The organism is Saccharothrix sp. S26, assembly GCF_021390395.1.
Taxonomy (GTDB): Bacteria; Actinomycetota; Actinomycetes; order Mycobacteriales; family Pseudonocardiaceae; genus Actinosynnema.
Window position 1 is genome coordinate 1 of record NZ_JAJUWT010000021.1, and the last position, 115,343, is coordinate 115,343.

The window sequence follows — 115,343 nt, forward strand, 5'->3', positions numbered from 1 at the left end:
TGATCTGCCTGGCGCGGCGCCGCTGCGACGTGCTATTCGCCATGCTCCGCGACAAGACCTACTACCGGCACCCCGAACCCACTCCCGCCCCGGCTGCGGCTTGACAACCACATAGGGACACCCCCCGCCTCGACCAACCGGCCGGCCGGACGGATCCCTCAACCTGGCCAGCCCCAACCGGCTGCCGCTCAACCTGACCGGCTGGCCGAGCCAGCCGACCGACAGAGCCTCCGGCCACCGAATCTGCCCAGTGACCGACCGCCTGACCTGACGGCCTCAACTCCGGCCGGTTGCCGATCTCCGATCACCTGGTCAGGCCGGCTGGCGAGGGGCCCGCCCAGCATTGACGTTCGACAAACGCTCACCGACACGACCGCGACCGACAGCCGGTCCCGCACCGACCGACCCATTCACCGATGCCCGACGACCGATGTCGCGCTCGTGCCCGCCAACCGTTCGTGCAGGTCGGCAGTGCATCCAACCCACAACTGGGAGGGATCTGCCGACGGGCCGAACTCGCGGCGACTCCCACGATCGGTTGATCGGTCCCGCGACCGGCAGGCTGCGGTGTGGAGTTCTGGTTGACCTGGTCCCGTTCGGCGGCGTGGTGGGCGACTGGGGTCGGCCCAGTCCGAGCGCGAGTCGACCCCGGAGCCCTGGCAGTGGTCCGCATGGGCCCGTGCGTGGTCATGACCGAGCGAGCTTGTGGCCGTGGTCGCGGGCGGTGCGGCATGACACGAGGTGTTGTGACCGAGGAACAGTCGTGCGTGGCTGGTGGCGGGAGAGGGCTGGGGCGAAAGTCTTGCCTCCAGCGGCCGGCGGTCGTGTGGAGGTGGTCGTTCGGCGGGGTGGTGGGGGTGGCGGTTACGGTGGCGGGCGTGCCCGAATTTGCGCTCGGTTTGGCCGCGCTCGGTCGTCCTGCCTACATCAACCTCGGGCGGGAGGACGCGTTGCCCGGCCGGCGGGACGTGGAGGCGATGCGCGCGCACTGCCACGCCGTGCTGGACGCGGCCTACGCGGCGGGGGTACGGAGGGTGGATGCGGCTCGCTCCTACGGGCGGGCCGAGGAGTTCCTGGGGCAGTGGCTGGCCGCACGAGGTCACCAGGACGTCCAGGTGTCGAGCAAGTGGGGTTACGCCTACGTCGCCGACTGGCGGCGGGACGCGGACACGCACGAGGTCAAGGAGCACTCGGTCGAGCGATTCACCCGGCAGTGGCGGGAGACCGAGGAACTGCTCGGGGCGCACGTCGGTCTCTACAACGTGCACTCGCTGACCGTCGACAGCCCGCTGTTCGGCGACCCGGACCTGCTCCTCGCCCTGGGCGGGCTGCGCGACTCGGGCGTCCGTCTCGGCTTCTCCACCTCGGGCCCGCGCCAGGACGAGACGATCCGGCGCGCGTGGGAGCTGACGGTCGAGGGGCGGCGGCTGTTCGACAGCGTCCAGTCCACCTGGAACGTCCTGGAGACTTCGGTGGGGCCTGCGCTGGCGTTCGTCAAGGAGTCCGGCGGGGAGGTGTTCGTCAAGGAGGGCCTGGCCAACGGCAGGCTGGCCGTCGACCCGCCGCCGCGGGTGCGCGAGCTGGCCGAGAAGCACGACGTCGGGCCGGACGCCATCGCGTTGGCCGCCGTGCGCGCCCAACCGTGGGCGGACGTGGTGCTCTCCGGGGCCGCGAGCCCGGACCAGCTGCACGCCAACCTGAAGGCCCGTGACGTCGACCTCCAGCCGGACGACCTCGACGCCTGCGCCGAGCCGCCCGAGCGGTACTGGGCCACGCGGGCGTCGCTGGCCTGGGAGTGAGCCCGCTAGTCCGCTGCGCCGGGGAGGCGCCGGGCGAGTCGGACGTTGCCCGAGTCGAGGTCGACCGGTCCGCGTGGCGGGGCGGCGGACTCCTCGTCCTCGCCCAGCATCAACGTCACCTGCCGCTGTTGCAGCTCGATGTGCTTGCCGCCCTGGAAGACGGTGGTGAACTCCTCGAACGCGGTCGCCGACACGACCGGGTGACCCTTGCGCCGGCGCACCCAGCGCAGCAGCCGCTCGCCGGCCGCCAGGCCGAGCAGCAGCACCGCCAGGCCGGGGATCGACATCGCGAACATCATGCCCACCGCAACCACTCCCGGATCAGGGCCCGACCGTCCGGCACGACCGGCCACCCGGGGTCTTCCGCCAACACCCGCACCTCGTCCACGCCCATCCAGCCGCCCCACGCCACTTCCTCCGGCTGATGGGTGAACGGCCCGTCGCTGCGCACCTCGTAAACGTGGGCGACGTACCGGATGGTTCCGTCCACGAACGGGGTGCTGAACCGGAACTCCGGGGCCGCCACGACCCCCAGCTCCTCGGCCAGCTCCCGCACCGCGCACTCGTCGGGCGTCTCACCCACCGCGACCACCCCGCCGCACGTCGGGTCGTACAGTCCGGGGTAGACGTCCTTCGTGTCGGTGCGCCGGTGCACGTACAGGCGCGTCCCGTCCAGGGACCGCACGACGATGACCGCGCAGAGGTGCCACAGGCCCTCCGCGCGCATCCGGGCGCGCGTCGCCGTGCCGATGGGTGTGCCGTCCGGGCTGACCACCACTACGTGTTCCACGTGAAGATCCTCCCCAGGTAGTACCGGCCCGTGCTACCCCGGGCCGACGCCCGCCGATGCCGCCGCTTCCTACCGTCGTGCCGTTCGCGTCACGAGGAGGAGTTGTGCCCACATCCCTGCGGCTCGCGGTCGCCGAGTTCCGCAACCGGCCCGGCCGCGCCGTGCTGCCCGGTGTCGCCCTGGTCGTCGGCGTCGCCTGCCTGCTGGCCGCCCTGATGCTCAGCGACGCGATGGTCCGCGCCACGGACGAAGGCGCGCCCTCCGCGCCCGCCGGCGTCGACCTCGTCATCCGCCCACCGCTGCGCGGCGACGGCGAAGCCCTCGACCAGGCGACCGCCGATCGGGTGGCGCAGGTCGCCGGGGTGAGGGTGGCGCAGCCGATCCGCGAGGTCCGCGCCGACCTGCTGCTCGACGGCGGACGGGCGGGCGACCGCCGCGCCACCGCCGACATCGAGCCAGACCGCCCCGAGCTGCACCGCGTGCCGATCCTGGAAGGCCGTTCGCCGGGCCACGACGGCGAGATCGCGATCGACCGCGTCACGGCCTACGAGCACGGCCTCAAGCCGGGCTCCACGGTCGAGGTGGCCGACGCCGCGGGCAAGCCGCTGGACGTCGTCGTCCGCGGCATCACCAAGCGCGGCTCGCTGGCCGAGGAGCCGGTGGTCGTGATCGGCGAGGGCTTGGCCGCCAAGCTCGGCGGCGAGCCGCGGACCGAGGCGATCTACGTGGTCGGCGGTGACCGGGACGCCGTCGCACGGGCCGCGGGCGACGGCGTCCGCGTGGACACCAGGGCGGCGATCGCCGCGGAGCCCGCCAACAACGACCTCGCGGCCGTGCTGCTGCCGTTCAGCATCCTGGCGCTGGCCACGTCCGTCTTCGTCGCCTCGGCCACCTACCGGGCCGTCTACGCGCAACGGCAGCGGCACACCGCGCTGCTGCGCTGCCTCGGCGCGCACCGCGGCCCGCTGGTCTGGGCGAACCTCCTCGAAGCGCTGCTCACCGGCGTGGTCGCGGGCGCGGTCGGCGCGGTGCTCGGCGGGTCGGTGGCGTGGCTGCTGGCCAGGCTGTTCGACGCCACGGGCCTGTCCTCGCTGCTCGGCGCGGTGGAGCTGAGCCCGTCGCTGCTGCCCACGGTCGGCCAGTCGCTGATCGGCGTCGTCACGGCGGCCGCGCTCAGCGCGTTCGCCGCGGTCCGGCCCGCGCTGGCCGCCGCGCGCATCTCGCCGCTCGCGGCACTGCGGACGTCCGAAGGTCAGACGCCCGACCGGGACGTGGTGCGCCGCCGTCGGGTCTTCGGCATCGGGCTCGTGGTCGTCGCCGGCCTGATGGGCGCGCTGGCGGTGCTCGCCCAGGGCTCGCTGATCGCGATCTTCCTGGTCCTGTTCTCCGGCATCATCGCCGTGTTCGGCCTGTTCGGCGTCCTGGGACCGGTGGTCGTGCCCGCGCTGGGCCGGGTCTTCGGCTCGGTCGCGAGCCGCTTCGGCGGTGCGCAGTGGAAGCTGGCCGCGGCCGAGGTGCGGCGCGTGCCGCAGCGGTCGGCGTCGGTGGCGATGCCGCTGCTCCTGGCCGCCGCCATGGTCACGTTCTTCGCCGTCACGGTCGGCTCGGCGCAGCGCATGGAGGACGAGTTCAGCAACGAGCCGCGGCCCGACGCCGTGGTGGCGGACTCGGGCGGACGCCCCCTGGCCGACGGTGTCGGCGTGGCGGCCGAACGGCCCGAAGCGGCGGCCGCGGTCGTGGTGCACGGCGTCACCGCCGACCAGAAGGACGACGAGGGCTACGCGTTCCCGACGCAGGTCCTCGGTGCCGACCCCGGCGCCATGCGCGACTGGCTGACCAGGCAGGACGTCGATGCGAAGGACTTCGCGCCCGGCACCGTCATGCTCGCCGACTGGTTCGCCGAGCGGTTCGGCGCGCAGCCGGGCCGGCCGTTCACGGTCGAGGGACTGCCCGGCGGCCCGCGCACGGCCACGTTCGTGGGCACGTTCACCGGATCGGTGCTCGACGACGCCGACGTGCTGCTGGCCGACCCGGGCCTGGCCCCCGCGTCGAAGGTGCTGGTCGCGTTCGCGCCGGGCGCCGACCCGGCCGCCTACCAGGCGGGTGTGCGTGCCGCGCTGGCCGACGCGCCCACCGTTCTGGTGAAGACGAAGGCGGAGACGAGCGCGCAGAACCAGCGCTACCTCGACCTGGGGATCGTGATGCTGATGGTGCTGCTGGGGCTGTCCGTGGCGGTCGCCGTGACCGGTATCGGGACCGCGTTGACGATCTCCGTCCAGGAGCGCCGCAAGGAGCTGGCGCTGCGGCGCGCGCTGGGCGTCACGAAGGGCGGCCTGCAAGGGGGCGTGGTGGCCGAAGCGGTGCTGTTGGCGCTGGTGGGCGTGCTGGGCGGGGGCGTGTTCGGCCTCGTCTACGCCGAGCTGACGCTGGCCGCGATCGGCGTGTTCGCCTGGCCCACGGCGGCGGTCGCGCCGCTGCTGGTGGGCGGCGCCGGGGTGGTGGTCCTGGCCGTGCTCGCGGCGTTCGGCCCGGCCCGCGGCGCGTCCCGGATCAGGCCCGCCGCGGGGCTCGCGGCCGGCTGAAACGTGACCCGGGTTCCGGCGGTGTGCCGGTGGAAGGTCGTAGTCTGCGTACATGCGGCGGATCATGGGAACCGAAGTCGAGTACGGCATCTCGGTGCCGGGTGACGCGACGGCGAACCCGGTGCTCACCTCGACACAGGTCGTGCTGGCCTACGCGGCGGCCGCCGACATACCGCGAGCGCGCCGGGCCCGCTGGGACTACGAGGTCGAATCGCCGCTGCGCGACGCGCGCGGCTTCGACCTCGGCACCCCCGGCGGCCACCCCGGCGACAGCGATGTCGAGGACCTGGGCGCGGCCAACGTCATCCTCACCAACGGCGCGCGCCTCTACGTCGACCACGCGCACCCCGAGTACTCCGCGCCCGAGGTCACCAACGCCCGCGACGCGGTGATCTGGGACAAGGCGGGGGAGCGGGTGATGGAGGAGGCCGCGATGCGCGCGGCCACCGTCCCCGGTCAGCCCCGGCTGCAGCTGTACAAGAACAACGTCGACGGCAAGGGCGCCAGCTACGGCACCCACGAGAACTACCTGATGCAGCGCAGCACGCCGTTCACCGCGGTGATCGCCGGGCTGACGCCGTTCTTCGTGTCGCGCCAGGTCGTCGTCGGCTCCGGCCGCGTCGGCATCGGCGCGGCGGGCGAGGAGGCCGGCTACCAGCTGTCCCAGCGCTCGGACTACATCGAGGTCGAGGTCGGCCTGGAGACCACGCTCAAGCGCGGCATCATCAACACCCGCGACGAGCCGCACGCCGACGCGGACAAGTACCGCAGGCTGCACGTCATCATCGGCGACGCCAACCTGGCCGAGTACTCGACCTACATCAAGTGCGGCTCCACCTCGCTCGTGCTCGACATGATCGAGGCCGGCCGCCGGTTCGACGACCTGCGCCTGCAGGAGCCGGTGCGGGCGGTGCACCAGATCAGCCACGACCCCACGCTCAAGACGAAGGTCGAGCTGACCAACGGCCGCAAGTTCACCGGGTTGGACCTGCAGTTCGCCTACTACGAGCGCGCCGCCGCGTTCGTGGAGCAGGAGGGCTACGGCGACCGGGACGTGCTGCGCGTGTGGGGCGAGGTGCTCGACGCGCTGGCCCGCGACCCGCAGGAGTGCGCCGACCGGCTCGACTGGGTGGCGAAGCTGCGGTTGCTCGAAGGGTATCGCGCCCGCGACGGCCTGGCCTGGGGCTCGCCCCGGCTGTCGCTGGTCGACCTGCAGTACTCCGACGTGCGGCTGGACAAGGGCCTGTACAACCGGCTGGTGGCCCGCGGCTCGATGAAGCGCCTGGTCAGCGAGGAGGAGGTGCGCGCGGCCATCCTCGCCCCACCGGAGGACACCCGCGCCTACTTCCGCGGCCGCTGCCTGGAGCGCTACCCCACCTCGGTGGCCGCCGCCTCGTGGGATTCGGTGATCTTCGACCTCGGTCGGGAATCACTCGTGCGCATCCCCACCCTCGAACCACTGCGCGGTACGAAAGCGCACGTCGGAGCCCTGCTGGAAGCCTCGGACACGGCCGAGCAACTGGTGGAGGCCCTGACCCGGGGCTGATCAACAGACCCGAGTGGCAGGCGCAGGATGTCGTACCTGGTGGGTAGTGTTTAACTCGCAGGACCCGAGGACCGGGAGGTCGACATGGCCCAGGAACAGGTTCAGCGCCAAGGCGGCGGTGACGGCGACGAGAGCGGCGACGGCGCGGCCGGCGCCGGCCAGGAACGCCGGGAGAAGCTCGGCGAGGACGTCGACGCCATCCTCGACGAGATCGACGACGTGCTCGAGGAGAACGCCGAGGACTTCGTCCGCGCGTACGTGCAAAAGGGCGGCGAGTAAGAAGCCGCCGGCGGGACAGGAGAAGAACGCACACATGGACCACAGCTCGACCGGGCACTTCCCGGCCGCGTCGTTGCCCCCGGCCTACCTCAGGCCGGGGTCGTCGTCGTTCACCGATTTCCTCCGCGCGCAGGCTCCCGAACTGCTGCCGTCGAGCCGCCCGCTGCCGGAGGGCAGCGCGGTGCAGGCCCCGCACGGCACGACCATCGTCGCCCTCACGTTCAAGGGCGGCGTGGTGATCGCGGGCGACCGGCGCGCCACGATGGGCAACGTGATCGCCCAGCGCGACATGAAGAAGGTGTTCATCACCGACGACTACTCGGCGGTGGGCATCGCGGGCACGGCGGGCATCGCGGTCGAGATCGTCCGGCTCTACGCGGTCGAGCTCCGGCACTACGAGAAGATCGAGGGCGTCTCGCTGTCGCTGGACGGCAAGGCGAACCGGCTCTCCGCGATGATCAAGGGCAACCTGGACGCGGCGCTCGCGGGCCTCGCGGTCGTGCCGCTGTTCGCGGGCTTCGACACCGACGCGCCCGACCCGGACCGGGCGGGCCGCATCATCTCCTACGACGTGACCGGCGGCCGGTACGAGGAGTCGCAGGGCTACCAGGCCGTGGGCTCGGGCTCGCTGTTCGCGAAGTCGGCGATGAAGAAGCTCTACGACCCCGACGCCGACGCCGAGGCCGCCGCGAGGACCGCGATCGAGGCGCTGTACGACGCGGCGGACGACGACTCGGGCACCGGCGGCCCGGACGTGATCCGCAAGATCTACCCGGTCGTCGTGACGATCACCGCCGAGGGCGCGGTCCACCTGCCCGACGCGGACACCGCCACGTTGGCCGAGGCGGTCGTCGAGGGCCGCAAGTCCAAGCCGGCGGGCTGAGCCGTGCCGACCCCGATCCCCACCCGCATCCGCCGAGCCCGGGAGCCGCAGCAGTGACGATGCCGTTGTACGCCTCACCCGAGCAGATCCTCCGCGACCGCGCGGAGTACGCCCGGAAGGGCATCGCCCGAGGCCGGAGCGTCGTGGTGCTCCGCTACGCCGACGGCGTGCTGTTCGTCGCGGAGAACCCGTCCGCGACCCTGCACAAGGTGTCCGAGATCTACGACCGCATCGCGTTCGCCGCGGTCGGCCGCTACAGCGAGTTCGAGAACCTGCGCCAAGCGGGCATCCGGTTCGCCGACATCCGCGGCTACCAGAACGACCCGCGCGACGTCACGGGCCGTTCGCTGGCGAACGTCTACGCCCAGACCCTGGGCTCGATCTTCGCCGAGCAGATCAAGCCCCTCGAGGTGGAGATCTGCGTGGCCGAGGTCGGCGTCGACCCGGAGCAGGACACCCTCTACCGCCTGACCTACGACGGCTCGATCGTGGAAGAGCCGCAGTACGTCGTGATGGGTGGCCAGGCCGAGGCCACGGGCACCGCCCTCAAGGACGCCTACAGCGAGGGCCAACCGCTGGCCGACGCCGTCCGCACCGCGGTCAAGGCCCTCAGCGCCGGCAGCACCACCACCGGCAACGGCAAACCGGACCTCCTCGACCGCGGCAAGCTGGAAGTGGCGGTCCTGGAACGCGCCCGTCCCCGCCGAGCCTTCCGCCGCATCGCGGGTGCCGCCCTGGCCGCACTGCTGCCCGGCGACGACCCTGCCCCGACCGAGGCCGAGCCCGCGTCGGAGGAGCCGCCCGCCAAGGGCGGCAAGAAGAAGCCGGTGACGGACGTGAACCTCCCGCCGAACGACGACAAGCCGTAGGTTCCGCACCACGGCGAAGGCCCCCGGCACGGTCGCCGGGGGCCTTCGCCGTGGTGGGGACGTCGTCGCGGACCAGTGGCGCGGCTCCACCACGATCGGGCCCACGAGGTGGGCGGCGACCCGGTCACCGGCGGGCCCCAGGACCTACGCGGCCGCCTTCGCCAGCAATCGCCCGGTCCGCTCGCGCACCGCCGGCGTGTCCAACCCGCGCACCACCACGGTGGTCCGCCGCCGCAGCACGTCGTCCACCTCCGTCGCCCACTCGTACCGCTGCGCGTGCGCGACCTGCGCCCAGATGTCGGGTCCGTCCGGGTGCACCCGGTCCAACAACGACGGATCGTCCAACGCCAACGACAGCACCTCGTGGCTGACCGTCCCGTAGTGCGTGGCCAAGTGGCGCAACACGTCGTCGGGCACCGACGGCAGCTCCCGTCCCAACTGCGCCCACACCCGTTCGGGCACCGCCGCTCCCGGCAACGCCGCCGGCACCCCGTCGAACGCCCGCGACAGGTCCCGCCCCAGCGCCTCGCCGACCCGCGCCAGCACCGACGCCCCGATCCGCCGGAACGTGGTCCACTTGCCGCCCGCCACGCTGATCATCCCGCCACGCCCGCGCGTGATCACGGTCTCGCGCTTGGCGTGGCTGGTGTCGCCGGACCCGCCGGGCAGCACCCGCAGCCCGGCGAACGTGTACGCCAACCGCGACCGGTCCAGCGCCTCGGCGGAGATGCCGACCGACGCCTCACCGAGGATCTGGTCGATGTCGGCCGGTGAGCACCGGACCTCCGCCGGGTCGCCCTCGTACACCTCGTCCGTCGTGCCGAGCAGCAGCTGCCCCTCCCACGGGATGGCGAACGACACCCGCACGTCGTCCACCGGGATGGTCATCGCCGCGCGCCACGGCACGTCGGTCCGCAGCACCAAGTGCGCGCCCTTGGACAACCGGATGCTGGGCGCGGCCGACGGGTCCTCCATCCGCCGCACCGAGTCCAGCCACGGCCCGGTCGCGTTGACCACCACCGACGCGTCCAACCCGAACCCGGACCCGTCGACCTTGTCCCGCAGCTCGACCCCGGTCACCACCGACCCGCGCTTGCGCAGCCCCACCACCTCGACGTGGTTCAGCAGCACCGCACCCGCCTCGGCCGCCGCACGCGCCGCCGTGATGGCCACCCGGGCGTCGTTCATCTGGTGGTCGTAGTACAGCGCCGCACCGCGCAGGCCCTCGGTCCGCAGGTGCGGCACGTACTGCGCGGCCCGCCGCGCCGACAGCACCTTGCCCACGCCGTCGCCGAACCCGGACAGCGCCGAGTACAGCACCACGCCCGCGCCGAGCACGGGCCGCGAGTGCGGCCCGCCCCGGTACACCGGCACCAGGAACGGCAGCGGCCGGACCAGGTGCGGGGCCAGGTGGTCGCCCAGCGCGCGCCGCTCGGCGTGGTTCTCCCGCACCATCGGCACCGCGCTCGGCCCCATCGCCAGGTACCGCAGGCCGCCGTGCACCAGCTTGGACGACGCGCTGGACGTGGCTCCCGCGAAGTCGCCCGCCTCGACCAGCGCCACCCGCAGGCCGGACCGGGCCGCCGCCCACGTGGTGGCGATGCCCAGCGCGCCGCCGCCGATCACGACCAGGTCGAAGGCTCCGTGTCCCAGCGCCTCGCGCGCCCTGGCCCGTTGCTCGCTCATCGTTGTCGTCCCCGCTGTTCACTCATCGTTGTCGTCCTCGTCGATCCAGCCGACGGTCCGCTCGACCGCCTTCTTCCACTTGCGGTAGCCCTTGTCCCTGGTCCGCGCGTCCATCGTCGGCAGCCACTCGGCGGCTTTGTGCCAGTTCTCGCGCAGGGTCTCGGTGTCCGACCAGTAGCCCACCGCGAGCCCGGCCGCGTAAGCCGCGCCCAGGCACGTGGTCTCGGCGACGATCGGCCGCACCACCGGCACGTCGAGCACGTCGGACAGGAAGCCCATGAGCAGGTTGTTGGCGGTCATGCCGCCGTCGACCTTCAGCGTGGTCAGCTCCACGCCCGAGTCGGCGTTCATCGCGTCCACGACCTCGCGGGTCTGCCACGCGGTCGCCTCCAGCACCGCGCGCGCGATGTGGCCCTTGTCGATGTAGCCGGTCAGGCCCGCGATGACGCCGCGCGCGTCGGACCGCCAGTGCGGCGCGAACAGGCCGGAGAACGCGGGCACGAAGTACGCGCCGCCGTTGTCCTCGACCGACCGGGCCAGCGTCTCGATCTCCGGGGCGCTGCCGATGAGCCCCATCTTGTCGCGGAACCACTGCACCAGCGCGCCGGTGACCGCGATCGCGCCTTCCAGCGCGTACGCGGCCGGCTGGTCGCCGATCTTGTAGCCGACCGTGGTGAGCAGGCCGTTCTCCGAGACCACCGGCTTGTCACCGGTGTTGACCAGCAGGAAGCTGCCGGTGCCGTAGGTGCACTTGCCCTCGCCGGGGGAGTAGCAGGTCTGGCCGAACAGCGCGGCCTGCTGGTCGCCGAGCGCGGAGGCCACCGGGACGCCTTCCAGCGTGCCGGTCGCGGTGCCGTAGACCTCGGCGGACGAGCGGATCTCCGGCAGCATCGCCCGGGGCACGCCGATCGCGTCGACCAGCTCGTCGTCCCAGTCCAGCGTCTCCAGGTTCATCAGCATGGTACGGCTGGCGTTGGTGACGTCGGTGACGTGGCGGCCGGTGAGCTTCCAGATCAGCCAGGTGTCCATGGTGCCGAACAGCACCTCGCCCCGCTCGCCGCGGTCGCGCAGCCCGTCGACGTGGTCGAGCAGCCAGCGGACCTTCGGCCCGGAGAAGTAGGTGGCCAGCGGCAGGCCGCACTTGTCCCGGAACCGGTTCTGCTCGCCCAGCTCCTTCACCAGCTGGTCGGTGCGCGTGTCCTGCCAGACGATCGCGTTGTGCACGGGCCTGCCGGTGGCCTTGTCCCACACCAGCGTGGTCTCGCGCTGGTTGGTGATGCCGACGGCGGCCAGGTCGTGCACGGTCAGCGACGCCTTCTGCAGCGCGCCGTGCACGACGTCGAGCACGTTGGCCCAGATCTCCTCGGCGTCGTGCTCGACCCAGCCCGGCTTGGGGAAGATCTGCCGGTGCTCCTTCTGCGCCACGGACACGATCGCGCCACCGTGGTCGAAGACGATGCACCGCGACGACGTCGTGCCCTGGTCGATGGCTGCGATGTAGGTGCTCACGGGACGCTCCTCAGTAGACGGCGATGTCGACGAGCCCGGCCAATGCTCCGCCGATCAGGGGACCGACGACGGGGATCCAGGCGTATCCCCAGTCCGATCCACCCTTTCCGGGGATCGGCAGGACGGCGTGCGCGAGCCGCGGGCCGAGGTCGCGCGCGGGGTTGATGGCGTAGCCGGTGGGCCCGCCCAGGGACATGCCGATGCCGACGACGAGCAGGGCGACGATCAGCACGCCGGTCCCGGAGGTCTCCAGGCCCTTGGTCTGGCCGGTCGCCAGGATGACGAACACCAGCACGAACGTGGCGATGACCTCGGTGACGAGGTTCTGCGCGCGGTGGCGCACCTCCGGGCCGGTGGCGAAGATGCCGAGCACCTCACCGGTGTTGGCGCGGAACTGGCCGAGGTAGGTCAGGTAGCACAGCACCGCGCCGGTGAACGCGCCGAGGAACTGGGCCAGCAGGTAGAGCGGGACGGTGCTCCAGTCGCCGTTGTGGATGGCCAGGCCGAGCGTCACGGCCGGGTTGAGGTGCGCGCCGGACAGCGGCGCGACGGCGTAGGCGCCGGCCAGCACGGCGAAGCCCCAGCCGAACGTGATCACCACCCAGCCCGCGCCGTGGGACTTCGACTTCGCCAACACCACGCCCGCCACGACGCCGTTGCCGAGCAGCAACAGCAGTGCGGTGCCCAGGAACTCACCGATGAAGATCGACTGGTTGGTCATCCACGCGCCCTCTCTGGCCTGAATGCCGTTCGACAATGTCGTACGGTGCGCGTGAATCCTGTGCCGACGCTCACAACTTGTCAACCCTCCTGGAACGCCCGCGTCACCAGGGGATGGCGCCGAGCTCGCGCGAGATCGACCGCGCGGCCTCCCGGACGTAGGACACGAGGTCGGTGCGCGGCTGCTTGTGCTCGTCGCACAACCGCTCGACCGGTCCGGAGATCCCGACCGCGCCCACGGTCACCGCCCGCCGGTCCCGGATGGGCGCGGCCAGCGACACCTCGCCCTCGACCAGCTCCTCCACGTCCGACGCCCAACCACGTTGCCTGACCTGCTCCAACGCGTCACCGAGCCGGTCGAGGTCGGTGATCGTGGCGGCGGTGTAGGCCTTGAGCGGCTCGTCGTCGGCCAGGCCCAGGCCGACCGGGTCGTCGGCGAGCAGCACCTTGCCCAGGGCGCTGGCGTGCGCGGGCAGCAGAGCGCCGACCTCGAGCACCTGCCGGGAGTTGTCCGGGCGGAACACGTGGTGCACGACCAGGACCTGGTTCTCGTGCAGGGTGCCGATGCGGACGCTCTCCATGCTGCGCGAGGCCAGCGAGTCCGACCAGTTCAACGCGCGGGTGCGCAGCTCGTTGCCGTCGAGGTAGCTGCTGCCGATGTGGAACAGCGCCGCGCCGAGCTGGTACTTGCCCGAGTCCGGCGACTGCTCGACGAACCCGACGAGCTGCAACGTCCGCAGGATGCCGTGCACGGTCGGTTTGGGCAGCTCCAGGGCTCGGGCGAGCTCCGCGACCCCCATCCGCCGCGCGCCGCTGGCCAGCAGCCGCAACACGGCGGCCGCCCGTTCGATGGACTGGATGGGTCCGGGCACGCGATCACTCTAGCGCTTCACCGTTCGACCATGTCGAACTACGCCGATCGTAATCACGCGCAGCCGGAGCCCGCCCGGTCCCGGCACAGCCCACGGGGCTCGGGCGCCAACCCGAGCAGGCGGCGGCACTGGGGCGGCATGTCCACCCCGTCGGCGATCCGCTCGATCGTGTCCAGCGTCGGCAGCCTCCGCCGGCGCATGTACTCGCTGATCCGCCCCTGCGCGATGCCCGTGACGCCCGCGAGGTCGTTCTGGCTGTACCCGGCGTGCCGCCGGAGCAGGACCAGCAGGCTCGCGATGTCGCGGTCCTCCAGCGCGGCGACGACGTCGGGCCGCGACCACAGCCTGTCCGGCACGCGCGCGACCCATCCGGCTCTACGTTCCATGACAAGTCCCCCCGACTGGGAATCGCCCACCGTCAGCGCGGTGTTACGGACCGGAACCGCGCAATCACACGGTGATATCTCACGCTGTGCTGCCGAACCCGCCGCGCGCCCTGGGACGGTGACTGGTCCGTAGACCTAGGGGGGATCCCATGCGTCACCTGACCAAGTTGTTCGCGGTGTTCGGACTGCTGCTCGCCGCGCTGATCGTCGTGCCGACCGGGGCGACCGGAGCAACCGGGGCGATTGCGGCGGCGCCGTCCGCCCGGACCGCGAACACCCCGATCCAGAGCCGGCACGACTGGCGGTGCCTGGACTCGGACGTCTCGTCGCCGACCCACAACGGCACCAAGGTGCAGATCTGGGACTGCAACGGCTGGAACAACCAGAAGTGGACCTACTACGACGACTACACCATCCGCAGCACCCATGACGGCCGATGCCTGGACGCCGACGTCTCGTCGCCGACGCACGACGGCACCAAGGTGCAGGTCTGGGACTGCAACGGGTGGGACAACCAGAAGTGGACCATGTACACCAACGGCCAGGTCGTGAGCTGGCACGACGGCCGGTGCCTCGACCTGGACGTGTCGTCGCCGACGCACAACGGCAGCAAGGTCCAGGTCTGGACGTGCAACGGCTGGGACAACCAGTCCTGGTACAAGCCGTGACACCGCCGCGCCGGTGAGCACGCCCGGTCGTCCCGGCCCCACGCGGGGTCGGGACGACCGGTGCGCCTCACAGGTCCAGCGACCAGGTCTGCGCCTGCACGTCACGCCCGAACAGCCGCTCCGGCGTGCTCGTGTCGATCCGGAAGCCGGCCTTCTCGTAGATGTGGCGTGACGCCGCCAGCCCGGCCACGGTCCACAGCACCACCCGCTCGTACCCGGCCCGGCGGGCGAAGCGGAGGCACTCGTCCACCAGCCGCGCGCCGATGCCCAGGCCGCGCGCGGCCGGCTCGACCAGCAGCAGGCGCAGCTTGGCCGTGCGGTCGTCCACCCGCACGCAGAACACCGACCCGACCGGCTCCCCGTCGACCTCGGCGATCCACGCCGCCTCGCGGTCGGGGGAGTGCTCCTGCCCGTACTCGCCGACGACCCGCGCCACCAGGGCCTCGAAGGTCTGGTCGAAGCCGCACTCCTCCGCGTAGCGCACCCCGTGCCGCTGCACCACCCACCCGAGGTCGCCCGGCCGCAACGGCCGCAGCAGGTAGGAGCGGGGCGTGCCGGTGAGCAGGCGTTCGATCCGCCGCATCGACGCCACCAGCTCGGCGCGCTCCGCCGCCGGCAAGGGCTCCAGCAGCGCGCCGATCTCGGCGTCGGACCGGGCGTTCAGCTCGGCGAACACCGACTCGCCGCGCGGGGTGAGGGTGACGACGTGACGGCGCGAGTCGCGCTCGGACGGCGTCCGGGTGACCAGCCCGTCACGGTCGAAGCGGCCGAGGATGCGGCTGAGGTAGCCGGCGTCCAACGACAGCGCGGCCCGCAGGTCCGGCACCTCGCACGGGCCAGCGGCCAGTTCGAACAGCACGCGCACCTCGGTCACCGAGTACGGCGAGGACAGGTAGCCGCGGTCGAGCACGCCGATCACGCCGGTGTAGAAGCGGTTGAACGCGCGCACGTCCGCGACCGTCATCGTTGACTCCCTCAACAGAACCGTTGACGGAGTCAACCTTAGTCACGGGGTCGGTAGATGGCCAACGCCGCCGGCCGGGACCGGAACTCGAACGTGGACCCGGTGGGGCCGACCTCGCCGTCCGTCGCGATCGCCACCGCCGCGTCGAGCAGCCGCACGTCCAGCCAGCGCGTCTCCAGGTGCCGGTAGGTGCGGCTGCGGTGCAGCGAGCCCAGCAGCGCGCCGAGGAAGAAGCGCGCCCGCGAGAACCGGGTGTCGGCGCGGATGTAGCGGACGTCCATCAGGCCCGCGTCGAGGGAGGGCCGCATGGTCGGCGCGAAGCCCTTGGGCCGGTACGGGCCGTTGCCGACGAACAGCATCCACACCAGGTGCGGCTCGCCGTTGAGCTCGACCCGCAACGGGCGTGACGTGCGCAGCACGTTGGCCAGGGCGATCGCGGCCGCGGGCCACTTGCCCCACCGGTCCTGCAACTGCTCGCGCAGCCGCACCATGTCGGGGTAGCCGCCCAGGCTCGCGGTGTTGACGAACCAGCGCGGCCCCTCGCCGTCCACCGACACCGCCGCCAGGTCCACCAGCACGCCGTCGCCCTCCGCGACCGCCCGCGCCGTGTCGTCCAGCCCCCGCACGCCCACGTCCCGCGCGAAGTGGTTCAACGTCCCGGCGGGCACGAGCACCAGCGGCAGCCGGTGCGCCGCCGCCAGTGCGGCCACCGCCGCGACCGACCCGTCCCCGCCCGCCACGCCCAGTGCGTGCGGAGCGTGATCGGCGATCACCGTGTCGAGATCCTCGATTCCCACGATCGTGGCCTTCGGCCACTCCTGGAGGATCTCGGTGGTCGGATCTGCGCCGCCCAGGCCCGCGCTCGGGTTCACCACGACCACCAGGCCCTCGCCGTCGACCAGCGGCTCCAGCTCCCGGTGCTCGCGCGCCGACGCGGGCTCGGTGCGCCCCACGGGCCACCAACGCCTGGTCAGCAGGCCCGCGCCGACCCCGATCGCGGCGCCCGCCGCCACGTCGGACGGCCAGTGCACGCCCGTGTGGATCCGCGAGTAGGCCACCGCGGCGGCCACCGGCGCGACCGCCGCCGCCAACGCGGGCGACTCCATCGCCAACGCCGTGGTGAACGCCGCCGCCGACGCCGCGTGCCCGGACGGGAACGACGACGACGTGGGGCGCTTGGTCAGCCGCCTGGGCACCAGCAGCAGGTCGGCGGCGGGCCGGCGGCGCGGGAACAGGCGCTTCGCGACCAGGCTCGCGCTGAAGCTCGCCCCGCCGATCGCCGCCACCCCGCGCAGCGCCGCACGCCGCGTCACCCCTTTGCGCATCGCCAGCACACCCCCCACCACCAGCCACAACGCGCTGTGGTTGGCGGCGCGGGACAACCTCTTCATCCCCTCGTCCACGGGGGAGGCGCGCAGCGCGCCGGAACGCCTCATCACGGCCAGGTCCAGGCGGTTCACTCGTCGGAGCACACGAGAACGTTATCCGCGAAATCGGTGCGACGCCCGATTGGATCACTGAGGAAAGCGCCGAATGCGCCTACTGTTGAGGGATGCAGCGGCGGATCTTCGGCATTGAGACTGAGTTCGGGGTGACCTGCACCTTCCACGGGCAGCGCAGGCTGTCCCCGGATGAGGTCGCGCGTTATCTGTTCCGCCGGGTCGTCTCGTGGGGACGCTCGTCGAACGTCTTCCTGCGCAACGGCTCTCGGCTCTACCTGGACGTGGGCTCGCACCCCGAGTACGCCACGGCGGAATGCGACGACCTCGCCCAGCTCGTCACGCATGACAAGGCTGGTGAGCGGATCCTCGAAGACCTGCTCGTCGACGCCGAGCGCAGGCTCGCCGACGAGGGCATCGGGGGCGACATCTTCCTGTTCAAGAACAACACCGACTCCGCGGGCAACTCCTACGGTTGCCACGAGAACTACCTGGTCGCGCGGGCGGGCGAGTTCTCCCGCATCGCCGACGTCCTGCTGCCGTTCCTGGTGACCCGGCAGCTCATCTGCGGCGCGGGCAAGGTGCTCCAGACGCCGCGCGGAGCGGTCTACTGCCTGTCGCAGCGGGCCGAGCACATCTGGGAGGGCGTGTCCAGCGCCACCACCCGGTCCCGCCCGATCATCAACACCCGCGACGAGCCGCACGCCGACGCCGAGCGCTACCGCAGGCTCCACGTCATCGTCGGCGACTCGAACATGTCCGAGGTGACCACGCTGCTCAAGGTGGGCAGCGCCAACCTCGTGCTGGAGATGATCGAGCAGGGCGTGCAGTTCCGCGACTTCAGCCTGGACAACCCGATCCGCGCGATCCGCGAGATCAGCCACGATCTGACCGGCAGGCGCACCGTGCGGCTGGCGGGCGGCAAGGAGGCCTCGGCGCTGGACATCCAGCGCGAGTACTACGAGCGCGCGGTGGAGCACGTGGCCAAGCGCGCGCCCGACCCGATGGCGGAACGGGTGCTCGAGCTGTGGGGCCGCACGCTGGACGCGGTCGAGGCCGAGGACCTGTCCAAGATCGACCGCGAGATCGACTGGGCCATCAAGTACCGGCTGATGGAGCGCTACCAGGCCAAGCACGGCATGGACCTGTCCAACCCGCGCATCGCCCAGCTCGACCTCGCCTACCACGACATCCGGCGCGGCCGGGGCATCTTCGACCTGCTCCAGCGGAAGGACCAGGTGGAACGGGTGACCGACGACGGCGAGATCGAGGCCGCCAAGGACACCCCGCCGCAGACCACGCGGGCCAAGCTGCGCGGCGACTTCATCGCCGCCGCGCAGGCCGCGGGCCGCGACTTCACCGTCGACTGGGTGCACCTCAAGCTCAACGACCAGGCGCAGCGCACCGTGCTGTGCAAGGACCCGTTCCGCGCGGTGGACGAACGCGTGGAGCGGCTGATCTCGTCTCTCTAGCGGTATGCCCGGCGGGGGATCTTCGTGAGGCTCACACCTCATGAAGATCCTTCTCCTGGCGACGGCCACCGCGGCGTCGCTGTTGGCCGCACCACCCGCCCAGGCGCACGGCGCGACCTGGGACGAGCGCCCCACCGGTGTCGACGTGCGGTTGCGCTCGGTGTCCGCGGTGAACGCGCACGTCGCGTGGACCAGCGGCAAGGGCACGGTGCTGCGCACCACCGACGGCGGCGCGTCCTGGCAGGCCGTGACGCCGCCCGACGCGGCCACGCTCGACTTCCGCGACGTCGAGGCGTTCGACGCCTGGCACGCGGTCGCGCTGACCGCGGGCCCGGCGGACACCTCGCGCGTCTACCGCACCTCCGACGGCGGCCGGACCTGGGCGTTGGCGTTCCGCAACGACGACCCGGCCGCGTTCTACGACTGCCTGGCGTTCTTCGACCGGTTCCGCGGCCTGGCGATGAGCGACCCGGTGGACGGGAAGTTCCGGGTCCTGTCCACCCACGACGGCGGCCGGTCGTGGCAGCGCGTGCCGGAGGAGAACTTCCCGCCCGCGCTGCCGGGCGAGTTCGGCTTCGCGGCCAGCGGCCAGTGCGTGACCACGGCGGGGCCGCGTGACGCGTGGATCGCCACCGGCGGCGGTGCGACCGCCCGCGTCCTGCACTCCTCCGACGGCGGCCGGCACTGGTCGGTGGCCGACACGCCGCTGTCCAGCTCGGCGTCCACGGGCGTGTTCTCGGTGGCGTTCCGGACGCCGCGGCAGGGCGTGGTCGTGGGCGGCGACTACAAGAACCCGGCGGCGCGGGTCGCCGGCCTGGCCTGGAGCCGGGACGGTGGCGCGACGTGGGAGGGGCCCGCGCAGGCGCCGTTCGGCTACCGGTCGGGCGCGGACTGGTGGGGCGACGCGGTGGTCGCGGTCGGCCCGACCGGCAGCGACCTCAGCCGTGACGGCGGCCGGACGTGGCGGTCGCTGGGCACCGGCAGCTTCGACACCATCGACTGCGTCGCGGTGTGCTGGGCGGCGGGCGAGCACGGTCGTGCGGGCGTCCTGAGCAGGGGATGAGCGGAAGAGTCGGCCCCGGACCGGGTGGTCCGGGGCCTTCTGCGGCTCTATTGACAAAACTGTTTTTTACGTACAAGGTTGTTTTTGCGATGAGAGACGTCCTGTACCTGGAGCAGATCGAGCAGGCCGAGGCACTGCTCAAGCCGCAGCGCATCGAGGTGCTGCGGCAACTGGCCGAGCCGCGGTCGTGCACCGAGGTGGCCGCCGCGCTCGACCAGACCCCGCAGCGGGTCTACTACCACGTGAAACGCCTGGTCGAAGCCGGTCTCGCCACGCAGGTGACCGAGCGGCGCGTGCGCGGCATCAACGAGGGCTTGTACCAGGCGAGCGCCCGCTCGTACTGGCTGTCGCCGGGGCTGGTCGGCCGGCTCGGGCTGCGCCGCGCCCAGGACGAGCTGAGCCTGGGCTACCTGCTGGACCTCGTGGAACGGGTCCAAGCCGACATCGCGGGCCTGGACCGCACCCGGCCCGAGCTGCCGTCGCTGGGCGTGTCGGGCGAGATCCGGGTGCGGCCCGAGCAGCGGCAGCGGTTCTTCGACGACCTGAAGACGACCTTGCAGGACTTGTTCGCCCGCTACGGCGGCGCGGAGGGCGACGCCTTCCGGCTGGCCGTGGCGTGCTACCCGAAGGAGGAGACCGATGAGTGAGACCGTGGTCCTGCGCGCCCGCACGACCGCGCCCGTCGACCGGGTGCGCCGCGCCGTCACGGACGCCGCCGAGCTGCGCGCGTGGCTGGCCGAGCACGCGGAGGTCGAGCTGCCCGGGCGGTTCGGGTTCTGGGGCCGCTTCACGCCCGAGGGCGACGCCCCGCACCAGGCGTTGCGGCACGTGGACGAGCACTCGCTGCGGTTCGACTGGAGGGTCGGCGGCGAGGACACCACCGTCGAGATCGGCTGGGCCGCCGAGGGCGACGACACGGTCGTCACGCTGTCCCAGAGCCACTTCCCCGGCTGGGGCGTGGCCGTCGCGGAGACCTCCGTGCTCGGCTACCTCTACACCTACTGGTGCCTGTCGCTGGCCAACCTGGTCGACCACGTCGAAGGCCGCCCGCTGACGCCGAAGGTCGACTTCACCTCAGCCGAGATGCGCGGCGAGGTGCTGATCGGTGCCCCGGTCGACGCGGTGGCCCACTCGCTGGTCGACGCCGAGCAGTACTCGCGCTGGTTCGGCGCGAAGATCGACATCGAGGCGTGGGAGGGCGGCCGGGTCGCGATGGGCGGCTTCGAGCTGAACCCGGAGCCGGCGAAGGTCGTCGACTTCGAGCCCGGCAGGCGGATGGGCGTCGACTGGGGCGGCATGGTGTCGACCTGGGAGCTGGACTCCTCGGCGGGCGGCACCCGGCTGACGTTCGTGCAGAGCGGGTTCGACACCGGTCAGCCGCCCTACGGCGCGTGGGCGGGCTGGCTGTCGGGCGTGGCGGAGCTGCGCCGGTTCCACGAGCTTCCCGACTGGCGGCCCATCTGGCTGCGACCGGACGTGCCCGGCCTGCCCGAGGGGATGCTCACCGAGGGCTGAGGCGGATGAGCTTCAGCTCGACGGCGGTCCGCACGGCCGCGGTCCTGGTGTCCACGCCGAGCTTGTCGAAGATCCGCACCAGGTGCGTCTTCACCGTCGCCTCGCTGATGAACAGCGCCTTGGCGATCTCCCGGTTCGACAGGCCGCGGGCGAGGTGGTCGAGGATCTGCACCTCGCGCTTGGTCACCGCGGGGGCGGGGGTGCGGCGCAGCAGGCGCCGGGCGATGTCGGGGGACAGCACCGTGCGCCCGGTGGACGCCTGCCGGACCGCGGCGGCCAGCTCGTCGGGAGGGCAGTCCTTGAGCAGGTAGCCCGTCGCACCCGCCTCCACCGCGCGCACCACGTCCGCGTCCGAGTCGTACGTGGTCAGCACCACCACCTGCGGCGGCTCGGGCAGGGCCCGGATGCGCCGGGTGGCCTCCACCCCGTCGATGCCCGCGCCCAGTTGCAGGTCCATCAGCACCACGTCCACCTGCCTGGTGGCGGCGAGGCGGACCGCGTCCTCGCCCGTGGCGGCCTCGGCGACCACCTCGAAGTCGCGGGCCAGCAGCCCGGCCAGGCCGAACCGCACCACCGGGTGGTCGTCCACCACCAGCACCCGCAACGGCCCCGTCACGGCGTCGGCACGCTCACGGCCAGCGCCGTGCCCTCGCCCGGCGTGCTCTCCACCGTCACCGTGCCGCCCAGCTCGGCCACGCGGTCGCGGATCGCCGCCAACCCGTAGCCCCGACCCGGCTCCGGGCGCACCGCGGCGGGGTCGAAGCCGCGGCCGTCGTCGCACACGTCCAACGTCACCGCGTCACCCAGGTAGGTGAGCGTGATGACGGCGGTGGTGGCGTCGGCGTGCTCGCGGACGTTGGCCAGCGCGCCCTGCGCGACCCGCAGCAACGCCACCTCCACCGGCACCGGCAGCGGGTACGGCTCGCCCTCCACCTCGAGCCGGTCGCACAGGGCGCGCAGCGCGTCGGTCAGCGTGCGGCCCTGCAAGGGGGACAGGTCGCGCACGAACCGGCGCGCCTCGGCCAGGTTGTCCTTGGCCACCTCGCGGGCGCGGTCGGTGTCGCCGAGCTCCAGCAGCAACGTGATGCTGGACAGGCCCTGGGCCAGCGTGTCGTGGATCTCCCGGGCCAGCCGCTGCCGCTCCTCCAGCACGCCCGCCTGGTGCAGCAGCCGGCGGCGGTCGAAGAACACCGCGGCGGTGATCACCGCGACGCCGACCGGGCCCAGCACCAGGCTCGGCTCGACCGCGTCGGCCAGCCGCACCTGCGCCAGCACCACGGCGGCGGTGAGCACGGCGGCCAGCGGCACGGCCACGCGCGGCCGCAGCTGCCGCAGGCACTGGAAGAACAGCGGGATCGCGCACCAGCCGAAGCTCGGCGCGAGCCACACCAGCGCCAGCCACAGCGCCAGCACCCCCGGCAGGGCGGCCGTCCACCGCACGCCGAACGGGTAGGCCGCGCCCAGCACGGCGGCGAGGACCAGCACGGCGGGCGCGACGCCGTGGTACGCGACGTACCGCGCCGCCGACGCCGTCAACAGCACGTAGAAGCCCGCGTGCATCGCCCGGTGCAGCCACACGGGGCCGACCCTAGGCCAGGTCCCGGCCGCCGGGGTCAACCGATGGGTTGAACCGGGGTCGACCGGAACCACGACGTCGCGGCGGCCCGGCCGGGAGAGGCTCGAACCCGGCAGGAACCCCGGAGTTCGGACGAGGAGGGTATGGCGATGCGCAAGACCACGATCGCGGTGCTGGTGGCGTTGTCGGTGGCGGGCGCCGGCGGTTACGCGGTGGCCGACCAGCAGCACGGGCGCAGCGGTGTCGCGGTGCGGACGACCACGACGATCACGGTCGACGCGGCCGTGCGGGCGGCCCAGGCGGCGCTGGACGTGGCCGAGAAGGAGGGGCAGCGGGTCACCGTCGCCGTGGTGGACCGCAGCGGGGACGTGGTCGTGCTGCTGCACGGCGACGGCGCGGGCCCGCAGACGGAGGAGTCGGCGCGGCGCAAGGCGTTCACCTCGGTGTCGTTCAACGCGCCGACGTCGGCGCTGGCGGGCCGCGTGACCGGGGCGGGCGCGACGTTGCGCGACATCCCGGGCACGTTGTTCCTGGCAGGCGGGGTGCCGGTGGTGTCGGACGGCGCGCCGGTCGCGGGCATCGGCGTGGGCGGCGCGCCCAGCGGCGACCTGGACGAGCGCTTCGCCCGCGCGGGCCTGACCGCGATCGGCGGCTGACCACCCCGCGTGTCCTACCTCCAGAACGCGCGTGTCCTACCTCCAGAACGCGTGAGTCGTACGTTCGCGACCCGTGAGTCCTACGTTCGCGACCCCCGAGTTCTGCGTTCACGACCGGTGGTCGGGCAGGTCGTGCCCGGCCACCGGTCGCCGTCCGAGTGGGGCTGTCCGGCCTGGCAATCGGACTGAAAGGACCATTCACCCGCCTTCAGGGCGGGGATGGCGTCATCGGGTGTTCGTCCGGGGTTAGGGTTCCGGTGTGGCCATCGCACGTGCCGAACGGCTCGTCAACCTGGTGCTGTGCCTGCTGTCGACCCGGCAGTACCTGACCGCCGAGCGCATCCGCGCCATCGTCCCCGGCTATGCCGACGCCGCGACGGACGAGGCGTTCTTCCGCATGTTCGAACGCGACAAGACGGAGCTGCGCGACCTCGGCGTGCCGCTGGAGACCGGCCGCGGCGCGGGTTTCGACGCGGTCGACGGGTACCGCATCGCCCGTCGGGACTACGAGCTCGGCGACATCGACCTCGAACCGGACGAGGCGGCCGCCGTGGCGCTGGCCGCCCGGCTGTGGGACTCGCCCCAGTTCACCGGCGCCGCGCACGGTGCCCTGATCAAGCTCCGCGCCGCGGGCGTGGACGTCGACCAGGACGTGCACGTGCCGGTCGAGCCGAAGGTCCGCACCAGCGAACCGGCGTTCCCGCCGCTGCTCGCGGCCGTGCAGGAGGGTCGGGTGGTCGAGTTCGACTACCGCCGCCCGGTGCCGGTCGAGGTGCGCACCCGCACCGTCGAGCCGTGGGGCGTGGTCGCCTGGCGCGGCCGGTGGTACCTCGTCGGGCACGACCGCGACCGCGACGCGCCCCGCTGCTTCCGGCTGTCCCGGATCGTCGGCGACGTGCGCGCGGTCGGCAAGGCGGGCGCCGTGCAACGGCCCGGGGAGTTCGACCTGCTGTCGTTCGTGGTGCGCAACCAGCCCGCCGCCGACCAGCCGCCCGCCACCGCCAAGCTGTGGGTGGCCGCCGGCCGCGCCCAGGGCGTGCGACGGCGTGCCAAGGTCATCGGCTCCCGCGACTTCGACGGCGAGCCCGGCGACGTGCTGGAGATCGAGCTGAGGTTCCCCGACTCCGCCGCCGGGTGGATCGCGGGCTTCGGCCCCGACGTGGTGGTGCTGGAGCCGGAAGTGCTGGCCAAGACGGTGCGCGAGAAGCTGCTCGGCGCGCTGCGCGGTGCGGGGGTGCGCGCGTGAACGCCTCCTCCGACCGGCTGCCCCGGCTGCTCGCCCTCGTGCCCTACCTGCTGGCCCGGCCCGGCATCCCGATCGACGAGGTCGCCGCCGACTTCGAGGTCACGCCCAAGCAGATCCGCAAGGACCTCGAGCTGCTGTGGATGTGCGGCCTGCCCGGCTACGGCCCCGGCGACCTGATCGACCTGTCGTTCGAGGGCGAGACGGTGACCGTCACCTTCGACGCGGGCATGAGCAGGCCGCTGCGGCTGACCGCGGCCGAGGCGACGTCGCTGCTGGTGGCGCTGCGCGCGTTGGCGGAGACGCCCGGCGTGGCCGACCAGGACGCGGTGCAGCGCGCGGTGGCCAAGATCGAGGCCGCGGTCGGCCAGGCGCAGCCCGCCGGGGTCGCCGTCGGCCTGGCCCTGCGGGAAGCGCCGGAGACCTCGCGAGTACGGGATACCGTATCGGACGGTGTGCTGCGCAAGCGCGCCCTGCACCTGCGCTACTACACACCGTCACGGGACGAGATCACCGAACGGGTCGTGGACCCCATGCGGATGCTGCTCGTGGAGGGCCGCGGCTACCTGGAGGCGTGGTGCCGGGCGGCGGACGGCGTGCGGCTGTTCCGGCTCGACCGGATCGACGCCGTCGACGTGCTGGACGAGCCCGCGTCCCCTCCGCCCCACGCCACCCCCACCGACACCTCGGAGGGGTTGTTCCAGCCGGACCCGTCCCAGCGCACGGCCGTGCTGGTGCTCGAACCGGACGCCCGCTGGGTGGCCGAGTACTACCCGACCGACGGCCTGGTCGAGCTCGGCGACGGGCGCGCCAGGGTGCTCATGCGCTACGCCGACACCGCCTGGATGGTCCGGCTGCTGCTCGGGTTGGGCGGCGAAGCGCACGTGGAGCAACCGCCCGAGCTGGTGTCCGAGGTCGCCCGGCAGGCCGAGGCGGCGTTGCGCCGGGCGGATCACCTCCCGGCAACCTAGGCCCAGTACGGTGGTGCCGTGCCGTACTTGCCGATCCTGGCGCCGATCGTCCTCGGAGTGGTCGTGCTCGTCCTGACCGTGCTCCGGGTCGTCCGATCCTTGCGTCGCTTCCGCGCCGCAAGCACTCTGGTGGGTGACAGGGTCGGCGATCGCGTCGGTCTGCTGCGCGCGCGGTCCGCCGCGCTCGCGGTGGCCGTGGCCGCACGGCGTCCGGATCACGCCCGCAAGGGCAAGCCCCGCGTACCATCGGTGGACCGGGGGAGACAGGAGGACAACGGTGCCTAACCTCGGACCAACCGAGCTGATCATCATCGCCGTGGTGATCATTCTGCTGTTCGGTGCGAAGAAGCTGCCCGACATGGCCCGCTCGATCGGCCGCTCGGCGAAGATCCTCAAGGCCGAGACCAAGGGCCTGCGCAGCGAGGACGACCCGCAGCAGCAGCCGGGCACGACGGCCCAGCAGGTGCCCGCGCCGCAGCAGCTGCCGCCCGCGCAGCCGCAGGTGGTCCAGCAGCCGGTCGCGCAGCCGCAGCAGGTCGTGCAGCCGGTGGCGCAGCCGCAGCCCGTGCAGCCGCAGGTGGCGCAGCCCATCGAGCAGTCCGCGCAGAACCTGCAGAACAAGCAGAACACCAACTAGAACCGCGTCAACGAGAGCCTAAGGACGGTCCGCACGGTGGGGGCAAGTCCGGTCCGGTGGTGGGCCCAGCGCCGGGAGCGCCGCAAGATCACGAGTCGCCGGGGCAACCCCGACGGCACCATGTCGTTGAAGGACCACCTCTACGACCTCCGGCACCGGCTGGGGTTGGCGCTGCTGTTCATCGTGGGCGGCGCGATCTTCGGCTTCATCTGGTGGGAAGTGCGCTTCTTCGGGCTGCCGGACCTGGGGGACATCGTCGTCGAGCCCTACTGCGGCATCCCGGAGACGCAGCGGCTCACCCAGGCGGGCCAGGGCTGCCAGCTGCTGCAGACCAAGCCCTTCGAGGTCTTCATGATCCGGCTGAAGGTCGGTGCGGGCGCGGGCATGGCGCTGACCGCGCCGCTGTGGCTCTACCAGGTGTGGCGGTTCATCTCCCCGGGCCTGTACGCCAAGGAGCGGCGCTTCGCCATCGTGTTCGTGGCGTGCGCGTCGGTGCTGTTCGTCGCGGGCGCCACGCTGGCGTTCTACGTGGTGCCGCAGGGCCTGGCGGTGCTGGTCGGCTTCGGTGACGACCAGTTCATCACCGCGTTGACGGCCGGCGAGTACGTCAGCTTCGTGATGGCGTTGCTGCTGATCTTCGGCGTGAGCTTCGAGCTGCCGCTCATCGTGGTGATGCTCAACCAGGTCGGCGTGGTCAGCTACGAGAAGCTGAACAAGTGGCGGCGCGGCCTGGTGTTCGGCCTGTTCGTCTTCGCCGCGATCGCCACGCCCGGCACCGACCCGATCTCCATGGTCGCGCTGGCCGTGGCGCTGGTGCTGCTGTTCGAGCTGGCCATCCAGATCGCCCGCGTGCACGACAAGCGGGTGGCCCGCCGGCGCAAGGCCGAGGGCCTGGACGACCTGCCGGACGACGTGGCCGCGCCGTTCGACTACACGCCGTCGGCGGTCGAGGAACCGTCACCCGAACCGGTGCCCACGCCCGACCCGGCGCCGGAGCACCCCGGTCGGGTGCGCTACGACGACGTGACCTGAGCGAGATCACTCGATCCGGTGAAGCCTTTGTAGGCTTCCCGACCATGTCGACGTCAACGCGGGCGGCCCTGCTGGTGTGCCCCGCTTCGGGCAAGGGCAGGGCCGCGCGCATGGCGGGCACCGTCGCGCACCGGCTGCGCGCCGTGGTCGACCGGCTCGACCTGCACGTCGCACCCACCGCCGAGGGCACGGCCGAAGCCGCGCGCCGGGCCGTCGCCGACGGCGTCGACGTGCTCGTGGTCCTCGGCGGCGACGGTGGAGCGCACCTGGCCGTGCAGGCGTGCGCGCAGTCGGCCACGGCGCTGGCCGTGGTGCCCGCGGGCACCGGCAACGACCTGGCCGCCGCCCTGGGCACCACCTCGGTGGACGACGTGGTGGCCGCGTTGCGCGACGGCACGCGCGCTCGCTTCGACCTCGGCCGCGTGGACGGCGGCCCCTGGTTCGCCACCGTGCTGTGCGCGGGCTTCGACTCCGCGGTCAACGAGCGCGCGAACGCCCTGCGCTGGCCCGCCGGGCCGCGCCGCTACGACCTCGCGATCCTGGCCGAGCTCGCCGCCCTGCGGCCCCGGCGGCTGGTCGTCGAGACCGACGACGACGTGCTCGAACTGGACGCGCTGCTGGTCGCGGTCGGCAACACGACCAGCTACGGCGGCGGCATCCCGGTCTGCCCGGACGCCTCGGCGACCGACGGCCTGTTCGACCTCACCGTGGTGCGCGCCGCGCCGCGGCGGACCCTGCTGCGGATGCTGCCCACGCTGCGCACCGGGCGGCACGTGGACCACCCGGCCGTGCGCACCCTGCGGGCCCGCTCCGCGCGGCTGTCCGGACCGCCCTGGGTGGCCTACGCCGACGGCGAACGGCTGAGCGAGGTGCCGTTGACGACCAGGTGCGTGCCCGGCGCCCTCACCGCCGTCACCGGTGCCGGCTGAGCACGTCGCGCCTGCGCCAGGCGTCGTGCGGCTCGGCCGTGCCGCGGTCGAACAGCCACCCGGCGACGCTCAGCACCCCGTTGGCCGCGTCCAGCGGTGTGTCGTGCGCCGACTCGACGGTCTCGATCTCGTGCCTGCCGCAGTCGCGGATCGCGTCGCAGCGGACCGAGATCTCGCCCTCCACCTGCCACGGCGGTGGCGGCCGCAGCACGTTGCGGTGCGGGTCGCGGGGCAGCGAGACGTGCACGTGGAAGGCCACTCCGTCCAGCTCGGCCAGCGCGGACAGCCCGGCGTAGGGCGCGCCGGGCAGGTGGTCGAACACCAGGCCCGAGCCCGGTCTGCCCAGGTGGCCCGCCAGCCGCTCGACCCGCGCGGCGGCCCGGCGCAGCACCGCGAGCACCGGGTCCGCCTCGACCAGGTCGGGGAACACCCACCTGAGGTCGCCCTCGACCAACGGGATCGTTGCCACGTCTGACGAGTGTGCCGCATGAGCCGCCCCAATGGTCCCTATGACTTCAGTGTCGACCAAAAGAGTTGTTCCGGGTTCCGGTGCGGATCTGAAGCGATTTTGTCGGTCCTGTGTGACAGCCTGGACAGGTGTCAAGCACTTCGCGGTCTCCGGCCGACTCGTACGCGGACTTCCGCCGCCGCTCCTCCCGGCCCAAGCTGGCCGACTTCCTGGGGGTCATCTCGTTCGAACTCGACCCGTTCCAGCAACGCGCCTGCGAGGCGCTCGAGGACGGGCACGGCGTGCTGGTCTGCGCGCCCACCGGCGCCGGCAAGACCGTCGTCGGCGAGTTCGCCGTGCACCTGGCCCTGTCCGAGGGCAGCAAGTGCTTCTACACCACCCCGATCAAGGCGCTGTCGAACCAGAAGTACGCCGACCTCGTCGCCCGCTACGGCGCGCGGCAGGTCGGCCTGCTCACCGGCGACACCTCGGTCAACGGCGACGCGCCGATCGTCGTGATGACCACCGAGGTGCTGCGCAACATGCTGTACGCGGGCTCCTCGACGCTGAACACCCTCGCCTACGTGGTGATGGACGAGATCCACTACCTCGCCGACCGGTTCCGCGGCCCGGTGTGGGAGGAAGTGATCCTGCACCTGCCCGAGTCCGTGCGGCTGGTCGGCCTGTCCGCGACCGTCAGCAACGCCGAGGAGTTCGGCGAGTGGCTGGTCGAGGTGCGCGGCGACACGACCGTCGTGGTGGACGAGCACCGGCCCGTGCCGCTGTGGCAGCACATGCTGGCCGGCGGCCGGATGATGGACCTGTTCGCCGGCGACGGCCCCGACGGGCACGCCCGCATCAACCCGCAGCTGCTGCGGCACACCGACGACCTGTCCCGCTTCCACGTGCCGTGGAGCCGCAACCGCAACAACAAGGATCAGCGGGGCCGCCCGCCGCGCGGGTCCGGTTTCCGGCCGCCGTCCCGGGTCGACATCGTGCAGCGGCTCGACGGCGCGGCCCTGCTGCCCGCCATCGACTTCGTGTTCAGCCGCGCGGGCTGTGACGCGGCCGTCACGCAGTGCGTCCGCGCGGGCCTGCGGCTCAACTCCGCCGACGAGGTGGAGCAGATCCGCGAGGTCATCGAGGAGAAGACCAAGGACCTGCCGCAAGGCGACCTGATGGTGCTGGGCTACTGGGAGTGGCGCGAGGCCCTGGAGCGCGGCATCGCCAGCCACCACGCCGGCCTGCTGCCCGCGTTCAAGGAGACCGTGGAGGAGCTGTTCGTCCGCGGCCTGGTGAAGGTCGTGTTCGCCACCGAGACGCTGGCGCTGGGCATCAACATGCCCGCCCGCACCGTCGTGCTGGAGAAGCTGGTCAAGTACAACGGCGAGGCGCACGTCGACCTCACCCCCGGCGAGTACACGCAGCTCACCGGGCGCGCGGGCCGGCGCGGCATCGACGTCGAGGGCCACGCGGTGGTGGTGTGGCAGCCCGGCGTCGACCCCAAGGCGGTCGGCGGCCTCGCGTCCACCCGAACCTACCCGCTGCGGTCGTCGTTCCGGCCCGGCTACAACATGGCCGTCAACCTGGTCAACCAGCTGGGCGCGGCGGCCGCCCGGGAGATCCTGGAGCAGTCGTTCGCCCAGTTCCAGGCCGACCGGTCGGTCGTGGGGCTGGCCCGGCGGATCGAGCGCAACCGCGAGGCCCTGGGCGGCTACGCCGAGGCGATGACCTGCCACCTCGGCGACTTCACCGAGTACGCGTCGCTGCGCCGCCGGGTCGCCGACCGGGAGAAGGCGCTGGCGCGGCAGAACACCTCCGCGAAGCGGGCCGAGGCCGCGCAGTCGCTGGAGCGGCTGCGCAAGGGCGACGTGATCGCCGTGCCGTCCGGGCGCAGGTCCGGGCTCGCCGTGGTGATCGACCCGGGGCTCGAGCCGCTGGGCGAGGCGCGGCCGTTCGTGGTGACCGAGGACCGGTGGGCGGGCCGGCTGTCGTCGGCGGACTTCCCCCTGCCGGTCGAGGTGCTGGGCAAGATGAGGCTGCCCAAGCAGGTCGACACGCGCTCGCCGAAGTCCCGGCGCGACCTGGCGGCGTCGTTGCGCGCCACCGGGATCGTCGCGCCCGCGATGCGCAAGCGCCGTTCGACCGCCGACGACGACGCCGAACTGGCCACGTTGCGCCGGGCGTTGCGCGCGCACCCGTGCCACGGCTGCGAGAAGCGCGAGGAACACGCCCGCTGGGGTGAGCGCTACCACCGGCTGCTGGCCGAGACCGAGCAGTTGGAGCGCAAGGTCGCCGCCACCACGCACTCGTTGGCGCGCGAGTTCGACCGCATCCGCGGCCTGCTGCGGGAACGCGGCTACCTGCACGCCGAGGAGAACGGGCCCGGCGAGGAGGTCACCGAGCACGGCAAGCGGCTGACCAGGCTCTACAGCGAGTCCGACCTGCTGGCCGCCGAGTGCTTGCGGCACGGCGTGTGGCGCGACCTCGACCCGGCCGAACTGGCGGCGGTCGTGTCGGCGCTGGTGTACGAGGCCCGCCGCGACGGTCCGCTGGAGGCGCGGCTGCCACCGGGCCGGGTGTCGGACGCGTTGACCGCGACCGCGCGGCTGTGGGCCGAGCTGGAGGACGACGAGCGCCGGCACCGGCTCGACCGCACCCGCCAACCCGACCCGGGCTTCGCGTGGGCGGTGTACCGGTGGGCGCGCGGCGAGTCGCTGGAGAAGGTGCTGTCCGCGGCGGAGGAGAACGGCGCCGAGCTCGGCGCGGGCGACTTCGTGCGGTGGTGCCGGCAGGTGATCGACTTCCTGGACCAGATCCGCGACGTCGTCGGCGGCGGTGACCCGGTCGGCGCGGCCGCCCGGAAGGCGGTGGACGCGCTGCGCCGCGGGGTGGTGGCGATGGCCACCGTTTGACAAAGCTTTGCGGGGTGGCTGGGTACCGCGCGGGTGGCTGTGGTTTGATCGCGCCCGCAAGGCTTGAACAGCTCGTCGAGATCGTCCAAGACCGTTGCAGACCTATTCCAGACCGACCGTCGGAGGCCGAGCATGACCAGTCCGTACGGACCGTCCGGAGGGAACGACCCGCAGCCGCAGTGGGGCCAGCAGCAACAGCCCTACGGTGGTGGGTACCCCGGCACGCCGTCGGGTGGTTTCCCCGCTCAGCAGCCCAACCCCTACGGGCAGCCGGATCCGTCGCAGCAGCAGTGGGGCCAGCAGCAGCAACAGCAGCCCTACCCGCAGCAGTACCCCGCCGGGTACGACCCGAACAACCCCCAGTCCAACCCGTACGGGCAGCCGCAGCAGGGCCAGTACGGTCAGCCCGGGCAGTACGGCCAGCCTGGTCAGCCCGGCCAGTACGGGCAGCAGCCAGGCCAGTACGGGCAGCCGGGTCAGTACGGCCAGCAGCCGCCGCCGAAGAAGTCCAGCGCCGTGCTCTGGGTCGTGGTGGCGCTCGTCGTGCTCGTGGTCGCGGCCGTCGGCATCACCGGCTTCGTCGCGCCGGGGTTCTTCAACACCAAGGTGTTCGACCAGACCGCCGTGCAGAACGGTGTCGTCGGCGTGCTGAAGGACGACTACAAGATCTCCGACGTCGAGGGCGCGACCTGCCCCGCCGAGCAGGAGGTCAAGCCGAACACGACCTTCGAGTGCACGGTGAAGGTCGGCGGCAAGGACAAGAAGGTCAAGATCACGGTGAAGACCGAGGACGGTGAGTACGAGGTCGGCCAGCCCGCCGGCTGATCGCTCCCGTCGTGCCCGAGGCCACTCCCGCGCTGGTTGCGGGGGTGGCCTCGTGGCATGTGGCCGGAAACTCGTTAGCGAAGCGAGCGATCTGTGCGGCACGATGCGGGGGTGACCGACCACGACGTCCGCGTGCTGGACGACTCCCAGTACCGAACCGCCCACACCCTGTTCCGCGGCACGCTGCACCACCCGCCCGCACCGGACGACCAGTGGAAGTTCGCGCAGGAGTCGTACGTGCCCGGCTGCACGTGGGGCGCGTTCGCCGACGGGGAGATGATCGGCACGGTCCAGTCGTTCCCGTCGAGCCTGGCCGTGCCCGGCGGCGCGGTGGTGCCGCACGCGGCCGTGAGCCGGGTGGGCGTGCGGGCGGACTGGACGCGGCGCGGTGTGCTGAGCGCGTTGCAGCGGGCGCAGTTGCGGGAGTTGCGGTCGCGAGGTGACGTGGCCGCGTCGCTGCGCGCGTCCGAGACGGCGATCTACGGCCGTTACGGCTACGGCATCGCCACCCGGTACCGGTTCCTGCGCATCGACCGCCGTGAGGCCGCGCCCCGCACCCGCCCGGTCGGCCGGGTGCGGTTCGTCGAGGGCGAGGCGGGGGAGCGGATCGCGCGCGGGCTGTTCGAGGAGCTGTCGCCCCAGCGCGCGGGCACGATCTCCCGGTGGCCCGCGTGGTGGGGGTTGAGCATCCGGCGCGTGGCGGCCGAGGAGAACCTGAGGATCGCGGTCCGGTCGGGCGGGTCGGGCGACGACGGTTACGTGGTGTTCAAGGTCGTGCCCGGCGACCACGGCTCCGCCGACGGGCCGCCGACCAGGCTGTCCGTGATGGACTTGTGGGCGCGTGACGCCGAGGCGTGGGCCGACCTGTGGCTGTTCGTGCTGGGCATCGACCTGGTGGACGAGGTGGTGACGCTCGGCCGGCCGTTGGACGAGCCGTTGGAGTGGCTGCTGGGCGACCGGCGCGCGTGCCGGGTCGTCGATCACGCCGACGAGGCGTGGCTGCGCCTGCTCGACGTGCCGGCGGCCCTGTCCGCGCGCACGTACCGCTCGTCCGAGCCCGTGGTGCTCGGGGTGCGTGACGCCTACCTGCCGGAGAACGCGGGTTCGTACCGGGTGACGGCGGACGGCGTGACGCGGGTGGACGACGCGCCGGAACTGGTGCTGGACGTCGACGTGCTCGCCTCGGCCTACCTGGGCGACGTGTCGTTCTCCACCCTCGCCGCCACGCGCCGCCTGGACGTCGTCGACCCGGCCGCCCTGGCCCGCGCCGACGCCCTGTTCGCGGTGTCCGAAGTCCCCTGGTGCGGCACCTATTTCTGACCTGTCCCGCTCCGGTTCGTGACCGCTCCCGGCCCGGCCGTTCCGCGTACTCGCACCCCACCTGCCCGTGCGGCCGGGATGCGGGTCCACGTCAGCCGGTCGGGCTGAGCCGCCGCACCTTGGACGGGTCGCCGCGCACCAGGTCGTCGTGCGCGAGGACGAAGTCGCCGTTGGGCAGGGGCTCGTACTCGAACCGCGCGCCGATCACCCGGTCCGACAGGAACTCCCGCAGCTTGTGCCGCATCGTGCCGCCGTGGTCGACGGGGTGCCCCCACTCCTCGCCCGCCTCGTCGGTGCCGAAGATCAGCCAGTGGTCCGGTCGCACCCGGGCGTCCAGGTCGGGCACCTCGCCGGTGTGGCTGTCCAGCGCGGGCAGCACCAGGCGGTCGGGGTCGGTCGGGCGGTACCAGAGCAGCAACGGCTTGGCCCAGCGCGCCTCGGCGTTGTCGAAACAGCACAACACGATCGTGTGACCGGAAAAGACGTCGGCGTAGAACTGGAACAACTCGTCCCTCAACCGCGGCCGCCGGTGCGGCGGCACCTGCTCCAACGCCCGCGGGATGCGCGTCGGATCCGCCGCCACCACGACCGTGTAGATGTCGTGCGCGAACACCTCCACCTCGCCGCCGGTCCAGTCCATCGCGACGGGCCCATCACCCGACACCGCGTGCGGCCGCACCGCCTCCACCATCCTGGTGAGCACCGCACCATCCCGCCCCACCGGCAAGAAATTCTCCCGCCCAACCCCCACCGCGGGCACGTGCAGCACCATCGCGTTGGGCCCGGCGGCCAGGTTCACCACCTGGTTCTGGTACCCGAGCACTTCGACGCGCCCGTGCACGGGATGCCCACACCGGCCCGCGTAGAGGATCGTGCCCGCGAACTCGGCCTCGTCGGTGGAGACGCACATGCCGCGCACCGTACAGCGGCCCCACCCCCGAGCGACCTCATCACGCCGACCTCATCACGCCGACGCCACCCGCCACGACCGCCCGCCGCCGATACCGGTCATGGTCGCGCTCGCCTGTCGCGGTGATCCATCGCCGTCGCGGCTGCCGGTCGCGCCCGCCGCGCCTGTCGCCCTCGCTCGTCCGCGCGGGTGTCCGTTGCGGACGTCTGGTGCGGGCCGCGTGTCGCGGTCGTCGCCGTCGCAGGCCGCGATTGTCCGTCGTCTCCGCCACGTCACGGACGCGCGTTGCGGTCTCCGTCCGGCCGACATGGATCACCGGCCCCGCGCCTGCCATCCGCACGCCACATCCGCCGGCTTGTCGTCGGCGGCCGGTCGTTGGCAGCGGCCCCAGCGGGTGGGGTGTGGCTGGACGGAGGTCGCGTTGGTGGGTCAGCGGCGTTCCAGGGCGGACAGCAGGCGCGGCAGCGAGCTGCCCAGGCCCCAGCGCCGGGTCAGTTCGGCGACGCGGTCCGGGTCGGCGGGGGCGGCGGGGACCGGGTCGGGGCGGTCCATGACGATGTCGGCGTCAGTGGCGACGTTGACCACGGTCGGGGCGACGGCGAGGTAGTCCTGGGCGTTGAGCAGGGCGGTGCGGGCGCGGGTGGTGAGTTTGCGGTCGCGGCCGTCGTGGACGGCGTCGAGGACGGCTTGCAGGGAGCCGAACTCGGTGATCAGCTTGGCCGCCGTCTTCTCGCCGATGCCGGCGACGCCGGGCAGGCCGTCCGACGGGTCGCCGCGCAGCACGGCCATCCCGGCGTACGCGCGCCCGGCGTCCTGCACCGGCAGCGCGTACTTGGCGGCCAGCTCGCGCGGCCCGATCAGCTCGGCCTTCGCCCAGCCGCGGCCGAGGTAGAGGACGCGCACCGGGGTCGGCTCGTCGCGCACGACCTGGAACAGGTCGCGGTCGCCGGTGATCACCTCGACCGGGTCGGTGGTCTCGCGGGCGGCGAGGGTGCCGATGACGTCGTCGGCCTCGTAGCCGGCGGCCTCGGCGGTCGCGATGCCCACCGCGTCCAGCACGTCGAGGATGATCGGCACCTGCGGGGTGAGGGTGTCGGGCACTTCCTCCTCGCCGTCGGCGGCGCCCTCGGCGACGCGGTGCGCCTTGTAGGACGGGAGGGCGGCGACGCGGAACTCCGGCCGCCAGTCGGCGTCCAGGCACGCCACCAGGCGGCTCGCCTTCCGGTCGGTGATGACCTTCGCGATCGTGTCGACGAAGCCGCGCACCGCGTTGACCGGTGTGCCGTCCGGGGCGGTCATCGACTCGGGCAGCGCGTAGAACGCCCGGAAGTACAGGCTGGCGGCGTCCATCAGGACCAGCGGATTGCTCACCTGGGACAGCTTGCCAGAGACCACCGACATCGCCGATCGCTGCGGTTAGGGCTGTGGATAACTCCCCGGTGCTGCGGTGCTGCGGTGCTGCGGTGCTGCGGTGCTGCGGTGCTGCGGTGCTGCGGTGCTGCGGTGCTCGCTGGCTGTGGCTGTGGCTGTGGTTGGTGCGTTGGTGCTGTGGCAGGGCCGGGTGGAGGCGGGGTGGGAGAGGGGCGGGGTGGGAGAGGGGCGGGATGGGAGAGGGGCGGGATGGGGGTTGGGCACGGGAGGTGGTTGAGGGCGGCCTCGTTGTTTCAACCGACGTTTCAGGGATTCGGAAACGGTGTTATTGGGGAGTGGGTTGTTGAGATTCACCCATTGGTGGAGGGCGGTGGTGGATAAGGGCTGGTCGGAGGTGGTGGCTGGTCGATCGGGGGTCGGGGCTGGTGGTGTGGTGACTTGTGGCGTGGGACGGGGTGGGCACGACTAGGCTTCACTCCCATGTCGACCCAAGTTGGGCCCGTCGACGTGGACGCACTGCGCGCGCGCCTCGACCGGGCTACCGCTGCCGCCTCCATCGCGGGCGTTGACGCGTTGCTCATCGCGCCCGGATCGGACTTGCGGTACCTCCTGGGCGCGGGTGGGGCGTCGTTCGAGCGGTTGACCTGCTTGGTGGTGCCGGTCGGCGGGACGCCGGTGTTGGTGGTGCCCAAGCTGGAGCACCCCGGTTACGCGGCCGTCCCCACCGACGAGCTCGGGGTCGAGGTGGCCACCTGGGTGGACGGCGAGGACCCGTACGCGCTGGTCAAGAGGGCGCTGAAGGGCAGCCGGACGGCGGTGTCGGACATGATGCCCGCGCTGCACACGTTGCGGTTGCGCGATGTGGTCGGCGCGGACCAGGTGCTCGCCGGGCCGATCCTGCGCGAGCTGCGGATGCGCAAGGACGCCGCCGAGGTGGCCGCGTTGCGCAAGGCGGGCGCGGCGATCGACCGGGTGCACGCGCGCATGGCCGAGTGGTTGCGCCCCGGCCGCACGGAGGCCGAGGTGGGCGCGGACATCGCCGCCGCGATCGTCGCCGAGGGCCACGCGCTGGCCGAGTTCGTGATCGTCGGCTCCGGCCCGAACGGCGCGTCGCCCCACCACGAGCTGTCCGACCGGGTGATCGAGGCGGGCGACGTGGTCGTGGTCGACATCGGCGGGCCGGTGGCCGAGGGCTACAACTCCGACTCCACCCGCAACTACGTGCTCGGCGAGCCGCGTGACGCCGACGTGTGGGAGACCTACGCGGTGTTGCAGGCGGCGCAGCGGGCGGCCGTCGAGGCGGTGCGGCCCGGCGTCACGTGCGAAGCGGTCGACGCCGCCGCGCGCGACATCATCGCCGACGCCGGCTTCGGCGAGTACTTCGTGCACCGCACCGGCCACGGCATCGGGCTCGACGTGCACGAGGATCCCTACATCGTGGCCGGCAACGACCTGACGCTGGAGCCGGGCATGGCGTTCAGCGTCGAACCCGGCATCTACCTGCCGGGGCGGTGGGGCGCGCGGATCGAGGACATCGTGATCACGACCGCCGACGGCGTGGAGAGCGTCAACAACCGACCGCACGAGCTGGTGGTGTTGCCCGCGTGACGAACCTGGAGCCGACAGACCGGGCGATCCTGCGCGAACTGGCCGCCGACGGCCGGTGCAGCTTCACCGACCTCGCCGAACGGGTCGGGTTGAGCGTGTCGGCCGTGCACCAGCGGGTGCGGCGGCTGGAGCAGCGCGGCGTGGTCCGCGGTTACGCGGCACGGCTGGACGGCGACGAGATCGGCCTGCCGCTGACCGCGTTCATCTCGTTGACCCCGATCGACCCGGCGGCTCCGGACGACTACCCGAAACGGCTGGAGCACCTGCCGCAGATCGAGGCGTGCTACTCCGTGGCCGGCGACGCGTCCTACGTGCTGCGGGTGCGGGTGGCGTCACCGCACGCGTTGGAGGAGCTGCTCCGCCAGATCCGCGAGGTGGCGAACGTGTCCACCCGCACGACCGTGGTGCTGTCCACCCCGTACGAGGACCGGCCGCCGGCGGTCTGACCGGAACGGCCACGCCGGACCTACCCGATCGGGTCGGCGGGCACCTCGTCGTAGGCGGCTCGGACGCGCGCGAGCACCGCGTCGTCCACGGCGTACTCGACGTCGTCGACCCGGGACACGCCGCAGACGCCGATCGAGTTGGTCAGGAACGCGCCGCGGTAGCGACCGACGTCGGCCAACCGCACCACCTCGCGGCGTCCCGGCAGCCGCTGCTCGACCAGCTGCATGGTGATGCCGTGCAGCCAGTCCGCCTCCGGCCACACCACGCCGCCGTCGTGGTCGAAGAAGCCGATGTTGGCGATCGCGCCCTCCACCACCACGCCGTCGTCGACCAGCAGCGCGTCGTCGAACCCGGCCTGCTCGGCGCGCTTGCCGTGGTGCAGCTGGCCGAACCCGCCGAGGTGCTTCACGTGCGGCAACGGCCGCGCGTAGGCCACCGACATCAGGCTCTGCGGCGTCGGCGGGGGAGCGGTCGGCGGGCGGACGACGACCATCACGGTCGGCTCGTCGAAGCCGAACACGACGACCCGCACGGCCGCGTCACGCACGTCGCCCAGCGCGTGGGCGACCAGGCCGCGCACGTGCTCGCCGTCCAGCGGCTCGCCGTACAGCTCGCGGTTGGCCCGGTCCAGGCGGCGCAGGTGCAGGTCGAGGCCCTTGACCCGGCGGTCGCGCACCTGCATGGCGGTGAAGTGCCCGTAGTTGGCCAGCAGGCCGGGCACGAAGTGGTCGACGGTCGGCGGCCCGCCGTCGATCTCGATCCTCAACACGGACCGAACCGTAACGTGGCCGGAATCGAGGGTCGCCGGTCGTTGCCGCCGTGCCCGGTGGCGGAGAGGGTGGACGGTGTGGAGCGGGAGGTCTTGGTGATCGGGTACGGCGGTGCGGCGCTGACCGACATCGCCGGCCCGGCGGACGTGTTCGCCGGCGCGAACCGGGCGCTGGTGGCGGCCGGTTCGCGGGACGGCTACCGGGTGCGGCTGGCCGGGCTCGGCGGCGGGTTCGAGGTGACCGGAGGGCTGCGGATGGAGGCCGAGGACCTGCGGGAGGTGTCCGGCGGGGTGGACACGGTCCTGGTCGTCGGCGGCTTCACGTTCGCCGACGCGGCCCGGGACGCCGAGCTGCGCCACCACCTGCGGCGGGTCGCGTCCGGCGCGCGGCGGGTGACGAGCGTGTGCACGGGCGCGTTCGTGCTGGCGGCGGCCGGGCTGCTGGACGGCGCACGCGCCACGACGCACTGGGCGTACTGCGACCGGCTCGCGGCCGACCACCCGTCGGTGCAGGTCGTGCCGGACGCGATCCACGTGCGGGACGGGCGGCTGGTCACGTCCGCCGGCGTCACCGCGGGCATCGACCTCGCGCTGGCGCTGGTCGAACGCGACCACGACGCCGCCCTGGCCCGGTTCGTCGCCCGCTGGATGGTGGTGTTCCTGCAACGCCCCGGCGGCCAGTCGCAGTTCAGCGTGCGGTCACGCGTGCCGCCGGTGCGCGAGCCGGGCCTGCGGGCCGTGCTGGACGCGGTCGTCGACGACCCGGCGGCCGCGTGGACGGTCGAGGAGATGGCGCGCCGAGCGGCGATGAGCACCCGGCACTTCTCCCGCGTGTTCCCGCGCCGGGTCGGCGTCTCGCCCGCCCGGTACGTCGAGCGGGTCCGGGTGGAGGCCGCGGCGACCGCGCTGGAGGCGGGCGACGAAGGGCTCGACGTGGTGGCCAGGCGCACGGGTTTCGGTTCGGCGGAGACGTTGCGCCGGGCTTTCCTGCGGGTGCTCGGCGTGACGCCGGGCGGGTACCGCGACAGGTTCCGCACCACCGGTGCGGCATAGGAGGGGGACGACTGTGGACGTGGCTTTCGTGCTCTACCCGGGGCTGACCGCGCTGGACCTGGTGGGGCCCTACGACGTGCTGGGCCACCAGCCGGAGGTGACCTCGCACTTCGTGGCCGCCACGCTGGACCCCGTGGTCTCCGACGCGGGGTTGGCGCTCGTGCCGACGACGACGTTCGCCGAGCTGGACCGCGCCGACCTGGTCCTGGTGCCCGGCTCGGGCCGCTGGGCGGACGCGTTGGCGGACGGCGTGGTCGCGGCGTGGCTGGCCGACGTGCACCCGACCGCCACCTGGACCACGTCGGTGTGCTCCGGGTCGACGTTGTTGGCGCAGGCGGGCATCCTGGCCGGCCGTCCCGCCACCACGCACTGGGCGGTGCGCGACGAGCTGGCCGCCCTCGGCGGGGTGGTGAGCACCGACCGCGTGGTGGTCGACGGGTCCGTGGCCACCGCCGCCGGGGTGTCCGCCGGGATCGACCTGGCGCTCACGCTCGTCGGCCGGATCTGGGGCGACGAGCGGGCCCGGTTCACGCAACTGCTCATCGAGTACGACCCGCAGCCGCCCTACCAGGTGGAGATCCCCGAGGAGCCGCCCGCCGAGCTCGTCGCCTTCGCCCGCGGCGCGTTCGCCGGGCGGTGACCGGCCGGACGGCGGAGCTCAGCACGTCTCGGGCAGGCCGAACAGCGGGAACCGGTCCGACGGGAACGTGATGATCTCCGCGATCTCGTCGCCCTCGATGCGCAGCACGTCCAGGGACACCGGCTTGAAGTGCTCCTCGCCGGGCTTGCGGGCGTAGGCGGCGAAGGCCGGCTGCCGGTTCGCCCGCGTCTCGATCACCTTCCACTCGCCGAACGCCTCCGGGCCCACCATCACCGGCGACCAGATGGCGATCACGGCGTCCCGGCCGCGGTGCCACTCGGGGTCCGGCGGCATCGTCCACGTGACGTCCTCGCGCAACGCCGAGGCCATCAGCCGCACGTCGCAGCGCTCGGTGGCCTCCACGAACTTGCGGATCACCGCCTTCTCCCGCGGGTTCGGCCCGCCCGACCAGTCGGCACGCCGTTGCGGCAGGTGCTTGCGCATGGTCACGCGGGCGCGTTGCAGCGCGCTGTTCACCGCGGGCACGGTGTCCTCCAGCAACGCCGCCGTCTCGTTCGCCGGCCAGCCCAGCACGTCCCGCAGCACCAGCACCGCCCGCTGCTTGGCGGGCAGGTGCTGCACCGCGGCCAGGAACGCCAGCTCGATCGTCTCGCGCGCGACCACCTCCGCGTCCGGCTCGGCGTCGAGCAGGGCGTCCGGGAAGGGCTGCAACCACGGCACGTCCGCCGCCGGCATCGCGTCGGTGGTGGCGTGCGCGGGACGGCGGTCGATCACGTCCAGGCACGCGTTCGTGGCGATCCGGTACAGCCAGGCGCGGAACGACGAACGACCCTCGAAGCTGTCCCGGGCGCGCCACGCCTTGAGGAACGTCTCCTGCACCAGGTCCTCCGCCTCGTCGAACGAGCCCAGCAGCCGGTAGCAGTGCACCCGCAGCTCGTGCCGGTGCCGTTCGGCCTCCCGCGTGAAGTCGACGGTCATCTGCGCAACCTCGCTCATGGTCACCCTCCGGGCTTGTACGGTGACGTGCCGGTCGCACGCCGCACAACATGTGACCCGGCGGGCCCGGGAAACTCATCGGTCGCGCACGGATCGGGGGAGCAGGTGGTCGGGGGCACGGGGTTGCGCGCGGTGTTCGCGGTGCCGGAGTTCCGGGTGCTGTGGTCGGCGGCGGTGCTGTCGACCGTCGGCGACCAATTGGCCCGGGTGGCGCTGTCCGTGCTGGTGTTCCAGCGCACGGGGTCGGCCGCGTGGACGGCGTCGACCTACGCGTTGACGATGCTGCCCGCGCTGGTGTCGGGGGTGCTGCTGACGGGCCTGGCCGACCGGTACCCGCGGCGGACCGTGATGGTGGTGGCCGACGCGGTGCGGGCGGTGCTGCTGGCCGTGATGGCGGTGCCGGGCGTGCCGCTGCCCCTGGTGGCCGCGTTGCTGGTGGTCGCGCAGTTGGCCGAGCCGCCGTTCGCCGCGGCCCAGGGCGCGCTGCTGCCGTCCGTGCTGGGGGACAAGTACGAGGCCGGGCAGTCGGTGCACCTGATCACCCACCAGGCCGGGCTGCTGCTGGGGTTCGTCGGCGGCGGGCTGGTGGTGGCGTGGCTCGGCACGTCCGGCGCGCTGCTCGCCGACGGGGTCACGTTCGCGTTGTCGGCGTTGCTGCTGAGGTTCGGCCTGCGGCAACGCCCGGCTCCGGCGTCCGTGCCGGCCGCGCACGTCCGGATCAGGGCGGGCGCGGCGCTGGTGTGGCGGGACCGGCGGCTGCGGTTGCTGGTGGGCCTGGGGTGGCTGGCGCTGTTCACCGTGGTGCCGGAAGGGCTGGCCGCGCCGTTCTCGGCGGAGGTCGGCGCGGGCGCGGCGGGGGTCGGGCTGCTGCTGGCCGCCGACCCGGCCGGGATGGTGCTGGGCACCGTGCTGCTGCGGTTCCTGCCGACGTCGACGCGCGTGCGGCTGCTCGGGCTGCTGGCCGTGGCGACGGCGTTGCCGCTGGTCGGGTACCTGTTCGCGCCGAACCTGGTGGGTGCGGTGGCGTTGCTCGCGGTCAGCGGCGCGTTCAGCGCCTACCAGGTGACGGCGGGCGCGACGTTCGTCCGCCTGGTGCCCGACGAGCAGCGCGGCCAGGCGTTGGGCTTCGCCCGCAGCGGCCTGGTCGCGGCGCAGGGCATCGGCGTTGCGGCGGGCGGGCTGCTGGCCTCCGCGACGGGCTCGGCGACGACCGCGATCGCCGTGGCGGGCATCGCGGGCACCGTCCTCGCGCTCGCCGCCACCACCGCGTGGACCCGCGTCGCGCCCGCGGCGGTGCCCTGACGGTGCTCCGGCGCAACCGGTCGTTCCTGTTGTTGTGGGCGGGTCAGGCCGTGTCGCTCGTCGGGTCGCAGGTGACGGTGGTCGCGGTGCCCTTGGTGGCGGCGTTGCAGTTGGGGGCCGGAGCGGTCGAGGTCGGGGTGGTGGCGGCTTGTGGGCGGTTGCCGTACCTCGTGTTCGGGTTGCCGGCCGGGGTGTGGGTGGACCGGTTGCCGCGGCGGGTGGTGGCCGGGGTGTGCGCGGTCGGGCAGGCGGTGAGCCTGGCGGTCGTGCCGGTGGCGGCGGGCTTGGGGGCGCTGTCGGTGGGGTTGTTGGCCGCGGTGGCGGCGGTGGCGGGGGTGTTCGCCGTGTTCGGTGACATCGCCGGGCTGGCGCTGGTGCCCATGGTGGTGCCCGCCGGGCAGTTGACGCGGGCTCAGGGGGTCGTGGAGGTGGGGCAGGCCACCGCGCAGGTCGCCGGGCCCGCGTTGGGCGGGTGGCTGGTCGGGGCGGTCACGGCCGCGGGCGCGGTGGCGGCCGACGCGGTCAGCTTCCTCGTCGCGGCGCTGACCCTGCTGGGGGTGCGGGTGGTCGAACGACCGCGGGCCGGCGCGGGGGTGTGGACCGGGGTGCGGGCCGTCTTCGGTCACCAGGGGTTGCGGCGGGTCACGCTCTGCACGGCCACGCACGTGTTCTGGTTCAACGCCTTCACCGTCGTGGTGCTGCTGCACCTGGTGTCGGTGGTGGGGCTGTCGGCCGCACGCGCCGGCGTGACGCTGTCCGTCGGTGCGGTCGGCGGGCTGGTCGGCGCGCTCGTCGCGGCCCGGCTGGGCGAGCGGTGGGGCCGCCGGCGCACGATGGTCGCCGCCGTGCTGACCACCGGGGCGGCCCAGGCCCTGGTCGCGGTGGACGGCCTCGTGATCGGCGCGGTGGCGGTGATGTGGTTCGCGCTCCAGGTCTACAACGTGCACCAGGTGCCGGTGCGCTACGAGGCGACGCCCGCCGCGCTGCACGGTCGGGTCAACGCGACCATCCGCACGGCCGTCTGGGGCACCGCGCCCGCCGGCGCGCTGGTGGGCGGCCTGCTCGGCGACGTCGTCGGCACGCGGACCACGCTCGTGCTCAGCGGCCTCGGCGCGGCGGCGGCGTGCCTGTGGCTGGTCCGGGCGCGCGTCGGCTGACCGCGCCGGCCGCGGGAGTGGCAGTGCTCACCGCGGCCCGCACGTGCTCCAGGGCGTCGGTCGGGGCTCCCCGTCTTCACCAGATCTTGTCGCGCATGGCGGCGCACCTCCCCTCGACGTGGCTGTCGGCGGTCCGGGCACAGGCGGGCATCGGGGGGTCACCAGATCTTGTCGCGCACAACCACACCTCCGTCCTGTCTCGACACGGCTGCCACCTGCGGTTTCACCAGATCTTGTCGCGCACCGCGCTCACCTCCAGTGGGTTGCGTCACCCCGGTAGCGGCTGACATCGATACAGGTCACCATTACTGTGACCCTCCGTCCGGACGCCATGACAGTCCGGGGCAGACAGTCGTGAGGAACCATGGGCAGAGCGCGTTCGACGTCGTCGGGCGATCGACGCTGGTCACTATGGTCCCTGCCGCGGCAGGCCCTGGTGTACGTGCTGTCGGTGGACCTGCTCGCGGTGCTCGCGATCGCCGCCGCCACCACCTGGCCCGTGCCCGCCGGGTCGTGGACCACGTTCGCCGTCCTGCTCGGCTGCGCCGCGCTGCACCTGCACTCGTCCCGCTGGATCGAGCGCATCCGCCGCGACCACAGCCACCTGCCGCACGTCGACCTGTGCAGCATCTGGATCCTGGCCGGCGCGCTCGTGCTGCCACCCGTGCTCGCCGTCGCCCTGGTCGTGCTGATGTACGCGCACCGCTGGTGGGTCGTCGGCCGTTGGGACGCCTCACGCCCACCGCACCGCAACGTGTTCACCACGGCGATGATGGTGCTGGCCACGCTCGCCGCGGGGACCGTGGCGGGCCTCACCGGCCTGCGCGACCACCTGCGCGACGGGCAGCCCGCCGGCCCGCTCGACCTCGTCGGCCTGGTCGGCGCGGGCGCGGCGCAGTGGCTGGTCAACACCGCCCTGGTGGCCGCGGTGATCCTGCTGACCGTGCGGCCCCGCTCGGTGCGCGACGCCCTCGGCAGCGGCGCGGACAACCTGCTCGAAGCGGGCCAGCTCGCGCTGGGCGGGTTCGTCGCGCTCGCGGTCGCGTGGTGGCCCGGCTTCGCGCTGCCGATGGTGGTGGCGGCCGTCGCCCTGCACCGCACCGTGCTCATCCACCAGCTCGAGCTGGCCGCCCGCACCGACGCCAAGACCGGCCTGCTCAACGCCGAGGCCTGGCACCTGCAGGCGACGCTGGAGCTGCAACGCACCCGCCAGCAGCCGCCCGGCTCGCGGGTCGGCCTGTTCATGATCGACGTCGACCACTTCAAGGACATCAACGACACCCACGGCCACCAGACCGGCGACCTGGTGCTGCGGCGCATCGCGGCGGCGTTGGAGAGCGCGGTGCGGCGCGGTGACGCGGTCGGTCGCTTCGGCGGCGAGGAGTTCGCCGTGCTGCTGCCCGGTGTCGACCACGAGGAAGCCGTGGCCATCGCCGAGCGGATGCGCACCGAGGTCCACCGGGTGCTCGTGGACGACGGCGACGGCGGCACGGTCGCCGGGCTCACCGTCAGCATCGGCATCGCCGTGTGGCCCGAGGTCGCCGAGGACACCGTGTCCGGGCTGCTCGCCGCGGCCGACGCGGCGCTGTACGAGGCCAAGCGGCTCGGCCGCGACCAGGTGCAGGCGGCGGGCCGTCACCGCCGGGCACCGTGGACGCCCGCGGCCCGCGCCGAGCGCCCCGGGGTGTAACAACCGCGACTACCCGCGGGATCCGCTACTGGTCGGGCCCTCCGGTGGCGTAGTTTCTGCCCGCCACCCCCGACACGGTGGACCCTCCTCGCTTGCAAGGGTCGTGAGCCAGTGGACCTCGGTGCTCCGCACGGAATCCGCTTCCGCTTCGAAGCGGGGCTGCTGCGTGCCGTCCTGCTCGACGTGCACCGCAAGGCGCCCGTCGACGCCCGCGAGGAGCTGACCGCCGAGTCCGGCGCGCGTGACCTGCTGGTCGAGCAGACCCGCGACGGGCACGTGCGCGCGGTGCTGCGGCACCGGTTCGACCTGCCCGCGCCCGCCGACTGGCGGCTCGCCGTGGCCGCGCCCGCCACCGCCACCGACGACGGGGTGACGTTCGCCCTGCCCGACGCGGTGACGCTGCGCGTGTCCGGCTCCGCGCCGTGCCGCGTCGAGGACGGCGGCGTGTGCGTGCGGCTGCCCGCGGGCCGGTCCGACCTGGACGTCACGGTGGTCAGCGAGCCGGTGTTCGAGGTCGGCGACACGGTCGTGGTGTGCCGCCCGGACCAGGTGCGCGAGGCCGCGGTCGTGGTGTCGTGCCTGCCCGCCGACCGCGTCACGCCCGTCGTCGCGCTGCGGCCCGCGGACGCCTCGTCGCACCGGCACGACCGGCTGCTGGCCCAGCTGCTCGACGCCACCGGCGTGCGGCGCGTGGTGTTCCTCGCCGAGCCGGACATCGACGTCGAGGTGCTGCCCGACCTGCCCGAGCGCCTGCACCTGCCGGGGGAGGACCCCGCCGGGCTGACCGCCAAGGCGTGGGAGCTGCTGCGCGGCGGCGAGCCCGAGCGCACCCTCGACGTGGCGCCCGACGCGGACTTCGTCGCCGCCCTGTTCACCGCCCTGCGCACCGGCGCGGTGCTGCGCGTGGCCGACGACGCGCCACCCGTGCCGTTCGCCGCGCACAACCCGGACGACGGTGACGAGGCCGTGCTGGTCGAGCACACCGGAGAGGTCGACGACCTGGTCGCCGCCTGCTACGCCCACCACCGCGGCGCGCGGCTCGTGATCACGCCGAAGCCGGACCTGGCCGAGGTGGGCGCGGTGGTGGCCGAGGAGCAGGAGCGGGTCACCGCGGCGGCCGGCGCGATCGGTGACGCGGTGAAGGGCATCGGGTTCGTCGAGGCGCTGTGGCGGTACCTGTCCACCGGTGGGCACGACCCGTTCGCGGCGGTCGAGGCGGTGGTCACCGCGCAGGTGCCCGCCGAGGCGATCGCGGAGGTGGGCGACCGGCGGCTGACGGCGTTCACCACCGGCCTGCCGTACTCCTTCGTGCACACCGAGTCCGTCAACTGGGCGCGCAAGCCGATCGGGCACGTGGTCGCCGACCCGGCGCTGGTCGTGCTCACCGAGCTGCACCGGGCGGGCGTGGCGCGCGAGCCCGGCGCGTTCAGCCTGGTGGTCGACTCCGGGGCGTTCCGCGCCGCGGCGGACGACCGGACGGCCGCGCCGCCGGGCCACCACACCCACCCCATCGTGCTGCCCGAGCAGGACGCCTCACCCGACGTGCTGCGTGACCTGGTCGCGGACCTGCCGGTCGAGCTGCTGTTCTTCAACTGCCACGACGCCGACGACGCGATCGTGCTGGGCGGCGACACGCTGCCCGACGACGACATCCCCGTGACGCTGCCGCACCGGCCGATCGTGTTCAACAACTCGTGCCGGTCGTGGACGCGGCTGGGCCGCGAGTTCGTCCGCGCTGGTGCGCGCGGCTACATCGGCACCCTGTGGACGATCCCGCCGAACCTCGCCGCCGGGTTCGCCCGCACGGTCGTGCGGCGGCTCACCGTCGAGGAGACGCCTGCCGCGCGTGCGATCGTCAACACCGGCACGCCCGGCGGCATCGAGCGGTCCTACCTGTACGTCGGCACGGTCAACGGCCGGTTGGACGAGTGGCGCGACCGGTCCACCACGGCCGCGGAGGCCGCGCTGGCCGGGTGCGAGCTGCTGGCCGCCGCCGCCCGCGACTGCGCCGGGCCGGTGTCGCCGGTGCTGCACCGGGAGCTCTGCGCGCTGCGCGAGGTCGCCGAGGCGGGCGAGGCGACCGACACCCCGTCGTACGCGGCCGTGCTCTTGGCCGAGCTGAAGCTGGAGGACGACGACGAGCGGGCCGCCGTCCTGGTGGAGCGGATCGACGCCCTGCTCGGCGGGCTCGACCTGCCCGAGGACGAGCTGGAAGCGCTCTGGGCGACCAGGTTCGAGCTCACCGGCGCCCGGCACGAGCGGCGCGGGGAATACGGGGCCGCGCTCGCGGACTTCGAACGGTGTGTGGGCTTGGGCGACGCGTGCCCCGATCGCGCGGACGTCCTGCTGCGGATGGCGAGGCTGCTGATGCGCGAAGGCAGAACCGACGAAGCCGGACAGGCGGCGCGGCTGGCGTACGACGAGCACCGCGCGAGCGGCGACGGACCCGGGCAGCTGGAGTCGGTCACCGTGCTCGATGGCCTCGGTGACGCCGACCCCGCGACCGCGCTGCGCTACGCCGTCGAGGGCCACGACCTGGCCGAGGAGCTCGGCGACCGGGCCCGGCAGGCGGCGTTCAAGCTGGCCGAGTGCGACCGCCGCCGTGACGCGGGTGACCTGGCCGAGGCGATCGAGGCCGGGTCGCGTGCCGTGGAGCTGTTCCGCGCCCTGGGCGACGACCGGCAGGAGCTGGCCGCGCTGCGCCGGCTCGGCGCGTGCCACCGGGACCGGGGCGACCTGGAGACCGCGCAGCACTACGCCCTCGTGGGGCTGGCCCGCGCCGAGCAGGTCGGCGCGGCGGCCGAGGTGGCGTCGTTCCACGACGACCTGGGCGAGGTGCTCACCGCGCGCGGCGAGCACGGCGCGGCGCTGGGCCACTACCGGCACGCGGTGTCCAAGCTCGTCGCCACCGGCGCGTGGGAGCGCGGCGCGGAACTGCTGCCGCACCTGGCCGTGGGCGCGGTGCGGGCGGGCGACCCGGAGGCTCTGTGGACCGCCGCCCTGTCCGGCGGCCTGATCTGCGAGGTCGCGCCGCGCGAGGTGTGGGCGTCGGTCCTGCCGCTGGTGGTGGACTCGATGAAGCGGGCGATCGAGACCGGGCCGCTGGAGCTGACCGAACGCGGCATGACCGACTTCGCCAGCGCGGTGACCGCGGGCCGGCGCGAGGACATGCCGTTCCAGGTGGGCCTGCTCGCGGACGTGGTGGTCGTGCTGCTGGCGTGGCTGATGGACCGCGCCGACGCGCACATCCTCGCGTTCGCCCGCGAGCTGGACCGCACCAGCGGCGGCGTGCTCGACCTGGTCGGCTACGTGTCCGTGCCCTACGCCGACCGCGCCCGCAACCCCGGGACGGGCCGGTCGCGGCCTACCAGTGGCGGCCCGCGCTGAGCTCGTCCAGCCCGGGGCGCGACAGGTGCAGCACCTGGAAGCGGACCTCGGCGTCCGGCGCGGTGCTCCACAGGCTGAAGTGCACCAGCTCCCAGTGCCGGGGGTCGATCGCCAGCGCGGTGCAGTGCAGCGCCGGGTCGTCCTTGAGCGACTTCAGCTCGTCGAGTGCCTGGTCGATCGCCTCGGTCGGGTCGGCGAACGCGGGCAGCCGCCACGTGCGCTTGGTCGCGGCGGTGGGCGCGTCGGCCGTGCCGCGCTCGAACGCCAGACCCGCCCAGTGCTGCACGGTCGGCCGGCCGAAGTCGGCGCTCAGCCCCCGGAAACCGGGACCCCACAGGAAGCTGTTCATGCCCTCGACGGTGCGCCACAGGTAGAACGGGGCGTACTGGTTGACCGGCGACCCGTCGACACCGCGTTCCCGCACGCAGTAGGCCTTCAGGCCCAGGCCGGGGAAGGCGTCCAGCGCGGAGCCCTTGGTGGCGACGCGCGTGCGGATGACGTCCATGTCGTAGTCGGCGGGCAGGGTGATCTCGTAGTGCATCGCGTGCATGGTCAGTTCCCCCGGTACGTGGCGGCGGTGCGTGGGTAGAGCTCTCGGTAGGCCGCGAGGTGACCCCACGGCGTGGTGACGGAATGGGCCCGGAGCAGGCCGTGGACGAGCGCCCGGGCGAACACCGCGCGTGCGGCGGCGAGCACCTGGTCGACGTCCTCGGCGTCGTGCGTGCCGGTGGAGGTGGCGAACACCGTGTCGCCGTCGGTGAGGCCGTGGGCCGGGCGGACGGCGGTCGCGAGACCGTCCTGCGCCGCGTTGGCCAGGGCGAACAGGTGCGGCAGGCGGGCGTTCGTGGCGATCGCGCCGATGACGGTGTTGAACGGCTGCGCGTGCCCCTGCACGCGGGCCGCCCGCAGGTCGTCACCCTGGTAGGTGGGGAACTCGCCGGGCAGGCCGAGGTGGGCGGCGAACGGCAGGCCGGTGTCCACGTCGACGGACGGGCCGACCGCGTTGAGCGCGGCGACCGCGCCGACGACGACGCCACCGGGCAGCTCGGCGCTCGCCGTGCCCAGACCGCCCTTCAGCGTGGCGTTGAGCGCGCCCGTGCCGGCGCCGACGTTGCCCTGCGCCACCTCGACCCCGGCGTTGCGCACCGCCTCCGCGCCCTCCTCGGCCCCGGGCCGTGCGTGGAAGTCGCCACCGCGCCCCAGGTCGAACAACGCCGCGGCGGGCACGAACGCCCCGAGCTCCCGCGACGCCCCGTCAGCCGCCGCCAACCCGTACGCGCTCCCACCGGTGAGCACGACACCGCGCACCTCCCGACCGCCGTAGCGGGCGTCGAGCGCGGCCGTGTCCCGGGTCGCGGGCGCACCACCTCGGACATCCACAGTGGACCGCGAACCGGCCGGGAACAACACGGCCGTGACACCGGTCAACGCACCACCACCGATCCGCGTGGCGTGCCCGACCAGCACACCGGGCACATCGGTGATCGCGTTCCGCACACCGTCGATGCTACGACCGACCCACTTCGTCGGCTCCCGCGGTGTGGGCGTTCGGGTTCGCGGGTCGGGAACCGGGCCACCGAGTGCGTCGAGGTCCACGAGAACCGAAGCCCGGAGCCGGCCCGGCGTGAGCCGGCGGTCAGTCGGTCGTGAGCAGGGTGCGGCCCAGTTCGCGGACGACGGAGGCCAGCAGGTCGACGTCCTCCTCGGTGGTGCGCCAGTTCACGATCGCGGGACGCAGGGCGACCATGCCGCGGTAGACGGTGGTGCCCGCGTAGACGCGGCCGTCGTCGATCAGGGCCTCGCCCAGGCGGCGGTTCAGGTCGTCCAGGGCGGATTCCGGGACGCCCGGTGGGCGGTAGCGGAAGCAGACGATGAAGAGGGTGATCGGGGCCAGCAGTTCGAGGTCGGGTGCCTCTTCGATGCGGCGGCCCAGGCGCAGGGCCAGGTCTTGGTGGCGTTCGACCATGGCGCGGTGGCCGTCGCGGCCGTAGGCGCGCAGGGTGGCCCACAGCGGGAAGGCGCGGGCGCGGCGGGAGGACTCCGGGCCGCGCGTGTTGTAGTTGACGAACTCGTCGTCCGGGTCGGGCAGGTAGGCGGTGTGCCAGCCGCCGAAGGTCCGCTCCAGGGCGGCCGGGTCGCGCACGAACGCCATGCCGCTGTCGTACGGCACGTTGAGCCACTTGTGGCCGTCGGCGGCCACCGAGTCGGCCCGCTCCACGCCGCGCACCAGCCCGGCCGTGCGCGGCGACACGGCGGCGAACAGGCCGAACGCGCCGTCCACGTGCAGCCACGCCCCGTGCCGCTGCGCCAGGTCGGCCATCGCGTCGAGCGGGTCGTAGTCGCCGCCGTTGACCTCACCCGCGTTGCCGATCAGCACCGCCGGCCCCGACGACGCCAGCTCCCGGTCGAGGGCGTCGACGTCGAGCCTGCCCGCGTCGTCACGGGCCAGCACCCGCACCGCGTCGCGCCCCAACCCCAGCAGTTGCAACGCCTTGCGGCTGCTCGGGTGCACGTACCCGCTGGAGAACACCGGCAGCCGCGGCAGCCCGACCAGGCCGTCCGCGGCGACGTCCACCCCGTGCCGCCGCGCCCACCAGTCCCGCGCGCACGCCAACCCGGTCAGGTTCGCGGCCGTCGCGCTCGGCGTGAGCACCCCGCCGTGCGACTCGGGCAGCCCCAACAGCTCTTTCAACCACCGCAGCACCACCGTCTCGGCGCGCGCGGCCAGCGGCGAGGTCAGCCACAGCCCGGTGGCCTGGTCCAGCAGCGACGTCACCCAGTCCGCCGCCTGCGCGGCCGGGGTCGCGCCACCGACCACGAAGTGGAAGAACCGGGGCCCGGACGAGTGCGTGGCGGCCCGCGTCCCGATCCGCAGCAGGTCCGCGACGGCGGCGATCGTGCCGTCGCCCGCCTGCGGCAGCGGCCCGTCCAGGTCGTCGACCAGGTGGGCGTGCGTGGCGTCGCGCACCGGCAGGTGCGGCAACGCGTCGAGGTACGGCCCGGCGGCCCGCGCCACCATCCCCAACGCCTCGGCGGCGTCCTCTCGAGCGTTCAGCGGATCACCCATCTTCGCAGGGTAGGCGCTGGTGGGCGATGTGGGCACCCGGCTCGACGCGCGGGCCGCGGCCACGGCAGAGTGCGCGCCGATGACACGACGTGGGCGGTTCAGGGGCCGGGCGGTCGACGCGGAGGTGGACGCCTTCCTCGGCATCCGGTACGCCGAGCCGCCGTTCGGCGCGCGCCGGTTCGCCGCGCCCGTGCCGGTCGACGACGCGGGCGACCGCCGGGAGTTCGGCCCGATCGCGCCGCAGTCCGCGCGGCTGCCCGGCGCACCGGTGTGGCGGCCGGGCGACGAGGACGTGCTGACCCTCAACGTGTGGACGCCGTCCACTTCGGACGGACCGTGGCCGGTGCTGCTGTACCTCCACGGCGGTGCTTACACGTTCGGGTCGTCGGCCCAGCCGGACTACGACGGCACGGCGTTGGCACGGGCCGGGCTGGTCGTCGTCACGTGCAACTACCGGCTCGGGTTCGAGGGCTTCGGGCACGTGGACGGCCACCCGGACAACCGGGGGCTGCTCGACCAGCGGGCCGCGCTGCGGTGGGTGCGGGAGCACATCGCGGTCTTCGGCGGCGACCCGGACGACGTCACGGTCGGCGGCCAGTCGGCAGGCGCCGGGTCGGCGTTGTTCCTGGCGGCGTCGGAGCCGGTGCGGCGGGTCATCGCGCACAGCGTGCCGAACCGGGTCTGCACGCCGGGGTTCGCGCGGCGGGTCGCGGAGTGGATCGACAGCACGACGCCGGAGTCGGCGGTGGCGTCGGCCGACGCGCTCGTCGCCGCGCAGCGCACCGGGCCGTTGAGCTACGACCCGGTGCTGTTCGGGCCGGTCGCCGACGCGCTGCCCGCCTTGGCGGTGGACGCCCTGCTGTGCCACACGGACGTCGAGTACGCGCTGTTCGACGCGGTGGGCACGTTCCGGCCGCCCGCCGACCTGCGGGTGTTCGGCCGCGACTGGGGCATCCCCGACCACGTCATCGCCGCGTACGAGCACTTCGAGGACGCGCACGTGCGGCTCGCGGGCGACTTCGTCTTCGCCGAGCCCACCGCCAGGCTCGCCGAGGCGCACGGCCGGGCGTTCCTGGCCCGGTTCACCCGGCCTCCCGCGTGGCACACCGCCGACGTGCCGTTCTCGTTCGGCAACCTGGCCGGGAACGAGTTCCTGATCGGCGGCCCGGCCGGTGACGACGAGCGCGCGCTGTCCCGTCGGATGCTCCGCGCGTGGGTCGACTTCTGCACCACCGGCGATCCCGGGTGGACGGGTGTGCACCACTGGGGCGAGGAGGTCGAGTCGCGGCGCGAGGCGTGGCGGGGTGTGGACCTCCCCGCACCCGTCGACCACCCCGTCGAGCCGGTCACCTGACCGCTTCGCGCACCGCGGGCACGATCTCGTTCGCCCACGTCCCGAGCGCGACGTCGGTCAGCGGCTCGCGGACCGGGAAGTACACGAACCCGGCCGCGTCGTGCTCCAGCACCGCGCCGGTCAGCTCCTCGACCCACTGGTCGACCGAACCGCCGACCCACCGGCCGTCCGCGTCACGGGTCGCGGCGAGCGGGGTGGGCGAGATCGTCCCCGGCAGGTTGTAGATCGTGGCCACCTCGCGCGGATCCCGGCCGGCGGCCGCCGCCGCCTCGTCGATCACGGGCCGGGACGTGCGGTAGCGCTCGCTGAGCCAGTCCGCCGCGTGGCCGGGGATCCACCCGTCGGCGAGCTTGCCGGTGACCGCGAGCGACTTCGGCCCCACCGAGCCCGTCCACACCGGTGGTGCGGGCGTCGGGGCCGGGTGCAGCGCGGAGACCCGGTAGAACTCGCCGTCGAACGTCACCGGCTCGCCGCCACCGGACAACGCCCGGACCAGCGTGATGGCCTCCTCCATCGCGCGGACGGCCGCACCGGGCGTCAGCCGCGCGAAGCCCATCCTGGCGATGTCGTCCCACAACCCGCCCGCGCCGATGCCCAGCACGATCCGGCCCGATGTCAGCTCCGACAGCGACGTCACCGCGCGGGCGAGCACGGGCGCGGGCCGGCTCGGCAGGTTGGTCACGCTGACCAGGCCGGTGATGCCGGTCGTGGCGCCCAGCGCGACGCTCACCAGCGCGTAGGCGTCCAGTCGGTCGCCGAAGTAGGGGTGGTCGGAGGCGCTGAACAGGTCCAGGCCCGCGCGGTCGGCCTCGACGGCCTGCCGCAGGCCGTCCCCGGCCCGGCTGACGGCCGTGCTGATCCCGACCCCGAACAACGGCTCGCGCGTCGACATGGCGTGAAGTCCTTCCCGATGGATGGTTCGCGGTACGAACGAGTATCGTGGCCACCATGGCCGAAGCGGTGGGTGAGCGGATGGGTGTGGTCACCGCCCTGGTCCGCTCCGCTTTCCTGGTGGACGCGGTGTACGCCGACTCGGCCCGGGAGTACGGCCTGACCCAGCAGCAGGGGCAGTTGCTGTGCGTGCTAATGCCCCGGTCCTACGGCATGGGCGAGTTGGGCGAGGTGCTGGGCCTGGCGAAGTCGAGCCTGAGCGGCCTGGTCGACCGGACCGCGAAGCGCGGGCTGGTCCGCCGCGAGACGGACCCGTCGGACAGCCGCGCGGTCCGGGTCGGGCTGACCGAGGAGGGCGGCCGGCTCGCCGGCGAGTTCTACGCCGAGACGTGCCGCCGCATCGAGCGGCTGCCCTCCGGCCTGGGCGACGACGAGCGCCAGGCCCTCGCGGACCTGCTCGCCCGCGTGGTGCGGGACAACGAGGTGCCGCCGGTATTCATGGTGCTCGACGAGGATCAGGGCTGACGGTCCACCCCGAACAGCTCGACGAACCGCCCGGTGAACAGGTCCGCGCCCTTGTACCGGGCGACCGCCTCCGGCGGCAGGATCGTCGTGCCGTCCGGGGTGGGGAACTGGCCGACCCCGGCCTCCGGACCCAGCGGCAGCAGGATGGACGGCACCGGTGACGGGTGGTAGGTGGCCGTGGGTCGCTCGCCGCGCACCCGCGCGAGGATGTTCTTCGCCACCACGTCGGCGTGCTGCATCGCGTACCCGGCCATCTTCGCCTCGGCCAGGTCGGTGATGTCGCCGACCGCGTGGACGTGCTCGAAGCCCTCGACGGTGAGCGACTCGGTGACGCGCACCCGGCCCTGCGGCGTCACGGCGGCGGACAGCGCGTCGTCCAGGAACCCGCCGTTGACGCGCACCCCGTGGCAGCGGAACCAGATGTCGGCGGTGATCGGGCCACCGGTCGTCCCGACGGTGAACGTCCCGGCCCGCGCGGGCTCGGTCGGCGGCTGCTCGGTCAGCGCCGTGCCCAGCCGCACCCGCACGCCCAGCTCGTCGAGCTGTCGGTGCAGCGCCTCGCGCAGGTCGGGCTCGAATCCGGGCACCAGCCGTTCGGCCGGGTCGACCACCGTCACCCGCTTGTCCGGCCACACCGCCTTGATCTCACCGGACAGCTCCAGCCCGACCGGACCCGCGCCGACGATCAGCACGCGTGGCGCGTCGGCGAGCTCCTTGTGGGTGGCGCGCAGCCGCTCCAACGCCTCGGCGGCCGAGTCGGTGTCCGTCTTCGCCGGGTACGGGTAGCCGGAACCGGTGGCCAGCACGACGTGGTCGGCGGCGATGCGTTCGCCGGACGGCAGCGTGACGCCGTCCGGGCCGACCGAGGCAGCCCGGTCGCGGACGACCCGGCCGCGGGTGAGCAGCCGGTCGTACGGGAAGAAGATGTTCTCCGCCCAGTCCGGCCGCACCAAAGCCCGCAACGACCCGGCGGCGTGCACGAACGCTTCCTTCGGCTCCACCAGGACCACGTCGGTGTGCTCGTCCAGCGCCTTGGCCACCGCGGACCCGCCGTACCCGCCGCCCACCACGACAACACGACTCATCGGAACACGCTCCCCAGCGATCAGTAGTTCGTCCTACGAACCACAGTAGTTCGTAGGACGAACTGAATCAAATCGCGTGGGGTTCGCGTCCCGCACGGTGGTCAGCGCGGGTCGTCGCGCTCCCGCCGCACGGTGACCTTGCGGCCCTTGATGGTCGCGCCCCGCAGGGACGCGATCACCTGCTGCGCCGCCGAGTCCGGCACCTCCACCAGCGAGAACCGGTCGGCGATCTCGATCGCGCCGATGTCGCGGCCGTTGAGGCGCGCCTCGCCCGCGATCGCGCCCACCAGGTCCTGCGGCCGGATGCCCGAGCTGCGGCCCGCGCCGACGAACAGCCTCGTCATGCCCGCGGACGGGCGGCGAGGACGACGCGGCTCGCGGCGGTCGCCACCGCCGTCGCGGCCGCGGCGCTCGTTGGGGCCCGACCGCGGCACATACTCCGGGATCTCCTCCTCGTCCGCCGCCGCGCCGGTGGCCTCGTGCGCGAGCTTGACCGCCGCCAGCGCCACCTCCATGACGTCGAACTCGTCGGTGAGCGTCTCCACCACGACCCGGAAGCTCTCCAGGTCGTCCTCCAGCAGGCTCTCGTGCAGCGCGGCGCGGGTCAGCTCCAGCCGGCGCGCCCGCAGGTCCGCGATCGTGGGGACCTTCTCCACGTGGATGCGCTGCTTGGTGACGCGCTCGATCGTCTTGAGCATGCCGTGCTCGCGCGGCTCGGCCAGGGTGATCGCCACGCCCTCGCGGCCCGCGCGCCCGATCCGGCCGATGCGGTGCACGTAGGACTCCGGCGCGGACGGCACGTTGTAGTTGACCACGTGCGTCAGCTGCTCGATGTCCAGGCCGCGGGCCGCCACGTCGGTGGCCACCAGCAGGTCGGCCGTGCCGTTGCGCAGCCGCGCCATCACGCGGTCGCGCTGCTCCTGGCTGATGCCGCCGTGCAGCGACTCCGCCCGGTAGCCGCGCCCGTTCAACGTCTCGGTGAGCTGGTCGACCTCGTCGCGGGTCCGGCAGAACACGATCGCCGCAGTCGGCGCCTCGACGTCCAGCACCCGGCCCAGCGCGGCAGGCTTGTGCGCCCGCGGCACGACGTACGCGCTCTGCCGCACGCGCGGCGCCTCGCCCGGCTCCGCCTGCTCGCGGCCGATGGTGATGCGCACCGGGTCGGACAGGTGCCGGCGGGCCAGCCGGTCGATGCGGCCGGGCATGGTCGCGGAGAACAGCACGGTCTGCCGCTCGGCGGGCGTCTCGGCCAGGATCGTGTCCAGGTCCTCGGCGAAGCCCATGTCCAGCATCTCGTCGGCCTCGTCGAGCACGACGACTTCCAGGTGCTCCAGCTTCAGCGTGCCCCGGTTGAGGTGGTCGACCGCGCGGCCCGGCGTGGCCACGACGACGTCCACGCCCTGCTCCAGCACGCGCAGCTGCCGCCCGATGGGCTGGCCGCCGTAGATCGGCAGCACCCGCGCGCCCAGCTCCCGGCCGTACCGGTGCACGGCTTCGGAGACCTGGACCGCCAGCTCCCGCGTCGGCACCAGGACGAGCGCGAACGGGGCCCGCTCCCCGCGCTCGCCGCTCGCCATGCGCTCCAGCACGGGCAGCGCGAACGCCGCGGTCTTGCCGGTGCCGGTGGCGGCCTGTCCCAGCAGGTCACGGCCCGCGGTCAGCGGCGGGATGGCTTCACGTTGGATGGGGGTGGGCTCCTCGTAGCCGAGGCCGGACAGCGCCCGGAGCAGTTCGGGGCGCAACCCGAGGTCGGCGAAGCTGGTCCGGTCGTCGGGCTCGTCGTTCATGCCGTCAAGTCTCGCTGATCGCCCCTGAACCGCTCGGTGAGGGGGGTCGGCCGAGGAGGTGGTCGTGCAGTTCGGCGTGTCGGAACTGGTAGACGGGGCCCACCGCGCGCAGCAGCCCCAACCGGTGTACGTCGTCCAGGAAAGCGAGCAGGTCGCGCGGCAGCACGCGGGCGCGGGCGAGCTTGACCGTGGCGACGAGGTAGGCCGGCCAGGCGTGGTGGTTGCCGAAGCCCAGCGCCATCCCCAGGACCATGATCGCGGCCGGCACGGTCACCGCGGTGAGCCGCGACCCGACCAGGCCGGGCAGCAGGGTCAGCGCGGTCGCGACCAGGGCCATGCCGAACGTGCGCACGAACGTGAGCGTGCGATCGGCGCGGAGGGTGCTGAGCGCGGTGGCGGCACGATCGGCGACGGCGGCGCGCTCGACCCGGGACACCCCGGCGAACACCGACGCGATCAACCCGACCGTCGCCCCCGCCGTGAGCCCGGACAGCACCTCGCCCCACGGGATGAACGGCAGCAGCGCCAAGCCCGTCACCAGGCAGGCCGCCACGGTCAGGAGCCCGAGCCGGACCGCCGCATCGCGCCGTCGCGAGACCATCCGCACATCTTGGGGGCCGCGACGGGTCGAGGTCGACCATCGACCCGCCGGATTGTGGTGAATCGATGGCGAACCGCCGATCTCGGGGCAGCGTCGGAAGTAGCGGACAAATCGGAAACCAACCCGCGAAGGTGATGGTGGATAATGTCAGCGCGTTTCGCGATCGGCGTCCCCGTCGTGGTCGACTTCCCGGTGGCGTGCCTCGAAATCGACACCGAGCATGAGTGTCCGACCCCGGGGCGAGTGGTGTGCGTTACTTGGGTGCGCGGAAGGTCCGGTATGCGCGCGACCTGCGGTGAACCGGTTAAGGTGTTGGGGTGCGACCGTTGCGTTGGGGTGTCCTCGGGGCCACGGCCCACATCGCAGGCCGGGTGCTGCCCGCGATCCACCGCACGGCGGGCAACGCGGTGGTGGCCGTGGCGAGCCGGGAAGGCAGGCGAGCGGCGGCCGAGGAGGTGGCGCGGCCGTTCGGGGCGCGGGTGCACGACGGGTACGACGCGGTGCTCGCGGACCTCGACGTGGACGCGGTGTACATCGCGCTGCCCAACACGCAGCACGTGCCGTGGACGTTGCGCGCGCTGGACGCCGGCAAGCACGTGCTGGTGGAGAAGCCGATGGCACTGTCCGAAGAGGACTGCGTGCGCGTCGAGCGCGCCGCCGCCGACCTGGTGGTCATGGAGGCGTACATGTACCGCTTCCACCCCCAGCAGAGGCGTGCCGCCGAAATACTGGACTCCGGCGAGATCGGCGAGCTGCGGGTGGTGCGGTCGGCGTTCGCGTACCCCACCGCCGTCGAGGGCAACATCCGGTTCGACCCGGCGCTGGGCGGCGGTGCGACCTGGGACGTCGGCTGCTACGCGTTCGACGTGCCGCTGTGGGCGTTCGACGCCGAGCCGCGGGCCGTGCGGGCGCGGTTCCACTCGCGCGAGGTCGACGTGAGCGCGGTGGCCACCCTCGACTTCGGTGACGGCCGCTGGGCCGTGCTGGACTACAGCCTCGAGTACGGACCGCGCGCCGCCTACGACTTGCAGGGCACGCGCGGCTCCATCTCGGTGCGCAACGCGTGGACCCGCCCGGACGAGCAGGGCCTGATCACGGTCGCCACGCTGGACGGCGTGCGCGACGAGGTCGTGCCCGCCTCCGACGCCTACGAGCACCAGGCCGCCGCGTTCGCCGAGGCCGTGTGGGAGAAGGTCACGCCGCTGGTGTCGCTCGCCCACTCCGCGCGCACGGCCCGGGTGGGCGAGGCGCTGGTGCGGTCCGCCGCGACCGGCGGCGAGGTGCACCTCCGCCGCCGGCCGTGACGCGTCAGTCCAGCGCCGCCGCGGCTTCCACCGGGGCGTGCGCAGCACGTACGCCGTGGACAGCACGGTCGGCAGCAGCGTCAGCCCGGTCGCCGACCCGCTGAACCAGCGGTTGTGGAGGCTGGCCGCCGTCAACGACTCGGTCGGCCGCGTCACCGCCGCGCCGCGTCCCGCGACGAACGCCGCGATCAGGGCGCTGAGCAACGAGATGCCGACACCGGCGACCACGGGGATTTCCGGCGGCTCGGGCTCGCGTTGGACCGGGATCCGGAGCTCATCCCATCGCGGGCAACCGGTTCTACGGGACGTTGGCCCTCGAGCGGGCGATCACCATGGAGGAGTTGTCCTGCGCCGACGTCGGCATGCTGGTCGCCTCGGCCGGACCCCTGCCGGCCGGGTCCTGGTCGACCTGCTCGCCGACCACGAGCAGAAGGAGTGGTTCTACGGCCGGATGCTCGCCGAGCCACTGTGGACGTTCTTCGCCCTCACCGAACCCGACCGCGGCTCAGGGTCGTCTTCGCCCGCGCCGGCTCCGGCCCGCTCGACACCACGCGCGCGGCCTGCGAGTTCTTCGGCGTCGGAGCCCGCTTCGACCACCTGCGGCTGGACAAGCTGGTCCGCGACGCGCGCGGGCTGGAGTTCATCGAGGGCATGTCGAACATGCAGAAGGTGAACCTGTTCCAGGGCCTGTTCACCGGGAAGCTGGACCCGGACGACCCGTTCCGGGTGGGCGTCGGCTCACCGCGCTGAACCCGGCCAGCCACCGCGCCACCGCGGCGGCCGACCGCAACCGCACCCACGGCACCCCGGCCGCCGCCAGTCGGCCGGGGTACTCGGCCAGGTGCCTGCGCCGGGCCTTCACCGCCCACACCAGCACCGAGTTCCGGCTGAAGAGGAACGCGGGCGTCTCCCGGTTGCCGTTCCACAGCTCGGTCCGGCGCGCGATCCGGGACGCGGTGCGCCGCGCCAACCGCGGCAGGACCACCCGCAGCGGCAGGTCCAGCCACACGATCAGGTCGGCCCGGTGCCACAGCACGTCCGCGGTCAACCTGGCGAGGTTGCCGTCGGCCACCCACGCGGGCCCTTCGGTCGCCGCCGCCAGCCGGGCCCGGAACTCGTCGTCCGGTGGCGTGGTCCAGTCCGGGCCGTGCTGGATCGCGTCCAGCTCCACGTGCGGGCCGTCGACCAGCCGGGCGAGCTCACGCGCCAACGTCGACTTGCCCGCGCCGCTGGCACCGAGGACGACGATCCGCCGTGGGGTCACCACGCAGGGATACCAGACGGTCGCGTTCCCGGGCCACCGCATTGCCCGGCGCACGGCGACGAGCCCACCGGGCCGGGGGACCGGTGGGCTCGTCTTTTCCCGGGCGGAGGTAAACCTATTTGCCGTGCAGCTGCTTGAGGTACCCGTAGGTGCTCGGCAGCGTGGTCAGCAGTTCCTTCTGCGTCGGCTTGATCTGCGCGAACACCGGTTCCGCCGAGTCCAGCACGTCCTGGCGCGCGGCGAGCGCGGGCAGGCTGTGGTCGGGCGGGTGGTCCAGCCCGGCGAAGATGCAGTAGTAGTTGCTCCAGAATTCGCGGAACTCGGCGTCGAAGTTCGCGTAGCAGGTCGACTTGGCGGTGATCGGCATGTTCACCGCGAGACCGGCTTTGTACATGCGAACCTTCTCCTGGAAGTCGTCCGCCGGCCGTAGCTCCTTGCACGCCTGCCAGAACGCGGTGTCGTTGCGCGGGCCCGCCATCCTCGGCGAGGTCGGCGGCGGCTACCTCGGCGGTCGGCTGGCGCGCCAGGACCGGCGCACGTCGCTGACGGTCGGCGTGCTGGTCAACACCCGCGGCCTGACCGAGATCGTCGTGCTCCAGGCCGGGTACAGCGGCGGGCTGCTGCTCGACGGCGGCGACGGCGTGCGCGTCGAACCCGGCGGCATCGACCTGTTCGCGTGGCGCACCTGGCTGGACGCGCCGCACGGCGCGCCCGTCGACCTCGGCCACCCGCCCGCACCCTCGGTCGAGGACGTGATCCGCGTGTGGGTGGGCGACCGGCGCGACGGGCCGCACGTCGACGTCCGCCGCGGCGCGTCGCCCGCGACGCCGCGCGCCGCGCAGCGCGACCTGGTCGACTTCCTGGGCCCCTCGCGCGGCTGGGCCGGCGTCCACTCGCCGGGCCAGGAGGAACTCCTGGTGGCGAGCGTGGACGCCGGCCCGCAGATCACCGAGCCGTTGCCGCTGTAGCGGGTTCACGCAGCAGCTAGTTCACGCAGTCGCGCTCGGACGGCTGCCTGCCGGGCTCCTCGGTCTCCGTGGCCGGCAGCGGGATCGAGTGGCCGCCCGTGGGCGTGCCGGTCGCGCCCTCGGCGAAGAACTCCGCCGCGAACGCCCGGACCGCCGCCGGGTCGACCGCCCGGCCCTGCTCCAGGCCGACCGCGACCTCCTCGCCGAGCGGGATGATCGCGGTCCGCACGGCCGGGGTGAGCCGCCGGGCGAACTCCGGCAGGTCCCAGCCCGGGTCGGTGCGCACGGCGGACCGGGCCGCCTCGACCACGCGGGCGAGCCGGGCCGGGTCGCCACCGCCGACCACCTTCGCCCCCAGGGCGCGCAGGAACAGCTGCTGGCGCACGATCCGGTCCAGGTCGCCGTTGCGCAGGCCGTTGCGCTGCCGCAGGAACGCCAGCGCCTGCGCCCCGTTCAGCGACACCGGCCCGTTGGGCAGGTCGACGCCGGAGAGCGGGTCGCGCACCGGCCGCCGCAGGCAGACGTCCACGCCGCCCACCGCGTCCGCCAGCGTGACGAGGCCGGCCATGTCCAGCGTCACGTGGTGGTCGACCTCCACGCCGGTCAACGACTCGACCGCGCCGGTCAACGCCTCCGCGCCCGCCCGGTCGCCCTCGGGCCCCCCGACCCGCTGCACGGCGCGCCCGTAGGCCGAGCTCAGCCTGGCCGGGCCCACGCCGGGCAGGTCGACCACCGCGTCACGGGGCAGCCAGGCGGCACTGGTCGTGCCGTCGTCACCGACCCGCGCGAGGACGATCGAATCGGTGTTGCCCGCGCCGTCGGTGCCGATCAACAGCACCGTGCGCGCGGTCGGCGTGACCTGGCCCGCGGGCGGCGCGGACGCGGTCCGGTCCACGCTCAGCGGCACGATCACCGCGACGGCGGCCGCGGCGGCGGTCAGCCCGGCGGCGGCGAACAACGCGATCGGCCGCCGTCGCGAGCGCTTGCCGTGCAGGTTCGCCAGCACGGACCGGTGGTCGACGGCCTGGTCGGCCTCGGCCGCGATCGCCTCGCGGATGAGCGCTTCCTGTCGGGTGTCGGTCATCGCAGCACCTCCGACGGCGTGTTCTCGTTGACCCGCAACGTGTGCAGCGCGCGGGAGATGTGGCTGCGCACGGTGCCTTCCGTGCAACCGAGGATCTTGGCGATCTCGGCGTCGGTGCTGTCCTCGTAGTAGCGCAGCACGAGGGCGGCGCGCTGCTTGCGCGGCAGCACGGCGATCCGGGCGCGCATCGCGTCCCGCTCGGCGTGGCGGTCGGCCGGGTCGGCGACGGCGGGGGCCAGCTCGTCCAGCGAGACGTGCGTCGCGGAGACGTCCCGGGCCGCCCGGCGCCGCCGCCACGACAGGTACTCGTTGGTCACCATCCGCTTGACGTAGAGGTAGGGCGCGTCGACCGCCCCGATCCGCGCCCACTTCTGCCGCGCGCGCAGCAGCACGTCCTGGACGATGTCCTGGGCGAGGTGCTTGTCGCACGTCAGCGCCGTGGCGTAGCGCAATAGTCGGTCGAGACGTTCGGTGACGAACTGGTCGTAGTCGGCCGGCACGTCGCCCCCTTCTGCCTGCTGTCGGTTTCGCGTGGCGGTCGGGAAACCCTTCGGGAGACGCGCGACGTTGAACCAGTCGGGTGTGACGTGCGCCACCCGTTGTTTCTAACCCCTTGTAGGGGTATAGATGGGGTTAGGAACAAAGCCGAGGGGTGGCGTCATGCCGAAGATCAACGTGTACCTGCCGGACGAGCTGGCTGAGCAGGTCAAGGAGACGGGTGTGCCGGTGTCGGCCGTGTGCCAGCGCGCGTTGGAGCAGGCCGTGCGGCGGATCGGCACGATCAGGGCGATCAGGTTCGACGACCCGGCGTCCGAGGAGGTGGCGGCGCGCCAGTCGCGGTTCACCGACCGGGTGCGCGCGGTGTTGCGCCTGGCGGCCGACCGGGCCCGCGCGGACGGTTCGGCGACCGTGGACACCGAGCACCTGCTGGCCGGCGTGCTCGCCGAGGGCGGGAACCTCGCCTTGCGGGTCCTGCAGGCGATGGACGTCGACCCGGAGCGCATCAGCCTGCCCGCGCGCTCCGGCTCCGACACGCCGGCCGCGTACGGCCCGCAGGCGGCCGTCGCCCTGGAGCTGGCCGTCACCGAGGCGCTCACGCTGGGGCACAACTACGTCGGCTGCGAGCACCTGCTGATCGGCCTGGTCGCCGAACCGGACGGCACGGCGGGCGAGGTGCTGCGCGGCCTCGGCGTCGAGCCGCGCGCCACGCGCCAGACCGTGGTGGCGGCGTTGAGCGGGTTCGCGCACCTGCAGGCGGCCACGGCCGCGCAGCCCGACCCGACCGCGATGATCGCCGCCGTGGTCCGACGGGAGCTCCAGCCGGTCATCGAGCGGATCGAGCGCCTGGAGAACGACTGAGCCGAACGCGCGGTCCGCGGGCGCACCGGGAGGTCGACCGCGGACCGCGTTCTCTTCCGCGACGGCCAGGGCGCATCGGGAGGGCGGTGTGGAAAGGGGTGGCGGTGAACGGCTCGCGGAGACGGCGCGGAGACCACCCCGAGATCATCGCAGCGGGGACGAAGCCCCATAATTCGCCCATGACCGCTTCGTCATTCGACCCGCACGACCTGCTTGCGGACAGCCGCATCGGCGTGCTCGCCACGATCAAGAAGAACGGCTTACCCCAGCTGACGCCCGTGATGCCGTTCTACGACCGGGACGCGGGGGTGGTCTACGTGTCGACGAGCGAGGGGACGGCCAAGACCGCGAACCTGCGCCGCGACCCGCGCGCCGCGCTGGAGGTCGGCAGCCCCGACGGCTGGTCGTGGGCGACCGCCGAGGGCACCGTCACCCTGACCGGCCCGGGAACCGACCCCAACGGGCCCGAGGTCCAGGCGCTGGTCGACTACTACCGCACGGCCGCGGGCGAGCACCCGGACTGGGAGGAGTACCGGACGGCCATGGTCGCCCAACGCCGGGTGCTGATCACGCTCAAGGTCGACCACGTCTACGGCAGCAAGGTCAACTGAGCGGGGTGCGGGCCGCGGGAAGAAGACCGCGTCCGTCGCCGACGACCACGGTCTTCTTCCGGTTGCCGGGCAGGCCGAAGCCACGGCTCAGCCGAGCAGGGCCTTGCCGTCACCGGCCTGGATCAGGCCGATCAGCCCGCGCAGGCCGGCTTCCGTCCGGGCGATCTCCTCGTCGGTGATGTGGATCGACGGCTCGAAGCGCAGGGTGCTGGTGGCACTGGCGGTGGGGAAGACCCGCATGTTGTGCTCGCGCAGCAGGTAGCCGGAGAACATGTAGCCGATCAGGCCGCCCTTCGCCTGCTCGGCGAGGATGTCGTCCTCGGAGTCGGACAGGTCGTGGAACTCCAGGCCGGTCATCAGCCCCTTGCCGCGCACGTCCTTGACGACGTCGCCGAACTCCTCGCGCAGCGAGTTCAGCATGGCGAGCAGCTTGTCGCCCCGCTCGGCCGCCTTCCGGTACGCCGCGCCGCCGTCGGCCTCCAGCATGTCCACGGCCTTCGAGGCGATGAGCGTGGAGAAGCTGTCCTTGGCGTACGTGGACGTGTGCAGCAGTTCGAAGTCGGTGCGGTAGATCGACGACCGGATCATCGTGACCGCCGCCTTGGCGACACCGCCGCCCAGGCTCTTGGCCAGGGTGATGTAGTCCCCGCGCAGGCCCAGGTGCGAGGCGGCGAAGAACGCGCCCGAACGGCCCATGCCGCTCTGCACCTCGTCCACGATGACCCGGATGCCGGCGGCGTCGAGCACCTCGCGCACGCGGGCCAGGGCGTCGGCGTCCAGGACGCGGATGCCCGCCTCACCCTGGATCGGCTCCAGGATGAACGCGCTGACCACCGGCAGCGGGCGCTCGACCACCCGGATCACGCCGCCGTCCACGGCGAGGTCGAACAGGGTGCGGTTCTCGGCGGCGATCGCCTCGGCCACGGCGTCGGGCTCCAGCGGCAGGAAGCGGCACTGCGCGGCCATGGCGCTGAACGGCGTGCGGTAGCTGACGTTGTGCGTGAGCTGGATGCTGCCCGCGAGCTTGCCGTGGAAGGAGCCGTTGGGTGCGAGGTAGACCGGCGACGTGGCGGCGCGCTCGGTGTTGGCGGCACGCAGGGCGGCGACGACCTCGTCGATGGTCGACCCGGACAGGGGTGACGCGTCCACCGTCGCGCCGGCGGCCGCCGCCGCCACCGCGGCCTCGATGTGGGCCTCGACCTCGGCGAGCGCCTCGCCGATCTTGAGCACCCGGTCCATCTCGGCGTGCTTGATGGCGACCTCGTTGGCCTCCGCGCCGCTGTTGGCGAAGATCACCTGGTAGTTCTCGTCGGTGCCGAGCTCGCGGCGCAGGATGGTGTTCAGCGTCCACGCGAGGTCGTTCGCGTAGGGGTGCCGGGAGAACTGCGCGTGGATCGGGCTGTCGCTGTCCAGCAGTGATTTCGTGAACTCGATGATCTCGGGGTTGTTGTGCCCGTGAATGGTCGACCCGTAGCCGCCGACCAGGTCGAGCACCTCGACCTCGGCGCCACTGGCGTCGCGGCGGAACAGGGAGTCCTTCTTCGACCTGGTGTATTCGACCCCGAGGCCCAGGGAGTCCAGCCAGCCGAACATGTACGGCTCGGCCAGTTCGGGCTTGTCGACCACTGGGTTCATCTTCAATCCCCAATCCACGTCCGGTTCTCGGGGCCGACCGTACCAACGTCCGGGAAAACGCCGTCTACATCTGGTCTAGTGCTGGTAACGACTCGTGTGACGACAGGTGTGGGGATTTTTCCCGATAATTTACCGGGCCGTTCCGGGATACGTCCGGACAAAATCCGGTAACCGGTCGGCCAAACCTTCGGTTTTACCGGTCGGAGACCGCTTGTGGATCGCCCGCCGGGACGTCGTGCCTAGTGTCGTAAGGGTTTGGGTCGGGGGAAACCCATCGGGTTTCGGCAAGCGGAGGGCAGACATCCCATGGCGAGTGGTCAGCATTTCCACGGCACTCAGGAAGAGGACGCGATCGCGATCATCGGGATGTCCTGCCTGCTGCCAGGGGCACCTGACGTGGCCGCGTTCTGGGAGTTGCTGCGGTCCGGGCGCGACGCGCTGACCGACATGCCCGCGCACCGCTGGGAACCGATCTCCGCCGATCCGGGCGACCCGGTGCGCCGAGGCGGTTTCCTGGACTCGATAGCCGATTTCGACGCGGCCTTCTTCGGCATCTCGCCGCGCGAGGCGAGGGTCATGGACCCGCAGCAGCGCCTGCTGCTGGAGCTGGCCTGGTCGGCGCTGGAGGACGCGGGGATCGTCGCCGCCGACCTGGAGGGGAGCCCGACCTCGGTCTACGTGGGCACCGCGCGCGAGGACTACGCGGGTCTGGTCTACCGGCAGGGCTCGCCGGTGATCACCCAGCACACCAACGCGGGCGTGCACCGCGGCGTCATCGCCAACCGCGTCTCCTACGCCCTGGGCCTGCGCGGCGCGAGCCTGACCGTCGACACCAGCCAGTCGTCGTCGCTGGTCGCGGTGCACCTGGCCGCCGAGGCGCTGCGCTCCGGTGACTCCGCGCTGGCGCTGGCCGCGGGCGTGAACCTCAACATCCTGGCCGAGACCGTGCTCGGCGCGGAGCGGTTCGGCGGGCTCTCACCCGACGGCCGTTGCCACACCTTCGACGCCAGGGCCAACGGCTACGCGCGCGGCGAGGGTGCCGCCGTGGTCGTGCTCAAGCCGCTGCGGGCGGCCCTCGCCGACGGCGACCGGGTGCACGGCGTGCTGCTGGGCAGCGCGGTGAACAACGACGGCGCGACCTCCGGGCTGACCGTGCCGAGCGCGCTCGCGCAGGAACAGGTGGTGCGGACGGCGCACCGCCGGGCGGGCGTGTCGCCGGACGAGGTGCAGTACGTGGAGCTGCACGGGACCGGCACCCCGGTGGGCGACCCGATCGAGGCCGCGGCGCTGGGCGCGTCGATCGGCAAGCTCAAGCGGTCCGGCGACCCGCTGGTGGTCGGCTCGGTGAAGACCAACATCGGCCACCTGGAGGCCGCGGCGGGCATCACCGGCCTGGTGAAGACGGTGCTGGCGATCAGCAACCGCGAACTGCCCCCGAGCCTGAACTTCGAGACGCCGAACCCGGCCATCCCGTTCGACGAGCTGAACATCTCCGTGGTCACCGACCGCTCGCCGTGGCCCCACCCGGACCGCAGGCTGGTCGCGGGCGTCAGCTCCTTCGGCATGGGCGGCACCAACTGCCACGTCGTCGTCGCCGAACCACCGACCGCCGGGTCCGTCGAGTCCGCCAGTGCTGATGGGGCGGCCGGGTCCGCCGGTTCCGCGGGGTCCGCCGACCTCGCCGGGTCCGGCGAGCACACCGGATCGACCGGGCCCACCGGACCCACCGGGCCGACCGGGTCCGCTGGGACCGGGCGGTCCGAGTCCCCGTTGCCGTTGCCGGTCGTCGTCTCCGGTCGGAGTGCGGAGGCGTTGCGCGCACAGGCCGAGCGGCTCTCGATCGCCGTCGAGGCCGGTGACGCCGACGTCGCCTCCATCGGTTGGTCCGCCCTGACCACGCGCACCCGGTTCCCCCACCGCGCCGCCGTCGTCGCCGCGGACCGCGACGAGCTGGTCGCCGGTCTGCGCGCACTGGCGGCGGACGCACCCGCCGCCGGGCTCGTCACCGGCGCGACCGCGACGGGCGCGACCGCGGGCGTGTTCACCGGCCAGGGCGCGCAGCGGGTCGGCATGGGCCTAGCGCTGCACGCCGCGTTCCCGGTCTACGCGCGGTCTTTCGACGAGGTCGTGGCGTTGCTGGACCCGTACCTGGACCGGCCGCTGCGCGAGGTGATCGAGAGCGGCGAGGACCTGGACCAGACCGGGTACACCCAGCCCGCGCTGTTCGCCGTCGAGGTGGCGCTGTTCCGGCTGTTCGAGTCCTGGGGCCTGCGCCCGGACTTCGTGCTGGGCCACTCCATCGGCGAGATCGCCGCCGCCCACGTCGCGGGCGTGCTGTCCCTGCCCGACGCCGTCGCGCTCGTCGCCGCACGCGGACGCCTCATGCAGGCGCTGCCCGAGGGCGGCGCGATGGTGGCCGTCGGCGCGACGGAGGACCAGGTCGCCGAGCACCTGTCCGACACCGTCGCGATCGCCGCCGTCAACGGCCCGCAAGCGGTCGTGCTCTCCGGTGACGAGGACGCCGTGCTCCAGGCCGCCGCGCGGCTGCGCGAGGCCGGGCACAAGACCAAGCGGCTCTCGGTGAGCCACGCGTTCCACTCCCACCGCATGGACGGGATGCTCGACGCCTTCCACGAGGTCGTGTCCGGCCTGGAGTTCCACCCGCCGCGGATCACGCTGGTCTCCACGGTGACCGGCCAGGTCGCCACCGCCGAGCTGCTGGCGTCCCCGGAGTACTGGGTGCGGCAGGTCCGCGCGACCGTCCGCTTCGCCGACGCCGCGCGCGTCCTGGAGGCGCAGGGCGTGCGCACGGTCGTCGAGTTCGGCCCGGACGGCGTGTGCTCGGCCATGGTCGCCGAGAGCGTCGTCGACCGGTCGGCGGTGCGGGCGGAGTCCGTGCTGCGCAAGGACCGGCCGGAGGCCCGCACCGCCATGACCGCGGTGGCCAGGCTCGTCGTGTCCGGCGTCGAGCTGGACTGGGCCGCGGTGTTCGCCGGCACGGGGGCACGTCGGGTCGACCTGCCCACCTACGCCTTCCAGCGGGAGCGCTACTGGGTCACCGAAGGCCCGGTCGACAACGCGCCCGCCCCCACGCGCGTCAGCCCCGCGCCCGCGGCGCCCCGTCCGGTCGCCGGCCGGTCCGCCCGCGCCGCCGACCTGGTGACCGCGCACGTCGCCGCCGTCCTGGGCTTGGCGCCCGGCAAGGCCGTCGAGGTCGACCTGCCGTTCCGCGACCTGGGCTTCACCTCGCTGATGACCGTGGAACTCGGTGACGCCCTCGCGGAGGCCACCGGGCTGAGCCTGCCGTCGAGCGCCCTGTACGACCACCCCACGCCGGCCGCGCTGGCCGCCTACCTCGACACCCGGCTCGGTGGCGGTGACGACGAGGTGGACGAGGTCGCCGCCGCCGGGTCGGACGACGAGCCGATCGCGATCGTCGGGATGGCGTGCCGCTACCCCGGCGGCATCTCCTCGCCCGAGGACCTGTGGAACCTGGTCGTCGGCAACGGCGACGCGATCTCCGGTTTCCCCACCGACCGAGGCTGGCCCGACGACCTGGTCGACCCCGACCCCGACGCGTCCGGCAAGAGCTCGGTGCGCGAGGGCGGCTTCCTGCACGACGCCGGCCGCTTCGACGCCGGGTTCTTCGGCATCTCGCCGCGCGAGGCGCAGGCGATGGACCCGCAGCAGCGGCTGCTGCTGGAGACCACGTGGGAGGCGCTGGAGCGGGCCGGCCTGGTCCCGCGCGACCTGCGCGGCTCCCGCACCGGCGTGTTCATCGGCGCCACCACGTTCGACTACGGCCCCCGGATGCACGACGCGCCCGCCAACGTCGAGGGGCACCTGCTCACCGGCGGCACCCCCAGCGTCATGTCCGGCCGCATCGCCTACCAGCTCGGCCTGCTCGGCCCCGCCATCACGGTGGACACCGCGTGCTCGTCGTCGCTGGTGGCGCTGCACCTGGCCGTGCAGTCGCTGCGCCGGGGCGAGACGTCGCTGGCGATCGCGGGCGGTGTGGCGGTGATGTCGACGCCGGGCATGTTCCTGGAGTTCTCCCGGCAGCAGGGCCTGGCGCCCGACGGCCGCTGCAAGTCCTTCGCCGCCGGCGCCGACGGCACCGCGTGGGCCGAGGGCGTGGGCCTGCTCGTGGTCGAGCGGCTGTCCGACGCCCGCCGCAACGGCCACCAGGTGCTGGCCGTGGTGCGCGGTTCGGCGGTCAACTCCGACGGCGCGTCCAACGGCCTGACCGCGCCGAGCGGCCTGGCGCAGCGGAGGGTGATCCGCCAGGCCCTCGCCGACGCCGGCCTCACGAGCGCCGACGTCGACGTGGTCGAGGCGCACGGCACCGGCACGAGCCTGGGCGACCCGATCGAGGCGGCGGCGCTGCTGGCGACCTACGGCGCGGACCGGGGCGACCGGGAGCCCGCGCTGCTCGGGTCGCTCAAGTCCAACATCGGCCACGCCCAGGCCGCGGCCGGCGTCGGCGGCGTGATCAAGATGATCCAGGCGATGCGCCACGGCCTCGTCCCGGCCACCCTGCACGTGGACGAGCCGACCCCGCACGTGGACTGGGCGTCGGGCGCGGTGTCGCTGGTGACCGCGAACCGGGACTGGCCGCGGACCGGGCAGCCGCGGCGCGCGGCGGTGTCGTCGTTCGGGATCAGCGGCACCAACGCCCACACCATCATCGAGGTGGAGCCGCAACCGCAACCACAAGTGAACCGGCCCGGCGGCGGTGACGCGACGCGCGCGCCCTGGGTGCTGTCCGCGCCGACCGGCGACGGCCTGCGGGCCCAGGCCGCGCGGCTGCGCGAGTTCGTGCTCGCCCGCCCGGACGCGCACCCGGCCGACGTCGGCCTCGCGCTGGCGACGACCCGCACCCCGTTCGCCCACCGCGCGGTGGTGCTCGGCTCGACCGCGCAGGACCGGCTGGACGGCCTGGCCGCCCTCGCCGCGGGTGACGCCTGGCCCACCGTGGTGCGCGGCACGGCGTCGAGCGGCAAGACCCTGCTGATGTTCACCGGGCAGGGCGCGCAGCGGCTCGGCATGGGCCAGGAGCTGCGTGCCGCGTTCCCGGTGTTCGCCGAGTCGTTCGACGAGATCGCCGCACACCTCGACCCGCACCTGGACCGACCCCTGCGCGAGGTCGTCGAGAGCGGCGACGAGCTGGACCAGACCCGCTACACCCAGCCCGCGCTGTTCGCGATCGAGGTGGCGCTGAGCCGGCTGGCCGCGCGTTACGGCGTGACGCCGGACCTCGTGGCCGGGCACTCGATCGGCGAGCTGGCCGCGGCGCACGTGGCCGGCGTGCTGTCCGCCGAGGACGCCGCGACGCTGGTCGCCGCCCGGGGCAGGCTGATGCAGGCCGCCCGGTCCGACGGCGCGATGATCGCCATCGAGGCCGAGCCCGACGCCGTCGCCGCCTCCATCGCCGAGCACGCCGGGCTGGTGGACATCGCCGCGGTGAACGGCCCGCGGGCGGTGGTGATCGCGGGTGACGCGGAGGTCGCGCACCGCGTCGCCCAGCAGTGGAAGGACAACGGCCACCGGGTGCGCGCGCTGCGGGTGAGCCACGCGTTCCACTCGCCGCACATGGACGGGATCCTCGACGAGTTCCGCGCGGTCGCCGAGGGCCTGACCTTCCACGCGCCCACCATCCCGGTCATCTCGACGGTCACCGGCGCGGTCGTCGCCCCGGAGCGGATCACGACCGCCGAATACTGGGTCGACCAGATCCGCTCGGCGGTGCGGTTCCACGACGCCGTGCTGACCGCGACCGGCCTGGGCGCGACCGTGCTGGTCGAGATCGGCCCGGACGCGGTGCTGACCGCGCAGGCGCGGGAGACCGTCGAGGCGGCCGACGTCACCGCGACCGCCGTGCCGCTGGCCCGCGCGGGCAAGCCGGAGGTCGACACCTTCGTCGCGGGCCTCGCGGGCGTGCACGCGGCCGGTCCCGAAGTCGACCTCACCCCGTTCTTCCCGGACGCCGTCCCCGCCGACCTGCCGACCTACGCGTTCCAGCGCGAGCACTTCTGGCTGGCCGCGGGCTCGCGCCCCGACGCGCGCGGCCTCGGCCTCGAACCGGCCGGGCACCCGCTGCTCGGCGGCGTGGTCGACGTGGCCGAGGACGGCAGCGCGGTGCTGACCGGCGTGCTGTCCACCAGGACGCACCCGTGGCTGGCCGACCACGTCATCGAGGGCGTGGCCCTGCTGCCCGCGACCGCCTTCCTGGAGCTGGCGTTCGCCGCCTGCGAGCACACCGGCGCCGAGCGGGTCGCGGAGCTGACGCTGGAGGCACCGCTGCCGCTGCCCGAGGGCGAGCCGGTGCGGGTGCAGGTCAGGGTGGCCGCCGCGGACGACACCGGCGCGCGCCGGTTCACCGTCCACTCGCGACCGATCGGCGACGACCCGGCCGCCGGCTGGACCGAGCACACCGCGGGCCTGCTGGGTTCCGCCGGGGAACGCCCCGCCGCGGCGGTGAAGCCGTGGCCGCCCGCGGGCGCGGTGGCCGAGCCGGTGGACGACGCCTACTCGGCGCTGGCCGGGCTCGGCTACGACTACGGCCCGGTGTTCCAGGGCCTGCGGTCGGTGTGGCGGGCCGGATCGGACCTGCTGGCCGAGGTCGCGCTGCCGGGCGCCGACCACGACGACCGGTTCGGGCTGCACCCCGCGCTGTTCGACGCGGCGCTGCACCCGCTGCTGCCCGACGCGGCACGCGGCCGCGACGAGATCCGGCTCCCGTTCGCCTGGGAGGGCGTCACCCTGCACACCCGCGGTGCCGCCGCCGCCCGGGTGCGGATCTCGCCGGTCGGGCGGGACGCGGTCCGGCTGGAGCTGACCGACACCACCGGCGCACCCGTCGTCACCGTCGAGTCGCTGACCCTGCGCGCGGTCTCCCGCGCCGTCATCGGCAAGGCGGGCAGGGGCAGCTCGCTGTTCGGCGTCACGTGGCCCGCGATCGCCACCCCCGGCGCCGGGTCGCTGACCCGGGCCGACCTGGCCGCCACCCTGGCCGACACCGAACGCGCCGACGTCGTGGTCGCCGCGCTGACCGCCGGCGGCGACTCGCCCGCCGACGCGCACGAGGCCACCGCGTCGGCCCTCGCGCTGGTGCAGGAGTGGCTGACCGACCAGCGGTTCGCCGACGCCACGCTGGTCCTGGTGACCGGCGGCGCGGTCGCCGCCCTGCCCGGCGACCGGGTCGACGACCTGGCGCACGCACCCCTGTGGGGCCTGGTCCGCGCGGCGCAGGCCGAGCACCCCGGCCGCCTGGTGCTGGTCGACACGGACGGCTCGGACGACGCCCTCGTCCTGGCCGCCGCGGCGAGCGGGGAACCGCAGGTCGCCATCCGCGCGGGCAGGCTGCACGCCGCCCGCCTGGCCCGTGCCGCGGGCGAGTCCGCGGCACGGTCGATCGACCCCGACGGCACCGTCGTGATCACCGGTGGCACCGGCGGCCTGGGCGCCCTGGTGGCCCGGCACCTGGTCGCCGAGCACGGCGTGCGGCACCTGCTGCTGGTCAGCCGGCGCGGCGAGGACAGCCCCGGCTGCGCCGAGCTGGTCGACGACCTGACCGCGTCGGGCGCGCGGGTCCGGGTCGCCGCGGCCGACGTCGCCGACCTGGACTCGCTGGCCGCCGCGCTGGCCCTGGTCCCGGCCGAGCACCCGCTCACCGCCGCGGTGCACACCGCGGGCGTCCTGGACGACGCGACGATCACGGCGCTGACCGCCGAGCAGGTCGCGACCGTGCTGCGGCCCAAGGTCGACGGCGCGTGGAACCTGCACACCCTGACCGCCGAGGACGACCTGGCCGCGTTCGTGCTGTTCTCGTCGGTCTCCGGGATCGTGGGCATGGCCGGGCAGGGCAACTACGCCGCCGCGAACACCTACCTCGACGCGCTGGCCGCGCACCGGGCCGCCGCCGGGCTGGCCGCGACCTCGCTGGCCTGGGGCCTGTGGGGCGCCGAGGCCGAGGGCATGGGCGCGACCCTGTCCGACGCGGACGTCCAGCGCTGGGTCCGCTCCGGCGTGCTGCCGCTGACGCCCGCGCAGGGTCTGGCGATGTTCGACGAGGCACTCCGCTCGGCCGACCCGCTGCTCGTGCCCGCCGCGCTGGACCTGGCGGCGGGCGGCGAGCGCCCGCGCCTGTGGCACGGCCTGGTCCGGCCCAAGCGGGTGGAACGCCGGGCGACCCCGGACGGCTGGGCCGCGCGGATCGCCGCGCTGCCCGAGGCCGAGCGGGCGCCCGCCGTGCTGGAGCTGGTGCGGAACACGGCCGCGTTGGCGCTGGGCCACACCTCGGGCGCGGCGGTCGAGCCGTCCCGGGCGTTCAAGGACCAGGGCTTCGACTCGCTGACCTCCGTGGAGCTGCGCAACCAGCTCAGCGCCGCGACGGGGGTGCGGCTGCCGTCCACCGTCGTGTTCGACCACCCGAGCCCGCAGGCGCTGAGCACGTACCTGCTGGGCCAGTTGGGCGGCGCGGACGCGGCCGCCGCGGAGGTCAGGGCCACCGTCGCCAGCGACGAGCCGATCGCGATCATCGGCATGGCCTGCCACTACCCGGGCGGTGTCCGCTCGCCGGAGGACCTGTGGCGGCTGGTCACCGAGGGCTCCGACGCCATCAGCGGGTTCCCGACCAACCGGGGCTGGGACCTCGAGCGGCTCTACGACCCGGACCCGGAGACGATCGGCACCTCCTACATCAAGGAGGGCGGCTTCCTGCACGACGCCGACCTGTTCGACCGGGACTTCTTCGGCATCTCCCCGCGCGAGGCCACCGCGACCGACCCCCAGCAGCGGTTGCTGCTGGAGACGGCCTGGAACGCCTTCGAGAGCGCCGCGATCGACCCGGCGACCCTGCGCGGCAGCAACACCGGCGTGTTCGTCGGCGCGATGTACGACGACTACGCCGCGCACCTGTCGTCCGTGCCACCGGAGTTCGAGGGATTCCTGTTGGTGGGCAACACCTCCAGCGTGATCTCCGGTCGCCTGGCCTACACCTACGGGCTCGAAGGTCCCGCGGTCACCGTCGACACGGCGTGCTCGTCCTCGCTGGTGGCCCTGCACCTGGCCGGGCAGGCGCTGCGGTCGGGCGAGTCGGACCTGGTGCTGGCGGGCGGTGTCACGGTGATGGCCGGGCCCGGCTCGTTCATCGAGTTCAGCAGGCAGCGCGGGCTGTCGCCGTCGGGCCGGTGCAAGTCGTTCTCCGCCGACGCCGACGGCACGGTGTGGAGCGAGGGCGTGGGCCTGCTGCTGCTGGAGCGGTTGTCCGACGCCGAGCGCAACGGGCACCGGGTGCTCGCGGTGCTGCGCGGTTCGGCGATCAACCAGGACGGCGCGTCCAACGGCCTCACCGCGCCCAACGGGCCGTCGCAGGAGCGCGTGATCCGGCAGGCGCTGGCGAACGCGGGCCTGAGCCCCGCCGACGTCGACGTCGTCGAGGCGCACGGCACCGGAACCCCGCTGGGCGACCCGATCGAGGCGCAGGCGCTGCTGGCCACCTACGGCGCCGCGCACGACCCGGACCGGCCGCTGTGGCTGGGCTCGCTGAAGTCCAACATCGGCCACTCGCAGGCGGCGGCCGGGGTCGGCGGCGTGATCAAGATGGTCGAGGCCATCCGGCACGCCACGCTGCCGCGCACGCTGCACGTCGACACGCCGTCCCCGCACGTGGACTGGTCGTCGGGCGCGTTGGCGCTGCTGACCGAGCAGCGCGAGTGGGACCGGGGCGGCGAGCCGCGCCGCGCGGCGGTGTCGTCGTTCGGCATCAGCGGCACCAACGCGCACGTGATCATCGAGCAGGCGCCACCGGCGCCGGCCGAGACCAGGCCGCCCGCCACCATCGAGCCGCCGGTGCTGCCGTGGCTGCTCTCGGGCAGCTCGGTCGCGGGCCTGCGGGCCCACGCGGCCCGGATCGGCGAGCTGCTGGCCGAGGGTGACGTCGAGCCGCTCGACGTCGCCCTGTCCCTGGCCACCACGCGGTCCGCGCTCGCGCACCGCGGCGTGGTCGTGGCCGCCGACCGCGACGAGCTGCTGCGCGGCCTGTCCGAGCTGGCCGCCGACGGCCCCGAAGCCGTGCGCGGGGTCCGCGCCGAGGGCCTGACCGCGTTCATGTTCACCGGCGGCGGCGCGCAGCGCGTGGGCATGGCCAAGCAGCTGTGCGACGTGTTCCCGGTGTTCCGGGACACCTTCCACGAGGTGTGCGACGAGCTGGACAAGGGCCTGCGCCGTCCGCTGCGCGAGGTCATCGACACCGGCGACGAGCTGGACAAGATCGACTACCTGCTGCCGGCGCTGTTCGCCGTGGGCGTCGCGCTGTTCCGCCAGCTCGCGGCGTGGGGCGTGCACCCGGACTACCTGATCGGCCACTCCACCGGCGAGCTGATCGCCGCGCACGTCGCCGGGGTGCTGTCCCTGCCGGATGCGGCCACGCTGGTCACCGCCCGCGGTCGCCTCATGCGCGACCTGCCCGAGGGCGGCGCGATGATCGCGATCCAGGCGACGGAGGAGGAGGTCGCCGAGACGCTGCCGGCGTCCGGCCGGGTGGTCATCGGCACGATCAACGGCCCGCAGTCGGTCGTCGTCTCCGGCGACACCGACGCCGCGGAGGAGGTCGCCGCGCTCTGGCAGGAACGCGGCCGCAAGACCCGGCGGCTGGCCGTCAGCGTGGCGTCGCACTCGCCCCGGATGGAGCCGATGCTCGAAGAGTTCCGGGCGGTCGCCGAGCAGTTGACGTTCCACCGCCCGACCATCCGGATCGTGTCGACGGTGACCGGCGAGGTCGAGACCGGCGACCGGTGGACCACCGCGGACTACTGGGTCGACCACGTGCGCCTGCCCGTGCGGTTCGTCGACGGCGTGCGCAAGCTGGAGGCCGAGGGCGTCAGCACCCTGCTGGAGCTGGGGCCCGACGGCGTGCTGGCCGCGATGGCGGCGGCCTGCGTGGAGCGCGCGGTGCCGATCCCGGCCATGCGCAACGGCCACGACGAGCCGCGGACCCTGGTCGGGGCGCTGGGCCTGCTGCACACCAGGGGCGTGCGGGTGGACTGGGAGGCGTTCTTCGCCGGCACCGGGGCGAAGGTGGTCGACCTGCCCACGTACCCGTTCCAGCGGGAGCGGTACTGGCTGGAGTCGCCCGGCCTGCCGGTGGCGTTCGGCCCGAAGCCGGGCGACCACCCGCTGCTGGGCGGAGCCGTGCGGTTGGCCGACACCGACGAGGTGTTGTTCGCCGGTGAGGTGTCGGTGGCCACGCACCCGTGGTTGGCCGAGCACACCGTGTCCGACGCCGTGGTGCTGCCCGCGTCGGCGCTCGTGGAGGCGGCTGCCTGGGCGGGCCGCGAGGTCGGCTGCCCGGTCGTGGCCGAGCTGACGGTCTCGGCCGTGCCCGCCGTGCCGGAGTCGGGCTTCGCGTCGGTGCAGGCCCGCGTCGGCGAGGCGGACGACAGCGGCAGGCGCGCGGTGTCCGTGCACGCCAAGGTGACCGAGGACGAGTGGGTCCGGGTGGCCACCGGTGTGCTCGCGGACGAGACCGCGGCGGGCGCCGCCCGACGCGGTGACGCCGCGACCGGGGTCGAGGTGCGGCTCGCCGACGAGCGAGCCCGGGACGCGAGCGGGTTCGGCCTGCACCCGACGTTGTTGCAGGAGGCCTTGGCGCTCGCGGGCGTCACCCGCGGCCACCTGGCCACGGCGTGGCAGGGGGTGCGGCTGCGCGCCACCGGCGTCGCGGTCGTGCGGGCGCACGTCACGTCGACGGGCGAGAACAGCGCGTCGGTGCTGCTGACCGACGCCGACGGCAACCCGGTCGCCGAGGTGGACTCGGTGACCTGGCGCGACCGGACGCCCGCCGACCTGGTCGGCGGCCCCGGCCCGACGCGGTCCCTGCACCGCCTGGAGTGGACCGCACTGGCGCTGACACCGGGCACGCCGCCGGTCACGTGGGCCGCCGTCGGCGGCGCTCGGACCGACCTGCCGGTGTTCGACGACATCGCCGCCGTCGCCGAGTCCGGGGTGCCGGCCGACGTGCTGCTGCTGAGCGTCGCCGCCGAGGGCGACGACCTCGCGGCGCGGACCCACGCCGTCACGTCGGACGTGCTGGCGTCGCTGCGCACGTGGCTGGCCGACGAGCGGTTGGCCCAGACCCGCCTGGTGGTGCTCACCAGGGACGCGGTGGTCGCCGCCGAGGCCGACGCCTGCGACCCGGCCACCGCCGCGCTGTGGGGCCTGGTCCGCTCGGCGCAGCAGGAGAACCCGGGTCGGATCGTCCTGGTGGACGCCGACACCGACACCGTCGACCTGGCGCTGGTGGCCGCGCTGCTCGACGGCGACGAGCCCGCCGTCGCCGTGCGCGGCGGCGAGGTGCTGGCGCCGCGCCTGGGCCGGGTCGGCGGACCCGCCGCGGACGGCGGCCAGGGCGGTTGGCCCACCTCGGGCACGGTCCTGATCACCGGCGGCACCGGGGCGTTGGGCGCGCAGGTCGCCCGTCACCTCGTGACCGAGCACGGCGTGCGGCGCCTGCTGCTGGTCAGCCGGTCCGGCGCGGACGCCGCGGGCGCGGAGGAGCTGCGGGAGGCGCTGACCGAACACGGCGCGTCCGTGGAGATCGCCGCGTGCGACGTCGCCGACCGGGACGCGCTGGCCGCGCTGCTGGCCGGCATCCCGGCCGAGCACCCGCTGAGCGCCGTGGTGCACGCGGCCGGGGTGCTCGACGGCAACCCGGTGACCGAGCTGGAGCCGGCGCAGCTGGCCCGCGTGCTGCGGTCCAAAGTGGACGGCGCGTGGCACCTGCACGAGCTCACCGAGGGCGTGGAGCTGTCGGCGTTCGTGCTCTTCTCCGCGCTGCTCGGCGTGTTCGGCGGTCCCGGGCAGGCCAACTACGCCGCGGCCAACGCGTTCCTGGACGGCCTGGCCCGGCACCGGGCGTCGCGCGGCCTGCGGGCGACCGCGCTGGGCTGGGGCCTGTGGCAGGCCGAGGGCGGCATCAGCTCCGGCGTGACCGAGGCCGACCTGACCCGGTTGCGCCGCGACGGGTTCGCCCCGGTCGAGGTGGCCCACGGGCTGGCCGTGCTCGACGCCGCGCTCGGGCTGCCCGACGCCGCGCTGACCGCGACCCCGCTCGACCTCGACGCCCTGCGTGCCGGCGGCGACGTCAACCCGCTGCTGCGCGGCCTGGCGCCGCTCACCGGGCGGACCGCGCGGGCGGGGGAGGACGACGGGGTGCCGCTGGTCGAACGGCTGGCCGAGCTGCCCGCCGACCAGCACGAGCCGACCGTCCTGCACCTGGTCCGCACCCAGGTGGCGGTGGTGCTCGGCCTGCGCGAAGCGGACGCCGTCGACCCCGAGCGGCCGTTCCAGGAGCTGGGCTTCGACTCGCTGACCGCGGTCGAGCTGCGCAACCGGCTCAGCGCGGCGGTGGGCGTGCGGCTGACCGCCACGATCGTGTTCGACTACCCGACGCCCGCCGCGCTGACCGCGTTCCTGCTCGGCGAGATCGCCCCGGACGGCGCGGCCCCGATCGCGTCGCCGGTGCTCGCGGAGCTGGACAAGCTCGAGGACGTGCTGTCCGCCATCGGCGAGGACGACGACAGCCGGGACACGATCACCGTCCGCCTGCAGACGATCCTCTCCCGCTGGATGGAGACCTGGAACAGCTCGGGCGTCGCCGACGCGACGGACCCGGCCATCGAGGAGGCCTCCACCGCGGAGCTGCTGGCGTTCATCGACAACCAACTCGGCCGAGCCGACAACTGAGACGTCCTGACGGGAGTCTGAGAGAAGACCATGGCGGATGAGAAGAAGCTCGCCGAGTACCTGAAATGGGTCACGGCCGACTTGCACAAGGCGCGCCAGCGCATCACCGAGCTGGAGTCGGGGCGGCAGGAGCCGGTGGCGATCGTGGGCATGGCCTGCCGCTACCCCGGCGGGGTCGCCTCGGCCGACGACCTGTGGCAGCTCGTGCTCGACGGCCAGGACGCGATCCGGGACTTCCCGACCGACCGGGGCTGGGACCTGGAGCGGTTGTTCGACGAGGACCCCGAGACCCCGGGCACGACCTACACCCGCGGGGGCGGGTTCCTCGACGGCGCCACCGAGTTCGACGCGGAGTTCTTCGGCATCTCCCCGCGCGAGGCGGTGTCGATGGACCCGCAGCAGCGGGTCGTGCTGGAGACCGCGTGGGAGACCTTCGAGGCCGCGGGCATCGACCCGACCGCGCTCAAGGGCGTCGACATCGGCGTGTTCGTCGGCGCGGGCGAGCAGACCTACCTGGGCCTGCACGGGCCGAGCGAGTTCGAGGGCTACCTGCTCACCGGCAAGCTCACCAGCGTGGTGTCCGGCCGGGTCGCCTACTCGTTCGGGTTCGAGGGCCCGGCGGTCACCGTCGACACCGCGTGCTCGTCGTCGCTGGTCGCGCTGCACATCGCCGCGCAGTCCGTGCGCTCCGGCGAGTCGAGCCTGGCGCTGGCGGGCGGCGTGACGATCAACGCGACCCCCGGCGGGTTCGTGGACTTCTCCCGCCAGCGGGGCCTCGCCGCCGACGGCCGGTGCAAGTCCTTCGCCGCGGCGGCCGACGGCACCATCTGGTCCGAGGGCGTCGGCCTGGTCCTGCTGGAACGGCTGTCCGACGCCCAGCGCAACGGGCACCGCGTGCTGGCGGTGCTGCGCGGCTCCGCGGTCAACCAGGACGGCGCGTCCAACGGCCTCGCCGCCCCCAACGGGCCGTCGCAGGAGCGGGTCATCCGCCGGGCGCTGGCGCAGGCGCGGCTGAACCCGGCCGACGTCGACGCCGTGGAGGCGCACGGCACCGGGACCAGGCTGGGCGACCCGATCGAGGCGCAGGCGCTGCTGGCCACCTACGGCGCCGCGCACGACGCGGAACGGCCGCTGTGGCTGGGTTCGCTGAAGTCCAACATCGGCCACGCGGTGGCGGCGTCCGGCATCGGCGGCGTCATCAAGATGGTGCAGGCGATCCGGCACGGCGTGCTGCCCAGGACGTTGCACGTGGACCAGCCCACCCCGCTGGTCGACTGGGACCGCGGCGGCGTCGAGCTGCTCACCGAGCAGCGGCCGTGGCCGGAGACGGGCCGGCCGCGCCGGGCGGGTGTGTCGTCCTTCGGCGTCAGCGGCACCAACGCGCACGTGATCCTGGAACAGGCGCCGGACGGCGGTGCGGAGGCCGCGCCGGAGACGCCGCTGCCGGTGGTGGCGTGGCCGCTGTCGGCGAAGACGCCGAGCGCCACCAGGGCCCAGGCGGGACGGCTGCTGTCGTTCGCCGAGCGGAACCCGGAGCTGTCGGCCGAGCGGATCGCCCAGTCGCTGGCCACGACCCGGGCCGCGCTGGACCACCGCGCGGTCGTGGTGGGCGCCGACCGGGAAGCACTGCTGACCGGCCTGCGCGCGCTGGCCGAGGACGACGGCGCGGTGCCGGTCCTGGCCGCCGGCCGGGGCGGGCTCGGCCTGCTGTTCACCGGCCAGGGTTCGCAGCGCGTCGGCATGGGCCTGCGGCTGCGGGAGGCGTTCCCGGTGTTCGCCGAGGCGTTCGACGCGGTGTGCGCCGCCGTCGACCCGCACCTGGACCGCCCGCTGCGGCAGGTGATCGCCGACGGCGACCGGCTCGACGAGACCGGGTACGCCCAGCCGGCGCTGTTCGCCTTCGAGGTCGCCACCGCGCGGCTCGTGCGGTCGTGGGGGGTGCGGCCGGACGTGCTGGTCGGCCACTCGGTCGGCGAGCTGGCCGCCGCGCACCTGGCCGGGGTGCTGTCGCTGGACGACGCCGCCGCCGTGGTCGCCGCGCGGGGCCGGTTGATGCAGCGGTTGCCGTCCGGCGGCGCCATGGTGGCGCTGCGGGCCACCCCGGAGGAGGTCGCGCCGCTGCTGGCGGGTCACGAGAGCAGCGCCGACCTCGCCGCGGTCAACGGGCCGTCGGCCGTGGTGGTCTCCGGTGACGAGGACGTGGTCACCGCGATCGCGGCCACCGTGGCGTCCTGGGGCCGCTCGACCAAGCGGCTCGTCGTCAGCCACGCCTTCCACTCCCCGCGGATGGAGCCGATGCTGGCCGAGTTCGGCGAGGTCGTCCGCGCGGTCACCTTCGCCGCGCCGACCGTGCCGATCATCTCCACGGTCACCGGCGAGATCGCGGGCGCGGACGTGCTGTGCACCCCCGAGTACTGGATCGACCAGGTGCGCCGGCCGGTGCGCTTCCTCGACGCCGTGCACCGCCTGGCCGACCAGGGCGTCACCGCGACGCTGGAGGTCGGCCCCGGTGCCGTGCTGACCGCGTTGGTCGGCGACGGCCTCGACGGCCGGGCCGCGGTCACGGCGGTCGCGGGCGTCCGGACCGGCGACGCCGAGCCCGTGGAGCTCCTCGACGCGGTGGGCCGGCTGTGGGCGGCGGGGGCCGAGGTCGACTGGGCCGGCTACCTGGCGCCGTCCGGCGCGACGGCGGGCCCGCTGCCGAGCTACGCCTTCCAGCGCAGGCGCTACTGGCTGGAACCGGCCGCGATGCGCGGCGACGGCCAGGGCGGACCGGTGTCGGACCACCCGCTGCTGGAGGCCCCGGTCGAGGTCGCCGGTCGCGACGAGGTGCTGCTCTCCGGCGCGCTGTCGACGTCCGTCGCGCCGTGGCTGGGCGAGCACCGCCTGTTCGGCGGCCGCGTCGTGCCGTCCTCGGTGCTGCTGGAGATGGCGGTGCGGGCCGGCGACGAGGTCGGCTGCCCGCACGTCGACGAGCTGGTGGTCGGCGAGCAGGTGGTGCTGCCGGAGCGGGCCAGGCTGCGCGTGCAGCTCACCGTGGAGGCGCCGGACGACGCCGGCAGACGCCGGATCAGCGTGCACACCGGCGCGGACGAGGACCGTCCCGTGTGGACACTGGCGGCCCGGGGCGTGCTCAGCCCCCGCTTGACCGCCGCCGAGGACCTGATCGAGTGGCCGCCGTCCGGCGCCGAGCCGCTGGACGTGGACCTGTTGCTGCGCCACCGCGCCGACGCCGGGTTCGCGCTCGGCCCGACGTTCTCCGGCCTGGTGGCCGCGTGGCGGCGGGACGGCGAGCTGTTCGCGGAGGTGCGGCTGCCCGTCGACGCCAAGGCGGACGGGTTCGGCGTGCACCCCGCGCTGCTCGACGCCGCGCTGCACCCCGCCGCGCTGCTCACCGGGCACCCCGGCCTCGTCGTGGAGTGGCGCGGGGTGACCGTGCACGCGGTGGGCGCCACCGCCGCCCGGGTCCGGATCACCCCGGCCGAGGACGGCGCGGTGTCGGTGCTGCTGGCCGACGCGTCGGGCGCACCGCTGGCACACGCGGCGGGCGTGGTCACCCGGCCCGCGAGCGAGGACGAGGTCGGCACCGCGCTGGCCCGCCCGGGCGACGCGCTGTTCCGCGTGGCGTGGACGCCGGTCATCCCGGCGGGGCTGCCCGGCCCGGCCGGCCTGGCCGTGGTGGACGCCGGCGGCGGCACCCTGCCGTGGCCGCAGCGGTTCTCCGGGCTGGACGAGGCGCTGTCGGCCGCCGGGACGTTCACCGGCCTGGTCGCGCCGATGCTGTCGGCCGCGTCGGACGACGCGGAGGGCACGGTCGCCGACCGGGCGCAGGCCGCCGTCGTGCGGGCGTTGGACCTGGTGCGCGCCTGGAACGACGACGAGCGCTCCGCGGACGTGCCGCTGGTGCTGCTGACCCGGCAGGCCGTCGACGCCGACGACGCGCCGACCGACCTGGCCGCGGCCGGGGTCTGGGGCCTGCTGCGCTCGGCCCAGTCGGAGATGCCCGGCCGGTTCCGGCTGATCGACATCGACGACGACCCGGCGTCGCTGTCCGCGTTGCCCGCCGCGATCGCCACGGGGGAGGCGCAACTGGCCGTGCGCGCCGGCTCGGTGGCCGTGCCGAGGCTGGCCCGCCTCGCACCGGGACGTGCCGCGTCACCGTGGCGACCGGGCGGCACGGTCCTGATCACCGGTGGCACCGGCGCGCTGGGCGCGTTGTTCGCCCGGCACCTCGTCCGCGCGCACGGCGTCACCGACCTGCTGCTGATCAGCCGCAGCGGCCCGGCCGCACCGGGCGCGAGCGAGCTGGCCGACGAGCTGGCCACGCTCGGCGCGCGGGTGACGATCACCGCCTGCGACGCCGCCGACCGCGAGTCGCTCGCCTCCGTGCTGGCCGCCGTGCCCGCCGAGCACCCGCTCACCGGTGTCGTGCACACGGCGGGCGTCCTCGACGACGGCATGATCTCCTCCCTGGACGCCGACCACGTCGCCAGGGTGTTGCGGCCCAAGGTGCACGCCGCGTGGAACCTGCACGAGCTGACCCGGGACGCGGACCTGTCGGCCTTCGTGCTGTTCTCCTCGGTCGCCGGCGTCATCGGCGGTTCGGGCCAGGGCGCCTACGCCGCCGCCAACACCTTCCTCGACGCGCTGGCCGCGCACCGGGCGGGCGCCGGGCTCGCGGCGACCTCGCTGGTGTGGGGCCTGTGGTCGCACTCGGGCGGCATGGGCGGCAACCTCACCGAGGCCGACCTCAAGCGCATCGCCCGCACCGGGCTGCTGCCGATCAACGCCGACGACGGCCTCACCCTGTTCGACGCCGCACTGCGGGCCGGGCGCCCGGCGCCGGTGGTGACGCCGCTGGACGTGCGGGCGATGGCCGCCCGACCCACCGCGGTGCCGCTGCTGTTCACCGCGCTGGCCAGGGTCACGTCCCGACGGGCCACGCGGGGCGCGGCCGAGGCCGAGCCGCTGTCCCGGCGGCTGGCCGGGCAGTCCGAGCAGCGGCAGCGGGAGCTCGTGGGCGAGCTGGTCCGCGCCGAGGTCGCCTCGGTCCTGGGCCACGCCGACGCCTCGGCGATCGGCGACGACCAGCTCTTCGCCGACCTCGGCTTCGACTCGCTGATCTCGGTGGAGCTGCGCAACAGGCTGGCCGCGCACGTCGGCGTGCGGCTGCCCGCGTCGTTGGTCTTCGAGCACCCGACGCCCGCCGCGCTCACCGAGTTCCTGCGCACCACCGCGGGCGCGACGGTCGGCGGTGACGACGCCGGCACGGGGGTGGACTTCGAGCGGGAGGTGGTGCTCGACGACGACGTGGTCGCCGCCGACACCGTGGTCGCCGTCGCCACCGATCCCCGGGAGGTCCTGCTGACCGGCGCCACCGGGTTCCTCGGGGCGTTCCTGCTGCGCGACCTCGTCCGCCGCACCGACGCGGTCGTGCACTGCCTCGTGCGCGGGGCCGACCAGGCCGACGCGGAGCGCAGGCTGCGGGAGAACCTGGAGTGGTACGAGCTGGCGGGCGAGATCGACCCCGCCCGGGTGGTCGTGCACGTCGGCGACCTCACCTCCCACCGGCTCGGCCTGGGGGAGGGGGTGTTCGACGACCTCGCCCGCCGGGTCGACGCCGTCTTCCACGCCGGGGCCACGGTGAGCTGGGTGCGCCCGTACACCGACCTCAAGCGCTCGAACGTGACCGGCACCGTCGAGGTGCTGCGGCTGGCCGCGCGCCACCGCACGGTCCCGGTGCACTACGTGTCGACCACGGGCGTGTTCGCCGCTTCGCCGGACGACGAGCCGGTGGGCGTCACCGACCCGACCGGACCCGCGCACCTGCTGCGCAACGGCTACCTGCAGAGCAAGTGGGTGGCGGAGGGCATCCTCGGGATCGCCCGCGACCGCGGCGTCCCGGTGTCGGTGTACCGGGTCGACGTGGTCAGCGGTGACCGCGAGAGCGGCGCGTGCCAGACCAAGGACTTCGTCTGGCTCAGCCTCAAGGGCCTGTTGCAGGCCGGGTCGGTCCCGGACCGGTTGACCGGGCGCACCCACCTCGTCCCGGTGGACTACGTCAGCGGGGCCATCACCGCGCTGGCCGTGCGCGAGTCCTCGGTCAACGGCACGTTCCACCTCTTCAACGAGCAGTCCATGTCGTTCGGCGACCTCGTCGAGCACTTGCGGGCGTTCGGGTACGACCTGCCCGAAACCGACTGGGACGCCTGGCGGGCGAGGATCGCCGCCGACCGCGACAACGCGGTCACCCCGTTGTTCGACTCCTTCGAGGAGCTCAACTCCGAGGGCGCGCGGCCGACCTATCCGCCGATGGACGTCTCGGACACGGAGAAGGCGTTGGCGGGCAGCGGGATCACCTGCCCGCCGATCGACCGGGCATTGTTCAACAGGTACGTGGACTTCTTCGTCCGCAAGGGCTACTTCCCCGCTCCGGGGAAGTGATCACAGGCACGGCCGCACCGCGAGCCGAATCTCGGCTTGGTGTCAAACGGGTAATCGCCGCAGCTCCCCGCGGGGTTCGGCGGCGATTACCCGACTGCGGCCGACCGGTGTCCGACCGCCGGTAGCGTCCAACTCGGCGTTGCCCGACACCGCGCCGAGGACATCCGACAAAGAGAACGGGAGTGGGCTGACCATGGCCTCCGACAAAAACCGCCTGGCCACTGACGTCGACACGCACCAGGAAATGTTCAACATCGCGTTCAACGCGGGCGACGTGGATGCGGTCAACGCCCTGTACGTCGATCACGCGATCGGCATGTGGGAGCCCGGCAAGCCGGTCCAGGGCCAGGCGCGCCGCGACTACGTCGAGCACTTCATCAAGACCCGCAACGCGACCGTCGAGGCGACCGTGCTCAACCAGATGGTCAACGGCGACATCGCCATGGTGGTGGTGGAGTGGGAGATGGACACCACCCGCGACGGCAAGCCGGAGAAGCTCAGCGGCCTCGCGGTCGACGTGCTCCAGCGCAGTGAGGACGGCGGCTGGCGTTACGTGATCGACAACGCCTATGCCGGCAACGGCCCTTGGCCGGCGGAGAGCTCGTTCCCCACGCCCCCGAAGCCCTGACGCGGCGCGGGCGCCGACCATCGCGTCAGCGGGTCGGCGCCCCGCTCGGTCGCCTTGCGGGCGCGGGCTCCCGTGCCCAGCGAGTGCCGGTAGTCGGTGGGCGTGACGCCGACGTGCGCGGTGAAGTGCCTGCGGAGGTTGGTCGCCGTGCCGAGACCGCTGGCCTCGCTGACCCGTTCGATCGGCAGGTCGGTGGTCTCCAGCAGGCTCTGGGCGCGGGACAGGCGCTGGTTGAGCAACCACTTCAACGGGGTGAGCCCGGTGGTCGCCTGGAACTTGCGGAAGAACGTGCGGGGGCTCATGCCCGCCCGCTTGGCCATCGCGTCCACGGTGAGCGGCTGGTCGAGGTTGCCCGCGGCCCAGTCCATCGCCATCGCCAACGTGTCGTCGTCGTCCTCGGGCATGGTCAGGTCGACGAACTGCGCCTGCCCGCCGGGGCGGTGGCCGGCCACGACCATCCGGCGGGCCAACTGGCCCGCCACGTACGCGCCGAGGTCGCGGCGCACCAGGTGCAGGCACAGGTCCAGGCCCGCGGTCATGCCCGCGCTGGTGAGGACGTCACCGTCGTCGACGTAGAGCACCGCGTCCTCGACCTGCACCCGCGGGTAGCGCTTGGCGAGGTCGGAGGTGTGCATCCAGTGCGTGGTGGCCCTGCGGCCGTCGAGCAGGCCCGCCTCGGCGAGGGCGAACGCCCCGCTGCACAACGACACCATGCGCGCGCCGGCCGCGGCCGCCTCGCGCAGCGCCTCCACGAACTCCGGGGCCACCGGGGCGTCGCCCCGCAGCACCTCGTCCGGGACCGACGGGACGATGACGGTGTCGGCGACGACCAAGTCGTCGAGCCCGTGGGTGCCGCGCACCGAGAAACCGCGCGCCACGGGCTCCTGCTCGGTGACCGTGCAAAGTTTCAATTCATACCAGGGATCGGCGAGATCGGGTTGCGGATCACCGAAGACCGCGTTCGCGATGGCGGCCTCGTAGACCTCGCAGACCTGCATGTCGGTGCCGTTGATCACAGCGATGGCCACCACACCCGGACCCATGGTCGCGAGTGTACGGCAGGAATCGTTCGAAGAAGGTCAGGTTCGCCGCTGGTCGGTTGCCCGGGCCGATGAAAACGTTGCAGGACGCCGACAACAAGCCGCGTCGTGTGAACCGACGCGGACTGAACAGGAGTGAATGTGATGTCCAACCCCAATGCCGCTCAGGCGCCGGTCACCGTGATCGGCCTGGGCCTGATGGGTCAGGCATTGGCCGCCGCGTTCCTCGGGAACGGGCACCCGACCACCGTGTGGAACCGGTCGGCGCACAAGGCCGACGAACTCGTCGGCAAGGGCGCGGTCCTGGCGCCGTCGGTCAAGGACGCGATCGAGGCCAGCCCGCTGGTCGTCATCTGCGTCTCGGACTACGACTCGGTGCACGAGCTGCTGGACCCGGTGGAGGGCTCGCTCGCGGGCCGCACGCTGGTCAACATGACCAGCGCCAGCTCCTCGCAGGCCCGCGGCATGGCGAAGTGGGCGGAAGGCAAGGTCGGCGCGTACATCGACAGCGCGATCATGGCCATCCCGCCGGGCATCGCCACCGACGAGGCCATCATGCTGTACTGCGGCCCGAAGTCGGCGTTCGACCAGCACGCGGAGACCCTGAAGGTGCTCGCCCCCGCGGGGACCACCTACCTCGGTGAGGACCACGGTCTCGCCTCGCTGCACGACGTCTCGCTGCTCACCATGATGTGGGGCGTCGAGAACAGCTTCCTGCACGGTGTCGCGCTGCTGGGCACCGCGGGCGTGAAGGCGACCGAGTACCTGCCGCTGGCCAAGGCGCTCGCCGTGATGACGCTGGGCTTCATCGAGGCCTACGCCGAGCAGATCGACTCGGGCGACTGGCCCGCCGAGGACTCCACCATCGACACGCACGTCGACGCGATGGACCACCTGCTCGACGAGAGCCGGGAGCTCGGCGTCAACACCGAGTGGCCCGCGCTCATCACCGCGTTGGGCAAGCGCGCGATCGCCGAGGGCCACGGCCCCGCCAGCTACGCCGCGATGGTCGAGGTGTTCCGCAAGCCCTCCGCCTGACCCCTCCCCGCCGCGGCGCGCACCGCACCGTGCGCGCCGCGGCGGTGTGCTCCACCCGAGCGGTCGACCCGTAATCGCCTCCGAAAAGGACGGCGCCGGGTCGACCGCTATTCGGCGTTGATCCGAAAAGTCCCGCCCGCGCCCAACGCCGAACGTCGCTCACAAAACGATTCGCGACGGTTCCTCGCGTGCACCCATCGGTGTTCGAAGTAACCCGAATGGGTTAGGTAACGGTTCGATCACGGCCGAGTCGAGCCGGTCGCCGAATGCGCTCCGTGCGCTAGCCTGGCCGCAGTCACTCGAATGCAGGACGGCTGAACGGGGTCACCACCCCTTGTCGTCACACAAAGTAACGACGTTGCCGATGGTCGCTCAGCTATCGCCACGCGCCCATCGCAAAAAAGCGTCGGCACATAGCTCGACACATCAGCGAGGTCGTGGTCGCATAACGCGCCGTGTCCGATCGATTACGCCTAACTATCGCACGCGTGGCAGCACTGCGTCCATAGTCCGGCGACCGATCACCCGCTATTTCCGCAACGAGTTCCCGGAAGGAAACAAGGGACAGTGAGCAACGACGTGGAACCCACTCCACCCCCGAATCGGGAGCTGCCGCGGCGCAGCGTGCTCAAGGCCGGTGTCGCGGGTGGTCTCGCGATCACCGGTGCGGCGGCCGCGGCGTCGGCGACGACGGCGGTCGCCGTCGCCGACGAGGCCCAGGCCCCGGAGCTGCGGCGGCACTTCGACGTCATCGTCGTGGGCGCCGGGATGGCCGGCGTCACGGCCACGCGTGAGCTGCGCGCGAAGGGCAAGCGGGTCCTGCTGCTGGAGGCGCGCAACCGGGTCGGCGGTCGCACGTGGACCGACACCTGGCAGGGCCACCAGATCGAGCGCGGCGGCACGTGGGTCGACCGCTTACAGCCCCACGTCTGGCGCGAGCTCAACCGCTACCGGCTGCCGATCATGGCCGACGCGGGGCCGACCAGGGCGTTCATGCCCACCATCGGCGGGTTCGGCGAGTACGACCCGGCCGTGGCGTACGTCCGGCAGAAGGAGCTGTTCACCAGGTTCTTCGACCGGGCGACCGAGATCTTCCCGGAGCCGTTCAAGCCGCTGACCCGTCCGGACCTGGTCGCCCAGTTCGACGTGTTCTCGCTGCGGGACCGGCTCGACCAGATGGCCCTGCCGCTGGAGGACGAGATCCTGCTGACCAGCTGGACCTCGCTGTACGGCGGGACCAGCGAGCGCGGTTCGCTGACCCTGATCCAGCAGTGGTGGGCGTTGTCCGGCGGCACGTTCGAGGGCTTCCACGGCGTCAACACCTACCGCCCGACCCTGGGCACGGTGTCGATCCTCAACGCCATGCTCGCCGAGGCCAAGCCGGTCCTCAAGCTCAACACCCCGGTCAAGGCGATCACGCAGACCACCCGCGAGGTCAAGGTCACCACGCAGGCGGGCGAGGTCTTCACCGCGCCCGAGGTGATCGTGGCCGTGCCGGTCAACGTCTGGCGCACGATCTCGTTCAGCCCGGCGCTGCCCGCCGCGCACCGCGAGGCGACGACGACCGGTGTCGGCGTGCCGCACGAGAAGAAGCTGTGGATCGACCTGTCCACCCCGACGGACCGGTTCGTCGCCGAGGCGCCGGAGGGCATGGGCTACCCGCTGTGCTTCATGGGCCGCTTCAACGACGGCCAGCCGGTGGTCGCCTTCAGCGTCGACAGCACGTTCGACACCACTGACGGCGCCGCGGTGGAGCGGGCCGTGCAGAAGGTGATCCCGGGCGCCAAGATGCGCGACTACATCGCGACCAACTGGCACGTGGACCCGTTCTCGCTGGGTGCGGGCGCGTACCGGCAGCCGAACCAGCTGCTGCGGCTGCACGAGAAGCTCCAGGCGCCGCACGGCCGGGTCAAGTTCGCGGGCGCCGACATCGCCAACGGCTGGAACGGCTACATCGACGGCGCGATCGAGGACGGCCTGCGGGTCGCGGGCTCGCCGACGCTGTCCGGCCCGGCGGCCGCGGCGGCCAGCGCCGAGGAGCGGATCGTCGTGCCGAAGGTGAACCGCGCGCTGTACCGCGGTCTCGGCATCCGCTGACGCCGCACGTGCCGGGACCGCCCGTTCTCGGAACGGTCTCGGCACGGTCTACGCGAGGTCTTCGGAAATAGCGGTGGCCGGGATTCCGGTCACCGCTCTCCTCGTTTCCACACCGACAAATCAGACACCGGAAAGGCTCGGCCCCGGTCGGGTCGCGCGGATCGTGCCCGGCGGGCACCGTCAATCGACTGTCCGAATATCTCATCGGAGGTCCGAAGTGCAATTCGACGGGGGTAACGGTTCGGTCACGGCCGCTTTGGGTCGGTCGTCGACTGCGCTTCGTCCGCTACTGTGGGCCGCAATCACTCGAATGCGTGCCGGTATCACCCGTACCGCCACGCCATAGGTCGCCGAGGGTCACGACACCCGCCAACGGCGGACGCGCATGGCATGCGCACATCGCAGTTCGGTGTGGGCGAGGACGCTGCACGCCGAACGAGGTCGTGATCACCTCACGCGCTGTGTCCGAAATCGTGAGTCCACCGTCCGGCGACGGATCGTCCGATATTTCCGGTACCAGGTGCAGGAAAGGAAACGAGGAACAGTGACCCACGAGAACGAATCCGGCCGACCCGAGGGCCGGGGCCTGCCGCGGCGCAGCGTGCTCAAGGCCGGTGTCGCGGGTGGTCTCGCGATCACCGGTGCGGCGGTGGCGACGTCGGCCACGACCGCCGTGGCCGTCGCCGAGGACGCCAAGGACCCGAACCTGCGGCGGCACTTCGACGTGATCGTCGTGGGCGCCGGCGTGGCCGGGGTCACGGCCACGCGTGAGCTGCGGGCCAAGGGCAAGCGGGTCCTGTTGCTGGAGGCGCGCAACCGGGTCGGCGGCCGGACCTGGACCGACACCTGGCGCGGCCACATGATCGAGCGCGGCGGCACGTGGGTCGACCGGTTACAGCCCCACGTCTGGCGCGAGCTCAACCGCTACCAGCTGCCGATCATGGCCGACGCCGGCGTGGTCAAGTCGTTCATGCCCACCCTCACCGGCTTCGAGGAGCTCGACCCCTCGGTGGCCTACATCCGGCAGGGCGAGCTGTTCACCAAGTTCTTCGAGGACTCCACCAGGATCTACCCGAAGCCCTTCAGCCCGCTGCACCGCCGCGACCTGGTCGCCCAGTACGACGGGTTCTCGCTGCGGGACCGGCTGAACCAGATGAAGCTGACGCCGGCCGACGAGATCCTGCTGACCAGCTGGACCTCGCTGTACGGCGGCACGAGCGAGCGCGGCGCGCTGACCCACATCCAGCAGTGGTGGGCCCTGTCCGGCGGCACGTTCGAGGCCTTCCACGGCGTCAACACCTACCGCCCCAAGCTGGGCACGGTGTCGATCGTGAACGCGATGCTCGCCGAGGCCAAGCCCGTCCTCAAGCTCAACTCGCCGGTCAAGTCGGTGGTGCAGAACCCCGGCAAGGTCACCGTCACCACCCGCGCGGGCGAGGTCTTCACCGCGCCCGAGGTGATCATGGCCGTGCCGGTGAACGTCTGGCGCAACATCACGTTCAGCCCGGCGCTGCCCGCCGCCCACCGCGAGGCGACGACGGCCGGCATGGGCGTGACGGAGGAGCGCAAGCTCTGGATCGACCTGGCCAAGCCCTCGTACCGGTTCGTGGCCGAGTCGCCCGAGGGCCGGGGCGACCCGTTCTGCTACATCGGCCGGTTCAACGACGGCGACCCGGTGGTCGCCTTCACCGTCGACACCACCTTCAACGAGAACGACGGCGACGCGGTGGAGCGGGCCATCCGGAGGATCATCCCGGAGGCCAAGGTGCGCGACTACGTCGTGACCAACTTCGCCAAGGACGAGTTCGCCCTGGGCACCGGCGGGTACCGCCAGCCCTACCAGCTGATCCGGTTGCACGAGAAGCTCCAGCAGCCGCACGGCCGGGTCAAGTTCGCGGGCAGCGACATCGCCAACGGCTGGAACGGCTACATCGACGGCGCGATCGAGGACGGCCTGCGGGTCGCGGGCTCGCCGACGTTGTCCGGTCCGGCGGCCGTGGCGGCCAGCGCCGAGGAGCGGATCTTCGTGCCGAAGGTGAACCGCCAGTCCTACCGCGGGCTCAGCGTGCGCTGACCGCGCGCGTGCCGGGGCCACCCCGCTCTCGGGGTGGTCTCGGCACGGTCTACGCGAGGTCTGCGGAAATAGCGGTGGTCGGAATTCCGGTCACCGCTATTCCACGTTTCCCCCTCGATTACCCCAGGCCGGAAAAACATAGGCCCGGACCAGGGCCGTCACGGTTAGGATCCTGTTCATGAGCGCGCCCATCGGCACAACCATGGAACCGGTCGAGTCGTTGTTCTCGTGGTTCCGCGAAATGCTTGAGTCACAGCCGGTCCGCCACGGCGGCGACCACGGGGTGGAGGTATTCGGTTATGCGGACATCGCCCGGATCCTCGCCGACACCAAGACGTTCTCCTCGGAGACGGCGCGGAAGTTCAACGAGCCGCACTTCGAGCTCGACCGCTTCGACGAGGGCAACCTGGTCACCACGGACCCGCCCCGGCACCGCAAGCTGCGCAAGGTCATCAGCCAGGTCTTCACCCCGCGTGCCGTCGCGAACCTGTCCGAGCGCATCGAGCTGATCACCGCCATGCTGCTGGACAAGGTCGCCGACCAGGACTCGTTCGACCTCGTCGAGGCGCTCGCCTTCCCGCTGCCGATCACGGTGATCGCCGACGTGCTCGGCCTGCCGATCGAGGACGAGCCGATGTTCCGCGTGTGGGGCGACGCGATCGGCGCGCTCGACGCCGCCACCGTGCCGCCCGACCTGCTCGAGCACGAGGTCGGCCCCGCGCTGAACGAGATGGGCGAGTACTTCCTGCGGCACATGCGCGACCGCCGGGAGAACCCGCGCGACGACGTGATGAGCAGGCTCGCCAACGCGACCATCGACGGCGAGCCGCTGACCGACGGCGAGATGATCGGCGTCACCGGCCTGACCATGTTCGCCGGGCACGCCACCACGATGTCGTTGATCTGCACCACGGTCATCCTCCTGGACCAGCACCCGGAGGCCATGGCCGAGATCCGCGAGAACCGCGAGCTGGTGCCCAACGCGCTGGAGGAGGTGCTGCGCATGTACCCGCCGTTCCCGCGGCTGGTGCGGGTCACCACCACCGAGACCGAGATCGGCGGGCAGCGCGTGCCCGCCGACCAGCTCGTGACGCCGTGGATCGGCGCGGCCAACCGCGACAGCGCCAAGTTCCCCGACCCCGACCGCTTCGACATCCACCGCAACACCGGCGGGCACCTGGTGTTCGGCCAGGGCATCCACTTCTGCCTCGGCGCGCCGCTGGCGCGGCTGGAGGGCCGGATCGCGCTGAACATGCTGCTCGACCGCTACGCCAAGCTCAGCGTCGACCCGGCGGGCGGCGTGGAGTGGGAGAACCCCCACCAGATCATCTGCCCACGCCGCTTGCCGGTGCGGGCATCTCGGTGATCTCGCAGTACACCACGCGGGCGGCGGTGGCCTGATCGCAGGCGTCGCCGCCCGCGTGCCGTTCCCGGCGCAGGAACGACGACCCGGAGGCCAGCACCCGCCGCACGTGCCTGCGCCGCGCGTCCGAGTCCTCGCTGCGCTCGGCGAGCAGGCTCCCGGCCGGGCCCCGCACCCCGCTGTCCCGAGTGGAGCGCAGGAACTCCAGCAACCGGTCGATCGCGGTGTCGGAGATGGGCTCCAGGTTCATCATCATCGCGTGCCGCAGCCGCGAACCCCACATCGGGCGGCGCGTGAGCAGGTCCGGTCGCGCGGTGACGACCACCAGCACCGGCAGGCCGGGCAGCGACCTCGGCAGCTCCTCGACGAAGTCGACCAGGTGGTCGTCGGCGACGTGCAGGTCCTCGACGACCACGATGACCGGGCCGCACAGGGCGATCTGGCCGAGGAGGTGCCGCCACGCGCGCAGCACCTCGGCGACCGACACCTCCTGGGGCTCCCGTTCCTGGTCGGGCAGGCCGCCGAGGCAGGTCAGCAACCTGCGCCGCTCGTCCTCCGACTGGACCAGCCGCTCCACCGCGCCGACGAGCTCGGCCCGCACCGACTCGGCCGGGCCCTGCGGGTCGACGCCGCAGTACGAGCACAGCAGGTCGTTGAGCACGTCGGTGACGGTGTCCTCGACGAACCGCCGCGCGCGGCCGACCAGGACCCGCACCGGCTCGACAGCGGCGGCGACCCTGCGCTCGAACTCCAGCACGAACCGGGTCTTGCCGACGCCGGGCTCGCCGAGCACGGTCACCAGGTGCGGCGCGTCGAGGTGCCTGGTGCGGTGCAGGAGGCCGCGCAGCACCTCCAGGTCGTGCTCGCGGTCGACCACCGGCATGTCCTGCAACGCCAGGTACTCCTGCCGCAGCCCGCCGACCTGCCAGCCGAACGACGATTCGGCTTGGAGGTACGTGAAGGCGCGTTCGGTGGCGCGCCGGGTGTTCTCGCACACCCGGATCTCTCCGACCGGGGTCTGCGAGAGCAGCCCGTGGCACTCGTCGAGCAGGACGCCGCTCACCGACGGCGCGCTGTCGTTGTCCGGGTGGTAGCGCACCAGCACCTCGCCGGTGGCGACGGCGACGTGGACGGCGATGGGCGGCTCGTCGCACGAGATGTCCGGCAGGCCGAGGCGGTCGCGGATGGTCAACGCGGCGAGGACGGCGCGTTCGGCGTCGTCGTCGGCGGTGCCGGGCACGCCGAACAACGCCAGCCAGATCGAGCCGATGGAGGCGGCGAGCGTGCCTCCCAGCGACTCGACCTCGTCGCGGATCGCGGCCGTGGCCTCCTCCAGCGCCGTGTTGCCCATGCCCTGGCAGCGCACGATGAGCGCGCTGACGTTCCGGCGCTCCGCCACGATGCTGCGCAGCTGCTGCACGGACGGTGCGGTGGGTGCGGGGGGCGTGGCCACGATCCCGGCGTCCTCGCGCCCGTCCGGTTCCGGCCCGGGGTGCGGTCTGCGCTGCGCCGGCGGCGACGGGGGGACGGGTGCGGGCTTGGGTTGTTCGTCGGCCTGCTCGCGGGGCAGGCCGGTCATCCGCAGGTCGATCTGCTGCTGCATCCCGGCCGGGATGAGCCCCGGGTCGTGGGTGAGGATCGCCTGTTGCAGCGAGCGCAGCGCCGGGCTCGGCTCGAGGCCGACCTTCTCGACCAGCGTGGTGCGCACGGTGTAGTAGGCGTTGAGCGCGTCGGTCTGCCTGCCGCTGCGGTACAGCGCCAGCATCAGCTGCCCGCACAGGCGCTCGCGCAGCGGCTCGGTGGCGACCGTGCGCTGGAGGTCGGCCAGGATCTGTTGGTGGTGACCCCGGCAGAGCTCGACCTCGAAGTAGTCCTCCAGGGCGTCGAGCCTCGCGTTCTGCACCGGGGTCAGCTCGGGCCAGTGGATGCCGGACTCGACCAGGTCGGCCAGCGCCGGCCCGCGCCAGAGCTCCAGCGCTTGCCTGAGCAGCTCGGAGGCGGCCGCCAGGTCGCCCTCGGCGAACTTGGCGCGCCCCGCCTCGACCTTGTGGTGGAAGTCCTGCACGTCGGTCTGCCCGGGCCCGACGCGCAGCATGTAGCCGGGCGGTTGGCTGAGCAGCACGGCGGAGTCGCTGCCGTTGGTCGACAGCGCCCGGCGCAACCGCCAGACCGAGTTCTGCACGATCTTGCGGGCCGACAGCGGCACCTTGTCGCGTGGCCACAAGGAGTCCACCATCTGGCTGCTCGCCACGACGCGGTTGCGGTTGAGCAGCAGGAGTCCGAGGGCGGCCCGCTGCCGGGTGCCGCCGAGGTCGACCAATTCGTCGCCGCGCACGACCTCTAAAGGTCCCAGGATCTTGAAGTAGGTCACGACTGGTCTACGCCACTAGACCGCTCACCGCCGTGCGCCCGGCCCGTGGCCGACGCAGGCGGAATGACAACCTTCTCGCTCACAGCTTCCCCCAGATGGCGACATCGCCAAGCTAACTCGCCTCGCCGGGCTCGCCGCCCATGCTCAGAGGCAATCGGACAAGTGGCCTAATGTTCCGAGGCGTTGCCGGTATGCGGTGGTGTGCTTCCCCAGGTCCTTCAAGCTGGTTGCGGACGTACCCCCGTCACCCGCGCGCCGCTGAGACCCACTCTTGCTGGCGATGAGACCGGTCGACACCACCGAACGGGCGATAGCGGGTCGCGGCACCCACGTTACTGCGGAAAACCGTCATCCGTGCAGGTCAGGCAGGCCCTTGGGGATTCGCACAAGTGTACGCGCCGGGCCGCCGAGGAATGCGGAACAGGTGTGACCGCTATTCATTCCGCGCATGAGTGTGACCTAGCTAACGAGCTATCGCCGCCATTATGCGGATCCGGTTGGAATAATCCGTGCCAGGTTCGGGGAACGGAAAGCGCGGGCCTGGCGAACGGGTGGCGCGTCGCGTCGCCGGTCGATGACGCCGACCGCCGGCGCGGTCGTCGGCGACCCGGATGCCCGGACGCTCACCGGTGCGGATGTCCCGCCGTCGGGCGCCCCGCCCCTTCTTGATCGTGACGACCAGGCCACATCGCGTGGCTGGACCGCGCCGCGACGAGGTAGCTTCGGCGTCGTCCGCGCACCAGCCACGGGGAGCACATGCGATTCCTCTTCCGCCCACCCGCCACCGAGGCCGGTGGGCTGCTCGCCCTGCCGTGGTCCCAGCCCCTGGAGGAGTGGGACGAGAAGCTGCTGCTGACCGTGCCGCAGCGGGGCATCTCGCGGCACGTCGTGCGGTTCGTGGCCAGCGAGGGCCGGGTCTACGCGCTCAAGGAGATCGCCGAGTCGCTGGCCCGGCACGAGTACGCCGTGCTCGGTGAGCTGGAGCGCGAGGGCATGCCCTCGGTGTCGGTGCTGGGCCTGTGCGTCGACCGGCCCGACGACCAGCAGGCCATCCTGGTCACGCGCTACCTCGAGCACTCGATGTCCTACCGCTACCTGTTCTCCAGCCCGCGCGGCGAGCACTCGGCCGACCGCCTGGTGGACACGCTGGTCGAGCTGCTGGTCCGGCTGCACCTGTCCGGCACGTTCTGGGGCGACTGCTCGCTGTCGAACACGCTGTTCCGGCTCGACGCGGGCAGCCTGGCCGCCTACCTGGTCGACGCCGAGACCGTCGAGCGCCACCCGCAGCTGTCCGACGGCCAGCGCACCTACGACGTGGACCTGGCGCGGGAGCGCATCGGCGGCGAGCTGATGGACCTGGAGGCGGGCGGCCTGCTGCCGCCCGACATCGACCCGGTCGAGGTGGCCGACAGCGTGCCCCGCCGGTACGCGGCGCTGTGGGACGAGGTGACGCGGGAGGAGTTCTTCCGGCTCGACGAGCAGCGCTACCGCGTGGCCGAGCGGCTGCGCCGGCTCAACGACCTGGGCTTCGACGTCGGTGAGGTCGAGCTGGTCACCTCCGAGAGCGGCGCGCGGCTGCGGGTGGACATCCGGGTCGCCGAGATCGGCCAGAGCCGCCGCGAGCTGTTCAAGCTCACCGGCCTGGAGGTGCAGGAGGGCCAGGCCAGGCGGCTGCTCAACGACCTGCGCTCGTTCCGCGCCTACCTGGAGCAGCGCGACGGCGCGCCGGTCCCCGAGACGACCGCCGGCCACCTGTGGCGCAACGAGGTCTACGACCCCGTCGTCGCCGCCGTGCCGCCCGACCTGCTGGGCGTGCTCGCGCCGGCGGAGCTGTTCCACGAGGTGCTGGTGCACCGCTGGTTCCTGTCCGAGAACGCGGGCCGCGACGTCGGCACCACCGCGGCGCTGCGCTCCTACCTCGCCACCGTGCTGCCCGACCGGGAGGCCGAGGAGCGCGAGGCGGAGGAGCGGGCGTCGTCGGACTGGGACGGCGAGCTCGCGGACGACGACTTCCGGTGACCTCCGCCCGTCTACATTGGTCCACATGATCTTCGGGATCGCGGCGCTCGTGCCCGCCCTGTTCTTCGTGGTCGGCGTGATCCGGGACCGGCGGCGGCTCGGCAACGCGGTGTGGCTCGGCGTGACGCTGGTGTTCGTGGTGCTGTGGCTGGTGTTCCGGGCCTCGGCCAACGGCGGGTGGTCCGCCGCCGTCGTCGGCTGGGCGTTCGTGGTGCTGCTGCTGGGGTTGGGTTTCGTGCTGCCGACCGCGTTGGTCGCCAACGGCGTGCTGATGCTGCGCCGCGAGGGCTTCGGCCTGGCGAACCTGCTCTCGCTGCTCGCCGGGCTCGCGATCTTCGGCCTCGTGCTGGCGTTCGGCTTCGCCACCGCGCACACCGGGCCGGTGGGTGACGCGGTGATCGGCGCGCTGCTGATCGTCGCCGCCTACGTCGCGTTCCTGTTCGTGAGCCTGCTGCTGTACTCGATCGTCTACGGCAGCATCGGCCGCCGCACGGGCTTCGACGCCGTCGTGGTGCTCGGTGCGGGCCTGATCGGCGACCGCGTCCCGCCGCTGCTGGCCGCCCGGCTGGACCGCGCCCTGCACCTGTACCGCCGCGAGGTGGCCGCGGGCCGCACGCCGCTGCTCGTCGTCTCGGGTGGGCAGGGGCCGGGCGAGGTGGTGTCCGAGGCGGCGGCGATGCGCGACTACCTGCTGCGCCGCGACGTGCCCGCCGACCGGGTCGTCCTGGAGGACCGGGCCACCACGACCGAGGAGAACCTGCGGTACAGCGCCCGGCTGCTCGCCGAGCGCGGCTGGACCGGCCGCGCGGTCGCGGTGACGAACAACTTCCACGTCTTCCGCGCCGCCGTGCTGGCCCGCCGGCTGCGGTTGCGCATGCAGATCATCGGCGCGCCCACGGCGTGGTACTTCCTGCCCAGCGCGTTCCTGCGCGAGTTCGCCGCGCTGCTCACCCACAACCCCGTGGTGCACACCGCGACCTGCGGCGTGCTGGTCGGACTGCACCTGTGGCTGACCCTCACGCCGTGACGGCGGCCGTCACAGCAGCAGGTTCAGCAGCACGGTGAGCAGGACCGACAGCGCCACCGAGACCACCAGCATCGTCAGGCACCCGGCGCGGCCGCCGAGGAACTCGACCCGGGTGCCGCCCCAGCGCACGGTCGCTCACCCGCCGCGGTTCACAGCCCCGTGGTGCGGTGCTCGGTGACCTGGTGCTTCTTGCGGCCCGCCAGACCGGCCAGCCCCAGCAGGCCCAACAGGCCCAGCAGGCCCCAGTTGCCGGTGCTGCCGCCGTCGTCGTTGTCGCTGTGGTCGGTCTGGGCCGTCTGGGCGCTCACCGCGCCGCCGTCGCGCGGCACGGCCTCGTCGGCGACCGCGGAGGCGGCCGGCGCACCGGCCAGGGCCGCACCGAGGACGAGGGCGCTCAGGGCTCGCTTCGTGACGTCCATGGGTCAACTCCGATCGTCGGGCATCCAAGACGCCACGGGTACCGCTCGGCGGACCGTCCATGCGGCCGCCCGCGAAACCCACACGTCCGTGTGACGCCCCGCCGGAACCGCTGGGCCGGCCGGGGCGAACGCGTCCCGGCCGGCGGAGCCCGCCGCGCGGCCGGTTCTCCCGCGCGGGATCACGGCGGCCGGTGGCCGTGGTGTCGCTCGGGCGCGCGGCCGGCGAGACGAGCCCCGCGCCGCGGGGCGAGGCGAGGAGCCGGTCGTGGCCGCCACCACCCCGGTTCCGTGCCCGGTCGCGCGGTCAGCTCCCCGGCGACAGGTGCTCGGCGAACCAGGACACGATCAGGTCGACCGTCTCGGCGAGGCCGGCCCGGTCGATGCCGTGCCCGACGCCGGGGTGCAGCACCAGCCGCGCCGGTTTGCCCAGCTCGCGCAGCCGGCGGTACATCCGCTCGGACTCCGCCGGGTCGACGTTGGCGTCGTTCTCGCCGTGCATCAGCAGCACCGGGGCGGTGAGGCGGTGCGCGTTGCCCAGCGGGCTGCGCTCGGTCAGCACGGCCACGTCGGCCGGGTCGTCGGGGTCGCCGATCCAGTCGACGGCCCGCTTGCGCCAGGTCGGCGGGAACCCCCGGATGTCGCTGAGCAGGTCCGACGGCCCGCACTCGCTCACACCGGCCCGCCACAGGTGCGGCAGCCTGGTCAGGCACGCCAGCGCGGCGAACCCGCCGTACGACGCGCCGTGCACGCCCAGCCGGGTCGTGTCGGCCCACGGCACGTCGTCGAGCAGCCGGACCGACGCCTCCAGGTCGGCGAGGTCGCCGCCGCCCCAGTCGCGGTAGATCAGCCGCTGGTAGCGCATGCCGTAGCCGGACGAGCCGCGGATGTTGGGCGCGAGCACGCCGATCCCGCGGTCCAGGAGCGCCTGCACGGTGGGGAAGAACACCGGCAGCGACTGCGCCTCCGGTCCACCGTGGACGGTCACCACGACCGGCACCGGGTGGTCCTCGCTCGCCGACGGCGGCCGGTAGAGCAGGCACGGCACCGTCTCGCCGTCGGCGCTGGTCGCGTGCACGACGGTCGGCGGCACGACCGGACCCGGCAGCCGCGCCCCGCAGTCGGTGAGCCGGCGCGCCCGGTCGGCGGGCAGGTCCACCAGGAACAGGTCGGTCGCCGCGTCCGGCCGGCCGAGCTGCACCAGGAGCTCGCCGGACGCGGTGAACCGCAGCGCGTGGCCGTCGAAGCCGAACTCGGTCACCGCGACACCGCGGGGCAGCGCGGTGACCTCGCGCGCGACGCCACCCACCTCCGCCCACCGCAAGGTGGTGCAGCCGCCCACGTTGACACCCCACGCCAACCGCGTGCCGTCGGGGGAGAGCGCGGCTCCTTCCACGTCGGACTCCGGGGTGTCGATCCAGGTCAGCTCGCCGTCCAGGGACAGCGACGCCAGGCCCAGGAAGTCGCGACCCCGGGTGGTGCACAGGTACACGCCGGACGAGTCGGGCAGCCACGCCACGAAGTGGTTCTTCTCCGGCGCGGTCGCGGCGGTGAGCGGCCGCGTGACGCCGGTGGCCAGGTCGCACGCGAACAGGTCCTGCTCGGTCTGCTGGTGCAGCCGCAGCACGAGCAGCAACCGCGAGTCGGGGGAGAAGCCCATCGGCAGGTAGCGGTCGTCGCCGTGCAGCACGATCCGCTCGGCCCCGGTGCGCAGGTCGCGCACCAGCACGTCGAACACCTCCGGGTCGCGGGCGTTGGAGGCGTAGGCGAGCATCGTCGCGTCCGGGCTGTACGGCCGGCCCGTCGAGCCGTGCGGCGGGCCGACCTCGCACCGCACGCCCTCCTCGGCGACCAGCCACCACACCTCGCCCGTGTCCGGGTCGACCTCGGCGAGCCGGTGCTCCTCGCGGCCGTCGAGGTCGGTGAGCACCAGCAGCCGCGTGCCGTCCGGCCGCCACGCGCACCGGCGGACCGCCCCGGCCACCTCGACGTGCCGCGCGGTCCCGTCCAGCGGCATCACGAACGGCTGCGGGCGGCCGGGTGCGTCGCTGACGTAGGCCACGCTCGTGCCGTCGGGGCTCGGCTCGGCCCCGGACACCCAGTCGAAATCGGTCCAGCCCACGCGTGCCGCCCTCCGCAGTGATTTCAGATAGTGCAATCGATATCAGTGTGGTAAATCGCTGTCAAGCGCGGTGCGTGGGCTAGCCTCTGCGGCGTGCCGGCCCCGCCCGATCACCCTGCCCGCGACGCCACGGTCGAGGAGCTCAAGGCGCTCGCCCACCCGTTGCGCTGGCGCATCCTGCGGCTGTGCTGGGACCGGGCGTTGACCAACAAGGAGCTGTCGGACCGGCTCGGCGTCGCCCCCGCGACCGTGCTGCGCCACGTGCGGGCGTTGGTGCAGCACGACTTCCTGGCCGCCGAACCGGTGCGCAGCGGCACGCGCGGTGCGTTGGAACGGCCCTACCGCACGACCGGCCGGACCTGGCGGCTGGGGCTCGTCGACGCCGAGGGCGGGGGCCTGGGCCAGCGGGTGGAGCTGGCGATGCTGGCCGCGCACCGGGCCGAGGTGGTGGAGGCCGGTCCGGACGCCAACCGGGAGACCGCCCGGGGAGTGCTGCGCCTGGGCGCGGCCTCGCAGGCCGAGCTGAACGCCCGGCTGCTCGCGCTGATCACCGAGTTCATCGAGCGCGACGAGCCGGACGGCGAACCGCTGAGCTACCTGTGGTCGCTGGTCGCGCGACCGCGCGGGTGACCCGACGCCCACCGCTCGTCCCGTCGACGAAGGCGGGCCGCCGGCGCCGGCGTGGTAGCGCCGGACCGCGTCCGACCGACACAGTGGCTGTGACGGTCGGACGCGGGTGAGGGGGAACGCCGGTGCAGTGGGACTTCTTCCTGGCGCACGCCGGCGCGGACAGCCCCACCGCCGAACGGCTGCGGTCGCTGCTGGCACCGCGCGCCACCGTGTTCGAGGACTCGATGCTGCGCGCCGGCGAGGAGTGGGACGTCGTGCTCGACCGGCACCTGCGCGCGTCGATGATCACCGTCGTGCTGGTGTCACGGCGCACCGAGCACGCCGTCTACCTGCGTGAGGAGATCGCCCGGGCGATCTCGCTGGCCCGCGCGGACGGCCGGCGGCGGGTCGTGCCGCTGGTGCTGGAGCACGTGGACGCCCTGCCGTACGGGCTGGAGCTGCGCACGCCGTTGCGGCTGGGCAACGGGCTCGACCTGGCCGGCGCGGCGGACGCGCTGGTGGAGACGCTGCACGACGCGCGCCGGCCACGCAGCGAAGGGCCGCACGTGGTCGCCGCGCAGCTCGGACCGCTGCTGCGGCAGCTCGACCTGGACGCGTTGGGCGGCGTCGAGTCGGACCTGCTGGCGGCGGCGGTGGCCGAGGTGGGCGGGTCGGACGCGCTGTGGCTGCACCTGGCCCGGCGCGGCCTCGACGCGCGGGTGCTCCTGCCGTCCCTGCCCGGTCACGACGAGGCGGCGGCCCGCTGGGCGCTCGGCGCCGACGCCGTGCCCGGCGCACGCGACCTGCCGGCCGCGGTGCGCCGGCAACTGGTGCGCCGACTGGCCGACGAACGCGTCGACCTCGACGAGACCTCCGTGCGGCTGCGGCGCGCGGTGCTGTCCGGCCGCGCGGACGCCCCGGACGCGCGCCGCCTCGCCTCCGCCCTCGACGCCGCGCTGCCGCCGCCCCGGTCGACCGCCACCGAAGCGGTGCTGGTGCCGCGGGGCGGGTCGGTGGGCCTGCCCGTCGCGCCCTCGCCGTTGCACCGCACCGCGTTGGGCATGACCGCCCTGCCGCCGCGCGAGCCGGCGCTGGTGGGCCGGGCCGGTCTGGTGGCCGACCTCGCCGAACGCGTCACCGCCCGCCTGGCCCGCCACGGCCGCGCCACGGTGCTGCTCACCGGTCAGCTCGGCGCGGGTGTCTCGGCGGTGGCGGTCGAGGCGGCGCACGTGCTGGCCGACTGGTTCCCCGGCGGCGTCCGGTACGTCGACCTGCTCGGGCTCGACGCCAAGCGGGAGGCGGCGGACGTGGCGAAGCTGGTGTGCCACAGCGTCGGCGTGACGCCCGAGCCGGGCGCGGAGGCCGCGCACCTGCGGACCGCGCTCGACGGCCGCGGCCTGCTGCTGGTGCTGGACAACGCGTTGGACGCCAAGCACGTCGCACCGCTGGTCCCCGCGCCGCCCGGCTGCGCGGTCGTCGTCACCTCGCGCAACCGCACCCAGTCCTACGCCGACGTGGTCGCGCACGTGCCGCCGCTGGAGCGCGCCGCGTCGGTGGAGCTGCTGGCCGACGTGCGGCCCGGCGCGCCCGCCGAGGCGTTGGACCGCATCGCGGCGGCGTGCGCCGACCTGCCGATGGCGTTGCGGCTCATCGCGGCCTGGATGACCAACCACCCCGAGACCGGCGTCGAGGGCGTGGCCCGCTTGGTGTCGCGCGAGCGGACCAGGCTCGCGTTCCTGGACGACGACGTGCTGCCGATGCGCCTGGCCATCGAGCTGAGCTACCGGCACCTCGACGACGACGGCCGCACGGCGTTCCGGTTCCTGCCCGCCGCGCCGGGTTCGGCCGCGACCGCCGAAGCGCTCGGCCACGGGCTGGACCGCGACCCGGACCTGACCAGGCTCACCCTCTACCGCCTGGTGGACCGCGGCGTGGCAGGCCACGAGGAGGCCGCCGACCCGCCCGAACCGGTGTTCCGGCTGTTCGAGCTGGTGCGCCTGTACGCGCGGGAGCGGTTGGCCGAGGAGGATCCGCCCGAGGTGGTGGCCCGCTTCCGGCGGCGGCTGCTGACCAGGCTGCGCGACGACCTGCGCGCGGGCGCGGAGCCCGACCTCGCGCTGCGGCTGGACCCCAGCCCGCTGGTCGCCGCGCGCGACCTGGCCGAGCGCGAGGAGTGGTTCGACCTGGCGGGCGACCTGACCGACGGGCTGCGCACCGTGCACGAGGCGGAGTCCGACGCCGAGGCCGTCCGGCGCGACCGCGAGCACGCGGCCCGCCTCCGCCACCGCGGCGGTGACGCCGAGACCGCCGCGCGCGGCTACCTGGAGCTGGCGCGCACCCTCGACGGCCGGGCCGCGGAGAACGCGTTCGCGTCGGCCGAGCGCGTCGCCGCCGACGCCGGGCTCTGGGAGCTGGTCGGCCGGATCACGCACGAGCTGGCCGTGCACCGGGAGGCCGGCGCGGACCTGGCCGGCGCGCTGGAGGCGGGGGACAGGTCCGTCACCGCGCTGCGTTCCGCCCTCAAGAACGCCACCGCGCTGCCGGTGGCGATCAACAACGCCAGGCTCGCGATCCGCCTGGACGACCTCGCGACCGCCCGGCGCTGGGCCGCGGTGGCCCACGAGCTGATCGACGCCCGGACGCCGAAGCGCCTGCGTGCCGACGCGGCGTACGAGCAGGCCCGTGCGACGACCGGCCCCGGTGTGCCCGCGCTGTGGCGGGAGGCGTCGGAGCTGTACGAGCAGGACGGGAAGTTCGGCAGCGCCGGGCTGGCCGCGTTCTTCGGCGGGCGTGCGGCCCGCGGCCTCGGCGCCGGCGCGGAAGCCGCGGAGCTGTTCCAGGCCGCCGCCCACCTGCACCGCAGGGCGGGCGACCACGACCGGTCGGTGTGGGCGACGGTCGAACTGGCCGCCGCGTGCGCGGAGATCGGCCACCACGCCCGCGCCCGTGACCTGTTGACCGCGCTGGACGACCAGCCGACCGGGACGTGGCGGCCGGGCGTGCTCGCCGAGGTCGAGCTGCGCATCGCCGTGCTGGCCTACCTGGCCGACGGCCTGCGCACCGCGCCGGAGCGCCTGCCCGCCGTCCCGGACGACGACGACCGGGCCCGACGACTGAGCCCGGTCGTGGCCGCGCTGCGCGCACCGGAGCGCCACACGATGGCCCTGCGCCGGTTCGCCGAGTCGCGGATGGTCTTCGAACCACCGCCCTACCGGCCCTGGCTGCACGGCCTGGGCGAGGAACCACCGGACCGCCGCGAGCTGCCCACCGGCTGAAGCCCACGGGTGCGGGGGGACTCCGAGGACACCACGCTGCCCGGCCCGGTCCTGGCGGACCCGCGAGGGCGGGACCAGGGGGTTCGACGGACAGGAGTGACGTGGTGGCGGCGGGCCGCGGTGGTTGGCGGTCGGGCCGTCCTGGCTGCGCTTGGCCACGCCCGCCGCACAGGTCCGGCGAGGCTACCCCGCCGCGGCGACGGCCCGCGTCGCCCGCGCTTCGAGCAACCGGTAGCCGGCGCGGGTGGCCAGGTCGGCGGCACGGTCGCCGTGGGCCCGGGCGGCGTCGTGGTCGTCCAGTGCGAGTGCGGCGTCGGCCAAGCCGGCCAGCGCGGCGGTCTCGCACCAGGTGAAGCTGGTGTCGCGGGCGATGTCCAGGGCGGACCGGAAGTGGTCGGCCGCCTCGGCGGGCGAGCCGGAGGCCAGGCACACCTCGCCCAGCGAGACCAGCGCCCACGCCTCGGTGCCGCGGTCGCCGATGAGGCGGGTCAGGCGCACCGCCTCCAGCGCGTCCGCGCGCGCCGAGTCGCCCCGTCCCGCGCCCGCGGCGAGCAGGGCGCGGCCGGACAGGGCCGCGGCTTCGCCGTACTGGTAGCCCAACGCCCGGTTCGCGGCCAGCGCCCGCTCGTAGAACTCCGCCGCCGTGACCAGGTCCTGCCGGTCGCGGTGGACGTTGCCCAGGTCGCCCAGCAGCACCGCCACGCTGAACCGCGCACCACCCCGTTCGGCCAGGTCCAGCGCACGGGTGAAGTGGGCCAGCGCCTCGTCCAGCTCCCCGATCTGCTCGTAGGCGAACCCGAGGTTGGCCAACGCCATCGAGATCGCGCCCAGCGGGGTGGGGTGGTGCTCGGTGAGCCGCAGCGACTCCAGCCCCCGGTCGATCGCCCGCCGCGGCTCGCCGAGCCGCTGGTGGACCGCGCTGAGGTTGTTGAGCACCGCGATCCGGCCCTCGGGCCACCCGTCGGCCAGCCCGTCGCGCAGCACGGTGGTGAGGTGGTCGCGCGCCTCGTCGTACCGGCCGCTGTTCACGCAGGCCAGGGCGATGCTCAGGTGCATCGCCGTCTGCGGTTGGCGCGCGCCGTCCGCCTGCGCCGCGGCCAGCGCCGTGGACGCCACGTGGAGCCACTCGGTGCGGTGACCGCGGTGGTGGAAGAACGCGCGCAACGCGTCCGCGATGTGCCAGGCGTACTCACGGGGCCCGTGCGCGGCGGCGTGCTCCACGGCCGCGGTGACGTTCGGCCATTCCGCGTCCAGCCAGGTCAGGGCCTCTTCCACGCTGCCGGACGGCTCGGTGGCCGGCCGGGGCAGCCGCAGGAAGTGCGGGATCAGCAGCCGCCCGGTGGAGTCCGCGCCCGCGAGGTAGTCCTCGAACAGCCGCCGCCGCGCGCCCTCCCGCTCGGCGGGCCCCTCGTCGGCGACGGCCTGGCGCGCCGCGTACAGCCGCAGCAGGTCGTGGAAGCGGTAGCGGCCCGGCTGGTAGCGCTCGATCAGGTTCGCCGCGGCCAGCGCCTTGAGCAGCCGGCCTGCCTGCCCGACCTCGACGTCGGCGAGCACGGCGGCCTGCCGCGCGGTGAACGTCTGGCCGGGCACCAGCGACAGCCGCCGGAACAGCAGCCGGTGCTCGACCCCGACCGCGCGGTAGGAGAGCGCGAACGCGGTCGTCACGGCGCTCTCCTCGGCCCCGTCCACGCTCAGCCCGGTCAGCGGGTCGCCGTCGGCCAGCTCCCTGGTCAGCTCGGCGATGCCGGGCACGTCGCCGTCACCGAGGTTGGCCGCCGCCAGGCGCAGCGCGAGCGGCAGGTGGCCGCACAGCCGGGCCAGCTCGGCGGCCTCCGCCGCGGGCACCGGACCGTCGAGCACGGCTTCGAGCAGCCGACGGGAGTCCTCCTCCGGCAGCGGGCCGACCGGCAGCGCCCGCGCGCCGGAGCGCGCGATCACCTCGCCCAGCCGGGACCGGCTGGTCACCAGGACCGTGCCGGACGGCGGCAGCAGCGGGATCACCTGGTCGGCGGTGCGGGCGTTGTCGAGCAGGAGCAACGGGTGCCGGTCGGCCAGCAACGACCGCCACAGGGCGAACCGCCCGTCCGGGTCGGGCGGGATCGTCCGCGGGTCCGCGCCCGCCGCCCGCAGCAGCTGCGTGACCGCGACCGCGGGGGTGAGCGGGTCGTGGTCGGCGTCGAACCCGCGCAGGTCGAGGTAGAGCTGGCCGTCGGGGAAGCGGTCGCGGACGCGGTGCGCCCACCGCACGGCCAGCGCCGTCTTGCCCACCCCGGCGATGCCGGTGAGCACCCAGATCCCGGCTCCCGGTCCGGCCGCGGCCTCGTCCAGCCGAGCCAGCTCGGCGTCACGGCCGGTGAACCCGTGCACGTCGCGGGGCAGCTGGGCCGGGCGGACCGGCTCGGGCGGCTGCTCGGCCGGGTCGGCCAGCGCCGGGTCCTCGGCCAGGATCGCCGCTTCCAGCCGTTGCAGCTCGGGGGAGGGGTTCAGGCCGACGTCCTCGGCGAGCCGGACGCGCAAGGCGCGGTAGGCGTCGAGCGCGTCGTCGGTGCGCCCGTCGCGGTGCAGGGTGAGCATGAGCTGGCCGACGAACCGCTGCCGCAGCGGGTGCGCGGCGACGAGCGCGGACAGCTCGGCCAGCACCTCCCGGCCGCGGCCCAGCCGGAGCTGGGCGTCGATGCGGTCCTCCAGCGCCGTCCACCGCGCCTCGTGGACGCCCGCCAGCAGCCGTCGCGCCACCTCGGGCGAGGCCACGTCGGACAGCGGGTCGCCGCGCCACAGCGCCAGCGCCTCGTCCAGCAGTGCCACGGCCCGCTCGTCGTCGGACTCCTGGGCCTGCGCGGTGAGCCGGGCGAACCGGTGCACGTCCACGTCGTCGGGGTCGACCCGCAGCACGTACCCCGAGCCCTCGGTCAGCAGTTCCGGCCCACCGGACCGGAACACCGCGCGCAGCCTCGACACCAGCGCCTGGACCGTGTTGCGCGCGCTCACCGGCGGGTCGTCCGGCCAGAGCAGGTCCACGATCCGGTCCCGCGACACCGGACGACCGGCTTCGAGCAGGAGCAGGGCCAGCACCAGGCGCTGCTTGCGGGACCCGAGGTCGACCCGCGTCCCGTCCGCCCAGGCCTCCACAGCGCCCAAGACGCGGAACCGCACCCGGTACCTCCACACCGTCCTGCCCGGTCCTTGCAAGCCTACTGCAAGCCCGGTGCATGACCGCCCGCCGACCATCTGCGCACGTCGGCCCCGCCGACCTGTGCCCGAACCCGACCGACCCGGAGGACGACGGCGGTGCCGACCAGCGCCGGCGTCCTCGCCCGACCGAGAGCCGCGTGCCCCGTGCCCGTTCCACCGCCCCGCCCCCGCGCGCCCCGCCCGGCGCACTCGCCCCGCTCCGGAGCCCGCGCGATCCGCCGTTCGCGGTGAGCCCGGCCGGTCGCCGACCAGGACGTGAACCGCGGTCGCCGTTCGTTCCCGGTTGGACCGTCCACCGGGGACGGGAAGGACCTCGGTCGTGAACCCCGACCCGGGACGTCGGTGGGCACAGGTCGTGCTCGCCGCGGCCCAGTTCAGGTCATCATGGACACCTCGAGCATCGCCGTGGCGCTGCCAACGCTGACGCCGTCGCGCCCGGCGGGCTGCTCCCTCTCGGCGGGCGGCTGTCGGACCTGTGGGACGTGCGACGGGTCTTCGCCGCCGGCTGGACCACCCTGGTCGCGGGTTCCGTGATCGCCGCCGCCGACGGCGCGGGCGTCGAGATCGGCCGGTTCGGCACCAAGCGGCTGATCGTGGTCGGCCTGGCCGTGCTCGCGGGCGGTCTCGGGGTGCCGGCCACGGTGGATGCGGACGGCAGCTTCGTCGCCGACGTGCTGCCCGGCTCGCTGGGCACGGCTCTGGTGTTCATCCCCGCCACGCTCAGCGCCGTCGGCGGGTCGCGCCGGTAGGGAGGCGGGCTCGCCTCGGGCATCGTCAACACCACCTACCAGGTCGGCTCGGCGCTCGGGTTCGTCGCCACCTCGCGGGGCGGGGACCGGCTCGGTGACGCGGTCGCGTTGACCGAGGGCTGCTCGGCGGCGTTCGTCGGTGCCGCGGTGGTGGCGCCGGCCGGTGCGGTCCTGGTCGCCGTCACCCGGCGCACGGCCGACGACAAGGTGGCCGTCGAGAGCCGACCCGACGCTTCATCGTGACCGCACATCGCTGGACGGGTGCGAGGGGTGCGGCGGCGCGTTTCCTATGATGCCCGGCAGGCGTTCGGACGGGAGCGGGCTTGGCTGACCACGTGCGGGCCGGGGTGCTCCGGCTCGTCTTGCTCGGGCTCGTGGTGGTGGCGCTCGCCGTGGGCGTGCTCACCGGGGTCACGCCGGACGTCGCCGAGCTGCGCGGCTGGGTGGAGGGCGCGGGCGCGGCGGCACCGTTCGCGTTCGTGGCCGTGTCCGCCGTCGGGTCGGTCGCCCTGGTGCCCAAGCCGTTGCTGAGCGTGGCCGGTGGGGTGGTGTTCGGTCCGGTCCTCGGCACCTGCGTGGTCGTGGCCGGGGTGACGATCGGGGCGGTGGCGAGCTTCGCCGTGACACGGCGGCTGGGCCGGGACGTCGTGCGACCCCGGTCCGCGACGGGTCGGGTCGCGCGGGTCGACCGGATGCTCGAACGCCGCGGCTTCCCGGCGGTCGTCGCCCTGCGGTTGCTGCCCGTCGTGCCGTTCGGGTTGGTCAACTACGTCGCCGGGCTCAGCGGTCTGCGGGTCGGCGCGTTCGTGCTGGGCACCGCCGTGGGCGTGCTGCCCGCGACGGTGGTCTACACGGTGACCGGTTCCTCGCTGACCACGATGACCGTCGCCCAGTGGCTGCTGGCCGGTGCGGCGGTCGGTGTCCCCGCGCTGGTCGGCTTCCTGCTGGCCCGGCGAACGGTGTAGCGGAGGGCGGTCGGTGGCCGCCCGTGTCGACTGGTCGTCGGTTCCTCGCGGCGGAATCGTCATACCCCCAGGGGTATGTTACGGTTCGCGGCATACCCCTGATGGGTATACGAACGGAGGGATGTCCCGAATGTGCAACACGTGTGAGACGCCTGCCGTCCAGGCCGGCACCGCCCCGTCGACCGGCGATCTCGACTTCGTCGTCGAGGGCATGACGTGCGGTGGCTGCGCGTCCAAGGTGACCGCCGCGGTCCAGGGCGTGTCCGGGGTGGATGACGTGCGGGTCGACCTCGGTGAGGGCAGGCTCAGCGTCACCGGCTCGGCGGACGCGTCGGCGATCACGGCCGCGGTCGAGAGCGCCGGTTACGCGGTCACGCGCGCTTGAACCGCCTCGGACGCCGCCCCGGTCCAGGTGCTCGGGGCGGCGTCCGGCCGTGATCGCGATCGGCGGCCGGTGCGGTGGGTCCGGCACCTATGGATGTCCCGACCACATCGCGCGCGAACGTGCTAGTCTTCTCGCGGTTACCCCCTGGGGGTATATAAAGCGATCGGGAGTCCACATGCAACACGAGCAGCACCATGGCCACGGCGGCGGTCACGAGGGTCACCAGGCGCACGGCGGGGGCGTCGGCTGGGGCATGGCGGCCTCGGCGACCCTGCACTGCCTGACCGGCTGCGCCATCGGCGAGGTGCTGGGCATGGTGATCGGCACGGCGTTCGGCTGGGGAAACCTCGCCACCATCGTGCTGGCCATCGCGCTGGCCTTCGTCTTCGGCTACGCCTTGACCATGCGCGGCGTGCTCAAGGCCGGTGTCGGGTTCCGCGAGGCGCTGAAGGTCGCGCTGGCCGCGGACACCGTGTCCATCATCGTCATGGAGATCATCGACAACGGCGTGATGCTGGTGGTGCCCGGCGCGATGGACGCGGGCCTGGGCAGCGCGCTGTTCTGGGGCGCGCTCGCGTTCGCGTTCGCGGTGGCCTTCGTGGTCACGGTGCCGGTGAACAGGTGGCTCATCGGCCGGGGTCGCGGTCACGCGGTCGTCCACGCCTACCACCACTGACGGCACCGCGTCGCGGTCGGTCGCGAGTGGACCGCGCGGGATCACCCGGTGGGCATGCCCCACCCCTGGTTCGGCCCGCCCACGCAGTCCCACACCTGCAACCGGCGGCCGTTGGTCGCGTCACCGCCCGCGAGGTCCAGACAGCGCTGGGACCACGAGGTCCGGTACTGGTTCGCGCCGACGCGGATCCACCGCTGGTTGTCGCCGCCCCAGCACGGGTAGGTCTTCAGCACCGCACCGTTGCCGACGGTCTCGCCCGGCTGGTCCAGGCACTCGTCGCCGATCCGGATCTTCCCGGCGGCGGTGAACGTCCAGCGCTGGTTGGTCCCGTTCCAGCAGTCCCAGATGTTCACCGTGGCGGTGGCGGCGCCACGGTCGACGCACTTACCCGTGCCGTTCCACTTGATCATGCCGACGCCCTGGTCCGGCCCGCTGGGCGCGCTCGTCCACGCCTTGCCCAGCCGCCGGAACGTCAGCGACTCGACGCGGACCGTGCCGTTGTCGGCGTACGCCCGGATGCCGAGGCTGCCGCTGGAGGAGTGGAGCAGGATCGGCGCGTCGGGCCCGGTCTTGAGGCCGGTGACGTTGTTGTGGTCGCCCCAGCCGCCGCCGGAGAACAGCGTGGCGTCGTGCGTGCCCGGTTCCCAGGTGCCGTTGTGGTACAGCGGCGCGTTCACGTCGTTCATCCAGCCGCCCTGCGAGCTGAAGCGGAACGGCTCGTCGTAGTCGGTGGCGTCGTTGGGGTACTCGGGGTAGGGGGCCGCCTGCGCCGGTGGCGCGGCGACGGCGAGGACCGCCGCGGTCGTCAGTGCGGTGGCACGGCGTCGGAGCGATCGCGTGAAGGCAACGCTGCACATACCGATCTCGCTTCTCGTGCGGGGGAATCGCTTGGGAGGTGGTGCGTTCCTCCGCGCACCGGGCGATCGGTCAGAGCGCCGGGTGCGCTTCGGTGGTGAGCAGCTCGTCGAACCATGGCGGGTCGGCGCCGGGACGGGTGCAGGTGATGGCCGCGATGCGTTGGGCGTAGTCGAGGATGTCGGTCAGCTCGGCCCGGGTCAGCGCCGCCAGACCGGCGCGGGTGAGCAGGTCGTCGCGGTCGAGCGCCGCCAGGAGACCGGCCATGAAGGCGTCTCCCGCGCCCACGGTGTCGGCGATGTCGACGGGGGTGGCGGGGAGGTCGACCGGACCGGCCGGGCCGGAGGCGTGCACGCCGTCCGCGCCCCGGGTGACGACGACGAGCGCCGGCCCCATGCCGTGCCACTGCGCCACGACGTCGGCGAGCGGTCGGTCCGGGGCGATCCACCGCAGGTCGTCGGCGCTGACCTTGAGCACGTCCACCATGCCGAGCCAGCGCCGCAGCCGGGCGCGCACGGCGTCGTCGTCACCGATCAGGGCGGGACGGATGTTGGGGTCGAAGGTGACGACGCGATGCGGGTGCTCGCGTGACTCGCGAGGCCGAGGTCGACGTTGGAGGTCTCCAGGTGGGCGCGCAGGAGCCCGCCCAGTCGATCTGGTGCCGGCCGGGCCGGCAGCGCGGTCTGCGTGCCGAGCCGGCCGATGCCGACGGCGGTGTTGGCCGGACTGCCGCCGGGCAGCGGCCGGTAGCCATCGGCGTGGTCGGGCACCAGGTCGATGAGGGCTTCGCCACCCGCGATGATCATGTCGTCTTCTTGGTCGGGATTCCAGAGGAAGATCGCGTACGTTCGCTGCCAGTGGGCAGCGGAACGGAAGTACGGTCCTTCGTCAAGTCATCGTTGACGCTGACCGCGTGGTCCGCGTCACGACAAGCCGCCGTTGTCCGAGCGTTACCGACGCGACGGCGCACTCCTCGCCGCGTCGGCACCGGCCGGCGCGAACGCCGGTCTTGATGTCAACCGATCGCGTGGGTCCACTCGGCGACCGCGCGGTGGTAGCCCGGTGCGTTCGGGGAGAAGTTGAGCGAGTGCCCGTAACCGGGGACGACGTAGGTGCTCAGCCGGGCCTGCGGCGCGTAGAACCGGCCCTCGGACGCGCGCAACGCCTCGCTGGACGAGCAGTCCGCGCCGAGCGGAGGACCGCAGAAGTTCCCGTCACCGCCACCCATGACCAGCATGACCGGCACCGTGATCCGCCGCGACAGCGGGACGAGCTGGCTGATCAGCACGGTGCTCACCGTCTCCGTCGGCGTCACGACGTCCTTGGTGGCCTCGTCGAAGTCCAGCGCGCCCGGCTCGATCGGGCCGGGCGCGTGGAAGGACGAGTGGCGCGAGCCGGTGGTCGTGGTCAGGTAGCCGGGGTCGAGGCCGTTGCGGGCCGTCAGGGGGTCGAGCGCGGCCGGGACGAGGGTGGTGAACACCGGCACCGCGCCGGGGAGGTTGATCTGGTGGCTCAGCCCGGTGATCACCACGCCGTCCACGTCGCCGTACGTGACGGCCTCGGTCGTGGCCACCGCGGAGCCGACCGAGTGGCCGACCACGACAACCCGCTCGAACCGGGGCCGCAGCGACTCGACCACCGCGTGCACGGCCTTGGCCTGGGTGGACAGGGTGAGCAGGACGCTCAACGGCCTGGTGCTACGCCCGCTGCCGAGCCGGTCGAGGGCCACGGTGGCGATGCCCGCCCTGTTCATGGCCTGCCGGTAGGACCGGGTCTCGGGCTGGTAGCCGATGTCCCAGTAGGCGCTGTTGTAGGTGCCACCGGGCACCAGC

89 protein-coding genes and 1 pseudogene (1 of these 90 running past the window's edge) are annotated in these 115,343 nt (G+C 73.4%); 52 read left to right on the forward strand and 38 right to left on the reverse strand.

Going from position 1 to position 115,343, the window contains the following annotated elements; translation table 11 throughout:
- Positions 1-878 precede the first annotated feature (878 nt).
- Positions 879-1,799, forward strand: coding sequence for an aldo/keto reductase (locus LZG04_RS29720; protein ID WP_233823055.1), 921 nt, complete (start codon positions 879-881; stop codon positions 1,797-1,799).
- Positions 1,800-1,804: 5 nt separating this feature from the next.
- Here the strand turns inward: LZG04_RS29720 and LZG04_RS29725 are convergent, their stop codons facing one another.
- Positions 1,805-2,086, reverse strand: coding sequence for a DUF6191 domain-containing protein (locus LZG04_RS29725; protein WP_233823057.1), 282 nt, complete (start codon positions 2,084-2,086; stop codon positions 1,805-1,807).
- A gap of 8 nt (positions 2,087-2,094) precedes the next feature.
- Complete coding sequence (locus LZG04_RS29730) at positions 2,095-2,589, reverse strand: NUDIX hydrolase (RefSeq protein WP_233823059.1); 495 nt, start codon at positions 2,587-2,589, stop codon at positions 2,095-2,097.
- A 104-nt stretch (positions 2,590-2,693) separates the two neighbouring features.
- On the opposite strand from LZG04_RS29730, the gene LZG04_RS29735 reads away from it, so the two are divergent.
- The 5 genes from LZG04_RS29735 to prcA all read left to right on the forward strand — a co-directional run bounded on the left by LZG04_RS29735 (position 2,694) and on the right by prcA (position 8,748).
- Positions 2,694-5,171: an FtsX-like permease family protein gene (locus tag LZG04_RS29735; RefSeq protein ID WP_233823061.1), complete on the forward strand. Its 2,478-nt coding sequence runs from the start codon at positions 2,694-2,696 to the stop codon at positions 5,169-5,171.
- A 52-nt stretch (positions 5,172-5,223) separates the two neighbouring features.
- Positions 5,224-6,717, forward strand: coding sequence for a depupylase/deamidase Dop (gene dop / locus LZG04_RS29740; protein ID WP_233823063.1), 1,494 nt, complete (start codon positions 5,224-5,226; stop codon positions 6,715-6,717).
- Between the two features lie 84 nt (positions 6,718-6,801).
- Entirely contained in the window at positions 6,802-6,996 is a 195-nt protein-coding gene (locus tag LZG04_RS29745; RefSeq protein WP_233823065.1) for a ubiquitin-like protein Pup, read from the forward strand.
- A 34-nt stretch (positions 6,997-7,030) separates the two neighbouring features.
- Entirely contained in the window at positions 7,031-7,879 is an 849-nt protein-coding gene (gene prcB / locus LZG04_RS29750) for a proteasome subunit beta (RefSeq protein ID WP_233823067.1), read from the forward strand.
- Positions 7,880-7,932: 53 nt separating this feature from the next.
- Positions 7,933-8,748, forward strand: a complete 816-nt coding sequence (gene prcA, locus LZG04_RS29755) for a proteasome subunit alpha (RefSeq protein WP_233823069.1) — start codon at positions 7,933-7,935, stop codon at positions 8,746-8,748.
- Between the two features lie 144 nt (positions 8,749-8,892).
- Here prcA and LZG04_RS29760 read toward each other — a convergent pair whose 3' ends face one another.
- The 5 genes from LZG04_RS29760 to LZG04_RS29780 form a co-directional block, all read right to left on the reverse strand.
- Complete coding sequence (locus LZG04_RS29760; protein ID WP_233823071.1) at positions 8,893-10,434, reverse strand: glycerol-3-phosphate dehydrogenase/oxidase; 1,542 nt, start codon at positions 10,432-10,434, stop codon at positions 8,893-8,895.
- 18 nt (positions 10,435-10,452) lie between these two features.
- Positions 10,453-11,943, reverse strand: coding sequence for a glycerol kinase GlpK (gene glpK, locus LZG04_RS29765; RefSeq protein WP_233823073.1), 1,491 nt, complete (start codon positions 11,941-11,943; stop codon positions 10,453-10,455).
- Positions 11,944-11,953: 10 nt separating this feature from the next.
- Positions 11,954-12,664 carry an MIP/aquaporin family protein gene (locus LZG04_RS29770; RefSeq protein ID WP_233823075.1) on the reverse strand — a complete coding sequence of 237 codons (711 nt, stop codon included), beginning with the start codon at positions 12,662-12,664 and terminating at the stop codon, positions 11,954-11,956.
- 103 nt (positions 12,665-12,767) lie between these two features.
- Complete coding sequence (locus LZG04_RS29775) at positions 12,768-13,535, reverse strand: IclR family transcriptional regulator (protein ID WP_233823077.1); 768 nt, start codon at positions 13,533-13,535, stop codon at positions 12,768-12,770.
- 53 nt (positions 13,536-13,588) lie between these two features.
- Entirely contained in the window at positions 13,589-13,891 is a 303-nt protein-coding gene (locus LZG04_RS29780; RefSeq protein ID WP_233823079.1) for a helix-turn-helix domain-containing protein, read from the reverse strand.
- Between the two features lie 179 nt (positions 13,892-14,070).
- Between LZG04_RS29780 and LZG04_RS29785 the strand changes: the two genes are divergently transcribed.
- Complete coding sequence (locus LZG04_RS29785) at positions 14,071-14,589, forward strand: RICIN domain-containing protein (RefSeq protein ID WP_233823081.1); 519 nt, start codon at positions 14,071-14,073, stop codon at positions 14,587-14,589.
- Between the two features lie 67 nt (positions 14,590-14,656).
- Here LZG04_RS29785 and LZG04_RS29790 read toward each other — a convergent pair whose 3' ends face one another.
- Positions 14,657-15,553, reverse strand: a complete 897-nt coding sequence (locus LZG04_RS29790; RefSeq protein WP_233823083.1) for a helix-turn-helix domain-containing GNAT family N-acetyltransferase — start codon at positions 15,551-15,553, stop codon at positions 14,657-14,659.
- A gap of 38 nt (positions 15,554-15,591) precedes the next feature.
- Complete coding sequence (locus tag LZG04_RS29795) at positions 15,592-17,025, reverse strand: bifunctional phosphatase PAP2/diacylglycerol kinase family protein (RefSeq protein WP_233823086.1); 1,434 nt, start codon at positions 17,023-17,025, stop codon at positions 15,592-15,594.
- Between the two features lie 80 nt (positions 17,026-17,105).
- Here LZG04_RS29795 and pafA point away from each other — a divergent pair, with 80 nt between their 5' ends.
- The 4 genes from pafA to LZG04_RS29815 all read left to right on the forward strand — a co-directional run bounded on the left by pafA (position 17,106) and on the right by LZG04_RS29815 (position 21,042).
- The gene (pafA, locus tag LZG04_RS29800; RefSeq protein ID WP_141982938.1) at positions 17,106-18,464 is read left to right on the forward strand and encodes a Pup--protein ligase; all 1,359 of its coding nucleotides are present in this window, start codon (positions 17,106-17,108) and stop codon (positions 18,462-18,464) included.
- Between the two features lie 40 nt (positions 18,465-18,504).
- A complete protein-coding gene (locus LZG04_RS29805; protein ID WP_233823089.1) occupies positions 18,505-19,527 on the forward strand; it encodes an oxidoreductase in 1,023 nt (340 codons plus the stop codon).
- Between the two features lie 89 nt (positions 19,528-19,616).
- Positions 19,617-20,174 (forward strand): helix-turn-helix domain-containing protein, encoded by a 558-nt coding sequence (locus LZG04_RS29810; RefSeq protein WP_233823091.1) that lies wholly within the window; start codon positions 19,617-19,619, stop codon positions 20,172-20,174.
- Positions 20,167-21,042 (forward strand): SRPBCC domain-containing protein, encoded by an 876-nt coding sequence (locus LZG04_RS29815; RefSeq protein ID WP_233823093.1) that lies wholly within the window; start codon positions 20,167-20,169, stop codon positions 21,040-21,042. The genes LZG04_RS29810 and LZG04_RS29815 overlap by 8 nt, the downstream gene beginning before the upstream one ends.
- Here LZG04_RS29815 and LZG04_RS29820 read toward each other — a convergent pair.
- Positions 21,029-21,658 carry a response regulator transcription factor gene (locus tag LZG04_RS29820; protein WP_233823095.1) on the reverse strand — a complete coding sequence of 210 codons (630 nt, stop codon included), beginning with the start codon at positions 21,656-21,658 and terminating at the stop codon, positions 21,029-21,031. The two genes, LZG04_RS29815 and LZG04_RS29820, sit on opposite strands and share 14 nt — an antisense overlap.
- Positions 21,655-22,620 carry a sensor histidine kinase gene (locus LZG04_RS29825; protein ID WP_233823097.1) on the reverse strand — a complete coding sequence of 322 codons (966 nt, stop codon included), beginning with the start codon at positions 22,618-22,620 and terminating at the stop codon, positions 21,655-21,657. The genes LZG04_RS29820 and LZG04_RS29825 overlap by 4 nt, the downstream gene beginning before the upstream one ends.
- A 147-nt stretch (positions 22,621-22,767) precedes the next feature.
- Here LZG04_RS29825 and LZG04_RS29830 point away from each other — a divergent pair, with 147 nt between their 5' ends.
- The 7 genes from LZG04_RS29830 to LZG04_RS29860 all read left to right on the forward strand — a co-directional run bounded on the left by LZG04_RS29830 (position 22,768) and on the right by LZG04_RS29860 (position 28,086).
- A complete protein-coding gene (locus LZG04_RS29830; protein WP_233823100.1) occupies positions 22,768-23,274 on the forward strand; it encodes a heme-binding protein in 507 nt (168 codons plus the stop codon).
- Positions 23,275-23,533: 259 nt separating this feature from the next.
- Positions 23,534-24,520, forward strand: a complete 987-nt coding sequence (locus LZG04_RS29835) for a YafY family protein (RefSeq protein ID WP_233823102.1) — start codon at positions 23,534-23,536, stop codon at positions 24,518-24,520.
- Positions 24,517-25,488: a YafY family protein gene (locus LZG04_RS29840; protein WP_233823104.1), complete on the forward strand. Its 972-nt coding sequence runs from the start codon at positions 24,517-24,519 to the stop codon at positions 25,486-25,488. Before LZG04_RS29835 ends, LZG04_RS29840 begins: the two co-directional genes overlap by 4 nt.
- An 18-nt stretch (positions 25,489-25,506) precedes the next feature.
- The gene (locus LZG04_RS29845) at positions 25,507-25,773 is read left to right on the forward strand and encodes a bacteriophage holin (RefSeq protein WP_233823106.1); all 267 of its coding nucleotides are present in this window, start codon (positions 25,507-25,509) and stop codon (positions 25,771-25,773) included.
- A gap of 34 nt (positions 25,774-25,807) precedes the next feature.
- The gene (locus tag LZG04_RS29850) at positions 25,808-26,125 is read left to right on the forward strand and encodes a twin-arginine translocase TatA/TatE family subunit (protein ID WP_374202916.1); all 318 of its coding nucleotides are present in this window, start codon (positions 25,808-25,810) and stop codon (positions 26,123-26,125) included.
- A gap of 120 nt (positions 26,126-26,245) precedes the next feature.
- On the forward strand, positions 26,246-27,157 hold the full coding sequence (gene tatC, locus LZG04_RS29855) for a twin-arginine translocase subunit TatC (protein WP_233823426.1): 912 nt from the start codon (positions 26,246-26,248) through the stop codon (positions 27,155-27,157).
- Between the two features lie 44 nt (positions 27,158-27,201).
- Entirely contained in the window at positions 27,202-28,086 is an 885-nt protein-coding gene (locus LZG04_RS29860; RefSeq protein ID WP_233823110.1) for a diacylglycerol kinase family protein, read from the forward strand.
- Here LZG04_RS29860 and LZG04_RS29865 read toward each other — a convergent pair.
- A complete protein-coding gene (locus LZG04_RS29865; RefSeq protein ID WP_233823112.1) occupies positions 28,070-28,555 on the reverse strand; it encodes a hypothetical protein in 486 nt (161 codons plus the stop codon). The two genes, LZG04_RS29860 and LZG04_RS29865, sit on opposite strands and share 17 nt — an antisense overlap.
- Before the next feature lie 128 nt (positions 28,556-28,683).
- On the opposite strand from LZG04_RS29865, the gene LZG04_RS29870 reads away from it, so the two are divergent.
- From LZG04_RS29870 to LZG04_RS29880, 3 genes are all read left to right on the forward strand, one after another.
- Positions 28,684-31,449 (forward strand): RNA helicase, encoded by a 2,766-nt coding sequence (locus tag LZG04_RS29870; protein ID WP_233823114.1) that lies wholly within the window; start codon positions 28,684-28,686, stop codon positions 31,447-31,449.
- 132 nt (positions 31,450-31,581) lie between these two features.
- Complete coding sequence (locus tag LZG04_RS29875; RefSeq protein WP_233823116.1) at positions 31,582-32,274, forward strand: DUF4333 domain-containing protein; 693 nt, start codon at positions 31,582-31,584, stop codon at positions 32,272-32,274.
- A 111-nt stretch (positions 32,275-32,385) separates the two neighbouring features.
- Positions 32,386-33,594, forward strand: coding sequence for a GNAT family N-acetyltransferase (locus LZG04_RS29880; RefSeq protein WP_233823118.1), 1,209 nt, complete (start codon positions 32,386-32,388; stop codon positions 33,592-33,594).
- A 91-nt stretch (positions 33,595-33,685) separates the two neighbouring features.
- Here LZG04_RS29880 and LZG04_RS29885 read toward each other — a convergent pair whose 3' ends face one another.
- Both LZG04_RS29885 and LZG04_RS29890 read right to left on the reverse strand, forming a co-directional pair.
- Positions 33,686-34,504 carry a hypothetical protein gene (locus tag LZG04_RS29885; protein ID WP_233823120.1) on the reverse strand — a complete coding sequence of 273 codons (819 nt, stop codon included), beginning with the start codon at positions 34,502-34,504 and terminating at the stop codon, positions 33,686-33,688.
- 429 nt (positions 34,505-34,933) lie between these two features.
- Positions 34,934-35,875: a 5'-3' exonuclease gene (locus LZG04_RS29890; RefSeq protein WP_233823122.1), complete on the reverse strand. Its 942-nt coding sequence runs from the start codon at positions 35,873-35,875 to the stop codon at positions 34,934-34,936.
- Between the two features lie 480 nt (positions 35,876-36,355).
- Here LZG04_RS29890 and LZG04_RS29895 point away from each other — a divergent pair, with 480 nt between their 5' ends.
- Positions 36,356-37,483, forward strand: coding sequence for a Xaa-Pro peptidase family protein (locus tag LZG04_RS29895; RefSeq protein WP_233823124.1), 1,128 nt, complete (start codon positions 36,356-36,358; stop codon positions 37,481-37,483).
- Complete coding sequence (locus LZG04_RS29900) at positions 37,480-37,929, forward strand: Lrp/AsnC family transcriptional regulator (protein WP_233823126.1); 450 nt, start codon at positions 37,480-37,482, stop codon at positions 37,927-37,929. Before LZG04_RS29895 ends, LZG04_RS29900 begins: the two co-directional genes overlap by 4 nt.
- A gap of 20 nt (positions 37,930-37,949) precedes the next feature.
- On the opposite strand, the gene LZG04_RS29905 is transcribed toward LZG04_RS29900, so the two are convergent.
- Positions 37,950-38,699, reverse strand: a complete 750-nt coding sequence (locus tag LZG04_RS29905; protein ID WP_233823128.1) for an aminotransferase class IV — start codon at positions 38,697-38,699, stop codon at positions 37,950-37,952.
- 78 nt (positions 38,700-38,777) lie between these two features.
- Here LZG04_RS29905 and LZG04_RS29910 point away from each other — a divergent pair, with 78 nt between their 5' ends.
- Both LZG04_RS29910 and LZG04_RS29915 read left to right on the forward strand, forming a co-directional pair.
- Entirely contained in the window at positions 38,778-39,752 is a 975-nt protein-coding gene (locus tag LZG04_RS29910; protein ID WP_233823130.1) for a GlxA family transcriptional regulator, read from the forward strand.
- Positions 39,753-39,765: 13 nt separating this feature from the next.
- Positions 39,766-40,392 carry a DJ-1/PfpI family protein gene (locus LZG04_RS29915; RefSeq protein ID WP_233823132.1) on the forward strand — a complete coding sequence of 209 codons (627 nt, stop codon included), beginning with the start codon at positions 39,766-39,768 and terminating at the stop codon, positions 40,390-40,392.
- Between the two features lie 18 nt (positions 40,393-40,410).
- On the opposite strand, the gene LZG04_RS29920 is transcribed toward LZG04_RS29915, so the two are convergent.
- Entirely contained in the window at positions 40,411-41,355 is a 945-nt protein-coding gene (locus tag LZG04_RS29920) for an RNA polymerase subunit sigma-70 (RefSeq protein WP_308199435.1), read from the reverse strand.
- A gap of 99 nt (positions 41,356-41,454) precedes the next feature.
- Here LZG04_RS29920 and LZG04_RS29925 point away from each other — a divergent pair, with 99 nt between their 5' ends.
- The 4 genes from LZG04_RS29925 (at position 41,455) to LZG04_RS29940 (ending at position 48,885) form a co-directional block, all read left to right on the forward strand.
- Positions 41,455-42,651: an MFS transporter gene (locus LZG04_RS29925; protein WP_233823136.1), complete on the forward strand. Its 1,197-nt coding sequence runs from the start codon at positions 41,455-41,457 to the stop codon at positions 42,649-42,651.
- A 2-nt stretch (positions 42,652-42,653) separates the two neighbouring features.
- Positions 42,654-43,808 carry an MFS transporter gene (locus tag LZG04_RS29930; protein ID WP_233823149.1) on the forward strand — a complete coding sequence of 385 codons (1,155 nt, stop codon included), beginning with the start codon at positions 42,654-42,656 and terminating at the stop codon, positions 43,806-43,808.
- 436 nt (positions 43,809-44,244) lie between these two features.
- On the forward strand, positions 44,245-45,498 hold the full coding sequence (locus tag LZG04_RS29935; protein WP_233823151.1) for a diguanylate cyclase: 1,254 nt from the start codon (positions 44,245-44,247) through the stop codon (positions 45,496-45,498).
- A 111-nt stretch (positions 45,499-45,609) separates the two neighbouring features.
- Entirely contained in the window at positions 45,610-48,885 is a 3,276-nt protein-coding gene (locus tag LZG04_RS29940) for a tetratricopeptide repeat protein (RefSeq protein WP_233823153.1), read from the forward strand.
- Here the strand turns inward: LZG04_RS29940 and LZG04_RS29945 are convergent.
- From LZG04_RS29945 to LZG04_RS29955, 3 genes are all read right to left on the reverse strand, one after another.
- A complete protein-coding gene (locus LZG04_RS29945; protein WP_233823155.1) occupies positions 48,863-49,426 on the reverse strand; it encodes a DUF4865 family protein in 564 nt (187 codons plus the stop codon). The genes LZG04_RS29940 and LZG04_RS29945 overlap by 23 nt on opposite strands.
- Before the next feature lie 11 nt (positions 49,427-49,437).
- Complete coding sequence (locus LZG04_RS29950) at positions 49,438-50,382, reverse strand: P1 family peptidase (protein WP_233823157.1); 945 nt, start codon at positions 50,380-50,382, stop codon at positions 49,438-49,440.
- 139 nt (positions 50,383-50,521) lie between these two features.
- Positions 50,522-51,952: an aminotransferase class I/II-fold pyridoxal phosphate-dependent enzyme gene (locus LZG04_RS29955; protein WP_233823159.1), complete on the reverse strand. Its 1,431-nt coding sequence runs from the start codon at positions 51,950-51,952 to the stop codon at positions 50,522-50,524.
- Between the two features lie 79 nt (positions 51,953-52,031).
- Here LZG04_RS29955 and LZG04_RS29960 point away from each other — a divergent pair, with 79 nt between their 5' ends.
- Positions 52,032-53,306, forward strand: a complete 1,275-nt coding sequence (locus LZG04_RS29960) for a carboxylesterase family protein (RefSeq protein ID WP_233823161.1) — start codon at positions 52,032-52,034, stop codon at positions 53,304-53,306.
- On the opposite strand, the gene LZG04_RS29965 is transcribed toward LZG04_RS29960, so the two are convergent.
- Positions 53,299-54,198: an LLM class flavin-dependent oxidoreductase gene (locus tag LZG04_RS29965; RefSeq protein ID WP_233823162.1), complete on the reverse strand. Its 900-nt coding sequence runs from the start codon at positions 54,196-54,198 to the stop codon at positions 53,299-53,301. The genes LZG04_RS29960 and LZG04_RS29965 overlap by 8 nt on opposite strands.
- A 56-nt stretch (positions 54,199-54,254) precedes the next feature.
- On the opposite strand from LZG04_RS29965, the gene LZG04_RS29970 reads away from it, so the two are divergent.
- Positions 54,255-54,722 (forward strand): MarR family winged helix-turn-helix transcriptional regulator, encoded by a 468-nt coding sequence (locus LZG04_RS29970; protein ID WP_233823164.1) that lies wholly within the window; start codon positions 54,255-54,257, stop codon positions 54,720-54,722.
- Here the strand turns inward: LZG04_RS29970 and LZG04_RS29975 are convergent.
- The 3 genes from LZG04_RS29975 to LZG04_RS29985 form a co-directional block, all read right to left on the reverse strand.
- Positions 54,713-55,807: an NAD(P)/FAD-dependent oxidoreductase gene (locus LZG04_RS29975; protein WP_233823166.1), complete on the reverse strand. Its 1,095-nt coding sequence runs from the start codon at positions 55,805-55,807 to the stop codon at positions 54,713-54,715. The two genes, LZG04_RS29970 and LZG04_RS29975, sit on opposite strands and share 10 nt — an antisense overlap.
- Before the next feature lie 101 nt (positions 55,808-55,908).
- Positions 55,909-57,594 carry a DEAD/DEAH box helicase gene (locus LZG04_RS29980; RefSeq protein ID WP_233823168.1) on the reverse strand — a complete coding sequence of 562 codons (1,686 nt, stop codon included), beginning with the start codon at positions 57,592-57,594 and terminating at the stop codon, positions 55,909-55,911.
- A gap of 4 nt (positions 57,595-57,598) precedes the next feature.
- The gene (locus LZG04_RS29985; RefSeq protein ID WP_233823170.1) at positions 57,599-58,195 is read right to left on the reverse strand and encodes a hypothetical protein; all 597 of its coding nucleotides are present in this window, start codon (positions 58,193-58,195) and stop codon (positions 57,599-57,601) included.
- Between the two features lie 317 nt (positions 58,196-58,512).
- Between LZG04_RS29985 and LZG04_RS29990 the strand changes: the two genes are divergently transcribed.
- Entirely contained in the window at positions 58,513-59,499 is a 987-nt protein-coding gene (locus LZG04_RS29990; RefSeq protein WP_233823173.1) for a Gfo/Idh/MocA family protein, read from the forward strand.
- 298 nt (positions 59,500-59,797) lie between these two features.
- Here LZG04_RS29990 and LZG04_RS42065 read toward each other — a convergent pair whose 3' ends face one another.
- A complete protein-coding gene (locus tag LZG04_RS42065; RefSeq protein ID WP_267938336.1) occupies positions 59,798-59,923 on the reverse strand; it encodes a hypothetical protein in 126 nt (41 codons plus the stop codon).
- Positions 59,924-59,967: 44 nt separating this feature from the next.
- Between LZG04_RS42065 and LZG04_RS29995 the strand changes: the two genes are divergently transcribed.
- Entirely contained in the window at positions 59,968-60,249 is a 282-nt protein-coding gene (locus tag LZG04_RS29995) for a hypothetical protein (protein WP_233823175.1), read from the forward strand.
- On the opposite strand, the gene LZG04_RS30000 is transcribed toward LZG04_RS29995, so the two are convergent.
- Together LZG04_RS30000 and LZG04_RS30005 are read right to left on the reverse strand one after the other, a co-directional pair.
- The gene (locus LZG04_RS30000; protein WP_233823177.1) at positions 60,191-60,763 is read right to left on the reverse strand and encodes an adenylate kinase; all 573 of its coding nucleotides are present in this window, start codon (positions 60,761-60,763) and stop codon (positions 60,191-60,193) included. The genes LZG04_RS29995 and LZG04_RS30000 overlap by 59 nt on opposite strands.
- 115 nt (positions 60,764-60,878) lie before the next feature.
- Positions 60,879-61,241, reverse strand: coding sequence for a tryptophan 7-halogenase (locus LZG04_RS30005; RefSeq protein ID WP_233823179.1), 363 nt, complete (start codon positions 61,239-61,241; stop codon positions 60,879-60,881).
- On the opposite strand from LZG04_RS30005, the gene LZG04_RS30010 reads away from it, so the two are divergent.
- Positions 61,156-61,731, forward strand: coding sequence for a hypothetical protein (locus tag LZG04_RS30010; RefSeq protein WP_233823441.1), 576 nt, complete (start codon positions 61,156-61,158; stop codon positions 61,729-61,731). The two genes, LZG04_RS30005 and LZG04_RS30010, sit on opposite strands and share 86 nt — an antisense overlap.
- Positions 61,732-61,747: 16 nt before the next feature.
- Here the strand turns inward: LZG04_RS30010 and LZG04_RS30015 are convergent, their stop codons facing one another.
- Positions 61,748-62,815 (reverse strand): LCP family protein, encoded by a 1,068-nt coding sequence (locus LZG04_RS30015; RefSeq protein ID WP_233823181.1) that lies wholly within the window; start codon positions 62,813-62,815, stop codon positions 61,748-61,750.
- On the reverse strand, positions 62,812-63,315 hold the full coding sequence (locus LZG04_RS30020) for a SigE family RNA polymerase sigma factor (protein ID WP_233823183.1): 504 nt from the start codon (positions 63,313-63,315) through the stop codon (positions 62,812-62,814). Before LZG04_RS30020 ends, LZG04_RS30015 begins: the two co-directional genes overlap by 4 nt.
- 160 nt (positions 63,316-63,475) lie before the next feature.
- On the opposite strand from LZG04_RS30020, the gene LZG04_RS30025 reads away from it, so the two are divergent.
- Both LZG04_RS30025 and LZG04_RS30030 read left to right on the forward strand, forming a co-directional pair.
- Positions 63,476-64,174, forward strand: a complete 699-nt coding sequence (locus LZG04_RS30025) for a Clp protease N-terminal domain-containing protein (RefSeq protein ID WP_233823185.1) — start codon at positions 63,476-63,478, stop codon at positions 64,172-64,174.
- A gap of 179 nt (positions 64,175-64,353) precedes the next feature.
- Positions 64,354-64,785: a PPOX class F420-dependent oxidoreductase gene (locus LZG04_RS30030; protein ID WP_233823187.1), complete on the forward strand. Its 432-nt coding sequence runs from the start codon at positions 64,354-64,356 to the stop codon at positions 64,783-64,785.
- Positions 64,786-64,872: 87 nt separating this feature from the next.
- Here the strand turns inward: LZG04_RS30030 and LZG04_RS30035 are convergent, their stop codons facing one another.
- A complete protein-coding gene (locus LZG04_RS30035) occupies positions 64,873-66,420 on the reverse strand; it encodes an aspartate aminotransferase family protein (RefSeq protein ID WP_233823189.1) in 1,548 nt (515 codons plus the stop codon).
- 306 nt (positions 66,421-66,726) lie between these two features.
- Between LZG04_RS30035 and LZG04_RS30040 the strand changes: the two genes are divergently transcribed.
- The 3 genes and pseudogenes from LZG04_RS30040 (at position 66,727) to LZG04_RS30050 (ending at position 87,238) form a co-directional block, all read left to right on the forward strand.
- Complete coding sequence (locus LZG04_RS30040; protein WP_233823191.1) at positions 66,727-80,166, forward strand: type I polyketide synthase; 13,440 nt, start codon at positions 66,727-66,729, stop codon at positions 80,164-80,166.
- Between the two features lie 42 nt (positions 80,167-80,208).
- A pseudogene (locus tag LZG04_RS30045) lies at positions 80,209-86,610 on the forward strand (thioester reductase domain-containing protein); the annotation flags it as partial.
- 193 nt (positions 86,611-86,803) lie between these two features.
- Positions 86,804-87,238 (forward strand): DUF4440 domain-containing protein, encoded by a 435-nt coding sequence (locus LZG04_RS30050; protein ID WP_233823196.1) that lies wholly within the window; start codon positions 86,804-86,806, stop codon positions 87,236-87,238.
- Here LZG04_RS30050 and LZG04_RS30055 read toward each other — a convergent pair.
- A complete protein-coding gene (locus LZG04_RS30055; protein WP_233823198.1) occupies positions 87,178-88,281 on the reverse strand; it encodes a GlxA family transcriptional regulator in 1,104 nt (367 codons plus the stop codon). The two genes, LZG04_RS30050 and LZG04_RS30055, sit on opposite strands and share 61 nt — an antisense overlap.
- Positions 88,282-88,422: 141 nt before the next feature.
- Here LZG04_RS30055 and LZG04_RS30060 point away from each other — a divergent pair, with 141 nt between their 5' ends.
- The 4 genes from LZG04_RS30060 to LZG04_RS30075 all read left to right on the forward strand — a co-directional run bounded on the left by LZG04_RS30060 (position 88,423) and on the right by LZG04_RS30075 (position 94,853).
- On the forward strand, positions 88,423-89,316 hold the full coding sequence (locus LZG04_RS30060) for an NAD(P)-dependent oxidoreductase (RefSeq protein WP_233823200.1): 894 nt from the start codon (positions 88,423-88,425) through the stop codon (positions 89,314-89,316).
- Positions 89,317-89,883: 567 nt separating this feature from the next.
- Positions 89,884-91,413 carry an NAD(P)/FAD-dependent oxidoreductase gene (locus tag LZG04_RS30065; RefSeq protein ID WP_233823202.1) on the forward strand — a complete coding sequence of 510 codons (1,530 nt, stop codon included), beginning with the start codon at positions 89,884-89,886 and terminating at the stop codon, positions 91,411-91,413.
- A 544-nt stretch (positions 91,414-91,957) separates the two neighbouring features.
- Positions 91,958-93,487, forward strand: coding sequence for an NAD(P)/FAD-dependent oxidoreductase (locus LZG04_RS30070; RefSeq protein ID WP_233823205.1), 1,530 nt, complete (start codon positions 91,958-91,960; stop codon positions 93,485-93,487).
- Positions 93,488-93,665: 178 nt separating this feature from the next.
- Positions 93,666-94,853: a cytochrome P450 gene (locus LZG04_RS30075; RefSeq protein ID WP_233823207.1), complete on the forward strand. Its 1,188-nt coding sequence runs from the start codon at positions 93,666-93,668 to the stop codon at positions 94,851-94,853.
- Here LZG04_RS30075 and LZG04_RS30080 read toward each other — a convergent pair.
- The gene (locus LZG04_RS30080; protein ID WP_233823209.1) at positions 94,813-97,221 is read right to left on the reverse strand and encodes a BTAD domain-containing putative transcriptional regulator; all 2,409 of its coding nucleotides are present in this window, start codon (positions 97,219-97,221) and stop codon (positions 94,813-94,815) included. The genes LZG04_RS30075 and LZG04_RS30080 overlap by 41 nt on opposite strands.
- 756 nt (positions 97,222-97,977) lie before the next feature.
- On the opposite strand from LZG04_RS30080, the gene LZG04_RS30085 reads away from it, so the two are divergent.
- Entirely contained in the window at positions 97,978-99,240 is a 1,263-nt protein-coding gene (locus tag LZG04_RS30085; RefSeq protein WP_233823211.1) for a DUF4032 domain-containing protein, read from the forward strand.
- Between the two features lie 25 nt (positions 99,241-99,265).
- Positions 99,266-100,267, forward strand: a complete 1,002-nt coding sequence (locus LZG04_RS30090; protein WP_233823213.1) for a YdcF family protein — start codon at positions 99,266-99,268, stop codon at positions 100,265-100,267.
- 149 nt (positions 100,268-100,416) lie between these two features.
- Here LZG04_RS30090 and LZG04_RS30095 read toward each other — a convergent pair whose 3' ends face one another.
- Both LZG04_RS30095 and LZG04_RS30100 read right to left on the reverse strand, forming a co-directional pair.
- Positions 100,417-100,686, reverse strand: coding sequence for a WGxxGxxG family protein (locus tag LZG04_RS30095; protein ID WP_233823215.1), 270 nt, complete (start codon positions 100,684-100,686; stop codon positions 100,417-100,419).
- 304 nt (positions 100,687-100,990) lie between these two features.
- Positions 100,991-102,805, reverse strand: a complete 1,815-nt coding sequence (locus tag LZG04_RS30100; protein WP_233823217.1) for a prolyl oligopeptidase family serine peptidase — start codon at positions 102,803-102,805, stop codon at positions 100,991-100,993.
- 93 nt (positions 102,806-102,898) lie between these two features.
- Here LZG04_RS30100 and LZG04_RS30105 point away from each other — a divergent pair, with 93 nt between their 5' ends.
- Both LZG04_RS30105 and LZG04_RS30110 read left to right on the forward strand, forming a co-directional pair.
- Entirely contained in the window at positions 102,899-103,435 is a 537-nt protein-coding gene (locus LZG04_RS30105) for a transcriptional regulator (RefSeq protein ID WP_233823219.1), read from the forward strand.
- A 122-nt stretch (positions 103,436-103,557) separates the two neighbouring features.
- A complete protein-coding gene (locus LZG04_RS30110; RefSeq protein WP_233823221.1) occupies positions 103,558-106,689 on the forward strand; it encodes a toll/interleukin-1 receptor domain-containing protein in 3,132 nt (1,043 codons plus the stop codon).
- 183 nt (positions 106,690-106,872) lie between these two features.
- Here LZG04_RS30110 and LZG04_RS30115 read toward each other — a convergent pair whose 3' ends face one another.
- Positions 106,873-109,842, reverse strand: a complete 2,970-nt coding sequence (locus LZG04_RS30115; RefSeq protein WP_233823223.1) for a BTAD domain-containing putative transcriptional regulator — start codon at positions 109,840-109,842, stop codon at positions 106,873-106,875.
- A gap of 521 nt (positions 109,843-110,363) precedes the next feature.
- On the opposite strand from LZG04_RS30115, the gene LZG04_RS30120 reads away from it, so the two are divergent.
- From LZG04_RS30120 to LZG04_RS30135, 5 genes are all read left to right on the forward strand, one after another.
- Entirely contained in the window at positions 110,364-110,630 is a 267-nt protein-coding gene (locus tag LZG04_RS30120; RefSeq protein ID WP_233823225.1) for a hypothetical protein, read from the forward strand.
- A 108-nt stretch (positions 110,631-110,738) separates the two neighbouring features.
- Entirely contained in the window at positions 110,739-110,873 is a 135-nt protein-coding gene (locus tag LZG04_RS42070; protein WP_267938338.1) for a hypothetical protein, read from the forward strand.
- A gap of 80 nt (positions 110,874-110,953) precedes the next feature.
- Complete coding sequence (locus tag LZG04_RS30125; protein WP_233823227.1) at positions 110,954-111,595, forward strand: TVP38/TMEM64 family protein; 642 nt, start codon at positions 110,954-110,956, stop codon at positions 111,593-111,595.
- 130 nt (positions 111,596-111,725) lie between these two features.
- Positions 111,726-111,980, forward strand: a complete 255-nt coding sequence (locus LZG04_RS30130) for a heavy-metal-associated domain-containing protein (RefSeq protein WP_233823229.1) — start codon at positions 111,726-111,728, stop codon at positions 111,978-111,980.
- Between the two features lie 175 nt (positions 111,981-112,155).
- The gene (locus LZG04_RS30135; RefSeq protein ID WP_374202918.1) at positions 112,156-112,656 is read left to right on the forward strand and encodes a DUF4396 domain-containing protein; all 501 of its coding nucleotides are present in this window, start codon (positions 112,156-112,158) and stop codon (positions 112,654-112,656) included.
- A 41-nt stretch (positions 112,657-112,697) separates the two neighbouring features.
- On the opposite strand, the gene LZG04_RS30140 is transcribed toward LZG04_RS30135, so the two are convergent.
- The 4 genes from LZG04_RS30140 to LZG04_RS30155 all read right to left on the reverse strand — a co-directional run.
- The gene (locus LZG04_RS30140) at positions 112,698-113,513 is read right to left on the reverse strand and encodes a ricin-type beta-trefoil lectin domain protein (RefSeq protein ID WP_233823231.1); all 816 of its coding nucleotides are present in this window, start codon (positions 113,511-113,513) and stop codon (positions 112,698-112,700) included.
- 70 nt (positions 113,514-113,583) lie between these two features.
- A complete protein-coding gene (locus LZG04_RS30145) occupies positions 113,584-114,027 on the reverse strand; it encodes a PfkB family carbohydrate kinase (protein WP_233823233.1) in 444 nt (147 codons plus the stop codon).
- Positions 114,028-114,044: 17 nt separating this feature from the next.
- Positions 114,045-114,317 (reverse strand): hypothetical protein, encoded by a 273-nt coding sequence (locus LZG04_RS30150; protein ID WP_233823234.1) that lies wholly within the window; start codon positions 114,315-114,317, stop codon positions 114,045-114,047.
- A 209-nt stretch (positions 114,318-114,526) separates the two neighbouring features.
- Positions 114,527-115,343, reverse strand: the 3' portion of a protein-coding gene (locus LZG04_RS30155; RefSeq protein WP_233823235.1) for an alpha/beta fold hydrolase. Its footprint extends 188 nt past the window's final position; 817 of the gene's 1,005 nt are visible here — the last part of the coding sequence; the start codon falls outside the window, past its right edge — the gene reads right to left on this strand; the stop codon is at positions 114,527-114,529.

What these genes read in the sequence shown, in the direction of transcription:
- LZG04_RS29960 (WP_233823161.1), top strand. Translation starts at nt 52,032, where the DNA reads ATGACACGACGTGGGCGGTTCAGGGGCCGGGCGGTCGACGCGGAGGTG.
- LZG04_RS29790 (WP_233823083.1), bottom strand. Translation starts at nt 15,553, where the DNA reads ATGACGGTCGCGGACGTGCGCGCGTTCAACCGCTTCTACACCGGCGTG.
- LZG04_RS29980 (WP_233823168.1), bottom strand. Translation starts at nt 57,594, where the DNA reads ATGAACGACGAGCCCGACGACCGGACCAGCTTCGCCGACCTCGGGTTG.
- LZG04_RS29875 (WP_233823116.1), top strand. Translation starts at nt 31,582, where the DNA reads ATGACCAGTCCGTACGGACCGTCCGGAGGGAACGACCCGCAGCCGCAG.
- LZG04_RS29895 (WP_233823124.1), top strand. Translation starts at nt 36,356, where the DNA reads ATGTCGACCCAAGTTGGGCCCGTCGACGTGGACGCACTGCGCGCGCGC.
- LZG04_RS29975 (WP_233823166.1), bottom strand. Translation starts at nt 55,807, where the DNA reads ATGAGTCGTGTTGTCGTGGTGGGCGGCGGGTACGGCGGGTCCGCGGTG.
- LZG04_RS29745 (WP_233823065.1), top strand. Translation starts at nt 6,802, where the DNA reads ATGGCCCAGGAACAGGTTCAGCGCCAAGGCGGCGGTGACGGCGACGAG.
- LZG04_RS29815 (WP_233823093.1), top strand. Translation starts at nt 20,167, where the DNA reads ATGAGTGAGACCGTGGTCCTGCGCGCCCGCACGACCGCGCCCGTCGAC.
- LZG04_RS30030 (WP_233823187.1), top strand. Translation starts at nt 64,354, where the DNA reads ATGACCGCTTCGTCATTCGACCCGCACGACCTGCTTGCGGACAGCCGC.
- LZG04_RS30055 (WP_233823198.1), bottom strand. Translation starts at nt 88,281, where the DNA reads ATGGGTCCGGGTGTGGTGGCCATCGCTGTGATCAACGGCACCGACATG.
- tatC (WP_233823426.1), top strand. Translation starts at nt 26,246, where the DNA reads ATGTCGTTGAAGGACCACCTCTACGACCTCCGGCACCGGCTGGGGTTG.
- LZG04_RS30140 (WP_233823231.1), bottom strand. Translation starts at nt 113,513, where the DNA reads ATGTGCAGCGTTGCCTTCACGCGATCGCTCCGACGCCGTGCCACCGCA.
- LZG04_RS29805 (WP_233823089.1), top strand. Translation starts at nt 18,505, where the DNA reads ATGAAGATCCTTCTCCTGGCGACGGCCACCGCGGCGTCGCTGTTGGCC.
- LZG04_RS30010 (WP_233823441.1), top strand. Translation starts at nt 61,156, where the DNA reads ATGCGAACCTTCTCCTGGAAGTCGTCCGCCGGCCGTAGCTCCTTGCAC.
- LZG04_RS30085 (WP_233823211.1), top strand. Translation starts at nt 97,978, where the DNA reads ATGCGATTCCTCTTCCGCCCACCCGCCACCGAGGCCGGTGGGCTGCTC.
- LZG04_RS29830 (WP_233823100.1), top strand. Translation starts at nt 22,768, where the DNA reads ATGCGCAAGACCACGATCGCGGTGCTGGTGGCGTTGTCGGTGGCGGGC.
- LZG04_RS30015 (WP_233823181.1), bottom strand. Translation starts at nt 62,815, where the DNA reads ATGACCGACACCCGACAGGAAGCGCTCATCCGCGAGGCGATCGCGGCC.
- LZG04_RS29945 (WP_233823155.1), bottom strand. Translation starts at nt 49,426, where the DNA reads ATGCACTACGAGATCACCCTGCCCGCCGACTACGACATGGACGTCATC.
- LZG04_RS29985 (WP_233823170.1), bottom strand. Translation starts at nt 58,195, where the DNA reads ATGGTCTCGCGACGGCGCGATGCGGCGGTCCGGCTCGGGCTCCTGACC.
- LZG04_RS30075 (WP_233823207.1), top strand. Translation starts at nt 93,666, where the DNA reads ATGAGCGCGCCCATCGGCACAACCATGGAACCGGTCGAGTCGTTGTTC.
- LZG04_RS30090 (WP_233823213.1), top strand. Translation starts at nt 99,266, where the DNA reads ATGATCTTCGGGATCGCGGCGCTCGTGCCCGCCCTGTTCTTCGTGGTC.
- LZG04_RS30025 (WP_233823185.1), top strand. Translation starts at nt 63,476, where the DNA reads ATGCCGAAGATCAACGTGTACCTGCCGGACGAGCTGGCTGAGCAGGTC.
- LZG04_RS29725 (WP_233823057.1), bottom strand. Translation starts at nt 2,086, where the DNA reads ATGTCGATCCCCGGCCTGGCGGTGCTGCTGCTCGGCCTGGCGGCCGGC.
- LZG04_RS29965 (WP_233823162.1), bottom strand. Translation starts at nt 54,198, where the DNA reads ATGTCGACGCGCGAGCCGTTGTTCGGGGTCGGGATCAGCACGGCCGTC.
- prcB (WP_233823067.1), top strand. Translation starts at nt 7,031, where the DNA reads ATGGACCACAGCTCGACCGGGCACTTCCCGGCCGCGTCGTTGCCCCCG.
- pafA (WP_141982938.1), top strand. Translation starts at nt 17,106, where the DNA reads ATGCAGCGGCGGATCTTCGGCATTGAGACTGAGTTCGGGGTGACCTGC.
- LZG04_RS30130 (WP_233823229.1), top strand. Translation starts at nt 111,726, where the DNA reads ATGTGCAACACGTGTGAGACGCCTGCCGTCCAGGCCGGCACCGCCCCG.
- dop (WP_233823063.1), top strand. Translation starts at nt 5,224, where the DNA reads ATGCGGCGGATCATGGGAACCGAAGTCGAGTACGGCATCTCGGTGCCG.
- LZG04_RS29955 (WP_233823159.1), bottom strand. Translation starts at nt 51,952, where the DNA reads ATGGGTGATCCGCTGAACGCTCGAGAGGACGCCGCCGAGGCGTTGGGG.
- LZG04_RS30135 (WP_374202918.1), top strand. Translation starts at nt 112,156, where the DNA reads ATGCAACACGAGCAGCACCATGGCCACGGCGGCGGTCACGAGGGTCAC.
- LZG04_RS30060 (WP_233823200.1), top strand. Translation starts at nt 88,423, where the DNA reads ATGTCCAACCCCAATGCCGCTCAGGCGCCGGTCACCGTGATCGGCCTG.
- LZG04_RS29810 (WP_233823091.1), top strand. Translation starts at nt 19,617, where the DNA reads ATGAGAGACGTCCTGTACCTGGAGCAGATCGAGCAGGCCGAGGCACTG.
- LZG04_RS30040 (WP_233823191.1), top strand. Translation starts at nt 66,727, where the DNA reads ATGGCGAGTGGTCAGCATTTCCACGGCACTCAGGAAGAGGACGCGATC.
- LZG04_RS29860 (WP_233823110.1), top strand. Translation starts at nt 27,202, where the DNA reads ATGTCGACGTCAACGCGGGCGGCCCTGCTGGTGTGCCCCGCTTCGGGC.
- LZG04_RS30050 (WP_233823196.1), top strand. Translation starts at nt 86,804, where the DNA reads ATGGCCTCCGACAAAAACCGCCTGGCCACTGACGTCGACACGCACCAG.
- LZG04_RS29760 (WP_233823071.1), bottom strand. Translation starts at nt 10,434, where the DNA reads ATGAGCGAGCAACGGGCCAGGGCGCGCGAGGCGCTGGGACACGGAGCC.
- LZG04_RS29785 (WP_233823081.1), top strand. Translation starts at nt 14,071, where the DNA reads ATGCGTCACCTGACCAAGTTGTTCGCGGTGTTCGGACTGCTGCTCGCC.
- LZG04_RS29970 (WP_233823164.1), top strand. Translation starts at nt 54,255, where the DNA reads ATGGCCGAAGCGGTGGGTGAGCGGATGGGTGTGGTCACCGCCCTGGTC.
- LZG04_RS29885 (WP_233823120.1), bottom strand. Translation starts at nt 34,504, where the DNA reads ATGTGCGTCTCCACCGACGAGGCCGAGTTCGCGGGCACGATCCTCTAC.
- LZG04_RS29770 (WP_233823075.1), bottom strand. Translation starts at nt 12,664, where the DNA reads ATGACCAACCAGTCGATCTTCATCGGTGAGTTCCTGGGCACCGCACTG.
- LZG04_RS30035 (WP_233823189.1), bottom strand. Translation starts at nt 66,420, where the DNA reads ATGAACCCAGTGGTCGACAAGCCCGAACTGGCCGAGCCGTACATGTTC.
- LZG04_RS30005 (WP_233823179.1), bottom strand. Translation starts at nt 61,241, where the DNA reads ATGGCGGGCCCGCGCAACGACACCGCGTTCTGGCAGGCGTGCAAGGAG.
- LZG04_RS30095 (WP_233823215.1), bottom strand. Translation starts at nt 100,686, where the DNA reads ATGGACGTCACGAAGCGAGCCCTGAGCGCCCTCGTCCTCGGTGCGGCC.
- LZG04_RS30150 (WP_233823234.1), bottom strand. Translation starts at nt 114,317, where the DNA reads ATGATCATCGCGGGTGGCGAAGCCCTCATCGACCTGGTGCCCGACCAC.